At 66.4% G+C, this 111,970-nt stretch carries 110 protein-coding genes, 3 tRNA genes and 1 pseudogene (1 of these 114 cut by a window edge); 45 read left to right on the plus strand and 69 right to left on the minus strand.

The genetic code is table 11. The annotated features are described in order from the left end of the window. Window positions 1-111 precede the first annotated feature (111 nt). The 16 genes and pseudogenes from ACTOWK_RS00005 to ACTOWK_RS00080 form a co-directional block, all read right to left on the minus strand. Window positions 112-603: a DUF4189 domain-containing protein gene (locus ACTOWK_RS00005; protein WP_441328631.1), complete on the minus strand. Its 492-nt coding sequence runs from the start codon at window positions 601-603 to the stop codon at window positions 112-114. A 660-nt stretch (window positions 604-1,263) separates the two neighbouring features. Beyond that, complete coding sequence (locus tag ACTOWK_RS00010; RefSeq protein WP_441328198.1) at window positions 1,264-1,500, minus strand: DUF4189 domain-containing protein; 237 nt, start codon at window positions 1,498-1,500, stop codon at window positions 1,264-1,266. A 511-nt stretch (window positions 1,501-2,011) separates the two neighbouring features. Then, on the minus strand, window positions 2,012-2,527 hold the full coding sequence (locus ACTOWK_RS00015) for a DUF4189 domain-containing protein (protein ID WP_441328199.1): 516 nt from the start codon (window positions 2,525-2,527) through the stop codon (window positions 2,012-2,014). An 11-nt stretch (window positions 2,528-2,538) separates the two neighbouring features. Then, window positions 2,539-3,738, minus strand: coding sequence for a type IV secretion system protein (locus tag ACTOWK_RS00020; protein ID WP_441328200.1), 1,200 nt, complete (start codon window positions 3,736-3,738; stop codon window positions 2,539-2,541). Window positions 3,739-3,834: 96 nt separating this feature from the next. Next, a complete protein-coding gene (locus tag ACTOWK_RS00025) occupies window positions 3,835-4,605 on the minus strand; it encodes a hypothetical protein (protein WP_441328201.1) in 771 nt (256 codons plus the stop codon). 65 nt (window positions 4,606-4,670) lie between these two features. Beyond that, window positions 4,671-5,435 (minus strand): hypothetical protein, encoded by a 765-nt coding sequence (locus tag ACTOWK_RS00030; RefSeq protein ID WP_441328202.1) that lies wholly within the window; start codon window positions 5,433-5,435, stop codon window positions 4,671-4,673. 60 nt (window positions 5,436-5,495) lie between these two features. Then, entirely contained in the window at window positions 5,496-7,952 is a 2,457-nt protein-coding gene (locus tag ACTOWK_RS00035) for a VirB4 family type IV secretion/conjugal transfer ATPase (protein WP_441328203.1), read from the minus strand. Window positions 7,953-8,097: 145 nt separating this feature from the next. After that, window positions 8,098-8,412, minus strand: a complete 315-nt coding sequence (locus ACTOWK_RS00040; RefSeq protein WP_441328204.1) for a type IV secretion system protein VirB3 — start codon at window positions 8,410-8,412, stop codon at window positions 8,098-8,100. Next, window positions 8,405-8,770, minus strand: coding sequence for a TrbC/VirB2 family protein (locus tag ACTOWK_RS00045; RefSeq protein ID WP_441328205.1), 366 nt, complete (start codon window positions 8,768-8,770; stop codon window positions 8,405-8,407). Before ACTOWK_RS00045 ends, ACTOWK_RS00040 begins: the two co-directional genes overlap by 8 nt. A 123-nt stretch (window positions 8,771-8,893) precedes the next feature. Then, a complete protein-coding gene (locus ACTOWK_RS00050; protein WP_441328632.1) occupies window positions 8,894-9,703 on the minus strand; it encodes a lytic transglycosylase domain-containing protein in 810 nt (269 codons plus the stop codon). 181 nt (window positions 9,704-9,884) lie between these two features. Continuing rightward, entirely contained in the window at window positions 9,885-10,922 is a 1,038-nt protein-coding gene (virB11, locus tag ACTOWK_RS00055; RefSeq protein ID WP_441328633.1) for a P-type DNA transfer ATPase VirB11, read from the minus strand. Window positions 10,923-10,950: 28 nt separating this feature from the next. Continuing rightward, complete coding sequence (locus ACTOWK_RS00060; protein WP_441328206.1) at window positions 10,951-12,168, minus strand: TrbI/VirB10 family protein; 1,218 nt, start codon at window positions 12,166-12,168, stop codon at window positions 10,951-10,953. Next, window positions 12,165-12,932 (minus strand): TrbG/VirB9 family P-type conjugative transfer protein, encoded by a 768-nt coding sequence (locus ACTOWK_RS00065; protein WP_441328207.1) that lies wholly within the window; start codon window positions 12,930-12,932, stop codon window positions 12,165-12,167. The genes ACTOWK_RS00060 and ACTOWK_RS00065 overlap by 4 nt, the downstream gene beginning before the upstream one ends. Continuing rightward, window positions 12,929-13,936: a virB8 family protein gene (locus ACTOWK_RS00070; protein WP_441328208.1), complete on the minus strand. Its 1,008-nt coding sequence runs from the start codon at window positions 13,934-13,936 to the stop codon at window positions 12,929-12,931. Before ACTOWK_RS00070 ends, ACTOWK_RS00065 begins: the two co-directional genes overlap by 4 nt. 283 nt (window positions 13,937-14,219) lie before the next feature. Next, window positions 14,220-14,582, minus strand: a pseudogene (locus ACTOWK_RS00075) (hypothetical protein); the annotation flags it as partial. A gap of 414 nt (window positions 14,583-14,996) precedes the next feature. Then, a complete protein-coding gene (locus ACTOWK_RS00080; RefSeq protein WP_441328209.1) occupies window positions 14,997-16,145 on the minus strand; it encodes a pyridoxal phosphate-dependent aminotransferase in 1,149 nt (382 codons plus the stop codon). Between the two features lie 176 nt (window positions 16,146-16,321). On the opposite strand from ACTOWK_RS00080, the gene ACTOWK_RS00085 reads away from it, so the two are divergent. The 13 genes from ACTOWK_RS00085 (at window position 16,322) to ACTOWK_RS00145 (ending at window position 26,879) form a co-directional block, all read left to right on the plus strand. Further along, window positions 16,322-16,795: a DUF3293 domain-containing protein gene (locus tag ACTOWK_RS00085; RefSeq protein ID WP_441328210.1), complete on the plus strand. Its 474-nt coding sequence runs from the start codon at window positions 16,322-16,324 to the stop codon at window positions 16,793-16,795. A 136-nt stretch (window positions 16,796-16,931) separates the two neighbouring features. Beyond that, the gene (ccmA, locus tag ACTOWK_RS00090; RefSeq protein ID WP_441328211.1) at window positions 16,932-17,576 is read left to right on the plus strand and encodes a heme ABC exporter ATP-binding protein CcmA; all 645 of its coding nucleotides are present in this window, start codon (window positions 16,932-16,934) and stop codon (window positions 17,574-17,576) included. Next, entirely contained in the window at window positions 17,573-18,289 is a 717-nt protein-coding gene (ccmB, locus tag ACTOWK_RS00095) for a heme exporter protein CcmB (protein WP_441328212.1), read from the plus strand. The genes ccmA and ccmB overlap by 4 nt, the downstream gene beginning before the upstream one ends. 89 nt (window positions 18,290-18,378) lie before the next feature. Further along, a complete protein-coding gene (gene ccmC, locus ACTOWK_RS00100; RefSeq protein ID WP_441328213.1) occupies window positions 18,379-19,140 on the plus strand; it encodes a heme ABC transporter permease CcmC in 762 nt (253 codons plus the stop codon). Next, window positions 19,140-19,304 carry a heme exporter protein CcmD gene (ccmD, locus tag ACTOWK_RS00105; RefSeq protein ID WP_441328214.1) on the plus strand — a complete coding sequence of 55 codons (165 nt, stop codon included), beginning with the start codon at window positions 19,140-19,142 and terminating at the stop codon, window positions 19,302-19,304. The genes ccmC and ccmD overlap by 1 nt, the downstream gene beginning before the upstream one ends. Further along, a complete protein-coding gene (gene ccmE / locus ACTOWK_RS00110; RefSeq protein ID WP_441328215.1) occupies window positions 19,301-19,768 on the plus strand; it encodes a cytochrome c maturation protein CcmE in 468 nt (155 codons plus the stop codon). Before ccmD ends, ccmE begins: the two co-directional genes overlap by 4 nt. 231 nt (window positions 19,769-19,999) lie before the next feature. Then, window positions 20,000-22,012: a heme lyase CcmF/NrfE family subunit gene (locus tag ACTOWK_RS00115; RefSeq protein ID WP_441328216.1), complete on the plus strand. Its 2,013-nt coding sequence runs from the start codon at window positions 20,000-20,002 to the stop codon at window positions 22,010-22,012. Next, window positions 22,009-22,575, plus strand: a complete 567-nt coding sequence (locus tag ACTOWK_RS00120; protein WP_441328217.1) for a DsbE family thiol:disulfide interchange protein — start codon at window positions 22,009-22,011, stop codon at window positions 22,573-22,575. The genes ACTOWK_RS00115 and ACTOWK_RS00120 overlap by 4 nt, the downstream gene beginning before the upstream one ends. Before the next feature lie 155 nt (window positions 22,576-22,730). Then, a complete protein-coding gene (locus ACTOWK_RS00125; RefSeq protein ID WP_441328634.1) occupies window positions 22,731-23,177 on the plus strand; it encodes a cytochrome c-type biogenesis protein in 447 nt (148 codons plus the stop codon). A gap of 26 nt (window positions 23,178-23,203) precedes the next feature. Next, window positions 23,204-24,217: a tetratricopeptide repeat protein gene (locus ACTOWK_RS00130; protein ID WP_441328635.1), complete on the plus strand. Its 1,014-nt coding sequence runs from the start codon at window positions 23,204-23,206 to the stop codon at window positions 24,215-24,217. Between the two features lie 254 nt (window positions 24,218-24,471). Further along, window positions 24,472-25,614 carry a homoserine O-acetyltransferase MetX gene (gene metX / locus ACTOWK_RS00135; protein ID WP_441328218.1) on the plus strand — a complete coding sequence of 381 codons (1,143 nt, stop codon included), beginning with the start codon at window positions 24,472-24,474 and terminating at the stop codon, window positions 25,612-25,614. Between the two features lie 21 nt (window positions 25,615-25,635). After that, window positions 25,636-26,232 carry a cysteine dioxygenase gene (locus tag ACTOWK_RS00140; protein WP_441328219.1) on the plus strand — a complete coding sequence of 199 codons (597 nt, stop codon included), beginning with the start codon at window positions 25,636-25,638 and terminating at the stop codon, window positions 26,230-26,232. A gap of 194 nt (window positions 26,233-26,426) precedes the next feature. Beyond that, window positions 26,427-26,879 carry a DUF2214 family protein gene (locus ACTOWK_RS00145; protein ID WP_441328220.1) on the plus strand — a complete coding sequence of 151 codons (453 nt, stop codon included), beginning with the start codon at window positions 26,427-26,429 and terminating at the stop codon, window positions 26,877-26,879. A gap of 85 nt (window positions 26,880-26,964) precedes the next feature. Here ACTOWK_RS00145 and ACTOWK_RS00150 read toward each other — a convergent pair. The 3 genes from ACTOWK_RS00150 to ACTOWK_RS00160 form a co-directional block, all read right to left on the minus strand. Continuing rightward, a tRNA-Leu gene (locus tag ACTOWK_RS00150) sits at window positions 26,965-27,051 on the minus strand. Window positions 27,052-27,550: 499 nt separating this feature from the next. Continuing rightward, entirely contained in the window at window positions 27,551-27,718 is a 168-nt protein-coding gene (locus ACTOWK_RS00155) for a hypothetical protein (RefSeq protein WP_441328221.1), read from the minus strand. A 4-nt stretch (window positions 27,719-27,722) separates the two neighbouring features. Next, window positions 27,723-28,274 carry a hypothetical protein gene (locus ACTOWK_RS00160; protein WP_441328222.1) on the minus strand — a complete coding sequence of 184 codons (552 nt, stop codon included), beginning with the start codon at window positions 28,272-28,274 and terminating at the stop codon, window positions 27,723-27,725. On the opposite strand from ACTOWK_RS00160, the gene ACTOWK_RS00165 reads away from it, so the two are divergent. Further along, window positions 28,242-29,039, plus strand: a complete 798-nt coding sequence (locus ACTOWK_RS00165; protein ID WP_441328223.1) for an NRDE family protein — start codon at window positions 28,242-28,244, stop codon at window positions 29,037-29,039. The two genes, ACTOWK_RS00160 and ACTOWK_RS00165, sit on opposite strands and share 33 nt — an antisense overlap. 339 nt (window positions 29,040-29,378) lie before the next feature. On the opposite strand, the gene ACTOWK_RS00170 is transcribed toward ACTOWK_RS00165, so the two are convergent. The 6 genes from ACTOWK_RS00170 to phaE all read right to left on the minus strand — a co-directional run bounded on the left by ACTOWK_RS00170 (window position 29,379) and on the right by phaE (window position 33,725). Then, window positions 29,379-29,783, minus strand: coding sequence for a hypothetical protein (locus tag ACTOWK_RS00170; protein ID WP_441328636.1), 405 nt, complete (start codon window positions 29,781-29,783; stop codon window positions 29,379-29,381). 39 nt (window positions 29,784-29,822) lie between these two features. Beyond that, a complete protein-coding gene (locus tag ACTOWK_RS00175) occupies window positions 29,823-30,026 on the minus strand; it encodes a PspC domain-containing protein (RefSeq protein ID WP_441328224.1) in 204 nt (67 codons plus the stop codon). Window positions 30,027-30,072: 46 nt separating this feature from the next. Next, window positions 30,073-30,495, minus strand: a complete 423-nt coding sequence (locus ACTOWK_RS00180) for a DUF5329 domain-containing protein (protein WP_441328225.1) — start codon at window positions 30,493-30,495, stop codon at window positions 30,073-30,075. A gap of 8 nt (window positions 30,496-30,503) precedes the next feature. Further along, window positions 30,504-31,220 (minus strand): SGNH/GDSL hydrolase family protein, encoded by a 717-nt coding sequence (locus ACTOWK_RS00185; RefSeq protein ID WP_441328226.1) that lies wholly within the window; start codon window positions 31,218-31,220, stop codon window positions 30,504-30,506. Between the two features lie 185 nt (window positions 31,221-31,405). Beyond that, a complete protein-coding gene (locus tag ACTOWK_RS00190; RefSeq protein WP_441328227.1) occupies window positions 31,406-32,476 on the minus strand; it encodes a class III poly(R)-hydroxyalkanoic acid synthase subunit PhaC in 1,071 nt (356 codons plus the stop codon). 1 nt (window position 32,477) lies between these two features. Beyond that, a complete protein-coding gene (gene phaE, locus ACTOWK_RS00195) occupies window positions 32,478-33,725 on the minus strand; it encodes a class III poly(R)-hydroxyalkanoic acid synthase subunit PhaE (protein WP_441328228.1) in 1,248 nt (415 codons plus the stop codon). Between the two features lie 193 nt (window positions 33,726-33,918). On the opposite strand from phaE, the gene ACTOWK_RS00200 reads away from it, so the two are divergent. From ACTOWK_RS00200 to ACTOWK_RS00225, 6 genes are read left to right on the plus strand one after another with little or no spacing between them, the layout of a single operon-like run. Then, window positions 33,919-34,830 carry an STM4015 family protein gene (locus ACTOWK_RS00200; RefSeq protein WP_441328229.1) on the plus strand — a complete coding sequence of 304 codons (912 nt, stop codon included), beginning with the start codon at window positions 33,919-33,921 and terminating at the stop codon, window positions 34,828-34,830. Between the two features lie 24 nt (window positions 34,831-34,854). Then, window positions 34,855-35,973 (plus strand): STM4014 family protein, encoded by a 1,119-nt coding sequence (locus ACTOWK_RS00205; RefSeq protein WP_441328637.1) that lies wholly within the window; start codon window positions 34,855-34,857, stop codon window positions 35,971-35,973. Then, window positions 35,966-36,784 (plus strand): STM4013/SEN3800 family hydrolase, encoded by an 819-nt coding sequence (locus ACTOWK_RS00210; protein WP_441328230.1) that lies wholly within the window; start codon window positions 35,966-35,968, stop codon window positions 36,782-36,784. The genes ACTOWK_RS00205 and ACTOWK_RS00210 overlap by 8 nt, the downstream gene beginning before the upstream one ends. After that, a complete protein-coding gene (locus tag ACTOWK_RS00215; RefSeq protein ID WP_441328231.1) occupies window positions 36,781-38,154 on the plus strand; it encodes an STM4012 family radical SAM protein in 1,374 nt (457 codons plus the stop codon). Before ACTOWK_RS00210 ends, ACTOWK_RS00215 begins: the two co-directional genes overlap by 4 nt. Before the next feature lie 4 nt (window positions 38,155-38,158). Then, window positions 38,159-39,046 (plus strand): STM4011 family radical SAM protein, encoded by an 888-nt coding sequence (locus ACTOWK_RS00220; RefSeq protein WP_441328232.1) that lies wholly within the window; start codon window positions 38,159-38,161, stop codon window positions 39,044-39,046. 34 nt (window positions 39,047-39,080) lie between these two features. Then, complete coding sequence (locus ACTOWK_RS00225; protein WP_441328233.1) at window positions 39,081-39,794, plus strand: hypothetical protein; 714 nt, start codon at window positions 39,081-39,083, stop codon at window positions 39,792-39,794. 516 nt (window positions 39,795-40,310) lie between these two features. Here the strand turns inward: ACTOWK_RS00225 and ACTOWK_RS00230 are convergent. From ACTOWK_RS00230 to ppsR, 6 genes are all read right to left on the minus strand, one after another. Further along, on the minus strand, window positions 40,311-40,844 hold the full coding sequence (locus tag ACTOWK_RS00230) for a hypothetical protein (RefSeq protein WP_441328234.1): 534 nt from the start codon (window positions 40,842-40,844) through the stop codon (window positions 40,311-40,313). A gap of 261 nt (window positions 40,845-41,105) precedes the next feature. Next, entirely contained in the window at window positions 41,106-41,423 is a 318-nt protein-coding gene (locus ACTOWK_RS00235; protein ID WP_441328235.1) for a hypothetical protein, read from the minus strand. A gap of 387 nt (window positions 41,424-41,810) precedes the next feature. Continuing rightward, window positions 41,811-41,886 (minus strand) — tRNA-Glu (locus ACTOWK_RS00240). A gap of 55 nt (window positions 41,887-41,941) precedes the next feature. Beyond that, window positions 41,942-42,017 (minus strand) — tRNA-Ala (locus tag ACTOWK_RS00245). Between the two features lie 45 nt (window positions 42,018-42,062). Further along, complete coding sequence (locus ACTOWK_RS00250) at window positions 42,063-42,599, minus strand: DUF1249 domain-containing protein (RefSeq protein ID WP_441328236.1); 537 nt, start codon at window positions 42,597-42,599, stop codon at window positions 42,063-42,065. 321 nt (window positions 42,600-42,920) lie between these two features. Beyond that, on the minus strand, window positions 42,921-43,742 hold the full coding sequence (gene ppsR / locus ACTOWK_RS00255; RefSeq protein WP_441328237.1) for a posphoenolpyruvate synthetase regulatory kinase/phosphorylase PpsR: 822 nt from the start codon (window positions 43,740-43,742) through the stop codon (window positions 42,921-42,923). 134 nt (window positions 43,743-43,876) lie between these two features. On the opposite strand from ppsR, the gene ppsA reads away from it, so the two are divergent. Next, window positions 43,877-46,270 (plus strand): phosphoenolpyruvate synthase, encoded by a 2,394-nt coding sequence (gene ppsA / locus ACTOWK_RS00260; protein WP_441328238.1) that lies wholly within the window; start codon window positions 43,877-43,879, stop codon window positions 46,268-46,270. A gap of 7 nt (window positions 46,271-46,277) precedes the next feature. Further along, a complete protein-coding gene (locus tag ACTOWK_RS00265) occupies window positions 46,278-47,231 on the plus strand; it encodes a mechanosensitive ion channel family protein (RefSeq protein ID WP_441328239.1) in 954 nt (317 codons plus the stop codon). 141 nt (window positions 47,232-47,372) lie between these two features. On the opposite strand, the gene orn is transcribed toward ACTOWK_RS00265, so the two are convergent. Beyond that, window positions 47,373-47,939, minus strand: a complete 567-nt coding sequence (gene orn / locus ACTOWK_RS00270; protein WP_031370702.1) for an oligoribonuclease — start codon at window positions 47,937-47,939, stop codon at window positions 47,373-47,375. 65 nt (window positions 47,940-48,004) lie between these two features. Here orn and ACTOWK_RS00275 point away from each other — a divergent pair, with 65 nt between their 5' ends. Both ACTOWK_RS00275 and ACTOWK_RS00280 read left to right on the plus strand, forming a co-directional pair. Then, complete coding sequence (locus ACTOWK_RS00275; RefSeq protein WP_051884433.1) at window positions 48,005-48,493, plus strand: DUF2721 domain-containing protein; 489 nt, start codon at window positions 48,005-48,007, stop codon at window positions 48,491-48,493. Between the two features lie 74 nt (window positions 48,494-48,567). Further along, entirely contained in the window at window positions 48,568-49,053 is a 486-nt protein-coding gene (locus ACTOWK_RS00280; RefSeq protein ID WP_051884431.1) for a DUF2721 domain-containing protein, read from the plus strand. 93 nt (window positions 49,054-49,146) lie between these two features. On the opposite strand, the gene tadA is transcribed toward ACTOWK_RS00280, so the two are convergent. Both tadA and ACTOWK_RS00290 read right to left on the minus strand, forming a co-directional pair. Next, the gene (gene tadA, locus ACTOWK_RS00285) at window positions 49,147-49,626 is read right to left on the minus strand and encodes a tRNA adenosine(34) deaminase TadA (RefSeq protein WP_441328240.1); all 480 of its coding nucleotides are present in this window, start codon (window positions 49,624-49,626) and stop codon (window positions 49,147-49,149) included. 98 nt (window positions 49,627-49,724) lie between these two features. Further along, entirely contained in the window at window positions 49,725-50,240 is a 516-nt protein-coding gene (locus tag ACTOWK_RS00290) for a DUF1993 domain-containing protein (protein ID WP_441328241.1), read from the minus strand. A gap of 383 nt (window positions 50,241-50,623) precedes the next feature. Here ACTOWK_RS00290 and ACTOWK_RS00295 point away from each other — a divergent pair, with 383 nt between their 5' ends. Next, a complete protein-coding gene (locus tag ACTOWK_RS00295; protein WP_441328242.1) occupies window positions 50,624-51,160 on the plus strand; it encodes a TetR/AcrR family transcriptional regulator in 537 nt (178 codons plus the stop codon). A 35-nt stretch (window positions 51,161-51,195) separates the two neighbouring features. Here ACTOWK_RS00295 and ACTOWK_RS00300 read toward each other — a convergent pair whose 3' ends face one another. From ACTOWK_RS00300 to folD, 5 genes are all read right to left on the minus strand, one after another. Continuing rightward, window positions 51,196-51,411, minus strand: a complete 216-nt coding sequence (locus tag ACTOWK_RS00300; protein WP_441328243.1) for a hypothetical protein — start codon at window positions 51,409-51,411, stop codon at window positions 51,196-51,198. Window positions 51,412-51,895: 484 nt separating this feature from the next. Next, window positions 51,896-52,054 (minus strand): hypothetical protein, encoded by a 159-nt coding sequence (locus ACTOWK_RS00305; protein ID WP_408953519.1) that lies wholly within the window; start codon window positions 52,052-52,054, stop codon window positions 51,896-51,898. A 901-nt stretch (window positions 52,055-52,955) separates the two neighbouring features. Further along, window positions 52,956-54,542: a glutamine-hydrolyzing GMP synthase gene (gene guaA / locus ACTOWK_RS00310; protein ID WP_441328244.1), complete on the minus strand. Its 1,587-nt coding sequence runs from the start codon at window positions 54,540-54,542 to the stop codon at window positions 52,956-52,958. A gap of 149 nt (window positions 54,543-54,691) precedes the next feature. Next, window positions 54,692-56,149 (minus strand): IMP dehydrogenase, encoded by a 1,458-nt coding sequence (gene guaB, locus ACTOWK_RS00315; RefSeq protein WP_441328638.1) that lies wholly within the window; start codon window positions 56,147-56,149, stop codon window positions 54,692-54,694. A gap of 177 nt (window positions 56,150-56,326) precedes the next feature. Continuing rightward, window positions 56,327-57,211, minus strand: coding sequence for a bifunctional methylenetetrahydrofolate dehydrogenase/methenyltetrahydrofolate cyclohydrolase FolD (gene folD / locus ACTOWK_RS00320; RefSeq protein WP_441328245.1), 885 nt, complete (start codon window positions 57,209-57,211; stop codon window positions 56,327-56,329). 90 nt (window positions 57,212-57,301) lie between these two features. On the opposite strand from folD, the gene ACTOWK_RS00325 reads away from it, so the two are divergent. After that, the gene (locus tag ACTOWK_RS00325; protein ID WP_441328246.1) at window positions 57,302-57,634 is read left to right on the plus strand and encodes a DUF1244 domain-containing protein; all 333 of its coding nucleotides are present in this window, start codon (window positions 57,302-57,304) and stop codon (window positions 57,632-57,634) included. A 998-nt stretch (window positions 57,635-58,632) separates the two neighbouring features. On the opposite strand, the gene ACTOWK_RS00330 is transcribed toward ACTOWK_RS00325, so the two are convergent. Then, window positions 58,633-59,661: a DUF2272 domain-containing protein gene (locus ACTOWK_RS00330; protein WP_441328247.1), complete on the minus strand. Its 1,029-nt coding sequence runs from the start codon at window positions 59,659-59,661 to the stop codon at window positions 58,633-58,635. A gap of 276 nt (window positions 59,662-59,937) precedes the next feature. On the opposite strand from ACTOWK_RS00330, the gene ACTOWK_RS00335 reads away from it, so the two are divergent. Both ACTOWK_RS00335 and ACTOWK_RS00340 read left to right on the plus strand, forming a co-directional pair. Beyond that, complete coding sequence (locus tag ACTOWK_RS00335; RefSeq protein ID WP_441328248.1) at window positions 59,938-60,735, plus strand: alpha/beta hydrolase; 798 nt, start codon at window positions 59,938-59,940, stop codon at window positions 60,733-60,735. A gap of 10 nt (window positions 60,736-60,745) precedes the next feature. Then, window positions 60,746-61,114, plus strand: a complete 369-nt coding sequence (locus ACTOWK_RS00340; RefSeq protein ID WP_441328249.1) for a RidA family protein — start codon at window positions 60,746-60,748, stop codon at window positions 61,112-61,114. A gap of 3 nt (window positions 61,115-61,117) precedes the next feature. On the opposite strand, the gene aroQ is transcribed toward ACTOWK_RS00340, so the two are convergent. The 11 genes from aroQ to ndk form a co-directional block, all read right to left on the minus strand. Further along, the gene (gene aroQ, locus ACTOWK_RS00345; protein ID WP_441328250.1) at window positions 61,118-61,666 is read right to left on the minus strand and encodes a gamma subclass chorismate mutase AroQ; all 549 of its coding nucleotides are present in this window, start codon (window positions 61,664-61,666) and stop codon (window positions 61,118-61,120) included. After that, complete coding sequence (moeB, locus tag ACTOWK_RS00350) at window positions 61,656-62,792, minus strand: molybdopterin-synthase adenylyltransferase MoeB (RefSeq protein WP_441328251.1); 1,137 nt, start codon at window positions 62,790-62,792, stop codon at window positions 61,656-61,658. Before moeB ends, aroQ begins: the two co-directional genes overlap by 11 nt. A 78-nt stretch (window positions 62,793-62,870) precedes the next feature. Further along, on the minus strand, window positions 62,871-64,082 hold the full coding sequence (locus ACTOWK_RS00355) for a molybdopterin molybdotransferase MoeA (protein WP_441328252.1): 1,212 nt from the start codon (window positions 64,080-64,082) through the stop codon (window positions 62,871-62,873). Window positions 64,083-64,109: 27 nt separating this feature from the next. Beyond that, window positions 64,110-64,706: a molybdenum cofactor guanylyltransferase gene (gene mobA / locus ACTOWK_RS00360; protein ID WP_441328253.1), complete on the minus strand. Its 597-nt coding sequence runs from the start codon at window positions 64,704-64,706 to the stop codon at window positions 64,110-64,112. 55 nt (window positions 64,707-64,761) lie between these two features. Then, window positions 64,762-66,162: a ribosome biogenesis GTPase Der gene (der, locus tag ACTOWK_RS00365; RefSeq protein ID WP_441328254.1), complete on the minus strand. Its 1,401-nt coding sequence runs from the start codon at window positions 66,160-66,162 to the stop codon at window positions 64,762-64,764. Between the two features lie 325 nt (window positions 66,163-66,487). Then, the gene (gene bamB, locus ACTOWK_RS00370; RefSeq protein WP_441328255.1) at window positions 66,488-67,723 is read right to left on the minus strand and encodes an outer membrane protein assembly factor BamB; all 1,236 of its coding nucleotides are present in this window, start codon (window positions 67,721-67,723) and stop codon (window positions 66,488-66,490) included. Next, entirely contained in the window at window positions 67,723-68,352 is a 630-nt protein-coding gene (locus ACTOWK_RS00375) for a YfgM family protein (RefSeq protein WP_441328256.1), read from the minus strand. The genes bamB and ACTOWK_RS00375 overlap by 1 nt, the downstream gene beginning before the upstream one ends. 111 nt (window positions 68,353-68,463) lie before the next feature. Then, on the minus strand, window positions 68,464-69,291 hold the full coding sequence (locus ACTOWK_RS00380; protein ID WP_441328639.1) for a helix-turn-helix domain-containing protein: 828 nt from the start codon (window positions 69,289-69,291) through the stop codon (window positions 68,464-68,466). 2 nt (window positions 69,292-69,293) lie between these two features. Next, window positions 69,294-70,175 carry a type IV pilus biogenesis/stability protein PilW gene (gene pilW / locus ACTOWK_RS00385; RefSeq protein WP_441328257.1) on the minus strand — a complete coding sequence of 294 codons (882 nt, stop codon included), beginning with the start codon at window positions 70,173-70,175 and terminating at the stop codon, window positions 69,294-69,296. Beyond that, on the minus strand, window positions 70,162-71,367 hold the full coding sequence (gene rlmN, locus ACTOWK_RS00390; RefSeq protein ID WP_441328640.1) for a 23S rRNA (adenine(2503)-C(2))-methyltransferase RlmN: 1,206 nt from the start codon (window positions 71,365-71,367) through the stop codon (window positions 70,162-70,164). Before rlmN ends, pilW begins: the two co-directional genes overlap by 14 nt. 141 nt (window positions 71,368-71,508) lie before the next feature. Continuing rightward, window positions 71,509-71,934, minus strand: coding sequence for a nucleoside-diphosphate kinase (ndk, locus tag ACTOWK_RS00395; RefSeq protein ID WP_031371654.1), 426 nt, complete (start codon window positions 71,932-71,934; stop codon window positions 71,509-71,511). Between the two features lie 262 nt (window positions 71,935-72,196). Between ndk and ACTOWK_RS00400 the strand changes: the two genes are divergently transcribed. From ACTOWK_RS00400 to ACTOWK_RS00410, 3 genes are all read left to right on the plus strand, one after another. Beyond that, window positions 72,197-72,817, plus strand: a complete 621-nt coding sequence (locus ACTOWK_RS00400; protein WP_441328258.1) for a TetR/AcrR family transcriptional regulator — start codon at window positions 72,197-72,199, stop codon at window positions 72,815-72,817. A 156-nt stretch (window positions 72,818-72,973) separates the two neighbouring features. Continuing rightward, a complete protein-coding gene (locus ACTOWK_RS00405; RefSeq protein ID WP_441328259.1) occupies window positions 72,974-75,349 on the plus strand; it encodes a 3-hydroxyacyl-CoA dehydrogenase/enoyl-CoA hydratase family protein in 2,376 nt (791 codons plus the stop codon). A 100-nt stretch (window positions 75,350-75,449) separates the two neighbouring features. Continuing rightward, complete coding sequence (locus ACTOWK_RS00410) at window positions 75,450-76,652, plus strand: acetyl-CoA C-acyltransferase (RefSeq protein WP_441328260.1); 1,203 nt, start codon at window positions 75,450-75,452, stop codon at window positions 76,650-76,652. 298 nt (window positions 76,653-76,950) lie between these two features. On the opposite strand, the gene ACTOWK_RS00415 is transcribed toward ACTOWK_RS00410, so the two are convergent. Together ACTOWK_RS00415 and ACTOWK_RS00420 are read right to left on the minus strand one after the other, a co-directional pair. After that, entirely contained in the window at window positions 76,951-77,307 is a 357-nt protein-coding gene (locus ACTOWK_RS00415) for a tRNA-binding protein (RefSeq protein ID WP_441328261.1), read from the minus strand. After that, entirely contained in the window at window positions 77,304-78,599 is a 1,296-nt protein-coding gene (locus ACTOWK_RS00420; RefSeq protein ID WP_441328262.1) for an NAD(P)/FAD-dependent oxidoreductase, read from the minus strand. The genes ACTOWK_RS00415 and ACTOWK_RS00420 overlap by 4 nt, the downstream gene beginning before the upstream one ends. Window positions 78,600-78,691: 92 nt before the next feature. Here ACTOWK_RS00420 and ACTOWK_RS00425 point away from each other — a divergent pair, with 92 nt between their 5' ends. Further along, window positions 78,692-79,120 carry a hypothetical protein gene (locus ACTOWK_RS00425; protein ID WP_441328263.1) on the plus strand — a complete coding sequence of 143 codons (429 nt, stop codon included), beginning with the start codon at window positions 78,692-78,694 and terminating at the stop codon, window positions 79,118-79,120. Between the two features lie 135 nt (window positions 79,121-79,255). On the opposite strand, the gene galU is transcribed toward ACTOWK_RS00425, so the two are convergent. From galU to cmk, 8 genes are all read right to left on the minus strand, one after another. Beyond that, on the minus strand, window positions 79,256-80,155 hold the full coding sequence (gene galU, locus ACTOWK_RS00430; RefSeq protein ID WP_441328264.1) for a UTP--glucose-1-phosphate uridylyltransferase GalU: 900 nt from the start codon (window positions 80,153-80,155) through the stop codon (window positions 79,256-79,258). Next, window positions 80,155-82,065, minus strand: coding sequence for a polysaccharide biosynthesis protein (locus tag ACTOWK_RS00435; RefSeq protein ID WP_441328265.1), 1,911 nt, complete (start codon window positions 82,063-82,065; stop codon window positions 80,155-80,157). The genes galU and ACTOWK_RS00435 overlap by 1 nt, the downstream gene beginning before the upstream one ends. Before the next feature lie 66 nt (window positions 82,066-82,131). After that, window positions 82,132-83,109, minus strand: a complete 978-nt coding sequence (locus tag ACTOWK_RS00440) for a lipopolysaccharide biosynthesis protein (RefSeq protein WP_441328266.1) — start codon at window positions 83,107-83,109, stop codon at window positions 82,132-82,134. A gap of 3 nt (window positions 83,110-83,112) precedes the next feature. Then, window positions 83,113-84,291: a lipopolysaccharide assembly protein LapB gene (gene lapB / locus ACTOWK_RS00445; RefSeq protein WP_031371664.1), complete on the minus strand. Its 1,179-nt coding sequence runs from the start codon at window positions 84,289-84,291 to the stop codon at window positions 83,113-83,115. Between the two features lie 2 nt (window positions 84,292-84,293). Then, window positions 84,294-84,572, minus strand: coding sequence for a lipopolysaccharide assembly protein LapA domain-containing protein (locus tag ACTOWK_RS00450; protein WP_441328267.1), 279 nt, complete (start codon window positions 84,570-84,572; stop codon window positions 84,294-84,296). Window positions 84,573-84,820: 248 nt separating this feature from the next. Next, on the minus strand, window positions 84,821-85,123 hold the full coding sequence (locus tag ACTOWK_RS00455) for an integration host factor subunit beta (RefSeq protein ID WP_036103140.1): 303 nt from the start codon (window positions 85,121-85,123) through the stop codon (window positions 84,821-84,823). 185 nt (window positions 85,124-85,308) lie between these two features. Then, window positions 85,309-86,997 carry a 30S ribosomal protein S1 gene (rpsA, locus tag ACTOWK_RS00460; RefSeq protein WP_435394246.1) on the minus strand — a complete coding sequence of 563 codons (1,689 nt, stop codon included), beginning with the start codon at window positions 86,995-86,997 and terminating at the stop codon, window positions 85,309-85,311. 272 nt (window positions 86,998-87,269) lie between these two features. Then, window positions 87,270-87,962 carry a (d)CMP kinase gene (cmk, locus tag ACTOWK_RS00465; protein WP_441328641.1) on the minus strand — a complete coding sequence of 231 codons (693 nt, stop codon included), beginning with the start codon at window positions 87,960-87,962 and terminating at the stop codon, window positions 87,270-87,272. A 317-nt stretch (window positions 87,963-88,279) separates the two neighbouring features. Here cmk and ykgO point away from each other — a divergent pair, with 317 nt between their 5' ends. The 9 genes from ykgO (at window position 88,280) to ACTOWK_RS00510 (ending at window position 95,291) form a co-directional block, all read left to right on the plus strand. Then, window positions 88,280-88,405 (plus strand): type B 50S ribosomal protein L36, encoded by a 126-nt coding sequence (ykgO, locus tag ACTOWK_RS00470; RefSeq protein WP_010342887.1) that lies wholly within the window; start codon window positions 88,280-88,282, stop codon window positions 88,403-88,405. 247 nt (window positions 88,406-88,652) lie between these two features. Further along, a complete protein-coding gene (locus ACTOWK_RS00475; RefSeq protein WP_031371669.1) occupies window positions 88,653-88,985 on the plus strand; it encodes a hypothetical protein in 333 nt (110 codons plus the stop codon). A 4-nt stretch (window positions 88,986-88,989) separates the two neighbouring features. Next, window positions 88,990-90,030 carry an agmatine deiminase family protein gene (locus tag ACTOWK_RS00480; RefSeq protein ID WP_441328268.1) on the plus strand — a complete coding sequence of 347 codons (1,041 nt, stop codon included), beginning with the start codon at window positions 88,990-88,992 and terminating at the stop codon, window positions 90,028-90,030. A 25-nt stretch (window positions 90,031-90,055) separates the two neighbouring features. Next, entirely contained in the window at window positions 90,056-90,319 is a 264-nt protein-coding gene (locus ACTOWK_RS00485) for a hypothetical protein (protein WP_441328269.1), read from the plus strand. 97 nt (window positions 90,320-90,416) lie between these two features. Further along, on the plus strand, window positions 90,417-91,322 hold the full coding sequence (locus tag ACTOWK_RS00490) for a carbon-nitrogen hydrolase (protein ID WP_441328270.1): 906 nt from the start codon (window positions 90,417-90,419) through the stop codon (window positions 91,320-91,322). Next, window positions 91,319-91,882 (plus strand): GNAT family N-acetyltransferase, encoded by a 564-nt coding sequence (locus ACTOWK_RS00495; RefSeq protein WP_441328271.1) that lies wholly within the window; start codon window positions 91,319-91,321, stop codon window positions 91,880-91,882. The genes ACTOWK_RS00490 and ACTOWK_RS00495 overlap by 4 nt, the downstream gene beginning before the upstream one ends. A 297-nt stretch (window positions 91,883-92,179) precedes the next feature. Further along, entirely contained in the window at window positions 92,180-92,788 is a 609-nt protein-coding gene (locus ACTOWK_RS00500) for a TetR/AcrR family transcriptional regulator (protein WP_441328272.1), read from the plus strand. A gap of 61 nt (window positions 92,789-92,849) precedes the next feature. Then, window positions 92,850-93,734: an alpha/beta hydrolase gene (locus tag ACTOWK_RS00505; RefSeq protein WP_441328273.1), complete on the plus strand. Its 885-nt coding sequence runs from the start codon at window positions 92,850-92,852 to the stop codon at window positions 93,732-93,734. A 327-nt stretch (window positions 93,735-94,061) separates the two neighbouring features. Then, window positions 94,062-95,291, plus strand: coding sequence for a TraB/GumN family protein (locus ACTOWK_RS00510; RefSeq protein WP_441328274.1), 1,230 nt, complete (start codon window positions 94,062-94,064; stop codon window positions 95,289-95,291). A gap of 508 nt (window positions 95,292-95,799) precedes the next feature. Here ACTOWK_RS00510 and ACTOWK_RS00515 read toward each other — a convergent pair. The 5 genes from ACTOWK_RS00515 to ACTOWK_RS00535 form a co-directional block, all read right to left on the minus strand. Then, on the minus strand, window positions 95,800-96,621 hold the full coding sequence (locus ACTOWK_RS00515) for a general secretion pathway protein GspB (protein WP_441328275.1): 822 nt from the start codon (window positions 96,619-96,621) through the stop codon (window positions 95,800-95,802). Window positions 96,622-96,631: 10 nt separating this feature from the next. Beyond that, the gene (locus tag ACTOWK_RS00520; protein WP_441328276.1) at window positions 96,632-98,350 is read right to left on the minus strand and encodes an AAA family ATPase; all 1,719 of its coding nucleotides are present in this window, start codon (window positions 98,348-98,350) and stop codon (window positions 96,632-96,634) included. Window positions 98,351-98,595: 245 nt separating this feature from the next. Then, entirely contained in the window at window positions 98,596-101,700 is a 3,105-nt protein-coding gene (locus tag ACTOWK_RS00525; RefSeq protein WP_441328277.1) for an efflux RND transporter permease subunit, read from the minus strand. Between the two features lies 1 nt (window position 101,701). Then, complete coding sequence (locus ACTOWK_RS00530) at window positions 101,702-105,199, minus strand: efflux RND transporter permease subunit (protein ID WP_441328642.1); 3,498 nt, start codon at window positions 105,197-105,199, stop codon at window positions 101,702-101,704. Between the two features lie 70 nt (window positions 105,200-105,269). Continuing rightward, complete coding sequence (locus ACTOWK_RS00535; protein ID WP_441328278.1) at window positions 105,270-106,418, minus strand: efflux RND transporter periplasmic adaptor subunit; 1,149 nt, start codon at window positions 106,416-106,418, stop codon at window positions 105,270-105,272. Between the two features lie 340 nt (window positions 106,419-106,758). On the opposite strand from ACTOWK_RS00535, the gene ACTOWK_RS00540 reads away from it, so the two are divergent. Next, window positions 106,759-107,142, plus strand: coding sequence for a c-type cytochrome (locus ACTOWK_RS00540; protein ID WP_441328643.1), 384 nt, complete (start codon window positions 106,759-106,761; stop codon window positions 107,140-107,142). 8 nt (window positions 107,143-107,150) lie between these two features. Then, window positions 107,151-107,603, plus strand: coding sequence for a c-type cytochrome (locus ACTOWK_RS00545; RefSeq protein ID WP_441328279.1), 453 nt, complete (start codon window positions 107,151-107,153; stop codon window positions 107,601-107,603). A gap of 153 nt (window positions 107,604-107,756) precedes the next feature. Here ACTOWK_RS00545 and ACTOWK_RS00550 read toward each other — a convergent pair whose 3' ends face one another. Beyond that, complete coding sequence (locus ACTOWK_RS00550) at window positions 107,757-109,424, minus strand: hypothetical protein (protein ID WP_441328280.1); 1,668 nt, start codon at window positions 109,422-109,424, stop codon at window positions 107,757-107,759. A gap of 73 nt (window positions 109,425-109,497) precedes the next feature. Further along, complete coding sequence (locus ACTOWK_RS00555; protein WP_441328281.1) at window positions 109,498-110,094, minus strand: NfuA family Fe-S biogenesis protein; 597 nt, start codon at window positions 110,092-110,094, stop codon at window positions 109,498-109,500. A gap of 145 nt (window positions 110,095-110,239) precedes the next feature. On the opposite strand from ACTOWK_RS00555, the gene ACTOWK_RS00560 reads away from it, so the two are divergent. Next, window positions 110,240-110,581, plus strand: a complete 342-nt coding sequence (locus ACTOWK_RS00560) for a 4a-hydroxytetrahydrobiopterin dehydratase (protein ID WP_441328282.1) — start codon at window positions 110,240-110,242, stop codon at window positions 110,579-110,581. 7 nt (window positions 110,582-110,588) lie between these two features. Then, on the plus strand, window positions 110,589-111,005 hold the full coding sequence (locus ACTOWK_RS00565; protein WP_441328283.1) for an energy transducer TonB: 417 nt from the start codon (window positions 110,589-110,591) through the stop codon (window positions 111,003-111,005). 153 nt (window positions 111,006-111,158) lie between these two features. Here ACTOWK_RS00565 and ACTOWK_RS00570 read toward each other — a convergent pair whose 3' ends face one another. Beyond that, on the minus strand, window positions 111,159-111,970 hold the 3' portion of the coding sequence (locus ACTOWK_RS00570) for an RluA family pseudouridine synthase (protein WP_441328284.1). It continues 145 nt past the right edge of the window; only the last 812 of its 957 coding nucleotides appear in the window; the start codon falls outside the window, past its right edge; its stop codon occupies window positions 111,159-111,161.

A 111,970-nucleotide genomic window follows, 5' to 3' on the forward strand; every position in this document is an offset into this window, starting at 1 on the left:
CGACTTGCTTCAGCGTCGTGACGATTTGGCTCTCGGTGAATTTGCTCTTGCGCATCTGGGTCTCCTTGGGGCTAGTTTGCCTGGAGACCTCTGGTTAGGGTTGGAGTGAGTTTACGGGGAGGCGACAATTCGGCACCCCATTCGGGCACCGCTGCCGCCCTCGCAACTCTTGAGGGCGAGTTCGCTGGCCACCTCGATAGTCGGACCTCCTTGAGTAATCACGTTGGCACCCTGCCCGAGCACTTCAGGCCAGGCAACGACAGCGCACTGATTCTCGTAAGCGAACAGAAGCTTCTTGCAATCGCCCGCCCCGTGCTCGGCGCAACGATCAAGAGCTTCGCGCTCAGCCTTTCTTTTCGAGGACTTGCCCACCGAGGTGCCGACATCGCCGGTACTTAGGCCGATTGCGATGGCGCCCCACGTCAGTTCCCAGTGAGGCTCGACCCGTGCCGCCTGGGAGGCTGGCGCATTCTGCGGCCAAGCGTTCGGTGGGATGCATTGTGGATTGCCAGCCGATGGAATGCCCGCTGGGCACTGCGCCATTGAGTGGTCGCTCCACAGCAACCCAACACTCAGAACCATGAACAAACACGCAACTTTCATTTCCACGTTCCCTGTTCCCTTATCTGCCGAGAGAAAGACGCCCCTCTACTCGTCACTCGCCTCACCCCATCAAATCGAACCGCTCGTGAAGACGCGGTTATTGCATCAACTCCGGAGGACTGCAGTTCGTGTAGTGGACCCGGCAGTTCACGTCGTCATTGCTGCACTGTCGCTTGCCCAGCTCCGAGGCTCTTTCTACAGTCGCCGCAGTGTGGACGCTGTATTTCTTGTCTCCCGTAACAGGGATCGCGCATTGATCGAAGTACTAGACATCCAGGACGCAATAGCCGCCCCCTTTCTTGCGGCACTACGAAAGTGCATGCGCTTCCGCTTGCCGTTTGGATTTCATGCTGGTCGACGCACCTAAGACGGCTTTCGGTGCATCCGTCGCTATGGCTCCCCAACGGCTTTCCCAATGCGCCGACGAAGGAGTCTGCTGTACCGGAGCGTTCTGGGGCCATGCATTAGGAGGAGCGCACGAAGGATTTCCGACAGCCGGGATACCGGCTGGTCACTGAGCCATCGCGCCAGGGCTGAGCACTGACAGACAGAGCAATATCAGGTAGATCTCTTTCATTCCATCACGTCCAAATCGAAGCAGTATCTACATAAAGGCCTCGACTCTTCGCGCCGCGACTTTGACTCGACATCTGTTGACGATTACCCGCCGACGAGCACCGCGTCAGAGCACCTAGAATAAACAATCCGACACCCGCCAGCTTCGTCGGTACCCGCACAGTGCTTCATAGCGTATTCACTGGCCGACTCGATGGTGGGCCCGCTGGCCGCCTTAATAACTGCGTTATGCCCGAGCACGGAGGGCCATGCTACAGCCGCACATTGGTTCTGATAAGTGAACAGAATCTTCTTGCAGCCCTTCGCGCCTTTTCGGCGCAACGCACCAAGGCTTCACGCTCTGCTTTCCGCTTGCTGAACTAACCTACTGATGTGCCGACATCTCCATGATCCGGATCAATCGCGATCGCACCCCAGGTGAGTTTCCAAGCAGGCCCCGCGGGTTGCGCCGGAGCTGAATTCTGCGGCCAGGCGCTCGGCGGGACGCATTGCGGATTTCCGACGGAAGGAATGCCGGTTGGACACTGAGCTAGCGCAGCCCCGCACCAAAGAACGCAAAGCGCTGCCGTGACGAGATGGCTTATTTTCAATTCGATACTTCTTGTCATCAATACCGAGTAAAGAAGACAACAAACGCCAACTCGAAAATATTCTAGCGACTGAATTGCGGTCAAGTACAAGGCGTGCTTGAAATTGCCTCGGACGTGTCACGAGCCTCCTAGAAAAAGGCAAAAAAATGGCCCAGGTCAAACGACCTGAGCCATTGATATTTCCCTACACCGACTAAACGAATCGTCGATTGAGCGCAGTCGCCTGCGACTTGGGCAAGCTATTACCTGATTAATACCGGCTTTGTGCAATCGGAGTATACGATTTCGCATACACCACTATCGCTTCTACCATCTCCGGCGCATCGCTTAAGGGCCACTTCACTGGCAACAGCGACTGTCGGGCCGCTTTGCGCGATGATCCCACCGGATTTCCCTGGCGCCGATGGCCAAGCAACAACACCGCATTGATTCTCGTAAGCAAACAATATCTTCTTGCAATCGCCAGCCCCGTTGGCTGAACAGCGAGCTATGGCTTCTCGTTCAGCCTTCCGTTTGCTGAAGCTGCCTACAGCTGTACCCACGTCTCCCGTATTCGGGTCAATAGCGATAGCACCCCAGGTCAGCTTCCACTTCGGTTCCGCAGCAGCCTGCTGCGAGGGCGCGTTCTGCGGCCACGCGCTCGGTGGAATGCACTGCGGATTACCTGCCGACGGCGTTCCCGCCGGGCACTGCGCCGATACAGGGCTACTAAAAAGCGCAGACAGACTGGCAAACACGAAGAAGCTGATCGCTTTCACTCTTAAAGCTCCTAGTTGTCCGCAGCCCCTCGCTGGCCAGGAGTTGCAGATGATTGCGTATTAGCCAACCCACGCTGGCCCTGTGCTGGCTCGACATGCCCCTGCTGTCCACTGGTAACTCGTGCTGCGTGTTGTGTATTCATTGGAGCTTGTGAGCCCTGAACCTCACTACCAGCTCGGGGCTGCGCCGCACCAGCACCATACTGCGACGGAATCCCGCCACCCGGCGAAGCGCCCTGCGATTGCGGCGGAGCGAACGAGTTGTACGAGCTGAACTGACCCAACACGCCCTGGAAGAACATCGCGGCCATCGGCGGTGCGCTGATGATGAGCACCGTCAGGATCAAACCCAAACCACCCTGCTGCAACGCCTGACTCGACATGCCCTGGGTGAAGTTCTGCCCCAGGATCGCACCCGCGATCGCAGTGCCCCAGAAAACCGCCGCCACCTTGGCGACCATCTTCATGGCAATCGCGACCATCGCACTCAACATCGCCATCGAAAACATGGTTCCGATGCCATAGTACAGCCACTTGCTGAACAGTTGCTTTGTCTGGTCGAACAGCAAACACAATATGAATATTGGTCCCAATCCGATAAACAAGGCCATCGCAATTTCATAAAGCAGCAGCGAAATACCCGCGGTAATCGCCGGCCCGCCGGTGCCGAAACCGACCGCCCACATCGCCCGGGTCTTTTCGTCGGTCAATGCCGGATCGCTGACCACCTGCATCGCGTCGATGCTCGACCAGGCCAACTGCATCCAGCCCAGGTTCTCGTCGATCTTCTGCTCCGGGGTGGAGTTCGGGTCGCCGGTGACGACCCAGTTGATTTCCTTCTTGACGTCGTCGGTCAGGAACGTGTGCAAATTCGTACCGAACACGCCCATCGATGTGGCCACCGCGACGATGAACGTCGCGCGCAGCGCGTTGGTCACCAAGGCCATCATCGGCTCGCGCGACATGCCGCTGACGATGCGGTAGCCCTGCAGCAGGATCCACAAGGTCATCAAGGTCAGTGCGATGCCGCCGACCCACTGCATGGCGTTGCCCATCAGCTCCAGGCCGAACTCGCGGATTTCACGACGCAAGTAAGTCAGGATCAAACGGAAGAAGACGAAGTCTCCGACCGAATTGACGTGCAGATTGAGCCAGTCCAACGGACTGGAGTTCGGCAGCCAGCCGCCGGTGAGGTTAAGTCCCTTAATCATCGCTGCACCCGCTATCCCTGGAATCGCTGTTGCCGGCCCGGCTCATCATCCGCATGCGGAGAGCGGCCTTGATTCGAACGTCGCCGTTCGCCCTTGTCATTGCAAAGCCCCTGCCATCACCGCCGTGCTGAAGGCCGAGCCGATCAGCGTCTGCTGGCCCTTCAGGCCGCGCTTGGCGAGCGTGTTCTGCTTGTCGACCATGGCCACGATGTAGGCATCGTAGATACCCATCTGCGCCTGGTACATCTGGTATTTGACATCGAGATCGTTCGCCAGCCGCATCGATTCGCTGTCCACGCCTTCCACGTTGCCTTGATCGCTGCTGGTGCCGCGCTGGCTTTGCACCTGGCCGAGCAGGCGCTGCATTTCCGGCACGGTATCGCGCGAGAACCTGACGGTGTAGTTGAACTTGTCGACCTTCGCGCTCTCGATGTTGACGCAGATCTGCATCTGCTGCTCGGACAGGTCACCGTCGAGATTCAGGCCGACACGCGACATCAGATTGCCGAGAATGCTGCCCCCGCCGCTTGGCTGACGGCAACGCTGCTCGACCACCTGCGACTTGTCCAGCTCGCGCCACGGCTCGGAGGTCGGCAACGCGATCGGGTTGTCCAGGAAACTCTGGAACTTGATGAGCTGCTGCTGGAAGTGCTGGTACTGCTTTTGCCACTCGGCCATTTCCTTGCCGAACTCTACGACGCGCTCGGCGCTGGTCGCGATTTGCTGGCCGATGTTCGCGGCCATATGTCCCGGATCGGTGACGACCCATTGCGCGTTGACGCTACCGGCCGCCATGACACAGCCCAGCGCCAGGACGCCAACCGCAAGGTTCTTCTTGTACGCCTGCTTGGCATTATTCGTTTTCATCTTCCCTCTCTCCCGATCCGATAGTTGCCACTGGCATTGCCGATCAGTGATCCATGCGCCCCGGCTTACTGCAGCGCGCCGGCCATGGCCGCGGTGCTGAGCATCTGGCCCAGAGGGCCCGCCTGGCCCTTGAGCGCGCGTGTGGCCAAGGTGTTCTGCTTGTCCATCATCGCGGCGATGTAAGCGTCGTAGGTCTTCATCTGCGACTGCCAGGACTGGTACTTGATGTCCAGGTCGTTGGCGAGGCGCATCGATTCGCTGTCCACGCCCTGGATGTTGCCCTGGCTGCTGCTGGTTCCGCGCTGGCCCTGGATCTTGCCGAGCAGGCTCTGCATCTGCGGCACCGAGTCGCGGGCGAACTTGACGGTGTAGTTGAACTTGTCGACCTTGGCGCTTTCGATGTTCACGCACACCTGCAACTGCTGCTGGGCCAGGTCGCCATTGAGGTTCAGGCCGACGCTGTCCATCAGCCTGCCCAGCAGGCTGCCGCCGGTATCGCCGCACTTCTGCTTGACGACCTCGGCCTTGTTCAACTCGACCCAGGGCTCCGAGTTCGGCAAGGCGATCGGATTGTTCAAGAAGCTCTGGAACTTGATGAGCTGCTGCTGGAAGTGCTCGTACTGCTTCTTCCACTCGTCCAGCTCTTTCACGAATTCGCCGGCACGCTCGCCCGAGACGAGGATCTGCTGGACGACGTTTTGTATGGTGTGACCAGGATCGGTAACCACCCATTGCGCATTCACGCTTCCGGCCACCATCGCACTACTTAACGCCAGTGCGCAGACAGCCAGCTTCTTAGTGCGCGCCTGCTTGGCAATGTTCGATTTCATCTTCCTTCTCCTGATCTGATGGTTGACGTCAGATACTGCTGAATAAACGGTTCGCCAGCTTTAGGCCGCGGCGGAATCGGAAACCGCCTTCTTGGCCGGGCCTTTGCCCGAACCCTTGCGGTTGGCGAAAAAGTCCTGCAGCCAGTCGGCGGGAACCAGGTCGCCCTGGGTTACGCCCTTCTTGTGGGCCGCCTTGTCGAGCACCTGGTGCATGATGTCGATGTTGTCGGTCGAAGCGGAAATGACCGCCAGGGCGTCGTCCATGCCGCGCAGGTTGAGCTGGCAGACGACCGCCGAGTGGCCCTGCTTGACCAGGAAGCAGCGCGAACGCTCGTCGAGACCCTTCACCACCTGATACTCGGCATCGGTGAGCTTGAGGCCTTCGATGTAGTCTTCGCGGCTGGCGTTCGGGTTCGGCAGCAGGATCAGGGTCGCGGTCTGTTCGATCAGCGACGCCGAGATGTCGCTGGCGAGCGCGTCTTCCGGGCTCTGGGTCGCGAAGATGCCCATGCCGTTCTGTTTACGGATGGTCTTCTGCTTGTTCTTGGCGAATTCCTTGAGGCCGCCGCTGCCGTCGAGGATCTTCCAGAATTCGTCCATGACGTAGATCAGCGGGCGTCCGTCGATCAGCTCTTCGAGGCGGTGCAGCAGGTAATTGATCACCGGCACGCGCACTTCGGGGTTGTCGATCACGTCGGTGTAGTCGAAGCCGATGATGTTGGCTTTTTCGAGATTGACCGTGTCGACCGGATTGTCGAACACCCAGCCCAGCGAATTGCCCGCAGTCCACTTGCGCAGGCGCGCATACAGACCGTCGTCGCCCATGTTGGGCAGGCTCTTCTGCAGGTTGGTCATGCTGCGCAGGTGAGGCGGCGTGTCGAGGATGTTCTCGACCGCGCGGAAGATGTCCTCTTCCTCGCGCGCCGAGTACACGCCCTTGCCGGCCAGCACCTTGATCAGGTCCGACAGGAACTGGGTATTGGTTTCGTTGTTCTCGCACTGGAACGGGTTGAAGCCGGTGGGCTGGCCGTTCTCGAGGGCGAGATAGTTGCCGCCGCAGGCGCGCACGAAGATCTCGGCGCCGCGATCCTTGTCGAAGAAGAAGATCGTCGGCACCGGCTTGAGCTTCTGCACCTGGCTCAACAGGAAGTTGATCAGCGCGGTCTTACCGGTACCCGACTTACCGATCACCATGGTGTTGGCGATGGCCTTCTCGCCGAGCGAGTTCTCGGCCGGATGGGTCGCGTGGAAGTTGAAGTAATACGGCTGGCCGTTGGTCGTCTGCAAGGTGGTGACGCAGTCGCCCCACGGATTGTTCTCTTTCTTGCCGGTCGCGAAATTGTGCAGCGGCGACAGGCCGAGGAAGTTCAGCGAGCTGACGTTGGCCAGGCGGGTGCGGTACTTCCAGTTGCCCGGGAACTGGGCGTAGAACGACGACGCCACCGCCAGGTCTTCCTTGGCCGAGATGAAGCCGGCGTTGGACAGCTCGGCGCGCGACATCGCCAGATGCTGGGCGAGCTTTTCCTGGCTGTCGGCGTACACGGTAAAGGTGAAGTGATACTCGCCGAGCACGAAGTTGCCCGAGGCGAGCTGGTCCATCGCCATGTCGAGTTCGATGATCTGGCTGACCGCCTTGTCGCCGGACGAGATCATCATGCCCTTGGTGCGGTCGAGCGCCTTCAGCGCGTCCTGACGGCCCATCGGGCTGAACGAATGCGTCACGACGTATTCGAAATCCAGATATTTCAGGCCGTTGAGGATGCCCGGGTAGGTGGCGTCGGTGTATTCCTTGATGTTGAGGATCGCACCGAAATGATTCACGCCGTTCGGCGTATTGATGACGAAGTCGCCCGACTTGTTCGAGAACATGTGCCGGCTGACCGGCAGATAGTTGTAGACGGGGGCCGGCAGCACCGGCACCGGCTCGTCGATGCGGTTGAGCAGATAGCCGAAGAACTCCAGCGCTTCGGAGAACACCAGGCCGTTCTTGGCCTCGTACATGCCCAGCCGGTACGGCGCGTAGTCCTTGAGGACCGCTTCGACGTTGCTGGCCAGCTCCATGATCTTGCCGATCGCCTGATCCTGCTCTTCCTTCAGTTGCTCGACGTTCGCCGACTTCTCGACGAAGCGCTTGCCCGAGACGATCGGGCGGTAAATCATCGTCAGATACAGCTCGTTCTGCATGAGCTTCTGACTGGACAGCGACGCGAAGTAGCCGTCCGACAATTCCTGGTTGAAGACCTGGTCGAACTGGTTCTTGGTGTTGACGCGGCGGCGACGGCGAATGTCGTGCACCCAGAACGCCACGTTGACGAAATCCGGAGCGCGCAGGGTCTGCAGCATCCGGTTGAACGTGTTGTGGCGGTGCTCCAGCTCCCACTCCTCGCGCCCGACGAACGGCAACCCACCCAAATGCCACACCAACAGGAAGTCGCCCCCGGTCGTCTTGAGGACCGTCGGCGATACGTGGGTGGACAGCGGGATGAACTCGCTGATGGGAGCGTCGGGCGTCAGCATAAGGTGAGTACGTGCCTTCTTGGGTGGATGAAGCGGCTGTTTGATGCTGAATGGCTGGGACGGCAGGACCGCTCGATTAACGCGGCGAACGGCTGCCGGTAAAGCCGGACGTCACTGCGGGCGAGCCGCAATGACGTCCGGGACTTCATTTTTTCGCTTTCTTGTCGCTGGCGCTGCGATAGATGTTCGGCGTGAACACCCACATGCCCTGGTGATGTTCCAGGTTCCGTACGCGAGTACGGAACTGGAGCCGCAAGCCGAGCAGGCGGAAGATCAGTTCGTCTCGCCGAGTCATCTGCCGCATGATGAAAATCACGATCGGCAGCAACAAGATGCACCACATGTTGATGTAGAACGTCAGCAGGATCGAAGTCCCCGCGCCGATGGCGAAGGGAATGTACGGCACGCCGAGAAACATCGGCGGGCGCGTACAGCCGCGAAACAGCGCGTTCTTATGCATACGTGGTCAGGACGGTCATCACCATGCCGACCGGCGAGCCGACGTCTTCCGGAATGACCATGCGGGCCAGCTGGGCAGCGGCGCCGATCAGGAAGCCGCCGATCAGGACCGGTGCGACGTCGGCGATGCGCTTGTGGGCGAAGGCGATCTGGTAGCCGGCGAAGATCACGGCGATCGTCACGATGGCGATCGAAGCGACGTTCAGCAGGCCGTTGAGCTTGGTGATGAAACCGGTGACGCGACCTTCCGCATCTTCGCCGCCCTGGGCGAACGCCAGTTCCGGCGCGGCCAGCATGCCGACGAAAAGGGCCGCCATGCCGAAGGCGGAGAGAAAGTTCTTGAAGACGGTGTTGTTCATGAAGAGATCCCTTCTAGTTCGCTAGTGGACAAAGGTGGTGGAGAAGAATCGTGGGTCTAGGGGGTGGAGCTAGGGATTGACGCTAGGGATTGAAGCTAGGGTTTGGCGCTGGTGGATCGGTGGTCAGAAAACGAAGGCCTGGTCTCCCGGCGACGGCTCTTTGGACAAAGCCGCGGCAGCAGCCGGCCCCGCGGCGGCGTTCATCGGCATGACTCTTACCGGTTGAGACGCTTGCGGAACCAGCGCAGCCATGCCCATCGAAACGGGCTGGACCGCAGACGGTGAAGAAATCGGCATTGGTGTAGCTGATAACGGTAACTGGGGCATCGACGCGGCCATCGGCGGCGGCGGCGGAGCCGGCTGCGAAGTGGCCAGGGCAGCGGCCAGGCGCTGGGGGCCGGACTGGCGGCCCGGCGCGTAGACCGGCTTGGCGGCCGCGGCGACGGTGGTCCCCGCCGCCGGCGACTTGCCGATCACGGCGATGGCCTGGCCGTCGGAGTCGTTGCTCGCGGCCCGGTTGATCGAGGCGTAGACCTTCTGCACGTAGCCGTGCCGGAAACCGGTGACGAAGTTGCCCGAGTAGTAGCAACTGAACGACTTGCCCCAATCGTTATTGGAGCGGCTGTAGCACTCGGCCAGGATGCGCGAACCGGCCTGCAGGTTCGGACAGGCCTCGAAGGCTTTCTCGTAGGAGTCCAGGCCGTACTTGCCGAGGTTGTAGCGGTTGACCTGGGCGACGCCGAGCGAAAAGTTGTAGCCGCGGCGCTCGAGCATGCGCACGGTCGCGATCGCTTCAGGGAGATTCTTGGGCTGGCGCACGAGGCGGCCGCCCACGACGCCGATGGCGTAGGGATTAAAGGACGACTCCACGCGCACGACGTGGTGCATCACTTCATGTGGAACTGCCAAGCCCGGGCAGTTCATCAGCTCAATTCCGGGCAACATTCCTTGATCCCCCCTGCCGACCTTGGCGCCGACCCCCTGTAAACAGACCAAAAATGAATGGGTTGCTAGCAGTTGGAACGACGCCGCAATGATTCATGTTGGAGCCAGGATTGTCAATGGCCATGCACACTTACGTCACTTTTTCACGAATTTCGCGAACGTAGCGCACCTATTCGGCGTGCGAGCGTTCCGGATTGAAATCGATGCCCGTGATATAGCGCTGCCCGGCGTGAGCCTTGATGTGCACGACGATATCGATGGTCATCATCAACAAGCGCTTGATGACCGCGAATTCCAATCCCGAACCCTCGTTCGAAGCCTTCACCATCAACGCCAGCTGATCCCAGGTCTGGGTAATGCTGCCGGCGTGGCAGCTGGTGATCGATCCCGGGTGGCCCGAGGCGCAGTTACGAATGAAGTAGAACGATTCGTCGCCGCGCAACTCGGCCAGGATGATCCGGTCGGGCTTCATACGAAGGCAGGCCTCCATGCAACTCTTGGCCGTGACGTTGCTCGTGCTTTGTCCACCTTTTGAGTAGAGCAAGTGCACCACATTCGGCTGCTCGATGAAGAGCTCACGCGCGTCCTCGATCGTCACCAGCCGTTCGTAGGCCGGGATGTGGTTGACGAGCGATTTCATGAAGGTGGTCTTGCCGCTGCCTGTGGCGCCGGCGACAACGACGTTCTTCTTGTACTGGACGGCTTTCTTGAAGAATTCGGCGTAGTTCCTCGACGCGCGCAGTTCCAGCAGCTCGCGGTCGTGCTCGCTCAGCACGTGCGTCTGCTCGACGACCTGGGCGAAGAAGCCGTCCTCCTCGTACTGCTGCAGGGTCTTGCTGTGCTTGGACGGCAGACGGATCGTGATCGAGACCTTGCCGGCGTCGCAGGCCGGCGGAATCACGAACTGGGCGCGCTGACCGGTCGGGAACGTCAACGAGACCACCGGGTCGGCATCGGTGATGCGCTGGCCGGTGTTGCTCTCGTTGACGACCGCGGTACAGAACTGCCGGGCCCGTTCGAACGTCAGGCCCGGCACCTCGATCCGGTTCCAGCCCGACCGGGTCTCCAGATAGAGCTCCCCCGGCCGGTTGATACAGATTTCCGTCACATCCGGCGAGCTCATGTACTCGTGGATGCCCAGCACCTGGTACTGGTATTCCAGGAACGCGTTCGATACCTGGGCGATCGGTGAATTGTCTGTATCCATTTCTCTCAACCAAACACTGTTGTCGATATCACCTGAGGACCGACGAGAAGTCGACGTCCTTGGCGACATAGACGTTCACGATCGTGCCCTGGTTGATGGTCACGGTCGGCGGCCGGTTGATGCTCTTGTCCAGGGCCTGATTGGCCAGTCGTTCCATCGCGCGAGCGGTGTTGCTCTCGTAGGGCTGCTGGACGGCCAAGCCGCCATTGGTGATGGTGGTGCTCTCCGGACCGTTCTTGGCCGCGGCGTACTTGAACGCGTCGCTGATCAGGCTGATCAGCAGCGCCGAGGCGATGCGGCTGCCCCAGTGCGCGTTGAAGTCGCCGGGATGGCCGGCGCCGCCGAGGTTGTCGATGCCCGGGCTGGCCATGTTGACGTCGATGCCGTTCGGCGTGGTGATGCGATCCCAGATGACCGAGACGCGCGGACCGTTGATGTTCTCGCTCTGGTAGCGGCCGGAGATCTTGGAGCCCTTCGGCAGCAGCAGGCGACGGCCGTTGATCGAGTAGGTCGGCTCGGTGACGATGCAGGAGGTGAAGCCCGGCAGGTCGGTGATGATCCGGGTCTCCATCACGCAGCGGATGTACGTACCGCGTACCAGCAAGGTATCGGGGTTGTAGATCGGCTGGGCGAAGGCGACTTCCTTCGGGGGCTCGACGACGGCGGGCTTCGGGTTGAGGCGGGCTTCGGCCGCGGCGATCTGTGCAGCGACGCGGTCTTCGTTGCTTTGACCGCCACCACCGCCCTGCCCGGCCATTTCGCCCATGCGGCGTTCCATCAGGCTGGGACCGCGCGGACCGGCTTCGACCTGTTCCTGCGGCTGCTGGTTCATCTGCGGCTGCGGCGGCGGCATCGGTTCGGCCATCGGCAACGGCGGCATCTCAGGCACCGGCTGCGGCGGCGGCAACTGGGTTTCGATCGGCTTGGGCAGCGCCGGGATGCTGATCTCCTCGTCCTTGACCTTCTTGGCCTCGTCGTCGCCGGAAGTCGCGCTGTTGAACATCCACAACGCGGCGATGATCAGCAACAGCACGATACCGCCGAGGAACAGCAGCGCCTTGCGGTTGAGCTTCTGCGCTTCGGAGGACTTCAGGGTCGGGGTGCTGGCATCCAGGTCCGGAGCCGGGCCGGAGGCCTGCTGTCCGTAGTAGGGATTGGCACCGGCGTAGCCGTAGTTGCCTTCTTGCGGCGTGCCCTGGTTGTCTTCGGGGTGGCCAGGCGGGTTGGGCGGCATGTTCTGGCTCATTTCTGCTTCTTCCTGCGCAGACCGACGACGTTATTGCCGTGCCGGATGATCAAGTAGGGATAGGTGCCGTGGACCACGATCGTGTTGTTCTCGACCGTGGTGTTGACCACGAAATCCTCGCCGCCTTCGCGTTCGCGACCGAACACGGCGGGGAAATTGCCGGTCGGCAGGCTCTTCAGTCCACTGATCTTGATGTAGGTGAACTGGCCGTCGTCGTAGACGTTGGTCGGCACCAGCCATGACGGCTTCTTGCGGGTCGAATATTGGTAATCGAAGTTGTAGACGCGGTTCTTGTCGAGCGTCGTGTTCAACTCCGGAACCGGTTCGGCCTTGGTTTCCTGGGCGCCGGAAAACTCGGTGCCGTTCGGATAGACGAACTTGATCTTGTACTGCACGCCGGCCTGCTTGGCCTGCTCGAGCACGCGCCAGTCGGTGGCGACGACCTTCAACTCGAAGATGTACGAGTGCGTGCTCGTACGGATCATCATGTTGGTGTCGACGTCGACGTTCTTGGGCTTGATGTAGAAGACGTTGTCGCGGCGGCTCAGATCCCAGCCGCTGCTGAAGCCGGTGCTGTAGTCGAGGATGTTCTCGCTCGGGCTCAGCTCGATCTGGGTGGTGATGCCCAGACCGGTACGCACCGGATAGATGCGGTTGGCTTCGTATTCGTATTCCTGGATAACCTGGGCCGTGGCAGGTAGCGCGAGGCCGGAAACCGCCAGGAACAGCAGGGCGGCCAAGCGGTGTTTACGCAGGCAGTTCATCGGTTGCTGACTCCATTCGCATTGCCAGTCGGTGCAGGTGCAGGTGCCGCCGGCGTCGTTGCCGGATTGGCGGCGGGATTGGGGGGAACGGACGCGCCGGGCTGTGCCGGTGCCGTCGGTGGGTAGCCTGGGGCCACGCCGGGAGCGGCCGGTGCCGCGGGGTAACCGGGAGCCGGCGCGACGGTGCCGTCGGGCATGAGCTGCCCCTGCGGCGCGGCCGCCGGAGCGGGCGCAGCCGCGTCGGGCGTGGTCGGATACTCGCTCTGGATCGGCGGCGAAGCGGCGTAGTCGTTGTCGACGCGGTAACCGGTGACCTGGAAGCCCAAGGGGTTGAGCACGCGGTTGCGCTCGTCCATCTTGAGGTTCGACTTGTACAGGTACTCGATCGTGGCGATCTTGCTGTCCAAGGGCTCGGAAGCTCCCGAGGTCTTGTTCAGCACGCTGCGCTGGAAGCGGACCGTGGCGACCTTCGCCTTCGGACCGGTGTTCTGCTCGCCGTTGAGCTGGATGCTGAGGATCTTGACCCGGACCGTCTTCTCCTTGCCGAAGATCTTGATCGGGTTGTTGACATTGGTCGCACCGAACAGTTGCGAGTAGCCGCTGGTGACGTGCGGCGAGGCCATCGCGAACACCGTGCTCCAGTCGCGCTCGCCGATCTGCGAGGCGTCGTAGGACTCACGCGCCATCACGAAGTGCGAGATGTTGGCCTTGTTGATCGCTTCGCTGCTGCCGATGCTGGGATTGACGAAGTCGTCGCGCAGGCGGGCCACGGTCGAGGTGCCGGTGTAGGCGTCGGCCATGACCAGGTACGGGACCTTTTCCTTGAGCGGCAGGAAGTAGAAGTATCCGCCGGCCAGGATCAGCGACATCACCAACGAGGCGAACGCCACCATCCAGGCGCGGCGTTCGCTGCGTCGCGCGATGTCGGCGACGGTCACTTCGTAGTTGGCCGCCTTGGCGACGGCGTTCTCGATCTGCGGAGTTACGGGCTTTTTTCCGAACATCTTATGTTGCATCCATAACTATGGAATCGTTGCCGGCGACCGGGCGTGCTCGCGCACGCAGACCGGATCGCTCAGCGGGTCGGCGTTAGCCGTTCGATGGTTAGGGCGTCGGAGCTGCGGTCTGGGCGAGAGCCGACGTCGAGACCGACGAGGGCGCCGCGTCGTCCGCGGAGGGCGATGCGGCCGGAGCCGCCTCGTCCTTGGACCGGGCGTGATGCTTGGCCTTCGACTCGGGCTCCGGCAACGCTGCCGCCGGACCCGGCGCCGGCGCGGCGACGGCCGAGCGCACCACGATCTTGTCGCCTTCGCGGGCGATCACCACGCCCTGCGCCGCATACGCGGAATTCAGCTGCGAGACCGCGTCGGGCAGGCTGGTGGTGTGGATCAGCGACACCGCCTGGTGCAGGGTGAAGTCCGAATAATGCTGGTAGTCCAGGGTCATATTCGAATCGGCGGCCCAGCGCGTCAGCATGTTCTTCAGCGTGCCGTCCATCGGCGACGGATAGAACACGTAGGACTGGTGCAGCGGGATTTCGCTGGGGGCTTCGGAATACCGGTTGACCGGCTTCCAGCGGCCGCCGAAATCCGGCGCGGGTCGAGTGGCGCAGCCTGCCAGCGCAATCGCCAGCAAAATCGCGACCCACAAACGAGGGCTGGTTGCAGTTGTATGTCTCACGCTTTCCCCGGCTTTATTTGATTGAACTGACGCACGAAATCGCCGCTGAGGCCGCCAGCCACGCCTGGACTCGCCAGTGCGTCGCGACTGGCCCCGCCGCGGTCATTGTTGGTAACGGATTAGTCGGACCGAAGCCGGCCAAAATGAGACGGCAGACACCTTTGCAGCGGCAGTGCGTAACACGCCTGCCCTTTCTGCACCGGGTCGCGAAAGTAAGGCCGCGCGAGTCGCGCGACGCGTAATCATCGTTCTGTCCATGAACTCCCCTACAGCACGGTAATACCGTTGAACGTGTGTCTGACGACACTCGTAGACGAAGATTAGACCGAAGTCAAAGCTTTCGGCAAGTGGGTTGACGAAAAAAGTGCAATCTAGAGTTGCGACTCAAAGTCTGGCCAGGCGTTCGATGGCCGCGTCCAGGGTCGCTTCGTTCTTCGCGAAGCACAGGCGCGCCAAGCGTTGGCCGGCCGGCGGCGACTCGTAGAACGGCGACAGCGGAATCGCCGCGACGCCCTTCTCTATCGTCAGCCAGCGGCAGAACGCGGCGTCGTCGAGGTCGCTGATCGCCGAGTAGTCGACCAGTTGGAAGTAGCCGCCGGGCACCGGCAGGGGGTTCAGCCGCGTGGTCGACAGTTGCTCGCGAAACCGATCGCGCTTGGCCTGATAGAAATCGCCGAGGCCCTCGTAGTGCCCGGGCTCGGCCTCGATCATCTCGGCGAACGCCCACTGCGCCGGGGCGAAGCTGCAGAAGCTGTTGTATTGGTGGACCTTGCGCAATTCGGCCGACAGCGCCGGTGGCGCGATGCAGTAGCCGATCTTCCAGCCGGTGCAGTGGTAGGTCTTGCCGAAGCTCGACACCACGAAGGCGCGTGCGCGCAACTCCGGGTAGCGCAGGATCGATTCGTGGCGCAGCCCGTCGAACACGATGTGCTCGTAGACCTCGTCCGACAGCAGCCAGATGTCGTGCTCGCGCAACAGCTCGCTCAGGCGCGCGATGTCGCTCGCGTCGAACATGGCCCCGGACGGGTTGTGCGGCGAATTGATCATCAACAGCCGGGTCTTGGGGGTGATCGCCGCGCGCACCCGGTCCCAGTCGACGGCGAAGGTCTGCGGGTCCAGCGGGACGTGCACGGCGCGGCCGCCGGCCAGGTCGATCGCCGGCTCGTAGCTGTCGTAGCAGGGGTCGAGCACGATCACCTCTTCGCCCGGCCGGACCACCGCCTGGACCGCGTCGAAGATCGCCTCGCTGGCGCCGGACACGACGGTGATCTCGGTGTCGGCATCCGGCCGGTGGCCGTAGCAACGCTCGGTCTTGGCGGCGATCGCCTGACGCAGGGCCGGGATGCCGGTCATCGGCGCGTACTGGTTCTTGCCGTCCTTCATCGCCCGCGCCAGCGACTCGACCAGCCGCGCAGGCACCTCGAAGTCGGGAAAACCCTGGCCCAGATTGACCGCCTGGTGCTCGAGGGCGAGCTGCGACATCACGGTGAAGATGGTGGTGCCGACTTTCGGCAGCTTGGTTTCGAACGTCATGGGCCGGGGACGGATCGCATACGGGGCATCGAGTGTACCGGTGACATGTTGCAGGCCGTTAGATCGCATCCGGCCGCAAGCCGTCCGAGTGGCCATATCGATATGCAGCCGACGCGCTGGACAGCCGCCGATCAACGGGCATTGCACTGTCCGCCCCGGGTCGGGACACTGGCGCCATGCGCGAACTACAAGTCGTCAATGCTGCGGAGCTGGCGGTCGCCTACGCCGCCGCGGACTATGCGGTGGCCCTGGACGGAGACGCGATGCCCTTGCGGGTCGGTCGCCCCGCCGCGGACCTCGAAGCCTACTGGCCGGCGACACGCTATATGTTCGTGACCGCCTGGAACCCGGCGTCCGAACCGCATTCCGACAGCGCCAACCATGCTGCCGACGAACGACTGGTCGCGCGCCTGGATGCGGCCGGGGTGCAACGCCATGCCGCCTGGGCCGAGGACACCGCCGGCGAATGGCGCGAACCGGGCTGGCTGCTGGCCGACCTCGACGAAGCCCTCGCCCATGCCCTGGCCCGCGACTTCGGCCAAGCCGGGGTGCTGGCCTGGCGCCGCGGCGAACCGGTGCGCCTGCGCATGCTGATCGCGCGGCCCGCCAACGCCGAGCGCTCGGAATTCACCGACTGGCTCGGCGATTGAGTCAGGCGCGATCCGGGCCCGCGCGGCAGCCCTCGCTCTCGCCATCGCCCCCGCCATCGCCCCCGCATGGGGGATTTGCAGCGGACTCGCATAAAATGCGCGCTCCGCGGCCCGACCGGGCGCCCGCACCCGACCGATGACCCCACACGAACGTACCGCCCCGCCGCTGTTGCAAGCCCGCGGACTGCGCTTCGCGCGCAACGACGAACCCGTGTTCGGGCCGCTCGACTTCGCCGTCGACGCCGGCGAGGCCCTGCTCGTGCAAGGCGACAATGGCGCCGGCAAGACCACCCTGCTGCGGGTGCTGGCCGGCCTGTTGCGCGCCGACGGGGGCGAGATCGAACTCGACGGGCAGCCGTCGGACCCGGCGCGGCGCGCGCGAGCGATCGCCTACCTCGGCCACCTGCCCGGGCTCAAGGCCGACCTCAGCGCGATCGAGAACCTCGACTTCCTGTGCGGCCTGCAGGGGCGCCGGCGCGGCCAATTGCCCGAGAACGCCCTGGCCATCGTCGGCCTGGCCGGCTACGAGGATGCCCTCGCCCGCCAGCTCTCGGCCGGACAGAAGAAACGCCTGTCGTTGGCCCGCCTGTGGATGGCGCCTGCGCCGCTGTGGCTGCTCGACGAGCCCTACGCCAATCTCGACCTGGAAGGCATCGAACTGGTCAATCGCATGGTCCAGGCCCACCTGCGCGAGGGCGGCGCCGCCCTGGTGACCACCCACGGCGCCTACGCCGCGCCGCCGGTGCGCACCCGCATGCTGGTCATGGAGAAGGCGGTATGAGCGTGCGCCAACGCAACCCCAGCCTGGCCGCCGCCACGCCGGGACTGATCGGCTCGGCCCGCGCCCTGATGCTGCGCGACCTGCGCCTGCTCTGGCGGCGCCGCGGCGACGCCCTGCAGCCGGCGTTGTTCGCGCTGCTGGTGGTGGTGCTGTTCGCCTTGGCCCTCGGCGGCGAAAAGCAGGCCTTGGCGAAGGTCTCGGGCGGGGTGCTGTGGCTGTCGGCGCTGCTGGCCGGCCTGCTCGCCCTCGACACCTTGTTCCGCGGCGACGCCGAGGACGGCTCGCTGGAGCAATGGATGCTGGCGCCGGTGCCGCTGGGCTGGCTGGTCGCAGTGCGCACCTTCATGCACTGGGCCACCACCGCCCTGCCGCTGCTGGTCGCGACCCCGTTCCTCGGCGAGCTGCTGTACCTGCCGCGCGAGCAATTGCCGGTGCTGCTGGCCTCGCTCGCGCTGGGCACGCCGCTGCTGAGTCTGCTCGGCGCGGTGGTGGCCGCGCTGACGGTCGGGATGCGGCGCTCTGGTATCCTTGTGGCCTTGTTGGCGTTGCCGCTGTACGTGCCGGTGCTGGTGTTCGGGGCGGGCAGCGTGGCTCGCTCGGCCCAGGGATTGGACCCGGTAGGCGCGTTGCTGTTGCTGGCCGCCGGCCTGGTGGTCGCCGCGTTGCTGGCGCCGCTGGCGGCCGCCGCGGCGATCCGCATCGCCTTGAACTGATCGCACCGAACAGATCCTGCGCGGCCGCCGCCTGGCCACGCCCCACCGCTCCAGGCCGCTCGCGACCCAGACCTCGAACGAACCACTGAATGAATCCCCTCGTCCGCTGGTTCCACACTCTCGGCTCGCCGCCCTACTTCGACCGCTTCGCCGCGCGTTGGGCGCCCTGGGGCTACGGCCTGGGCTTGCTGATCATGGCCTGGGGCCTGTATTCGGCGCTGTTCCTGGTGCCGGCCGACTACCAGCAGAAGGACAGCTTCCGCATTCTCTACATCCATGTGCCCAGCGCCTGGATGAGCATGGCGGTGTTCGCCCTGATGGCGTTCTACGCCGCCATCGCCCTGGTCTGGCGGATCAAGCTGTGCGAGATCCTGGCCATGGCCTGCGCGCCGATCGGCGCCGGTTTCACCATCATCACCCTGGCGACCGGCTCGATCTGGGGCAAGCCGATGTGGGGCACCTGGTGGGACTGGGACCCGCGCCTGACCACCGAGCTGATCCTGCTGTTCCTGTATCTGGGCGTGATCGGCCTCTACAACGCCATCGACGACCGCCGCGCCGCAGCGCGCGCCGCCGCCTTGCTGGCGATCGTGGGCGTCGCGCTGTTGCCGGTGATCCGCTATTCGGTGGTGTGGTGGAACTCGCTGCACCAGGGCCAGACCATCAGCCTGCTCGGCAAGTCGAGCATGGACCCGAGCATGATGGCGCCGCTGATCTGGATGATCGTCGGCACCAAGCTGTGGTTCATCGGCGCCCTGCTGACGCGGGCCCGCGCCGACAACCTGCGCCGCGAACAGGGCAAGGCCTGGGTCGCCGAACTCGCCGGCGCCACGAGCGGGGGCGGCCGATAATGGAATACCAGGAATACATCATTGCCGCATATGCGGTTTTCGCCATCGTGCTGGGCTGGGACTTCGTCGCCAGCCGCTTGCAGATCCGCCGCGAATTGCGCCTGGCGCGCGCGCGCGCGGCCCGCAACGCAGCGCGCAGCCAAACGAGTGAATTGAGCCGATGAACCCCACTCGCCGTCGCCGCCTGCTCTGGGTGGTCGGATTGGTCGCCGCTGCCGGCGTCGCAACCGCCCTGGTCGCCACCGCCCTGCAGCGCAATGTCGCCTACCTGTACACGCCGAGCGAGATCCTGCGCGGCGAAGCCAGCGAGCGAGCGCGCTTCCGCCTCGGCGGCATGGTCTCGGCCGGTTCGTTCAAGCGCACCCAGGGCACCCTGGATTCGCAGTTCCGCGTCACCGACGGCGACGCCGAGCTGGCGGTCGCCTACACCGGCATCCTGCCCGACCTGTTCCGCGAGAAGCAGGCGGTGGTCGCGACCGGCCGCATGCAGGGCGATACCTTCGTCGCCGAGGAAATCCTCGCCAAGCACGACGAGACCTACATGCCGAAGGAAGTGGCCGACAAGATGGGCGCGGCGCACAAGAAGCACGACGTCGCCGCCCCCGGCGGCGCGGAGCCGGCGCGTTGATCGCAGTGACCGTGGCGGTAGCGAGAGCAAATCCCCCCTGCCCCCCTTTGTCAAAGGGGGGAACGGCACGAGCGGGCTCTGCAGGACTGGATGAGTTGCGCCGGTTCGCCAAGGGCATAGCGGCAGTATCCGCTTCAGCGCGTTCCGCTGGTCTTCCCCCTTTGGGAAAGGAGGACCGAGGGGGATTTGCTCTCGCTGTCACCTCGTTCCCAACCCTCGCAGGCGATACCCATGCTGCCTGAACTCGGCCAGATCGCCCTGATCCTCGCCCTGCTGATCTCCATCGTGCAGGCCAGCCTGCCGATGCTCGGTGCGCATCGCGGCATCGCGCCGTGGATGGCGATCGCGCGGCCGGCCGCGTATGCGCAGCTGATCCTGGTCGGCTTCGCCTTCCTGATCCTGACCGAAGCCTTCGTCACCCAGGACTTCTCACTGCGCTACGTCGCCGAGAACAGCAATTCGCTGTTGCCGGTGGCGTACCGCTATTCGGCGGTGTGGGGCGCGCACGAAGGTTCCTTGCTGTTGTGGGCGCTGGTGCTGGCGCTGTGGACCGCCGCGGTCGCACGTTTCTCCAGGGCGCTGCCGCCCGAGGTGATCTCGCGCGTTCTGGCGGTGATGGGCGTGATCAGCGTCGGCTTCCTCGCCTTCCTGATCTTCACCAGCAATCCCTTCGCGCGCTTGCTGCCGGCGGTCGCCGAAGGCCGCGACCTCAACCCATTGCTGCAGGACCCAGGCCTGATCATCCACCCGCCGATGCTGTACATCGGCTACGTCGGCTTCTCGGTGCCGTTCGCGTTCGCGATCGCGGCCTTGCTCGACGGCAAGGTCGACGCGCGCTGGTTACGCTGGACGCGTCCGTGGACCAACATCGCCTGGGCCTTCCTCACCCTCGGCATCGCCCTGGGTTCGTGGTGGGCGTATTACGAACTCGGCTGGGGCGGCTGGTGGTTCTGGGACCCGGTCGAGAACGCCAGCTTCATGCCCTGGCTCGCCGGCGCGGCCCTGCTGCATTCGCAGGCGGTCACCGAAAAGCGCGGCAGCTTCCGCGGCTGGACCCTGTTGCTGGCGATCGCCGCGTTCTCGCTGTCGCTGCTCGGCACCTTCCTGGTCCGCTCCGGCGTGCTGACCAGCGTGCACGCCTTCGCCGCCGATCCCTCGCGCGGCCTGTTCGTGCTGATCTTCCTCGGCATCGTCATCGGCGGCTCGCTGCTGCTGTACGCCTTGCGCGTGCCGTCCGGCGACGACAACGGCGGCAAGCCGTTCGAGCTGAGTTCGCGCGAGACCTTGTTGCTCGCCAACAACCTGCTGCTCGCCACCGCCTGCGCGATGGTCCTGCTGGGCACCTTGTATCCCTTGCTGGCCGATGCACTGGAGCTCGGCAAAATCTCGGTCGGCCCGCCGTACTTCTCGCTGATGTTCGTGCTGCTGATGGCACCGCTGGTGTTGCTGCTGCCGTTCGGCCCCTTGTTCCGCTGGCAGCGCGAGCAGCCCTCGCGCCCCCTGGCGATGCTGGTGCCGTGGGCCGGTCTCGCCCTCGGCGCGGCCATCGCCGCGTATTTCCTCGCGCCGCAGGGGCCGTGGAAGGTCGCGGCCGGCGTCGGGGGCGCGGTCTGGGTCGCCGCAGGCACCTTGCGCTTCGTGTGGACGCGCGTGCGCGGCAACGGCACCCGCTACACCGCCGAGATGCTCGGCATGACCCTGGCCCATCTCGGCGTCGCCGTGTTCCTGGTCGGCGCCTTGCTGGTCGAAGGCCTCAGCCTGCAGCGCGAAGTCGCGCTGGCGCCGGGCAAGAGCCTGGACCTCGGCCGTTACGCCTTCCGTTTCGACAGCGTCGCCCATCGCGTCGGCCCCAATTACGAAGCCGACTACGGCACCGTCACCGTGTTCGACGGCGACGAAGTGCTCGCGGTCATGCATCCGGAAAAACGCGCCTACGCCAGCGGCGGCCAGGTCATGACCGAAGCGGCGATCGAACGCGGCGTCACCCGCGATCTGTATGTCGCCCTCGGCGAATCGCTCGGCGACGGCGCCTGGGCGGTGCGCGTGCACATCAAACCGTTCGTGCGCTGGGTCTGGCTGGGCGCCTTGCTGATGATGCTCGGTGGTTTCGTCGCTGCGGCGGACCGGCGTTTCCGAGTCAAGGCCGATGCGCGCGAGGAAGGCGAGCGTTCGCCCGAGCCGCGTCCGGCCGTAGCCACGGCGACCGCCGCGGTCGCAGGATCCATTGCAGGAGAACAGGCATGAATACCCCCACCCCGCGCGGCAACAACAGCCGCTGGTTGCCGTTGGCGGTATTCGCTGCGTTGGCCGTGCTGCTCGCCGCCGGCGTCTGGCTGAGCCGCAAGCCGAACCGCGAGGCGCTGCCGTCGCCGTTGATCGGCAAGCCGGCGCCGGCGTTCTCGCTGCCGGTGCTGCACGAAGCCGGCCGCCTGCTGTCGTCCGACGACCTGCGCGGCGAGCCCTACCTGCTCAACGTCTGGGGCAGCTGGTGCCCGGCCTGCCGCGACGAGCACCCGGTGCTGACCCGCTTCGCCGAGACCAAGCGCGTGCGCGTGATCGGCTTCAACTGGAAAGACGAACACGCCGACGCCTTGCGCTGGCTGGAACAGTTCGGCAACCCGTATTGGGTCGTGGTCACCGACTTCGAAGGCAAGTCGGCGATCGACTGGGGCATCTACGGCGCGCCGGAGACCTTCCTCGTCGACGGCCGCGGCATCGTGCGCTGGAAGTTCGTCGGCCCGCTGACCGACGCGACCATCCGCGACGAATTGCTGCCGAAGCTGGCCGAAGTCGAGAAGGCGCGATGAGCGACTGCGGCAAAAGCAAATCCCCCCTGCCCCCCTTTTTCAAAGGGGGGGACGGCATGGATTCGTTCGTCGCGAAGAGCTCGCCCGAAGCCCTCCCCCCTTTGAAAAAGGGGGACCGGGGGGGATTTGCTTTCCTCGCCCGATCGCTGCGCCCTATCGCAGGACCCGTCTCGTTCGCACTGCTGCTGACCCTGGCCCTCGCCGCTCCGCTTACCGCGCAGCCCGCTAACGACCCAGTGCCGTTGAGCTTCAACGACAGCGGCGAAGAACGGCGCTTCCACACGCTCGTCGCCGAGCTGCGCTGCGTGATGTGCCAAAACCAGTCGCTGGCCGATTCCAATGCCCAGATCGCCCACGATCTGCGCCGCGAGGTGCTGGAGCTGATGCGCCAGGGCAAGAACGACGCTCAGATCAAGGACTTCCTGGTCGCGCGTTACGGCGAGTTCGTGCTCTACCGCCCGCAGGTCGAATCCAAGACCTGGTTGCTGTGGTTCGGCCCGGCCCTGGTGCTGCTGGCCGGCGGCTTCGTGGTGGCGCGCATCGTGCGCCAACGCAGCGCCGCGTCGACGCCCACGCCGAACGACGACGAGCAGGAGTGGTGATGGCCGTGGCGATGGGCTCGACGTCGATGACGATGTTCGTGATAGCCGGCGCGACCCTGGTCGTATTCGCGCTGGGATTCGCGCTGTATCCGCTGTGGCGCTCGCGGCCGTGGCTCGGCGCCGGCGTCGGCGTGACCCTCGCGGCGGTGACCGCGGCGTTGTACCTCGCGATCGGCACGCCGGCTGCGCTCAACCCGCAACAGGTCAAGGCACCGCAGACCTTGGCCGAAGCGGTGACCCAGCTCGAAGCCGAACTCGAACGCGACCCGAACCAGATCGAGGGCTGGCGCCTGCTCGCCAGCGCCTACACCGCCGAAGGCCTGAGCGAGAAAGCGCGCGATGCCTATGCGCGTGCGGTCAAGCTCGCCCCCGACAATCCCGACCTGCTCGCCGAAGCCGCCGAGGCGCGCGCGCTGGCGATGCCGGACCGGCGTTTCGATGCCGAAGCCGTGGCCATGCTGCAACACGCCTTGCAACAACAGCCGATGCACCAGCGCGCGCGTTGGTTCCTCGGCATCGCCCAACGCCAGGCCGAGCAACCGGCCGAGGCAGCGAAGACCTGGGAGCCGCTGCTCGCCGTGGTCGATGCCCGCACGGCATCGAGCCTGCTCGAACAGATCAACGGTGCGCGCCTGGAAGCCGGCCTGGAACCGATGCAAGCGCCGACCCAGACGGCCCAGGCCGCAACCGCGGGCCCCGGCCTGACCGTCAAGGTCAGCCTGGCGCCGGCACTGGCGGCGAAGCTGCCGGCCAACGCCAGCCTGTTCGTGCTCGCGCGCCAGACCAGCGGCGCGCCGATGCCGGTCGCGGTCGAGAAACACGCGGCCAAGGACTTCCCGGTCGAAGTCCGGCTCGACGACGGCGACAGCCCGATGCCGACCATGAAACTGTCGCAGCTCGCGCAGGTGCAGGTGCTCGCCCGCGTCTCGGCGTCGGGCAACGCGATCCCGCAGCCCGGCGACCTCGCCTCCGCGCCGACGATTGCGCGCGTCGCCGGCAACGGCACGGTCGAGATCGTGATCGATCGCGTGGTCGAATGAGCGCGGCCGTGCGGGCCGGGTTGGTGCGGGCCGCGTCCGTCAGCGGCAAAACGAGGCCTGTTTCGCCATCGGAACGGACGCATGACGACAGAACCGATGGTGCTGCGACGCATGCCGACACTATGCTTTAGGCTGCACCGCGATCGATGCGGGGCAACGGACGAGGCGAACCACGCCAGCCTCCACGGCCCGCTCCGCCCTTCCCCTCCGACCCCAAGGACACCGGCCCACGGCCGGCCAGACGAGCGCAAGGCATGACCGAATTCATTCCGCCCGGCACCCGCCACATCGACCTGCCCTCGCCCTTTCCGATGAAGCGCGGCGGCGCGCTGCACGGCGCCCGCATCGCCTACGAGACCTGGGGCGAGCTCAACGCCGCCCGCGACAACGCCATCCTGATCGTCACCGGCCTGTCGCCCGACGCGCACGCCGCGGCCAATGCCGGCAACCCGGAGCCGGGTTGGTGGGAAGCGATGCTCGGCCCGGGCAAGCCGATCGACAGCGACCACTGGTTCGTGGTTTGCGTGAACTCGCTCGGCAGTTGCAAGGGCTCGACCGGCCCGGCTTCGATCGACCCGGTCACCGGCGAGCTGTACCGCCTCGAATTTCCCGAACTGTCGGTCGAAGACGGCGCCGATGCCGCCGCCCATGTCGTACGCGCGCTCGGCATCGAGCACCTGGCCTGCGTGATCGGCAATTCGATGGGCGGCATGACCGCGCTGGCCCTGCTGATCCGCCATCCGGGCCTGGCGCGCAACCACATCAACATCTCCGGCGCCGCCCGCGCGCTGCCGTTTTCGATCGCGATCCGCTCGCTGCAGCGCGAGGCGATCCGCCTGGACCCGCAATGGAACCAGGGCCGCTACGACGACGAGCATTACCCGGAGTCCGGCATGCGCATGGCGCGCAAACTGGGCGTCATCACCTATCGTTCGGCGCTGGAATGGGACGGCCGCTTCGGCCGCGTGCGCCTGGAATCGGACCGCGCCGACGACGAACCCTTCGGGCTGGAATTCGAAGTCGAAAGCTACCTGGAAGGCCACGCGCGCCGGTTCGTGCGCCGCTTCGACCCCAATTGCTATCTGTACCTCAGCCGCTCGATGGACTGGTTCGACCTGGGCGATTACTGCGGCCAGACCCTCGCCGACAATGATGAACAGGTGCGGCTCGGCCTGGCCGCGGTACGGGTCGAGAAGGCCCTGGCCATCGGCGTGCAGACGGACATCCTGTTCCCCTTGCAGCAACAGCAGGAGATCGCCGAGGGCCTGCGCGCCGGCGGCGCCGATTCGCGCTTCCTGCCGCTGGAATCGCCGCAGGGGCACGACGCCTTCCTGGTCGATATCGGCCGTTTTGGGCCGGCGGTCGCAGGATTCCTCGCGGAGCTGCGGGGAAGCTAGGACAGACGTAGAATGGACCGCATGAACGCCACCGACGCCCTGCCCGACCTCGACTTCCCCGGCCACGACAAGTTGGTCGCCGCGATCGACGATGCCGTCGCTTCCGGCGACGAACACGCGGTCACCGCGGCCTTGCGCAACACCTTGTGCAAGATGATCCGCGACCGCGACGTGCACCTGCCCGAGTGCGTGTTCGATCCGATCGACGATCACTACGCCCGGCGCGAGATCTACCGCAGCCCGCAGCTCGGCTACAGCGTGGTGGCGATGACCTGGGGCCCAGGCCAGGGCACGCCGATGCACGACCACAGCGGCCTGTGGTGCGTCGAAGGCGTGTGGGACGGCGAACTCGAAATCACCCAGTTCGAATTGCTCGAACGCAACGGCGAGAACTTCCGCTTCCGCGCCGCCGGCGGCATGCATGCCGGCCCCGGCAGCGCCGGCAGCCTGATCCCGCCGCACGAATACCACACCATCCGCAACGCCAGTAACGACTCGGTCGCCGTGTCCCTGCACATCTACAAGGCGCCGATGGAAGCCTGCTCGATGTTCGTGCCGCGCGAAGGCGAATGGTTCCGTCGCGTCGACAAGTCGCTGGAAACCGACGAAGCGGCCTGAGCCGCCGTGCACCGCAGCTCGCGGCGGCGCCCCCTCGCATCGCTGGCAAACCTGATGATCGGCGCCCACACGCGCCGTCATCCCATCATGGCGCCGCACGCAACCTGCTGATGGCCCATGCCTGCCCGCCCGACAACGGGTAGCATGCGCCGCGTTCGCTGTGCCTCTCTCAGCCGCCGCCCGGAGATCAGACGATGCTGACCGACCTGTTGCTCGCCGCCTCGCATCACCTGCTGATCTTCGCCCTGGTGTCGATGCTCGTCGCCGAATCGATCCTGTTGCGCGGCCCCATCGACGGCAGCGTGCTGCAACGCCTGGCCCGTCTCGACTCCGGCTACGGCGGTTGCGCCGGCCTGTTGCTGCTGATCGGCCTGGGCCGCGTGTGGTATGGCGTCAAGGGCCACGATTTCTATCTGCACAACCCCTGGTTCCACGCCAAGCTCGGCGCCTACGTCCTGGTCGGCCTGCTGTCGATCCTGCCGACCGTGCGCTTCCTGCGCTGGCGCAAGGCCTTGTCGCTCAACCCGGGCTATCTGCCGGATGCCGGCGAAGTCGCGAAGATGCGCGGCCTGGTGCGTTTCGAACTGGCCCTGATCGCGGCGATTTTCGTATTGGCCGCGGCGATGGCGCGCTACGGCGGTTTCTGAAGAACCGCAACGGCACAACGGTGCCGAACCTGGCGAACGGGCAAAAACAAAGGGCCTAGCCTTGCGGCTAAGCCCTTGTTTTTCATGGTGCCGGAGGTGGGACTCGAACCCACACGCTTTTAAGGGCGGCGGATTTTGAGTCCGCTGCGTCTACCGATTCCGCCACTCCGGCAGCGGCTGCGCAGTATACCCAGGCAAACGCTCCGCGTCTGCACGTCGTGAGGGGGCTGGGGACAGCAAGCCGGATACGGGCTCGATGAGGGGCGCGAAGCGCGATGGCCGCCCGGGCGCTGGCGGGATGCTTCGGCTTGGTCTTTCGCTTGGGTCAAAGCGACAGCAACAGCAAATCCCCCCTGCCCCCCTTTTCCAAAGGGGGGAACAGCACGGGCTTGGCCGCGGCGAATCTGCAAGAGGGGAACAGCACGGGCTTGGCCGCGGCAAATCTGCAAGGGGGAACAGCACGGGCTTGGCCGCGGCGAATCTGCAAGAGGGAAACAGCGCGGGCTTGGCCGCGGCGAATCTGCAAGGGGAACAGCGCGGGCTTGCCGTGGCGAACCTGCAAAGGGGAACCGCATGGGCTTGTTCGTGGAGGCAAGGATCTCCATTGAGCGCCTCCCCTCTGCAGAGGGAGCCGAGGGGATCTGCCCTCTTCCACTGCGTCGGCCTGCGATTCAGTTCGGCTCGCCCGCCTCGTCGTCGGCCGCGAGCGCCATCGAAGCGGCCGCGGCATCGCTGGTTTCCAACGGTTCCGCCACCGACTCGGCGCGTTCCGCCGAGCTCATCCGCGCCGCCTGCCAGGCGGTCACGGTGCATCGGATGGCGGCGGCGGTTGCGAGCATGGGATCAGTTTTCTGAATGAGATCGACGACAGCCCAGGCATCGCCGGGTGTGGCCACGACGGCCGGACGCGGGCCGCGACAACAAACCGCCACAAGGGCATTGCGGCTCTAGGCCGCGCTCCCAGCGCCACAGACGCCAGAATGAATACATCATCATCGTGAAGCCGGCGCATACGCTGCCGAGCTGCAACGATCGTGCGATCGGTGCGAACGCCGCACCGGCGGGCGTATCGCCCAGTTCCAGCAATACCGTACCGGTCGCAATGCCGCCGGCGGCGATCACCAATGCCGGCGCGAACAACTGCAGCAACATCCTGGCACCACGATTCATCGAGACGTCTCCCCTTCTGCGCCAGGTAGCAGAACGCGGAGCGATCTCAGCCGATGAGACGATGGCCAGAATATGGCCAGCCCCGCCGCGACGCCCCTGCCATTCGTCGTGGCGGCGCTGCGACGCTTGGCGCTTGCGCGCCGGCGCCGATCGTGAGCAAAACGGCGGCATGACCAGGGCTAGAATGATGCGATGTGTCTGATCGCCCTCGCCTGGCAACACCATCCTCGCTATCGCCTGGCCTTGATCGCCAATCGCGACGAGGCCCATCAACGTCCGACCGCGGCCGCGGGGCCCGACCCCGACAGTCCCGAGGTCTACGGCGGCCGCGACCTGCTGCAGGGCGGCAGTTGGCTGATGGCCTCGAGCGCCGGTCGCTTCGCCGCGGTCACCAATGTCCGCGCCGGGCTCAATCCCGAGGTCGCACCGCGATCGCGCGGCGGATTGGTGCGCGAGTTCGTGCGCGACCGCATCGGCGCAGCCGATTATCTCGAAGCATTGCGTCCCGACGCGGCCGAGTTCGGCCGTTTCAATCTGCTGCTATGGGACGGCGAGGCCTTGATGTTCGCCAGCAATCATCCGCAGTTCGTCGCCGCGCCGGTCGCGCCCGGCATGCATGCGATGTCGAACGGCGCCTTCGACGCGCCGTGGCCGAAGAGCACTCACGCCACCTGCGCCTTGTCGTCGTGGCTGGGCTCGTCGGCATCGACCGTACCGCAATCGGGCACCGACCAATTGGAAATGTTGTTGTCGGCGCTCGCCGATTCCACGCCCGCGCCCGACGAGGCCCTGCCCGATACCGGCGTGGGGCTGGAACTCGAACGCATGCTGTCGCCGCCGTTCGTGCTCGGCGAGCGCTACGGCACGCGTTGCAGCACGGTGGTGTTGATCGATGCGGATTCGATCGCCTTCGTCGAGCGGCGCTTCGGCCCGAACGGCGCGGCCGCGGGCGAATCGGCGACCTTGTTGCCGCTGTCGCGGCGCGACTGAATCGCAGAACGCACGCGCACACAGAAAAAGACAGGCAATGAGAAGACCCGGGCCTTCGAGATTTCCTCGGGTGTCCGGGCCTTCCGTATCGGAGCGATTGCATCGGACTTTCGCCCGTTGGTTGTTCTCCGATGGGCGTAAGTTAACGCCGCCGGCGTTACCGGCCGATCAAATTTTCGTGAGCGAAATCTGTCGCGCGCCTGTTCAGGCGCCAGGAACTAGGAAATAGGAACGAGTAGGAGCCCTCAGCGGATCGGGATCGCCCCAACGCCACACTAGTTATTAGTTCCTTACTACTAGTTCCTCGCTCCTCACCACTCGCTCCTCGCTCCCCGCCCATCACCTCGACCAGGGCCACCAACCGCGGCCGGTCTGGGCGTAGCGATCGGCGGCGCGCTCGAACGGATTGCGCACGCTGATGCCGCCGCAAATCAGATACAGCGGCACGAACAACAGCCCCAGCACCATGTACTGATAGACGTGGGCGCGCTCGTGATCGGCGAGCAGGATCGGCGGCTCGTCGCCGTGGCCGGCATCGTGGGCGTAGGTGAAGCACGGCGAGTCCAGGCTGTCGCCGGTATGCAGGATGACGTTGCCGAGAGTGATCGCCCCGCCCGGCCCCCACGGCCAATGCTGGAACACCAGCGCCAGGTCGCTGCGGCGCAAGCGCAGGCGCGCGCCGAACGGCATGCCGACGACGCCGGCGAGCAGACCCAGCGCCGTGATCGGCGAGGTCCAGAGCATGCCGAGCGTGCCGCCGGCGATTCGCACGAAGCCAGCCAGTCAGCAGCCCTCTTCCGACATCAGCAGCCACAGGATCAGATACACCAGCGCGACCGGCAGCAGGAACGTGGCCAAAGCGAGGACCACGAAAACGCCGCGCACCAGCACCGGATTCCAATGCATCCGCAGGGCGATGCCACCGCAGACGCCGGCGATCATGCGATCGTGGCGCGAGCGGCAGAACGTTCGCGTGGTACTGCTCATCCGGGCGTGCTCCGGGTTCCTGCGGGCTCGGAATCAGTCTAGCGCGTCAGGGTGATGGCGTCGTCGCCGGCTTGCGCAGCTGAACGAGACGGGCCTTGAGCCAGGCGGCCGAGGCGACCGGCGGGGCGCCGCCGCAACGGACCCGATAGGCCTGGCCGCTGAGGCTGCTTTCGCTGGCCGCGCGTTCGATGAACTGGTCGGCCGAATCGACCAGGTCGCGCTTGCGCAGGTAGGCCAGCTTCTTGCGCAGATGGGCCTGGGCGGCCTTGGCGTCGTGCCAACTGCCGTTGCGCTCGAACTGGCAGGAGGAACTGCCGAGCGCCTGGATCAGCTGCTCGATCTCGCGCTCGGCCTGGGCCGACGGCGCGGCCTGGGCGGTGCCCAAACCAGCGAGCAGGACGGCCGTGGCCAGGGCCCTGACGAAGGGGGTGCGAAAGGGATTGCGGAAGCGGGTGCGGGCGATGTCCATACGGCGAATTAAAGCTTACCCAGCCAGGCGCCGACCACGTCGGTCCAGATTTCATAACCGCTGCGGTTCATGTGCAGGGCGTCGTCGAGGAACAGCTCCGGGCGCGGTGCGCCGGAGGCCTGCAGCATCGGCCTGTAGACGTCGAGATAGTCCACGCCCTTGGCCTGTTGCGCATACGCGCGCACCAAGGCGTTCGCTTCGCGCACCTGCGGCAGCAAGGCCGCGCGCGAGGGGCTGGGCTTGATCGCGATGAAGCCGATCCGCGCCTGCGGCACGGCCGCGCGCACACGCTCGACGAAAGCGGCGAAGTCGTCGCGCACCTGCGCCGGCGTGCGGCCCTCGGACAGGTCGTTGTCGCCGGCATAGAAGACCACCGCACGCGGCTGGTACGGGGTGACGATGCGCTCGGCGTAATAGAGCGAATCGTAGACGCGCGAACCGCCGAAGCCGCGGTTGATGATGGCCACGCCGGGGAAATCCGTATCCAGGCTTTGCCAGTAACGGATCGAGGAACTGCCGACGAAGACGATGCTGCCGGGACGGCGGCGCACCACCGCGTCTTCGCGCTCGAAGGCCTGGATATTGATTTCCCAGCGGCTGGAATCGGTGGCGGTTGCGGCGGCGGCAGGGGCCGCTGCGGCCGTCGTTGCGGCCTCGGGTGCCGGCGCGGTGCTGGCACAGGCGCAAACCAGGGCCAGCAGCAAGGGATGCAGGATGCGGCGCATGAGAATTCTCTGGCTGACGAGCTGCCGAGACTAAACGTCTCGGCGGGACGATGCATCCGGCAGCGTCGATGCGTTGTTTGCGCTTGCCCTCACCCCGGCCCTCTCCCGCGAGCGGGAGAGGGAGTGAATCAAGGGCCTCCCGCTTGCGGGAGAGCGCCTGGTTCAACGTGTCGCTAGCGCTGTCTTCAGCGCGAGCGCTGCGCCAGCCAGTCGTGGATCGCCTGGGGCACTTCGCGCTGGGCGCGGCCGGACACGTAGATGCCGATGTGGCCGCCGCGGAACGACAGTTCCGAGTAGTCCTCGGTACCGACCAGCTTGGCCAGCGCCCGCGACGCCGCCGGCGGCACCAGGTGGTCCTGCTCGGCGAAAATGTTCAGCACCGGCATGCCGATGTAGGCCAGGTCGACCGCGCGGCCGCCGATGTCGATGCCGCCGTTGACGAAGCCGTTGCCCTGGTAGAACTGCTTGATGAATTGACGGAAGGCTTCACCGGCCTGGTCGGGCGAGTCGAAGATCCACTTCTCCATGCGCAGGAAGTCCTCGAGCGCGCGCTTGTCGTCGAGGATGTCGATCAGGCCGACGTACTTCTGCACGAACAAACGCCACGGCTTCAAGGTGAGGTAGCACCAGTTCATGACGTCGGCCGGGACGTTGCCGAGGGTGTCGACGAACTGGTCGATGTCCAGGCCGCGGGTCCAGTTCGACAGCATGTTGTCGTCGGTGTGGAAATCCACCGGCGTGACCATGGTGATCAGATTGCGGACCTTGTTCGGGTTCAAGGCCGAATAGCACAGCGAGAACGCGCCGCCCTGGCAGATGCCGAGCAGGTTGATCGCGTCCATGCGGTACTCGCGACGCAGGTGGTCGACCGCACCGCCGAGGAAACGCTGGATGTAGTCCTCGAGTTCGAGGTAGCGGTCGGACCGGTCCGGATAACCCCAGTCGAGGATGTAGACGTCTTCGCCGCGTTCGAGCAGGCCGCGCACGATCGATTTGTCGGCCTGCAGATCGACCATGTAGGGGCGATTGACCAGGGCGTAGGCGATCAGCAGCGGGACTTTCGCGGTCGGCGCCTTGTCGCCGCGAAAGCGGTACAACACGACCTTGCCGTCGCGCCAGACTTCCTCGCGCTCGGTCGCGCCGTAGTCGATGTTGCCGACCTGGTGCAGCGACTCCAGCCCGGCGCGCAATTTGTTCTGCGCCTGCATCGCTTCCTGGGCCAGGGATTCGGCGCTGAAATTGATCGGTGAGGTCATGTCAGCGCGCCTTCTGGGTGGTCTTGGCCGGCTTCACCGCAGCGGCGGCGCTGGGCCGGGTCGGCGGTTGCGGGCGGGCGATCGCGGTCTTTTTCGCCGGCTTGGGCTTGCCCGCTGCGACGGCGGTCGACTTGCTGACGGCGGCCGCCGCGGCCTGGGCCGCACGCGGTTTGACGGTTTTCTTCGGCGCCGGCTTGGCCGATTTCGCCTCGGATTTCCTTACCTCGGATTTTTTCACTGCGGACTTCTTTGCCGCGGACTTCAGCGCCGGTTGCGCCTGCGCGCGCGGCGCGTCCGCGGTCTGGCGCGGGGCCTCGTTCGCGCCGGTGCCGCGCGACTGCTGCACCTCATCGCGCAGACGCCGCAGTTCGCGTTCGAGTTGCGCGATCTTGCGGTGCGCGGCGTCGATCTCGGTGCGGGTCGGGATGCCGAAGCCGCTACTGGCCTGCTCGACTTCCTTCTGCACGCCGGCGCGCAGGCGCATCTGCGAATTCACCAGGGCCGCATAGGCATCGCGGAACCGCGGCGACAAGGCGATCTGCGCATAGGCTTCCTCGGCCGCATCGATCCACAGATCGAACAGCGCGCGTGCGCTGGAGAGCTGACGACCCGGCTCGCTGCGCTCGGCCAGCTTGTCCTCGAAACGCGAGAACGCATCCTGGCCGGCTTCGGCCATCAAGGCGTTGTAGGCCTGGCTCTGCTTCTGGTAATCGACATGCGCCTGGGCCAGCGCCTGCAGGCGCTCCTGATGCTCGCGCGCGAAACCGAACGCGGGCAGGCCGAGGATCGATTGACCCTGGCCTTGCAGGCGCTCCAGAAACGGCGCGACCTGCTCGACCCAACGCGACAGATCCTGCTGACCCGGGCCGCGCATCGCCCCGAACACGTCGGCGAAGGGATTGGCGGCATTGCCGCCGAGGACGCGTTTCCAGGCCCCGGCGATGTCGCCGGCGGAGGCGTCGCTGCCGGCGAACTGCGCCGCCAGCTTCTGGATCTCGCCGAACCAACCGCGCGCCTGGCTGTTGAAGCGGTCCAGGGTTTCGTCGGCCTGCGGGCTCGCGCCCTTGGCCAGTTGCGACCACCAGTTCACGGCCTCGTTCCAACCCGGAACCGACGGCTGCGAGGGCTGCGCGCCGGCGCCGCGCATCATCTGCCCCCATGCGCTCCAGTACTGTCGCGCCAGTGCATCCAGATCGGGGCCGGCGCCGAAATCGCCGGGATTAGTCGAGCCGAAACCGAAATTCGCCATCGCCGCCTCCATGATTTGATCCGATCATAGCAACGGCCTGTTGCCGCGCGCTGTGTCGGCAGCACCGCCACGCGATGACGGCCGATCGATGCGCCGATGATGTGCCGACCGCCGTAATGCGCAAACTGCGCGCGGCTACGCGGTCGGCCCGGGCTTGGGTATGCTTGCGGCACATTCAGGCAAGGAGCCACTCGTGGCCATTGGCGAGTATTCGCAGATCTACCGCGGCAAGCGCATCGTGAACTTCAGCATGGGCGAAACGCCCGCCGGTGGCGACGTCGTCTACCGCCTGCATCAGGACTACGACAGCGCCGAAAGCCAAGGCGATCTGCTCGGCAGTCTGCTGTCGCAGGTCGACCCGGGCACGCTCGATGCACTGGTCGTCGGCCCCTGGAGCGAAGCGCACGACGAAGGCCCGTCGGGCTATCTCGACCTGCTGATCGAACGCCGCGCCGAACTGCCCGCGCTCAAGGGTCTGTTCGTCGGCGACATGACCTACGAAGACTGCGAGATTTCCTGGATCATCCAGACCTCGTACAACGCCCTGCTCGCCGCCTATCCGGCGCTGGAATCCCTGCGCATCCGCGGCTCCAGCAGCCTGGAGCTGCAGGCCTTCGAGCACGAGCACCTGCAGGAGCTGGCGATCGAATGCGGCGGCCTGCCGTCGAAGATCGTCGATGCCCTCGCCGGCTCCAAGCTGCCGGCGCTGCACCACCTCGAACTGTGGCTCGGCGACGACAACTACGGCTACGACGGCGACCTTGCGACCTACCAGCGCCTGTTCACCGCGATCCAACCCGAACGCCTGCGTTACCTGGGCTTGCGCAACGCCAGCATCGGCGACGAACTCGCCGTGTGGCTGGCCGCGCAACCCTGGCTCGGTGGTTTGCGGACCCTCGACCTGTCGCTGGGCACCATCGGCGACATCGGTGCGCAGGCACTGTTCGAAAGCCCGAACCTCGGAGGCATCGAACGCATCAACCTGAGCCACCACTACATCTCGCCGGAGTGGCAGCAGAAACTCGCCAGCCTGCCCTGCGAGGTCGTGCTCGACGAGCATGAAGACGAGGACGACGGCGAACGCTACGTCGCAGTCGCCGAGTAAGACGTGTCCGCGGCCCCCTGGTTGTTGTTCGGCCCCAGCGCCAGCCGTCGGGTCCAGGGGCTGCAGCTGGCCTTGCGCGAGCACGGCCTGCCTGCGGCCGAAGTCGTCGACTACCAGACCCTGCTGAGCGCGCCGGAACGCGCCGCCGAGGCGATCGGCGGCCATCGCGGCCTGGTCAAGCTCGAATCGCCCGGCGAAGCGCCGGCCCTGCACGCCGCCCTGATCGAACGCGGCTGGCGGCGGCTCGGCGCGGCGGGCCCGGCACCGCAGCCGCTCGAACACGGCGAGCTCGCCCATCAGCATCATTGGTACGCCGGTTTCGCCGCTCTGCTGCGCTCGCTGCCGGCCGCTGCCGCTTACCTCAATCCGCCCGACGACATCGTCTGCATGAGCGACAAGCTGGCCTGCCAGCAGCGCTGCATCGCGGCCGGAATCGAGGTGCCGCCATTGCTCGGCCCGATCGACGGTTACGAGCATTTGCGCGAACGCTTGCGCGCCTCCGGCTGCGACCAAGTCTTCGTCAAGGCGCGCTATGGCTCATCGGGTGCCGGCGTGTTGGCGTATCGGCGCAACCGTGCCGGCCGCGAGGTCGCCTACGGCTCGGCCGAACTGGTCGAAAGCGGCGGACGACTGCGCGTGTTCAATTCGCTGCGCCCGCGCCGTTACACCGCCACCGGCGACATCGCCCGGCTCGTCGACCTGCTCGCCGCACAAGGCGCCTATGCCGAGCGCTGGGTTGCGAAACCGCGCGCGCCCGATGCGCACGGCGGACATTACGATCTGCGCGTGGTCGCGCTCGACGGACAGGCGCGGCAACGCGTCGCCCGGGTCAGCCGCGGGCCGCTGACCAACCTGCACCTGGGCAATCGCCGCGGCGCGTTGGAGGCCTGGTTCGACCCGGCCTCGATGCAGGCGCTCGAAGCCGCGACCGAACGCGCCGCCGGCGTGTTTCCGCGCAGCCGCATGATCGGTTTCGACCTGATCCTGCGCGACCGCCGCAGTTGGTTGCTCGAACCCAATGCCTTCGGCGACTTGTTGCCCAACCTGCTGTGGCAAGGCCGCGACACCTACCAAGACCAAGCCGCACTGGCGTCCTCGCCACCTGCCCGCAGCGGTCCACAGCGAATGCCCGCCCATGCCTGACGCCCTCCCCGACATGCGCGCCATCATCGGCGATCACGACTTGGTCCTGATCACCCTCGACACCTTGCGCTACGACGCCGCCCAAGCCTGTTTCGAGCGCGGCGAATTGCCGGTGCTCGGGCCGCACTTGCCGCCGGAAGGCTGGGAACGCCGGCACACGCCGGGCAGTTTCACCTATGCCGCGCACGCGGCGTTCTTCGCCGGCTTCCTGCCCACGCCGGCCTCGCCCGGCCCGCATCCGCGCTTGTTCGCGCTCGACTTCGAAGGCAGTGAAACCACCGCGGCGGGCACCTACGTGTTCCGCGACCGCGCCGACATCGTCTCCGGTCTGCACGATGCCGGCTATCGCACGATCTGTATCGGCGGGGTCGGTTTCTTCAACCAGCGCAATCCGCTGGGTTCGCAGTTACCGGGCTTGTTCGACGAAAGCCATTGGGAACCGGGTTTCGGCATCACCGCCATCGACTCCACCGAGCGCCAGGTCGCCCTGGCCTGCGCACGCCTGCGCAGCGAGGAACTGCGCGATACCCGCTGCTTCGTCTTCGTCAACGTCTCCGCCCTGCACCAACCCAATCGCCATTACCTCGCCGGCGCCGAACACGACGGCTACGACAGCCACTGCGCCGCCCTGCGTTACGTCGACGCCGCGCTGGCGCCCTTGTTCGCCGCCTTGCGCGAACGCGGGCGCGCCTTCGTCATCGCCTGCTCCGACCACGGCACCGCCTACGGCGAGGACGGCTACCACGGCCACCGCCTCGCCCACGAGGTGGTGATGACCGTGCCCTACGCGCATTTCATACTCTCGCCATGACCGCTCCCCTCGCTTTGCCCGGCCTCGCCGATCTGCTCAGCCTGCCGCCGTACCAGGCCTATTCGTATTCCTATCCGCACAAGACCGCGTACCGGCCGATCGAACCGGCGCAGCCCTTGGCGAAGCTCTGGGCCGGCGAACGCCGCGATGCGCTGTTCCTGTACCTGCATATCCCGTTCTGTTCCTACCGCTGCGGCTTCTGCAATCTGTTCGCCCTGGCGCGGCCGGAACCGGCCAAGGTCGACGCCTATCTCGACCAGATGGAGCGGCAATTGCAGGCCACCGCGCAGGCCCTCGGCGATCACCGCTTCGTGCGTTTCGCACTCGGCGGCGGCACCCCGACCTACCTCGACGTCGAGCAATTGCGGCGGGTGTTCGCGATGGTCGAGCAGCATGCCTCGATCGACCTGCAGGCCACGCCGGCCGGCATCGAGGTCTCGCCGGAAACCGTCGACGCCGACAAGCTGCGGGTCTGCCGCGAAGCCGGCATCGACCGGGTCAGCATGGGCATCCAGAGCTTCAGCGACGCCGAGGTGCGCTCGCTGGTGCGTCCGCAGCAGCGCGAAGTGGTCGAACGCGCGATCGCGACGATCCGCGAGCAGGCCTTCCCGATCCTCAATCTCGACCTGATCTACGGCATCGCCGGGCAGACGGTGACGAGTTTCCTCGCCTCCATCGACAGCGCGCTGAGTCATCGGCCCGAAGAGATCTATCTGTATCCGCTGTACGTGCGGCCGCTGACCGGCCTGGGCCGGATCGAGGCCAAGGCCGGCGCCAAGCCCGGCTTCGCCCTGCAACCCGAACCCCTGGACACGCGTCTGGCGCTGTACCAAGCCGGCCGCGACCATCTGCTTGCGGCCGGTTACAGCCAGGTCTCGATGCGCATGTTCCGCGCCCCGCATTCGCCCGACATCGCCGCGCCGGTCTACTGCTGCCAGAGCGACGGCATGGTCGGCGTCGGCTGTGGTGCGCGCTCCTACACCGGCACCCTGCACTACTCCAGCGAGTATGGTGTCGCCCGGCGCAGCGTGGCCGAGATCCTCGACCACTACCTGGCCCGCGACCCGGCCTCGTTCGCCTACGCCGACTATGGCATCGAGCTCGACGACGACGAACGCCGGCGCCGCCACGTCATCCAGTCGCTGTTGATCCGCCCGGGCCTGGACCGCGACGACTACCGCCGCCGCTTCGGCGCCGACTGCCTCGACGACCTGCCGCAGCTACGCGATCTGCTCGACCTCGACCTCGCTCACGGCGACGAGGCCATGCTCGCCTTGACCGACGCCGGCCTCGCCCGCGCCGACACCATCGGCCCCTGGCTGACCTCGGCGCGCATCGCCGAGCGCATGCACGATTACCGTCTCGGCTGAGCGCATGCACCTGTCCCTGCTCTATCGCGGCCGGCTCAGCAGTTGCAACTACGAGTGCGGCTACTGCCCGTTCGCGAAGACTTACGACAGCCGCGCCGCCCTGCGTCGCGACGCCGACGACTTGGCGCGCTTCGTCGACTGGGCGGCGCAGCAGCGCATGGAGCTGTCGATCTTGTTCACGCCCTGGGGCGAAGGCCTGGTGCGCCGCCACTACCGCGACGCCATGACCCGCCTGAGCCATCTGCCGCATCTGCGCCGGGTCGCTATCCAGACCAACCTGTGCGTCGGCACGCGCTGGCTCGACGACGTCGACACCCGCACGCTCGCCCTGTGGTGCACCTATCACCCGACCCAGGTCACCCGTGCGGCCTTCCTCGCGCGTTGCCGCGAACTCGATCGCCGCGGCGTGCGCCACAGCGTCGGCATGGTCGCACTGCACGAGCACCTGGACGAAATCGAAGCCTTGCGCGCGGAACTGCCGGCGCACACGCCGCTGTGGCTCAACGCCTACGACGAGCGTCCGCCGGGCTATTACAACGCCGACCAGATCGAACGCCTGCAGCGCATCGACCCGCATTTCCGCTACAACCTCGACCCCGCGCCGAGCCTGGGCGCGCCCTGCCTGACCGGCGAGAACGTGGTCTCGGTCGACGGCGACGGCAACGTCAAGCGCTGCCATTTCGTTGCCGAACCGCTCGGCAACCTCTACGACGGCAGCTACGCCGCGCAACTGCGCGCCCGCAGCTGCCCGAACTCGCGTTGCGACTGCTACATCGGCTACGCGCATCGCCCGGACCTGCCGTTCCAGCGCGACTATGCCGGCGGCGTGCTCGAACGTATTCCCGCACTCGCGCAATCGCCTTACGGCCTCGCCGCCGCCCGGCCGGGCTGAGCTCATCCCATTCGATCTACGCAAAGGAAGCAGCATGTCGTTCCGAAGGACCTCGAAACTCGCCCTCGCTGTCTGGCTCGCGGCGGCCGCCCTCGTCGGCCCCGCCTGCGCCGCACCCGCCCCAGCCGCGTCGGGCATGCCACCCGAGCAGGTCGCCGAACTCTATCTGCGCCTCGCCCTCCACAACGACGTCGAGGCCGCCAAGACCCTCAACGGCTACCTCAGGCCCGCGTTCGACGGCAAGGACGCCCTCAACGTCGAATACCTGGCGACCGTGCCGGGCCTCATGCGACCGATGTTCGAGGAGTACGCCGACACCCTGCTCAAGTCCTTGCCGAAGGTCGACCCGGCGCGCGCCAAACCGGCGATCGTCGCCGCGATGCTGGCCCAGCACGCCGCCGTCGCCAGCGCCGAATGCCGCGCGCTATCGCACGAGGAACGCACGAACGACGTCGTCGCCGGCCAACGCATCGCCGCAGTCGCCTATCGCTGCAAAGTCCCGGCGATCGACCAGAGCATCGAGCAACTGCTGGCGAACGAGGAGGACGACCCCAACAAGGTCACCACCGAATTGCTGGTCGACGGTTTCGAGCGCTACCGCCGCTCCCACGAAACCGCCACTGGCAGCCGCGACGTCGACGGCGTGATCACTCTCTACGGCGGCAACGGCCAGCCGTGGCTCACCGGCAGCTACGCCGAGGTCATCGACGTGGTGACCGACGGGATGTTGAAGAAACGCGCGGAATGACCCGGCGCGCGCGGCGAGATTCGATCGTCGCGCATCGTCTGCTCGTCGTCGTTCGACGTCGGATAGAAAAGTAAGGCGGCACTGCTCCGTGCATCGTCGAGACGAAGCGACAGCGCGCGCATATCGGCAGAGCCACGATGCGCCGATGCGTGATAAGCACGCGAGTGCAACCCGAACATACGCATGGAAGACCTGCACATAGAAAACGTGCACATGGAAAGTGCAATCGAAAACGCGCGCTCAGAACTCGTAAACAAAACTCGCAAACAAAAACGGACACGCAAAACGAATCAGGGCCCGGTTTCCCGGGCCCTGATTCGTGTTTGGCGTCCCCACGGGGATTCGAGCTTAACCCCCGACTCACCCTCGCCCACCGAACGCCGCTTCTGATCAGGCTTTCACCACGAAGTCGACATCGACGCGCGGCGTAGGGGCTGGAATGTCCGCTAACGGCCAGAAGCGGACATTCGCCCTCGCATTGGACGCCGATGCCAGCGACTTGGGCTCTGTTAGGTCTCAGCGTCCACGCGCCATGACGGCAGGCGAGCGCTCTTGAATCGCTCGGAAGTATGAGAAATAGCGCATCGCGTACTTGTTGCCGGCCGGTTCCGATGCCGCCATGCGAGGCCAAAGGTCCTCAAAGCCAACCTTTCGAAGCAGGCGCGCATACTCCTTGAACTCGCGAGGCGTGTTGCCGGCACCAAGCATGCCCGCCACACGGCGCCTGATTCGCACCTTGATTGCCTGGGACAGTTCAATGCCTTTCAGCGCCCGTGCCGCGTTGCTCTTCAGCACTCTACCGAATGGGAACGCGCCGTCTTGTTCGATAAACTCAACTCCCAGCGTCGCACAGGCTGGATCGCCGGCTTTTATTCCCTCAATGACCGGTTCCATGATCGGGTAGACCCAGGTCACGTCGGCACGATGATATGTCTTGGGTTGGAGAACGCGCGGCAACTGGACATCCAGTCGGGCACAGTGCTCCAGATACCGCGACTGGACGGCTTCCACGCTCCAAGCCCCTTTCCCGTTGTAGTCGCGAATGATCATCGTCAGGTCAATCCGAGGTCGGCGCGCAGCATCGTATGCATGACCGCTTTGGGTCGTAAGCGGACATAAGAATGCCGACTCGGGGCAGCGCATGTCCACGGGGATTCGAGCTTAACCTCCAACTTACCCTCTCCCATCGCACCCCTTTTCGAATCCGTGTCTCGCCCCGGGGCCGCTACCGGTCGGCAGCCTGACCCTGGCGCTTCCTCTATCGACCAGGAGTGGACACTTCCTCAACTCGACCAGATGGTCGCGCCCCCTTCAACCTCCGTCCAGTTCCCTCAAGCGAGCTCGAATGCTCTGCTCATTCAGATGCTTCCGGATGCAAAACCACTGCCGGGCCGAAGAGGAATAGAGCAACACTAAAGTAGTCACCGAGCCTAGGACAGCGGAACCAAAGGCGAGTCCCATCGGGCCGACCTGATAGCGCTCGACAACCTGGAACAAGACTAAAAAAAACAAGACAAGCACTACCCAAGCAGCAGCCAGGAACCAACGGCTGGCGGAGAGCGGCGGATCTATTTGACCTAGCCGTTTCAGCAGTTCAGTCAGCACCTGTCGCTCATTCGTATTGAACATGTTCAAGCCCTTGCTTACGTCATTAGATCTTCGTCAATCGTGACCGATTTCCACCACCCCCACCACCATGCTGAGTGATCGGTTTGGGAAACAAACGACAGATACGAGGACAGACGAACGATGGGAAGGAAGGCCGCCAAAGTGGCCCTGCACTCCATCGGAATACCTGATGCCTACTACGTAGCGAAGGGCTTTCGTCCGTTGCTCGTGCGTGCAATCAAATCAATGAAGCACGCTGCAACAGTTGCTGAGCAGGAAGAACTTGCTCGGCACAAAGAGGCGTTGCGCCTCTTAGACATGGTCATTCGAAATCGATCGAAATTTCGCAAAAAAATGCGGGGGTAAAAAAGCAAAAAGCCCTGAAAAATCAGGGCTTTAGCTTACAAATGGCGTCCCCACGGGGATTCGAACCCCGGTCGCTACCGTGAAAGGGTAATGTCCTAGGCCTCTAGACGATGGGGACAAAACTTGTTGTTCTTGCAGCTAACTCGTCCGGAAACCCTTTCAGTTCCGAAGAGTGGTGGAGCCAGCCGGGATCGAACCGGCGACCTCTACAATGCCATTGTAGCGCTCTCCCAGCTGAGCTATGGCCCCACGTGCTGGAAAGACGAACATCTTAGCGGGCGTTCAGCGATGTCGTCAAGCATTCATCGCTAAATTTTTTCCCGGTCCCGCGTCGCCTGGGCCGAATGGATCGGGCTGCGCGGGGTCGTGTTCGACCGGGCGCAATGTTGCCATGCCGTGACCCCGTTCCGCTAGATACTCGAGCCACTTTCCTAAAAAAGTATTCATCCGCATGCGGTGGCCGATCACCTCCGCCGGCGGCGGGTACATGCCGATGACGTCCTGCCAGCGGCGGCCGACATAGCAATGGGTGGCTTCGACCTGGTGCGTGTCGTGGTACAGGCGCAGATACGCGGAAGGGTCGGGCTCGCCGGTCAAGGGGTCCTGCAGCGCATACGTCAAGCGCATTTCTGTCGTATAGCGATGCTGCTCGATCACGTCCAGGCGCAGGTCGAGGCCGTCGCCGACGTCGGACAGGTACACGCCGCGCGCGAGTTCGGCCGAAGAAAACAGGCGCGAAAGGCGGTCGTGATTCTCCGCGTACAAGCCCATCAACCAGCCGAAACGGCTGAGTTTGGGAAGGCGCGCGAAGCGGGAGGCGGCGGTGCTCATGCTCGCGATCCTACACGCCTTGCGCAGCTCGCGGCAGCATTGACGCAATGGCGAAAAAGCCTTAATTTGTAGGCTCTTCGCCAAGGCGAACGGGTTCGGGAAAGCGCTGGGGAAAGCGCTGCGGAATTCACCCCCCGAACCCGGTTGCGGCGCGTGTGGCTACGCCCCGGTTCATGCATTCATCGACGAGCCATCGCCTCGCCGCCTTCCTGCTTACGTATCACATTCAGGGCCTGCCCTGCCCCACGCGTGCCCGCTGATCCGCACGTTCGCATCCGCGCCGCGCACGGCGGCGCGGCGCGGCGCGGCGCAGATCCTTGCTCAGAACATCTCGCGATGGATGCCCAAGGTGGTCAGCACCTTGCTCGAAATCTCTTCGATCGAAGTGTGGGTGGTGCTGAGGGTCGGGATGCGCTCGGCCCGGAACATCATCTCGGCCGCGGCGACCTCGCGCTTGCAGGTCTCGAACTGGGCGTAGCGAGAATTCGGCCGGCGTTCCTGGCGGATCTGCTGCAGCCGGATCGGGTCGATGGTCAGGCCGAACAGTTTGCTGCGGTAGGGCCGCAGCCGCGGCGGCAGGCGGTCGTGCTCGAGGTCTTCCTCGGTCAGCGGATAATTGGCCGCGCGCACGCCGTAATGCAGCGCCAGATAAACGCAGGTCGGGGTCTTGCCGGCCCGCGACACCGCGACCAGGATCAGGTCGGCCTCGGCGTAGTCGACGCTGGCCCCGTCGTCGTGGGTCAGGGCGAAATTCATCGCGTTGATGCGGCGGTGGTAGGTCTCGAAATCGGCGATGCCGTGGGCCTGGCCGACCCGGCGTTGGCGGGTCTCGTGCAGCTCCCGCTCCAGCGGTTCGATGAACGGCGCGAATACGTCCAGCATCAGGGCCCCGCTCTCGGCCAGGGCCGCGCCGACGTCCCCGTCCATGCAGGAATTGATGACCACCGGCCGCACCCCGTGGACCACGGCGGCCTCGCGGATCTTGGCCGCGGCGTCCTGGGCGCGCTCGACGCTGTCGACGAAAGCGATGCGATCGGTGACGAACCGGGTCTCGGTGAACTGGGTCAGCAGACTGTGACCGATGGTCTCGGCGGTGATGCCGGTACCGTCCGAAACGTAGAAAACGGGGCGGGTCCCGGCCATCGAACACCTCGGTTATGTGCTACGCCAATATGAAAAAGCCCATCGGATCAAGCTTGTATGCACCCGACGCACGGGCGATCATAGCCGCTTGGCCGCGCCCCTGACGTGTCCTCCCCCCTCGGAGATTGTGTGTCTTGAACGAGAACATCCTCTGGCTGCACGCGTTACGCCTCAACGATCTCGCCCGCGTAGGCGGCAAGAATTCCTCGCTCGGCGAGATGATCGGCAACCTCGCCAACCTCGGCGTATCGGTGCCCGGCGGCTACGCCACCACCTCCGAGGCCTTCAAGGCCTTCATCGCCCATAACAACCTGCACCAGCGCATCTTCGACAAGCTCGCGACGCTGGACGTGGAAGACGTGCCGGCGCTGAACGCGGCCGGTGCCGAAATCCGCGGCTGGGTCATCGAGTCGCCGTTGCAGGACGATCTGGACCAGGACATCCGCAGCGCCTACCGCAAGCTGTGCGCCGAGAACGCTGGCAACAGCGGCGGCGACGTCGCGGTCGCCGTGCGCTCCTCGGCCACCGCCGAAGACCTTCCCGACGCGTCCTTCGCCGGCCAGCAGGAAACCTTCCTGAACGTCACCGGCGAAGACGACGTGGTCCGCAAGGTCAAGGAAGTCTTCGCCAGCCTCTACAACGACCGTGCCATCGCCTACCGCGTGCATCACGGCTTCAAGCACGAAGACGTGTTCCTGTCCGCCGGCGTGCAGCTGATGGTGCGCTCCGACGTCGGCGCTTCCGGCGTGTTGTTCACTCTCGACACCGAGTCGGGCTTCCGCGACGTGGTCTTCATCACCTCCAGCTACGGCCTGGGCGAGATGGTCGTGCAAGGCGCGGTCAACCCCGACGAGTTCTACGTCTACAAGCCCACCCTGCAGCAGGGCAAGCCGGCGATCCTGCGCCGCTCGGTCGGCGCCAAGCAGTTGCGCATGGTCTATTCCGACCAACCCGGCGAACGCGTGCGCACCGAGGACACCCCGGCGGAACTGCGCGCGACGTTCTCGATCGACGATGCCGACGTGCACGAGCTTGCCAAGCAGGCGCTGGTCATCGAAAAGCACTACGGCCGTCCGATGGACGTGGAATGGGCGAAGGACGGCGTCAGCGGCAAGCTGTTCATCGTCCAGGCCCGCCCGGAGACGGTGAAGTCGCGCGGCAAGGCCACCCAGATCGAGCGTTACCAGCTCGAAAAGCGCGGCGAGATCATCACCGAGGGCCGCGCGATCGGCCAGAAGATCGGCAGCGGCGTGGCGCGCGTGGTGCGCAACCTCGACGACATGAGCCGGGTGCAGCCGGGCGACGTGCTCGTCGCCGACATGACCGACCCCGATTGGGAGCCGGTGATGAAGCGCGCCGCGGCGATCGTGACCAACCGCGGCGGCCGCACTTGCCACGCGGCGATCATCGCCCGCGAACTCGGCGTGCCGGCGGTCGTCGGCACCACCAACGGTCTGGACGCGATCAAGGACGGCCAGGTGGTCACGGTCAGCTGCGCCGAAGGCGACACCGGTTTCATCTACGACGGCAGCCTGCCGTTCGAGCGCCATGTCGCCGACCTGGACAAGATGCCGCCGGCGCCGCTCAAGGTGATGATGAACGTCGCCAACCCGGAGCGCGCGTTCGACTTCGCGATGCTGCCGAACGCCGGCGTCGGTCTGGCGCGTCTGGAGATGATCATCGCCAGCCACATCGGCATCCACCCGAAGGCGCTGCTCGAATACGCCTCGCAGGACGCCGATACCAAGAAGAAGATCGACGCCAAGATCGCCGGCTACGGCAACGACCCGGTGCAGTTCTACGTCGATCGCCTGGCCGAGGGCATCGCCACCATCACCGCGTCGTTCGCGCCGCATCCGGTGATCGTGCGCCTGTCGGACTTCAAGTCCAACGAATACGCCAACCTGATCGGCGGCAGCCGTTACGAGCCGCACGAAGAGAACCCGATGATCGGCTTCCGCGGCGCCAGCCGTTACGTCGATCCGAGCTTCTCCGACGCCTTCGCCCTGGAATGCCGGGCGGTGTTGAAGGTGCGCGAGGAAATGGGCCTGACCAATTGCTGGATCATGATTCCGTTCGTGCGCACCCTCGACGAAGGTCGCCGCGTGCTCGAGGTGCTGGAGAAGAACGGCCTGCGCAAGGGCGAGAATGGCCTCAAGATCATCATGATGTGCGAGGTGCCCTCGAACGCCTTGCTGGCCGACGAGTTCCTCGACATCTTCGACGGCTTCTCGATCGGTTCCAACGACCTGACCCAGCTCAGCCTCGGCCTGGACCGCGACTCGGCGATCGTCGCCCACCTGTTCGACGAACGCGATCCGGCGGTCAAGAAGCTGCTGGCGATGGCGATCTCGGCCGCGCGCGCCAAGGGCAAGTATGTCGGCATCTGCGGACAGGGCCCGAGCGATCACCCCGACCTGGCCGAATGGCTGATGGACCAAGGCATCGAGTCGGTTTCGCTGAACCCGGACACCGTGGTCGACACCTGGCTGCGCCTGGCCAAGGCGAAAGCCAAGGCCCAGGCCTGAGCGCACGATGACGGAAAAGGACGCGGTGCAGGCGCTGGTCCCCAAGTCCCTGCTGGGGCTTGAGGCCGGCTTCGATATCGACAAGCTGCTCGCCTGGGCGCAGACCAAGGGCCTGATCCTGATCAGCGCCCTGGCGATCCTGCTGATCGGCCTGTGGCTGGCCAAGTGGCTGTCGCGCGCCCTGGAGCGGGTCATGACCCGCGCCAACATGGAAGTCACCCTGCGTGGCTTCCTGCGCAACATCGCCTATGCGGCGATGATCGTGATCGTTGCGGTCGCGGCCCTGCAGCAGCTCGGCGTGCCGATGACCTCGGTACTCGCCGTGCTCGGCGCCGCCGGCCTGGCGATCGGCCTGGCGCTGAAGGATTCGCTGTCGAACATCGCCTCGGGCGTGATGCTGATCGTGCTGCGCCCGTTCCGTGCCGGCGACCATGTCCAGGCCGCCGGCATCGAGGGCACGGTCGAACAGATCCGCGTGTTCCAGACCCGCCTGCGCACCATCGACAACCGCGTGATCGTGCTGCCGAACAGCCTGATCACGACCGCGGCGATCATCAACTTCACCGCCAATCCCAAGCGCCGCATCGACCTGACCGTCGGCGTAGGCTACGACGACGACCTCAAGGTCGCCAAGGAAACGCTGTTGGCCCTGGCCAAGGCGCATCCGAACGTATTGCAGGACCCGGCGCCGGAAGTCTTGGTCACCGCCCTGGCCGAGAGCAGCGTCAATCTGGAGCTACGTTCCTGGGTCAAGACCGCGAACCTGATGCGGACCAAGAGCGACCTGGTCGAAGGCATCCGCAACGAGTTGATCGGCAAGGGCCTCAACATCCCCTACCCGCAGCGCGACCTGCACGTGTACCACCACGATGCCGATGGTCGTCCGCTGACCGAGGTGTTGACCAAGGCCATCGCCGACGATGGCGATGTGGCCCAACCGGTGGTCAAGCCGAAGGCGTGATCGCTTTCGCTTCAGGGTAGGAGCGGCGCGAGCCGCGACCCGGATCAGTCAGATTCCGTGTTGGTTGCATCGTAGGTCTATTGGCGTTGTCGCGGCTTGCGCCGCTCCTACCCCGAAGCGCAATCGCGCCGGTAAGGCGCCTCAGCCCAACCCGCCCAACTTGCCCATCGCCGCACGGTAATGCTTGAGCTCGGCGATCGAGTCCATGACGTCGCTCAGGGCGGTGTGTTTGCTGTCCTTGCTCAAGCCGGCCAGCACGTCCGGCGCCCAGCGCCGCGCCAGTTCCTTGATCGTGCTGACGTCGAGGTTGCGGTAGTGGAAGTACTTCTCCAGCCGCGGCATGCAGCGGTGCAGGAAACGGCGGTCCTGGCAGATCGAATTGCCGCAGATCGGTGAGGTGTTCGGCGACACCCACTGGGCGAGGAACTCCAGGGTACGGGTTTCGGCTTCTTCCATCGCCACGCCCTGTTCGAGCACGCGCTTCCACAGGCCGGACTTGCCGTGCTGGTGGCGGTTCCACTCGTCCATCGCCTGCAGGCGTTCGAGCGGATGGGCGATCGCCAGCTCCGGGCCCTCGGCCAGGACCTGCAACTGCGCATCGGTGACGACGGTGGCGATTTCCAGGATCGAATCGCGGTCGGTATCCAGCCCGGTCATCTCCAGATCGATCCAGATCAGCCGGTGCTCCTGCCCTGTCTTGTCGCTCATAGCCTCGCCGTCGTGCCCATGTCGCGGCATGATAGCCCAGCCCCCTTCCCAGCTGCCGTACCGCAATGAGCCAGAACGCCGCCTCCTTCGCCCACTACGCGATCCTCACCGCGATGCTGGCCCCCGCGTTCTTCCTGACCGCGACCGCCTCGCTGCTGCTGTCGGCCAACAACCGCCTGGCCCGGGTGATCGACCGCGCCCGGGTCCTGCTGAAGGAACTGGCCGAGACCGAGGACGCCGAGGAGCGCGACCAGCTCGAACGCCACATCCTGCGCCAGAAGAAGCGCAGCAAGATCATCCTGCGCGGCAGCCAGCTGCTCTACACCGCGATCAGCTTCTTCGTCGGCACCAGCCTCAGCGTGGCCGGCGACGCTTTCCTCGGCTACCGGCTCGGCGCGGTGCCCACGATCCTGGCCGCGCTCGGGGTGCTGGCGATGTTCGCCGCCAGCCTGCTGCTCGCCCGCGAATCCTCGCTGGCGGTCGAAGCGGTCAACGAGGAAATGGACCACGGCCACATCACCGCGATGAAGCGCTGGTCCAAGCCGCGCGCATGACCCGCGCCGGCCCGGCTTGCGGCATCATCCTGCTTCGCGCGCATCGTTCGCGTGCATAGATCCTGGAGCCCGTCATGGCCGACCCTCTGCTGCAACTGAGCAGCCACTACACCGTGGTCTCGGCGATGATCACGCCGGCGTTTTTCCTGACCGCGACCGCCTCGCTGCTGGTGTCCTCGAACAACCGCCTGGCGCGCGTGGTCGACCGCATGCGCCAACAGTTGAACCAGCTCGAAGACACGGTCGACGAACAGGCCCGCGACTATCTGGAGGCGCGCATCATCCTGCACCGCCGGCGGGTGCGCCTGATCCTGATCTGCCTGCAGTTGCTGTACGGCGCCATGACCGCCTTCGTCGCCACCAGCCTGGCGATCGGCATCGACCAGTTCACCGACTACCGCCTGCGCGGCGTGCCGACCGGCCTGGCGATGTGCGGCGTGCTGCTGGTGCTGGCCGCCTCGATCAACATGGGCCGCGAAGCGCGCATGAGCGTGTCCATGCTCGACGCCGAAGTGAAGCGCGAGTTCGACCGCGACAACGGGCGCCAGAAACGGCGCTGATGCGCGACAGGCAAGCGTTGAGAGCGAAGGCCTCGCACACGCCGGCGTTTACGCGCCCCACGCCAGAAACTCGCTCGATGCGAGCTACGGTCCTCAGATTGGCTTGCCGCGCTTGCGCCTGAAATACGCGGTCAAACGCGCGCCGGCCTCTTCGCCGAGCACGCCGCCGCGCACCTCGATGCGATGGTTGTGGCGCGGGTCGGTCAGCAGGTCGAATACGCTGCCGGCGGCGCCGGTCTTGGGGTCGCCGGCGCCGAACACCACGCGCGCGACGCGCGCATGCACCATCGCCATCGCGCACATCGCGCAAGGCTCCAGGGTTACGTACAAGGTCGTCCCGATCAGGCGGTGATTGGCGAGCCGCCGGCCGCCTTCGCGCAGGGCGACGATCTCGGCGTGCGCGCTCGGGTCGTGGCTGCCGATGTTGCGGTTCCAGCCCTCGCCGAGCACCTCGCCTTCGGCCGAGACCAATACCGCGCCGACCGGGATCTCGTCGTCCTCGCGCTCGGCCCGTTCGGCCAGCGCCAGCGCATGCCGCATCCAGCGTTCGTCGATGTCGGCCAGCTCGCTCACTCGGCGCGGGTTCCGCTCGTGGAAAGCGGCGATTATCGCCGACGCGCGGCCACGGCGCACCGGCCGTGCCGGTGCGCCTGCCTGCCAGCCGTTTCGACTCAGATCGAGGCGGCGGCGAGGAAGTCCGGCTTGCGCAGGGCCACGCCCTGATGCCGCAGGATCCCGTAGGCGGTGGTCAGGTGGAAATAGAAGTTCGGCAAGACGAAGAAGCGGATGTAATCGGCGGCAACGAACTTGAGTTCCGGCACGTTCGGCGGGCGGATCACGATCTCGCGCAGCTCCTGGCCCTCGATGCTCTCGCGCGGCACGCTGCGCAGGAATTCCTGGGTGCGGGCGATGCGCGCGCGCAGCTCGCCCAGGGTGATCTCGGTATCCGGGAAGCTCGGCGGCGCGATGCCGCCCAGGCGCGCGGCGCCGAATTTGGCCGCATCGCTGGCCGCCTGCACCTGGCGGGTCAGCGTGTACATGTCGGGTGCGAGCCGGCCGCCGAGCAACTGCTCGACCTCGATACCCTGCTCCTGCGCATGCGCCTCGCCCTTGTCGAGCAAGTGCGCAAGCGTGTCGAGACCGCGCAGCAGGCTCGGTACCGAGATGTCGTACAAAGATAGATTCATGGGGATTCTCTTCGCGTGGCGTGGTGGCGAGCGCGCCGCCATCGGACGGCGCGCCGGTGTCTGCTGGCTGGTGGATCGGAACAAGAGCGCACGAAGCCGGAGCGTCTCCCGGGTCCGATCGGCCCCGCTCGGGCCATCGACTCAAGACGAGCCGGCCAACCGGGCGCATCACACCCGGCCCTTAATGTAACGATTGCTAAGTAATGCGAAGCGGATTCTGGCCGCTTGCCCGGGCCGGGTCAACGATTTTATTATCGATCGCTATGGAAATACCCGTTGCTAAGCCCGAGCCTCTCCCGGAGGCCCCGGGCACCTGCGATAAAACCCCGCGTCCACGCGGCCGGCCGCGGGTGTTCGACCGCGAGCAGGCCTTGGAAACGGCGATGCGCTTGTTCTGGTGCCAGGGCTACGAGGCGACGTCGCTGAGCGATCTCACTGCCGCGATGGGCATCGCCGCGCCCAGCTTATACGCCGCGTTCGGCAGCAAGGAACAGCTGTTCCGCGCCGCCATCGCCCGCTACATCGACGGCTACCGCTGCAACGGCGGACGCATGCTCGCCGACGAAGCGCTGAGCACGCGCCAAGCCTTCGAGGCTTTCTTCGAATCGATCGCGCAGAGCTTCGTCGAGTCCGAACAGCGCTCCGGCTGCATGTTGATTGCGGCCGAAGCCGGCGGCCTGCCGGCGGAGTTACGCGCCGAGCTCGCGCGCTATCGCGGCGCGCTCGAAAACGAATTCCTGCTGCGCATCGAACGCGGTATGCGGGTCGGCGACCTGCCGGCCGCTACCGATGCGGCCGCCTTGGCCAAGTTCCTCACCGCCCTGACCCAGGGCCTGTCGGTGCAGGCGCGCGATGGTGCGACGACGGCGCAGCTGGCGCAGATCGTACGCATCGCGATGCGCGCCTGGCCTTCGCTTTGAGAGTGGCCGTCAGCCGGAGATAAGCGCTGGCGCGCTCAGTGCGCGCCGAGCGTTTGCCGCGCGAGCGTCGGCTTCGCGGTCTTTCGGGGCGCCGCCACGGGGTGTTTCCGGTAAAGCGCGTCGCAGCGGGAACGCTCCAGCTCGATCGCATGTTCGCTACGGGCCGCATCCGATTCGGTCCGCGCAGATGCGGCCGCGATCAGATGCGGCAAGGCCAGCAAGGCCGCCACCACCGGCAGGTATCTCGACATCGAACTTCTCCTTATCAAGGCCGCTCGTCATGCACCTTGGCCACGGCGGTTGCCTGGATCGGCCGGTACTGAAGAAACGACGAGTCGAGCGCTGCAAAATCGACAACGCAGGCGCAAACGCGAAAGGCGGCTCGACATACCCGGCTTCTCTGCGCAGACGCTCGCCCGTGAACCGCCGACATCGGGGCTCCGGGACAGATCGTCATGCGGCGAAGCTACGCCCCATTCCGGACTGGCTTTGTCCTAAATCGAAGACGCCACTGTGGCGATGTCATGATCCGAGACGCAGTTATCGATCGGACGTGACGTAGCGTCGCAGGCAAGTCGGCGTTGCCGGGGAAACCCACCGGGCTCAGCTTTAGGGATCTGTGGTGAGAAGCTTCGCTTGCCGAGGCCGGCATCGGCTGCGAACAGCGGCCGGAGCCGCGACGGCCCTCATGCATCGAAGGAAGGGGCGGTCACCCGCCCCTCCCCGGTGCCGGAATCAGCAGCCCGGCGTGCAGATGGCCCAGCAACGCGAATCCGGATCGTCCGGATCGCAGCTGCTGCAGCACGGCCGCGCGAACGCGCTGAGGCTGACACTGAGGCCCAATCCGAACGCGAAACAGGCCAGCAATACCTTGGTGCGGGACTTCCTATTCATCGCCTTCTCCCATGGTGATGGGACGACCGGGGCTCTCCTTCCCCGCCGTCCCGGACGCCGACGGCGGATGCCGTCCAGCGCGGTTCGCCGCGACTCCTTCCGCAGCCATTCGGTCCCACGATGCGGCGTTTCGCCGTCGCAGGAGTTCGTATCTCGCAGTGCATCGCCTCCCCGACGGAGCGAGCGCGCACGAACGGCGGCAGGCGCTTCGTCGCGGCAGTCTTGGAGCCTTGAGCAGGCGGATGACGCTCATCGGCATCGGCCATGCGGGCCGGCGATGTCGAAGATTCAATGGCGGACAGACCAGCCGCGGGCCCGGTCGGCGCCGGCGCCCGAAAACAGGAACATGGCGGTTCGCGGCGGCGCGACGACCACCCCGGCCGCGCGCCCGCTTCGCGAAACGCGACGGTGATGAGGCTGCCTGTCCAAGCGGGTGCGGACATCCTTGTGTCCCCTGGCGGCTCCGGGCCGATACCCGGATGCCGTTCGAACCCTAGCGGCGTCAGGCCCGCGGAAACGCGTTGCGAATCACACAACCGCATCGGGAATGGCACGGGCTGCCCGTCCCGACGCCAGCATCAGAAGGCAGCGTTATGAAGTCGGGCGATGCGTCGCCAGCTCGACGGCTAGCACCGACCCGGTCAGCCGCGTCGAGACCGGACGACAGGCGCCGGCACGATGCTTCGCTACCGCTCTCGTCAAAGCGGTCTTGAAAGTAAGCAGGAAGATGCGCGAACTGCGGCCAATGCCACCGGTTCCAGCAGGATTCGATTGGGCTTTACCCAGACGCGCTGCGAACGTGGCCGCGCATGTCCGAACGGCAATAACGCATCGGGGCCTTGCCGCGCTTGCGGCAAGGCCCCGGTCGTAAGAGCAATGGCCCGATGGGCTCAGCGCCGACTCATTCCCACTCGATCGTCGCCGGCGGCTTGCCGCTGATGTCGTAGACCACGCGCGAGACGCCACGCAGTTCGTTGATGATGCGGTTGGAGACCGTGCCGAGGAAGTCGTATGGCAGGTGCGCCCAATGCGCGGTCATGAAGTCGATGGTCTCGACCGCGCGCAGCGCGATCACCCATTCGTAGGCGCGGGCGTCGCCGACCACGCCGACCGATTTCACCGGCAGGAACACCGCGAAAGCCTGGCTGGTCTTGTCGTACAGGCCGGCCTTGCGCAGTTCGTCGATGAAGATGTGGTCGGCCTTGGCCAGCAGGTCGGCATATTCGCGCTTCACTTCGCCGAGGATGCGCACGCCCAGACCCGGGCCCGGGAACGGATGGCGATAGACCATCTCGCGCGGCAGGCCGAGTTCGACGCCGAGGCGGCGGACTTCGTCCTTGAACAGCTCGCGCAGCGGCTCGACCAGGCCGAGCTTCATGTGCTCGGGCAGGCCGCCGACGTTGTGGTGGCTCTTGATGACGTGGGCCTTGCCGGTCTTGCTGCCGGCCGACTCGATCACGTCGGGATAGATCGTGCCCTGCGCCAGCCACTTGGCGTTGGCGAGCTTGTTCGACTCTTCGTCGAAAATATCGACGAACAGGTTGCCGATGATCTTGCGCTTGGCTTCCGGGTCGCTGACCCCGGCGAGCTTGTCGAAGTAGCGGTCGGCCGCGTTGACCCGCACCACCTTGACGCCCATGCCGCCTTTATCGGCTTCGTTGGCGAACATCGCCATGACCTGGTCGCCTTCGTTGTAGCGCAGCAGGCCGGTGTCGACGAACACGCAGGTCAACTGATCGCCGATGGCCTTGTGCAGCAGCGCGGCGACGACCGAGGAATCGACGCCGCCGGACAGGCCGAGGATGACCTCGTCGCTGCCGACCAGGGCGCGCACGCGCTCGATCTGGTCCTCGATGATGTGCGCGGCCGTCCACAACGTCTGGCAGCCGCAGATGTCGACCACGAAGCGGCGCAGCAGGGTCTGGCCCTGCTTGGTGTGGGTGACTTCGGGATGGAACTGCACGCCGTACCAGCGGCGCGCGTCGTCGGCGAAGGCGGCGACCGGGATGCGGTCGGTCTTGGCGGTGACGGTGAAGCCTTCCGGCGCCTTGGAGACGTGGTCGCCGTGGCTCATCCACACGTCCAGGCGCGGCGGCGAGCCCGGGTGGTCCTTCAAACCGTCGAACAAACGGCAGTGGGCGACCAGCGACACTTCGGCGTGGCCGAATTCGCGTTGGTCCGCGGCCTCGGTTTCGCCGCCGAGCTGCTTGGCCATGGTCTGCATGCCGTAGCAGATGCCGAGGATCGGCAGGCCGGCGTCGAAGACCTGCTGCGGCGCGCGCGGCGAGCCCTGCTCGGTGGTCGACTCGGGGCCGCCGGAAAGAATGATGCCCTTGGCGCCGTACGCGGCGATTTCGGCCGGATCGTGGTCCCAGGCCCAGATTTCGCAGTACACGCCGAGTTCGCGGATACGGCGTGCGATCAGCTGGGTGTACTGCGCGCCGAAGTCGAGGATCAGGATCTTGTCGCTATGGATATCGTGGCTCATCGGGACTCGAGGCTCGGGACTCGGGACTCGGGATCCGTCATCCGCTTGTTACGGCGATGGCCGAGTGCGACGAAGCGCACCCGGCCACTGGATTGCAGTGCTCTGCTTTGCCGGGTCCCGAGTTCCGAGTCCCGAGTCCCGGCAACTAGTCAGCCGGCGCGATAGTTCGGCGGTTCCTTGGTGATCTGCACATCGTGGACGTGGCTTTCGCGCGCACCGGCGTTGGTGATGCGCACGAAGCTGGGCTTCTTGCGCATGTCCTCGATGGTCGCGCAGCCGACATAACCCATCGTCGCTCGCAGGCCGCCGGCCAACTGGTGGACCACGCCGTGCAGCGGGCCGCGGTACGGCACGCGGCCTTCGATGCCTTCGGGCACGAGCTTGTCGGCGTCGGAGGCGTCCTGGAAATAGCGGTCCTTGGAGCCCTGCTCCATGGCGCCGAGGCTGCCCATGCCGCGATAGCTCTTGTAGCTGCGGCCCTGGAACAGTTCGATGTCGCCCGGGGCTTCCTCGGTGCCGGCGAACAGGCCGCCGACCATGACCGTGGAGGCGCCGGCGACCAGCGCCTTGCCGATGTCGCCCGAATAGCGGATGCCGCCGTCGGCGATCAGCGGGATGCGGTCCTGCAGGGCCTCGGCGACCATCGCCACCGCGGTGACCTGGGGCACGCCGACGCCGGCGACCACGCGCGTGGTGCAGATCGAACCGGGACCGACGCCGACCTTGACCGCGTCCGCACCGTGGTCCATCAGCGCCAATGCCGCGTCGCCGGTGACGATGTTGCCGCCGATGACCTGCAATTGCGGGAAGCGGGTCTTGACCCACTTGACCCGGTCGAGCACGCCCTGCGAATGGCCGTGCGCGGTATCGACCACGACCACGTCGACGCCGGCCGCGGCCAGGGCCTCGACCCGCGCTTCGGTGTCGCCGCCGACGCCGACCGCGGCGCCGACCAGCAGCCGTTCGGCGCTGTCCTTGGCGGCGTTCGGGTTGTCGGTCTTCTTCTGGATGTCCTTGACCGTGATCAGGCCGCGCAGCTCGAAGCCCTCGTTGACCACCAGGATCTTCTCGATGCGGTGACGGTGCAGCAGCTGCAGCACTTCGTCGTCGCTGGCGCCTTCCTGCACCGTGATCAAGCGGTCGCGCTTGGTCATGATGTGGCGGACCGGGTCGTCGAGCTTGGTCTCGAAGCGCATGTCGCGGCTGGTCACGATGCCGACCAGCTGGCCGCCGTCGACCACCGGCACGCCGGAGATGTTGCGCGCACGGGTCAGCTTGAGCACTTCGCCGATGGTCGTTTCCGGACCGACGGTGAACGGCTCGCGGATCACGCCGGCCTCGAACTTCTTGACCTGGGCGACCTGCGCGGCCTGGGCTTCCAGGCTCATGTTCTTGTGGATGATGCTGATGCCGCCGAGCTGGGCCAACGCGATCGCGAGGCGGGCCTCGCTGACGGTGTCCATCGCCGCCGACAGGATCGGCAGGCGGATCGACAGGTCGCGGGTCAGGCGGGTCGAGAGGTTTACGTCCTTAGGCAGGACGATCGAATGCGCGGGGACGAGGGACACATCGTCGTAAGTAAGCGCTTCAGCCTGGATGCGCAGCATGGGCGGGCCCGGGAGGATGAAGCGCGCCATTGTATCCCGTTCCGGGCCTCCGGCGCTCGCCTGCGCATGGAATTGGGCGTTCCGCGGTCAGGACGGCATTCAGGCGCGGGGGGCTCTGCCGATGGCGCCGCGACCTGCAAGCGGCTTGCGCCGCTCCTACCCTTGACCCACGGGGGCTCAGGCGTCGGCGGCCTCGGCCGCTTCCAGGGTGTTCTGCATCAGGGTCGCGACCGTCATCGGCCCGACCCCGCCCGGCACCGGGGTGATCCAGCTGGCGCGCTGGGCTGCGGCGTCAAAGCCGACGTCGCCGACCAGGCGGCCATCGTCGAGGCGGTTGATGCCGACATCGATGACCACCGCGCCCGGCTTGACCCATTCGCCCGGGATCAGTTGCGGACGCCCGACCGCGACCACCAGGATGTCGGCGCCGCGCACCGAGGCCTCCAGGACTTCGGGCGGGGTGAACTTGTGGCAGCTGGTGACGGTGCAGCCGGCGATCATCAGCTCCAGCGCCATCGGCCGGCCGACGTGGTTGCTGACCCCGACGATGGTCGCGCTCTGCCCGCGCACCGGGCGGTCGGTATAGCCCAGCAAAGTGGTGATGCCGCGCGGCGTGCACGGGCGCAAGCCGAACTGGCGCAGGACCAGGTGGCCGACGTTTTCCGGGTGGAAGCCGTCGACGTCCTTGCGCGGGTCGATGCGGTGGATCAATGCGGTAGCGTCGCGGCGGTCCGGCAGCGGCAACTGGACCAGGATGCCGTGGACCTCGGGGTCGGCGTTCAGCCGGTCGATCAGGGCCAACAACTGCTCGTCGTTGGTATCGGCCGGCAGGTCGTAGTCGATCGCACGGATCCCGACTTTCTGCGCGGCACGGCGCTTATTGCGCACGTAAACGCTGGAGGCCGGGTCGTTGCCGACCAGCACCACCGCCAGACCCGGCCGCGACTGGCCCGCGACGATGCGCGCATCGACCTGTGCCTTGAGGTTGTCGAGCAGATCCTCGGCGATGCGCTTGCCGTCGAGGATGCGGGCCGGATGCGCCGAAAGGGGTGTGGACGTCATGCGAGGTCGGATGCGCTGCGGTAGAGTCGAAGCCGCGCATTATCCCCTATTCCCACCCGCGTTTTTTGCCGGGTCACCGCGAGCGCCGCCATGAGCCACACCCCGCCCCCCGACCATCCCCCGCAGGACCACGAAACCCTGGCGATCGAGGCCGCCGCGTTCCGGCGCCTGATCGCCCACCTGATGCACGAGCGCAGCGACGTACAGAACATCGACCTGATGATCCTGGCCGGCTTCTGCCGCAATTGCCTGGCCGACTGGTACCGCGAAGCCGCCGAAGGCCGCGGCATCGCCATGAGCAAGGACGAAGCCCGCGAGGCGGTCTACGGCATGCCGTTCGCGCAATGGAAGGCTCAGCACCAGAAAGACGCTACTCCGGAGCAGTTGGCCGCCTTCGAGGCCGCGCAGAAGCAGCACGGCTGATCCTGCTTCGGCGGCGCCCGCCGCCCGCTTTTCTTCGGCCGCCCGCTTTTAGGGCAGGAGCGGCGCGAGCCGCGACCAAACGAAGCGACGAACGCAAGCGCAATGACCGGAGCCGAAACATTCCGGCTCCGCACTGCGCAGCCGGGTTTCGGACAGTGGCGTGGCATTAAACCTCTTCGTTCGGTCGCGGCTTGCGCCGCTCCTACCCAAGAGCAGCGACAACCTGTCCCGGGCCGTTGCCGTTGCCGTTGCCGTTGCCGTTGCCGAGATTTTGATCCGCTTTGCTTTGTAGCTTTGCCGGTCAAGAGCAGACCCGTAGGGCGGCCCGCATGGATGCGGGCCGTGCGCAAGCAGGCCATGGATGGCCTGTCTGGAGCATCCCTGCGTCGGCTTCGATCGTGCGGGCTTGTGCCCTTGCAAGGAGAGCCCTTTTCTTTGGTTAGCTTTGACCGAAGGAACTCCCTGTGGGACTTTTGGGCCAGCAAAAGAAAGTAACCCGGCCGCGTCAGCGGACGGAAGCTTTGCTCTTGCTTGTGGCTTCACGCTCAGCAAGATCAAGATCAAACGCCAAAAGCTTCCGCCACTAAAGCGGCGGGTTACTTTCTTTTGTCTAAAGCAACAAAAGAAAGCTAACCAAAGAAGTTGCTTTGTTTTGAATCACAGGCCCGCACGAGCGATACCGACGCGGGGATCTACATACGGGACATCCTTGTCCCGATGAAAAACGGCGCGCATCCCTGCGCGCCGCCCTTCGGGTCTTCTATTGCCTTCGCTAGTGCGAGGCGGCGCCCAGCAACAGCGACCACAATGGCAATGACCAAGACCAAGACCAAGGCGTCGGCATCGAAATTAGCGGCGCGAACTTGGAGCCCCGCGGTAGCGGCTTGCGCCGCTCCTACCCTCGCGACGGCGCGCCGCTTCGATGAGCGGCATCGGCGGTGTGGCCTCTGCGCATCCCGCGGTCGCGGCTCACGCCGCTCCTACAGGGAGACTGGCGCTTATTGCTGCTGCGGCCGCACTCCCGACGCATTCGGATTCGGGCAACGCGGGACGCCCGAGCCCACTACGCACTGCACGCAACAGCCCTGCGGGGTCGGCGCCGGGGGCGCCATCTGCGGGGCGTACAAGGGAATCGCCGGGGCGAGCTGGGCCAGCGAGGCCTCGGGCTTGAGCTTGAGCAGCACGGCCCAGTCCAATTTGTTCATGTCGCAGGCCGAGGCGGTGTCGGGCGAACACTCGACCTGGGTCTCGCTGCGGCGGGGCAAGGGCCAGAATTCGCCGTTGCGGTTCACCGCCATGATCCGCATCGTCGCGCCCTGCTGGACGTTGCCGCCGATCAGATAGCCCTTGCCGTCGTTGTTCGGATTGATCGCGACGACGATGTCACAATGCATGTTGAGCGAACCGTTCGCGCCATCGAGTGCGGCGACCAGGCCTTCGTAACCGTAGACGCGGTTGCCCGAACGCACCGCGCACAGCAGGTCGCCCACCGCCGGCCGCGCCGTGCTCGGGTCCAGATACTGGAACGGGCTCTGATCGGGCGTGCGGTAGGCGTCGCGAACATAGTCGTAATGACTCGCCGACGGCCGGAAACCGGGGACCGCGGCTTTCATCAGCACGTAGGACACGAACGCGGCCGACCAGGGGTTGTCGACCAGGAAGGCGCGGCAGGCCACCGCCGGATAGCTGCCGCCGTAGGGGTCGTTGCATTCGTTGGCGCCGGCGAAACCGGCCATGCGCTGGAGCAGGCCGGTGTCGCGCCAGTAGCTGACGGTACGGCGCCAGGTCTCGGTGGCGCCGTCTTCGAGCCGGCTGGTCTCGGCTTCGCTGAGGGTCGCACTGGCCAGCCGCCCCTGCACGTCGATGAAGGGACGGAACCATTGCAGGTTCTCGGTACAGGCGGCCGCGGCGATGCGGGTGGCCGCATCCGGTGCCGTGGTCTGCGCGCGCAACGCCGGACAGGCGTCGGCGGCGACGGCGGCGCCCGCCGACAGCCACAGACAGGCGAATACGAGCGAACGGAACATCGGCACTTACTCCAGGACGGTGCCGGCTCCAGGACGGTGGCCGGGCGGCACGGCGAAACGACGGTACGGTCCGTCGAACGACGACGCCGCGTGGGGAGGCGGCATGATCGATCAATCGGCCGCCCTTGCCCAGCCTATGGATCGTCTGTGCAAGTCGTGTGATAGCCGCAGCGCTGGCGAGAAACCGACATCGCGGGTTATCGTCGCCCGAATCGCACCGTGCGCCCGCAATCCATCGCCCGCGCTCCCTTGCCCGCCTCGGAAGGCCCCGTATCGATGGCTCGTAATCCGCGTCTGCTCCCATCCGTCACCATGCTCGCCGGCGTCGCCGCGGCCGGTTATCTCAGCGTCTGCGGCTGGCTCTACTTCAAGCAGCGCGATTTGCTGTATTTCCCCCAGAACACGCGCCTGGGCGTGGCGATGACCGACTACACGGTCAAGCACGGCAGCGTCGTGCTGCGCGGTTGGCGGCTCAATTCCGGCCAGGGCAAGGCGCTGATCTATTTCGGCGGCAACGCCGAACGCATCGAGAACATGCGCGAGTCCCTGGCGCAGTGGTTCCCGGACCGCACCATCTACCTGGTCTCGTACCGCGGTTTCGGCGCCAGCGACGGCCGCCCCGAGGAATCGGCGCTGTTCGCCGATGCGCTGGCGGTGTTCGATCAGGTCGCGCGCGAACACCCGGGGCAGCCGGTCGCCGTGGTCGGCCGCAGCCTCGGCAGCGGCGTCGCTAGCTACGTCGCCGGCCATCGCCCGGTCGAACGCCTGGCGTTGGTGACGCCGTTCGACAGCCTGCGCGAGACCGCGCAGGCGCACTACCGCTGGCTGCCGACGCGTTGGCTGGTCAAGGACCGCTACGACTCGGTGACCCACCTGCGCAGCTATTTCGGCCCGGTCCTGGTGGTGCGCGCGACCGCCGACGACGTCATCCCGGCGCCGAACACCCAACGCCTGATCCACTCGCTGCAGACCCGGCCGCAAGGCGTCGACGTGGTGCAACTGGAAGGCGCCGACCACCACAACATCGGCACCTACCCGGCCTACGGCGACTCGCTGCGCGAGTTCATGGACTGAGGACGCGGCCATGCAGCGACGCGCGATTCATCCGACCGCAGTCTCGTACGCGCAGGCGTACGAGATCGGCGACTTCAAGCGGATGCTGTTCGTCAGCGGCCAGATTCCGCAAAGCGACGACGGTGCGCTCGCGGACGATTTCGACGGCCAATGCCGCCAGGCCTGGGCCAATGTCGCCCGCCAGCTGGCGGCCGCCGGCATGGATTACAGCCATCTGGTCAAGGTCACGACCTTTCTGACCGATCGCCGCCATCGCCAGCGCAATTACGAGATTCGCCACGAACTGCTCGGCGAGCACGCGCCGGCGCTGACCGTGATCATCACCGGCCTGTACGAAGAAGGCTGGCTGGTCGAGATCGAGGCGATCGCCGCCGACTGAGCCTTACCGCATCCGGCACAGATCGCCGAAGGCGCGTACCAATGCGGTGCGATGCAAGTCATCCAGGCGATGATGCCGCGCGGCAAGCCGCTGCGCGCGATCGCTCCGCAGCACGCAAGCCTCGCTTTGCGCTTCTTGCATGGCAGGCGCAAGCGCATCCAATAGTTCGACGTTGAGGCGATCCAGGCGCTCGCGCACCGGCCCCAGGTCGACCGCGGCGGACGGTCGATGCGCAGGCTCGGCCAGCAAGCGGTACTGGACCAGCTTGTTGGCCTCCATCTGGGCCTTGAAGAAGGCCGTCGCCTGGGCCTGGGTCAGGCCGTGCGCGGCGGCTTGCGCGCCGAGGCGTTCGAGTTGCTCGCTTTCGCGTGCGGCGTCCTCGACCGGCTTGCCGGAGTGGCGCTTGCTCGCCGCGACGGTGTCGGCGAGCAGCAGGCGCTGTGCGCTGAGCTCGGCGAGGCGCGTCAGTGCCGGCGCGACCGGTTCCTTCGCGCCTAGCGTGCCCCAACACACCGCCAGAGCCAGGGCGATCGCCGCGACCTCAGTGCGCACTGCAGAACGCCTGATAGTCGATATAACCCGGGAACTCGCGACCCGCCGCGCACACCGGGCAGTCCGGGTCCGGCGCCAGCCGGGTTTCGCGGAAACGCATGCCCAGGGCGTCGAAATGCAGCAGGCGCCCGGCCAGGGATTCGCCGAGCCCCAGGATCAGCTTGATGACTTCGGTGGCCTGGACCAGCCCGACCACGCCCGGCAACACCCCGAGCACGCCGGCCTCGGCGCAGTTCGGCGCCGCTTCCGGCGGCGGCGGTTCGGGGAACAGGCAGCGATAACAGGGACGCACGCCGCGCTGACGGCCGGCGTCGAACACGCTGACCTGCCCTTCGAAGCGATGGATCGCGCCGTAGACCAAGGGCTTGGCCTGCTTCACGCAGGCATCGTTGAGCAGATAGCGCACCGGAAAATTGTCGGCGCCGTCGAAGACCACGTCGGCGCCTTCGATCAGCCGCTCGACGTTATCGGCGCTGATGCGCTCGGCGAAGGTTTCCACGCGCACGCGCGGGTTCAAGGCCGCCAGCGCGATCCGCGCCGATTCGACCTTGGACACGCCGATGCGATCCTCGGTGTGCAGGATCTGCCGCTGCAGATTGCTGCGATCGACCACGTCGTCGTCGGCGAGCACCAGGGTGCCGATGCCGGCCGCGGCGAGATAGAACGCCGCCGGCGAGCCCAGGCCGCCGGCGCCGACCATCGCCACGCGCGCGGCCTGCAGCTTGCGCTGCCCGGCCTCGCCGACTTCGGGCAGGCGCAGATGGCGCGAATAGCGGTCGTAGAAATCGCGTTCCTCGTCGGACTGTTCCAGCACCGCGAGCGGCAAGCGTTCGACGATCCAGCGCGAGGTACCGCCCTCGACCGAGGCCACGCGCGCATACCCGGCTTCGATCAAGCTTTGCGCGGCGCGCAGCGAACGCGCGCCGGATTGGCAGATCAACACGATCTCGGCGTCGCGGTCGGGCAAGTAGGTTGAGGGCTCGGATTCGAGTGCGTCCTTGGCGATGCCGCGGGCGTGTTCGGCTTGGCCGCCGGCACGTTCGTGGGCCTCGCGCACGTCGATCAGGACCGCGCCGGCCTGCTGCCGCCGACGCGCTTGCTCCGGTGAAATCTGTTCGATGCTCATGCGCGGATTATCCGCTTTCGGATGCCCATGCGCAGGCGGATCGGCCACGCCTGCGGCGACGCTGTGTTGCGCGGGCCGTCAGTACGGCAGGACTTCCATCACCGCGCCCTCGGCCAAGCTCTGCGGCCCCTCGGCGACCACCATCAAGGCGTCGGAATCGGCCGCGGCGCGCAGGCGGTGCGAACCGGTGGCCGGGTTCGGGTCGACCCGCAGCACGCCTTCGTCGTCGCTGAACAACCGCGCGCGAATGAACTCGCGCCGCGGATGGGTCTTCTCGATCGACCCGACCAGGCGCGCACGGAACCGCGGGCGCGCCTCGCTGCGACCTTGCAGGCCGTCGATGAGGGCGCGGCCGAAGGTCATGTAGGTCGCCATCACCGAAACCGGGTTGCCGGGCAACCCCAACATGCGCGCCTGGTCCATGCTGCCGAACAGCAGCGGCATGCCCGGGCGCATCTTCACCTTCCACAGATGGATGCGGCCGAACTCGCGCAACACCGCGGGGATATGGTCCTTTTCGCCGGCCGAGACCGCGCCGCAGGTGAACACCAGGTCAAAGGCGCAGGCCGCGTCGCGCAAGGCGATCTCGACCTGCTTCGGATCGTCGGGCAAGCGCGGCCATGCGGTCGGCTCCAGGCCGTCGGCACGCAGCAGGCCCATCAACAGATCACGGTTGCTGTCGTAGATCTGCCCCGGCTGCAGGCTCATGCCGGGCTCGACCAGTTCGTCGCCGCTGGTGAACACCGCGACGGTCGGTTTGCGCCGCACCCGCAGCGAGGACAGGCCGAGCGAAGCCGCCAGCGACACCCGCGCCGGAGTCAGCAGCTGTCCGGCGTGCAGGACGCGCTCGCCTTCGCGCACGTCTTCGCCGGCGTAGCGCACGTTCTGGCCGGGCGCGGTGCGCGGCACGCTCACGTGCTCGCCATCGACGGCGACGTTCTCCTTGATCGCCACCGTGTCGGCGCCGGCCGGCAGCGGCGCGCCGGTGGTGATGCGCACGCACTCGCCGGCACCGAGGGACCAGCCGCCATCGAGGCCGGCGAACTGCTCGCCGATCAGGCGCAGCACGCTCTGCTCGCCGCTCAGATCGGTATGGCGAAAGGCGAAACCGTCCATCGCACTGTTGTCGAACGGCGGCAAGGACAGCGGCGCATCGACGTCGCCGGCGAGCACGCGGCCGTGGCAGCGCGACAAGGCCACGGTTTCGGCTTCGAGCCGGTGCGCGGCGACGACTTCGGCGACGATCGCCATCGCTTCGTCGAATAACAGGCCGGTCGGGAAATCGCTCATGGGGGTATCGCTCGCAGGGATGACGGATCAGCGGCCCGGCGCGTCGTCGGCGACGAAGCCGTGGGCGAGCAGATCCTCGGGGCGGTTGAGGTTGCCGAAGCGTAGGCCATCCAGGCGCAGCGCCGCCATGCCGAGTCCGGCCTGCAACTCGCGCACCGCCAGGCGCCGTTGCGCGAAGGCCTGGGCCAAAGCCATGCGCAGGGCCGCCACCGGCCACAGCGCGAACAAGGGCTGCGCGCCGTCGTCGTCCACCGCGTAGGCGCCCTGCCCGTGCTGCGCGGCGATCAGCGCCGGCAACAGTCGCCCGTCGATCGCCACCGCATCGACCGGCAAAGTGAACAACCACGGCGTGGTACAGGCCGCGGCCAGGGCATCGAGGCCGCCGAGCGGGCCGAGATCGGGGGTGGTATCGGCGACCGCATGCACGCCGAGAGGGCAATAGCGTTCGAGGTCGCGATTGGCGCTGACCCACACCTGTGCGACCTGCTCTCGATACAAACGCGTCAGGCGCAGCACCTGCGCTTCGCCGTCGCGGCGCAGCCAGGCCTTGTCGAGGCCGCCCAGGCGCGAGGCGCGGCCGCCGGCGAGGAGGCCCAGGCTGAGGTCGGCGCGTGTGCACTGCATGGCCTGTCCTCGCCTCTCCTGGATCTTCTCGCGGGCCGCAGCCGCGGCCGGGAGCTTACTTGCCGCGCTTGACGTGGCGGATCAGGCGCTTCTTCTTCGCCACCTGACGCTCGGTCAGCACGTTCTTCTTGCCTTCGTAAGGATTGCTGCTGTCCTTGAAGAAGAAGCGGATCGGCGTACCGACCAACTTGAAGCGCTTGCGGAAGAAGTTTTCCAGATAGCGCTTGTAGGTATCGCCGAGCGTGCGCAGACGCGTGCCGTGGACGACGAAGGTCGGCGGGTTGAGGCCGGCCGGATGGGCGAAGCGCAGCTTGGCCACATGCCCGCGCACGACCGGCGGCGGATTGGTCTCGTAGGCCACTTCCATGGCCTTGGTGACTTCGCTGGTGCCGATCTCGGTGGTCGCCGAAGCGTGCGCACGATGGATCGCGCTGAACAACTCGCGCAGGCCGGAACCGTGCTTGGCGCTGATCCGCACCTTCTCGGCCCATTCCACGAACGCCAACTTGCGCATCAACAGGTTTTCGGTCTGCTGGCGCTGGTATTCGGTTTGCCCGTCCCATTTGTTGACCGCGACCACCAGCGCGCGGCCGGAGTCGAGCGCATAACCGAGCACGCTGGCGTCCTGGTCGGTCACGCCTTCACCGGCGTCGAGCATGACCACCGCGACCTGGCAGTTCTCGATCGCCTGCAGGGTCTTGATGATCGAGAACTTCTCGACCGCTTCCTCGACCTTGGACTTGCGGCGCACGCCGGCGGTGTCGACCAGGCGATACAGACGGCCGTCGCGCTCCATGTCGACCGCGACCGAATCGCGCGTAGTGCCCGGCACTTCCGAGGCGATCATGCGTTCTTCGCCGAGCAGGCGATTGACCAGGGTCGACTTGCCGACGTTCGGGCGGCCGATGAAGGCCACGCGTACGCGCGAGGGGTCGTTGTCGAGTTCGCTGGTGGTGCCTTCTTCCGGCAGACGCGCGAACACTTCGGCGAGCAGTTCGTCGATGCCCTGGCGGTGCGCGGACGACACCGCGACCGCATCGCGGATGCCGTAGCGGGCGAAATCGTTGACCGCGGCGCGGGCGTCGAGGCCGTCGGTCTTGTTGACCACCAGCAAGGTCGGGCGCGCGGTCTTGCGCAGCCAGGCCAGGATCTCGTCGTCGAGCGCCGAAGCGCCTTCGCGGCCGTCGACCAGGAACAGCACCAGGTCGGCTTCCTCGGCGGCGGAGCGCGCCTGGCGCGCGGTCGCGCCGGCCAGGCCCTCGTCTTCGCCGGCGATGCCGCCGGTGTCCACGACCGCGAACGGGCGCTGGCCCTCGGGCCGGCACACGCCGTAGTGGCGATCGCGGGTGACGCCGGGCTCGTCGTGGACGAGCGCGTCGCGGCTGCGGGTGAGCGCATTGAAGAGGGTGGATTTTCCGACGTTGGGACGGCCAACGAGGGCGACTAAGGGAAGCATGTGTTTGAAGCCGAAATGGGGAATGGGGAGTCGGGAATCGAAGGCGCGCGGCTGTGGACAGCGGCGTCGGCCCAGGAATCGATCGGCGCGAGGCTGCCGAAACAGGCGCCATAGTGCCAGAGCGGGCGCGAAGACGCTTTCGCCCAGGCCCTCGCCGGTTCCCGAGAGCGCCCGGGCGCGGGCATTGGGGACCTGCAGACACCGACTCTTGGGTGCCGACAGGGGTATCGATCAAACGAACGGCCCGGTACGGCTTGCGCCGCCCGGGCCGCGAGTGTCCGCAGGACACGAGAGTCGGGGCTGGGCCCGCTCCCGATTCGCGGTCTTACTGCAACTTGAACGCGGTCAGCTCGCCTTCGACGTTCTGCACGATCAGCACGCCGTCGGCGACCACCGGGGTGGCGCGCAGCAGCTTGCCGCCGACGCGCGCACGCGCGGCGAACTCGCCGTTGTCGAGCTTGAGCCAGTGCACGTAGCCGTCGAAATCGCCGACCACGGCGTAATCGCCCTGCACCGCCGCGCCGGTCAGGCTGCGACGCGCCAGGCCGGGCTGCTGCCACAGCGCGCTGCCGCCGGCCTTGTCGAGGCCGAACACCAGGCCGGTCGGGTCGCTGACGACCAGACGGTCGCTGCCGACGCCGAGACGGCCGACGCCACCGTGTTCGCTGACCCACATCGGCCGGCCGCCCTGGGCGTCGATCGCGATGGTCTGCTTCTTGAAGCTGCTGGCGTACAGGGTGGTGCCTTCGAGCACCGGGGTGCCGTCGATGTCGGCCATGCGGTCGAGTTCGCTGCGGCCTTCCGGCTGCGCGACCGGCAGATCCCACATCGGGCGGCCGTCGGTCGCCGACAGCGCGCTGACCGTGCCGTCGTCGTTGCCGACGAAGACGAAGCCCGGGCCAAGCACCGGCGAGCCGTTGCCGCGCACGGTCAGCATCGGCACTTCATGCACCCAGAACCAGCGGCGCTCGCCGCTGGCGGCGTCGAACGCGGTAATGCGGCCGTCGTTGGAACGCACGAACACCATGCCCAGGCCGATGGTCGGCGCGGCGATGACTTCGTTGGAGACCTTGGCGGTCCACTTCTGCTCGCCGCTGGCCGCGTCGAGCGCGATCACCTCGCCGTCGAGCCCGCCGATCACGACCAGGCCGTCGCCCACGCCCGGACCGCCGGACAGACGGATGTCCTTGTCCTTCTTGTCCTTGTCGCTGCGCATGGGCTGGAAGTGCCAGACCTGCTTGCCGGTCTGCAGGTCGTAGGCGTGCACGCCGCCCTTGACCGCCGCGGCGTAGACGCGGCCGTCGGCCACCGCCGGGCCCTGGCGAACGCCGATGCGCTCCTCGCCCTTGCCGGCATTGGCCGACCAGATCTTGTCGACCTTGACGCTCGGGGCGATGTCGGTGAGCTCGGTCGGCTCGTTGGGCTTGCCGTCGTCCTTCTTGCCGCCGCCGAACCAACCCTTGATGGTCGTGCAACCGCTGAGCGCGAAAGCGCACAGCACGAGCGCGGCGGTATTGCGGACGGCGGGGCGGCCGGAGAACCTGTTTTCAGCGGACTTCATCAAGACTTGGCCTCGGGCTTGGCCGGCGTGCCGCCGGCTTCGGTGAGCTTGAGTTCGAGCAGGCGGCGACGCGGCGAGGCCTCGTCGAGCTTGCCGAGCGCGGTGCCGTAATCGGCCCGGGCGAGATCGTGCTTGCCGAGCGCGAACTGCGCGTCGCCGCGCACTTCGATCGCCATCGGCGAGCTCGACTTGTCGAGCAACTTGATCGCTTCGGCCGGCTGTTTGGCGTCGATCAGCAAGCGCGCCAGGCGCTGCTTGACGATCTCGGCGATCGCGGCGTCCTCGGTCTTGATCCCGCGCAGGGTCGCGATCGCGGCGTCGCGCTGGTCGGCGTCGACCTGCGACTTGGCCAGGTCGAGCGAAGCCAGGGTCTGGTACATGCCCGCAGGCAGCGCCTTGACCTTGGCCGCGCCGGCCTTGTCCTTCGCCTGTACCGCATCGACCGCGGTCTGATATTCGGTCGCGGCCTTGCCGTGGGTTTCGAGCTGGTGGTTGCCCCACCACTTCCAGCCGCCGATCGCGGCCAGACCCAGGGCGATGCCGCCGATCAGGCCGGCACCGTTGCTGCGCAACCAGGCCAGTACCCGTTCGCTTTGTTCGTGTTCGTCGAGCAGATCGTCTATCGCCATGAGTACGCCGTAGGCCGCCGTGCTAGGTCCTCGCCCGCAAGGGCGAAGCCGAAGTCAATGAGGACCGGCCCGCAACGCGGGCCGGTGATGGTCGCGAACCCGCAGCGCGGATCAATTAGACGCTGGCGCGAGGGAACCGTCAGAGGATAGCGTAAAGCGCGCCACGCTTCCGCGGCTGAACGGCGCCAGATCGACCGACTCGCCGGTCTTGCGGACTTCCACGCCGGAGACGTTGCCGAGCTTGACGTAGGCGACCTCGCCCAGGTTGTAGCTGCGGGTCTGACCGGCCTGGACGGTGCCCTCGTCGAGCACCCGGCCGTCGGTTCCGCGCACTTGCATCCAGCTTTCGCCGGTGAAATTCAGGGTCAGGGTCTTGCTGGCCTGGATCTGCGACAGCGCCGGGGTCATCGAGGCGACCAGCGGGGTGCGCTGCGGCGGTGTCGACGCGGCTGCGGGCGATTGCGCGACCAAAGCCGCGCCGTGTTCGGCACCGGCCGGGTTCGCCGGCATTTCCAGCGATTGCACGTTGCCGCTGTTGGTCAGGTGCGGGCGGGTGGCGATCACCACCGGCACGGCGATCGCCGCGGTCATCACGATATAGATGGCGCGGCGGGTGGTCTGTTCGAACACGCGGCGATAGCGCGGCGTGTGGGTATGGCTGATCAGTTCGGACGGCGCGGTCGAGGCGAGCGGCGTGCCGCTGAGCTGGCCTTCCAGATCGATGCCGACCAGACGCGCGTAGCTGCGCAATTGGCCGCGCACGAACACCGGCGCACCGGCGCTGCCGGTGTCGTCGTTCTCCAGCGATTGCACTACCCGCGACGGCATTTTCAGCCGTGCCGCGACGTCTTCGATGGACAGCCCCGCTGCCTCGCGGGCCTGTTTCAGACGCGCGCCACAGCTTCCGCCGCCTTCAGGCGCGAATTCGTTCGACTGCATCTTCACCTACCGCCATCCCCCGTTCCGGAGCCCTGCGCGTCAGGGAACTCCGCCCTCATTCGCTGAACGTATCTTGCGGCGGCAGCCATGTCGCCGAGTTTTTGTTCGATCTGTGACGCAGTCATCAGCGCTTCAGCGGTGATTGGCTCAACGGCCAGCCGGCGTTCAGAAAAGGCCCTCGCCTCGAAGGCGTTGCCCAGACGCAGCTGCCGCTTGGCCATCGCACCGAGCGCCATGGCATTGGTCGGATCGAGCGAAATCGCCAGACGCAGGTCGCGATCGGCGCGATCGCCCTGCCCCAGCGTGTCGGCGCACGCGCCACTGTTGGCCAGCACCACCGCCGGGGTCCCGTAGCGCGGATCGGCCAGCGCCTTGTCGAACCAGGTCAGGCCCTCGCTGGCGCGGTTGTTCGCGCACAGCCAGACGCCGTAGTTGTTGAGCGCGGCGCCGCGGCCGGGCGCCAACTCGGCGGCCTTGCGGTAATGGGCGCCGGCCTGGGCGTTGTTGCCGTCCTGCTCGGCCATCACCGCCAGCAGGCTGTAGGCCTCGGCCGATTTCGAATCGAACTGCAGGGCCTGCTTGATCTCGGAGCGGGCCTTGTCGCGGTCGCCGGCCATCAAGTGGCTCTGCGCCGACTGGATGCGGCCGAGCGCGCTGGCTTCGCCGCCCGAACCGCCGCCGCGCTTGTCGCCGATGTCGTACTCGACCGCCGTCTGCTTGAAGCCTTTGCGCTCCATGTTCGGGCGGATGAAGCTGAGCCGGTTGCAAGCGCTGGCCGCCAGCACGACGACGGTCAGCAGGACGATGCTGCGTACGGCGCGGACGCGCGGCGCAGCGGGACGAGGGTTCGACGCTGTGGTACGCAGAAACTCAGGCAGCGGCATCGCCGACATCCTGGTCGAGGCCTTGGGCTTGCAGTTGTTTGCGGAATTCGGCCTGACGCCGGGTCCGATCCATGACCTGGCCCTTGAGCTGGCCGCAGGCCGCGTCGATGTCGTCGCCGCGGGTGCGGCGCACCGGCGCGATCATGCCGGCGTCGTTAAGCAGTTTCTGGAAGGCGCGGATCGCGGTCTCGTCCGGCCGCTCGAAGCGAGTGCCGGGGAACGGGTTGAACGGAATCAGGTTGACCTTGGCGGCATCCTTCATCTGCACCGCATTGTCGAACTGGCGCAGCAGACGGACCAGCTGGCGCGCATGGGTCGGCTGATCGTTGACGCCCTTCATCAGGGTGTACTCGAAGGTCACCGAGGTGCCGCGCTTGCGCAGCGCGTAGCGCACACAGGCATCCATCAGTTGCTCGATCGGGTATTTCTTGTTGAGCGGCACCAGCTCGGTGCGCAGCTCGTCGTTGGGCGCATGCAGCGACACCGCGAGCGAGACGTCGCTGACTTCGCCGAGCTTGTCGATCATCGGCACCATGCCGGCGGTCGACAGCGTCACCCGCTTGTTGGCCAGGCCGTAGCCGAGGTCGTCGCGCATGATGCTCATCGCGCGCACGACGTTGTCGAAATTCATCAGCGGCTCGCCCATGCCCATCATCACCACGTTGGTGAGTTTGCGCTGCTGGTGCGGGACGTTGCCGAGGTGACGCGCCGCCACCCAGACCTGGCCGATGATCTCGGCGGTCGACAGGTTGCGGTTGAAGCCCTGGGTCGCGGTCGAACAGAACTGGCAGTTCAACGCGCAGCCGACCTGCGAGGACACGCACAGCGTGCCGCGGCCCTTGTCGGGGATGTAGACCGCCTCGATCGCGTTCTTCGCGTCCATGCCGAGCAGCCACTTGTGGGTGCCGTCGGTGGAGGGCTTGTCGTAGATGACCATCGGCGCGCGCACTTGCGCATGCGCCTCGAGCTTGCCGCGCAGGGCCTTGCCCAGGTCGGTCATGTCGTTGAAGTCGGTGACGTAGCGGTGGTGGATCCACTTCATCACCTGGTGCGCGCGATAGCGCTTTTCGCCCAGCGTCTGCTCGAAGAAATCCTCGAGTTGCACGCGGTCGAAATCGAACAGGTTGGTCTTGCCGTTGTCGGGCACGACGGCGCCGGCCGAAGCCGGCGCCGCCGCATTACCGACCAGCACGCTCGGTATCGCGTTCGATACCGGGGTGCCGGCGACATCCGCGCGCGCGGCAGCGGTTTCCTTCGCCTGCTCGCTGGCGGCTGCGGGAAGATCGTTTGCGTTGTCGCGGATGTCGTTCACTGTCGTGCTCTAAGGTTTCGCTTAGCGCGCGTAGACGTCGGTCGCCGGGAAGAAGTACGCGATTTCGATCGCGGCGTTCTCCAGGCTGTCCGAACCGTGCACGGCGTTGGCGTCGATGCTGTCGGCGAAGTCGGCGCGGATCGTGCCCGGCGCTGCGTCCTTCGGATTGGTGGCGCCCATCAGCTCGCGGTTCTTGAGCACGGCGTTGTCGCCCTGCAGCGCCTGGATCATCACCGGACCGCTGATCATGAACTCGACCAGGGCGGCGAAGAACGGACGCTCGCGGTGCACGGCGTAGAAACCTTCGGCTTCCTGCTTCGAGAGGTGCTTCATCTTGGCGGCGACGACCTTCAGGCCGGCCTTCTCGAAACGGGTGTAGATCTCGCCGACCACGTTCTTGGCAACGGCGTCGGGCTTGATGATGGACAGGGTGCGCTCCAGCGCCATGGAAAGTCTCCGGGTAGGCGGGCCGCTTTACGGTCGGCCCGAGAATAACAGAAAACCCGCGACGGGACGCGGGTTTAGCCGATATGGCTGCGGTAATTCTAACGGAATAATCACTTGGTTTACATCCTCCGCCGCCGCTCTCGCCGGCCGCCCGGCGGGCGTCGGCGGGACCGAGATTGACGATTTCGGGGACCCGGACTAGCATCAAACAAGCGTTTGATTCAGGCCGTCGCGACGGTCGTCCAGGAGTAGCCCGCGCCCCATGACCACGACCGCCCATTTTTCGACCAAGGACCGCATCCTCGGCGCCGCCGAGGAACTGTTCGCCCAGTTCGGCTTCACCGGCACCTCGTTGCGCCAGGTCACCAGCCGCGCCGACGTCAACATCGCCGCGGTCAATTACCACTTCGGCAGCAAGGAAAACCTGGTCAACGAGGTGTTCCGCCGGCGCATGGACGAGATGACCGAGCAACGCATGAGCGCGCTCAAGACCGCGGTCGAACGCCACCCCGGCGAGCTCGAACCGATCCTGGCCGCCTTCGTCGAGCCCGCGCTGGCGCTGGCCCAGGATCGCAATGGCGGCGGCGCCTTCGTGCGGGTGATCGCCCGCGCCTACGCCGAGAAGAACGACAGCCTGCGCAAATTCCTCTCCGACCACTACGGCCATGTCCTGCGCGAATTCGCCAAGGCCATCGCCGGCGCCGTGCCGAACCTCAGCAAGGAGGAGCTGTACTGGCGTCTGGACTTCCTGGCCGGTTCGCTGACCTATGCCATGGCCGATTTCGGCCTGATCAAGCGACCCGCCGGTGTCACCGAAGCGGCGCACCGTGAGCGTGCCGCCCGCGAACTGATCCGTTTCGCCGCCGCCGGCTTCAAGAGCTGAGCGGCGCCAGATGCCGGTCCCGGCGGGGACCGGCGTCGCCGGACGGCCCAGCGCCCCCGGTCGATCCTGGATTGCTTCCCGGATCCCCTCTGGATTCCCGCCCTCTCCCCTCGCCCACATCCAAGATTTCCGTTTTTCTTCAAGGAGTTGTAGACGATGTCTAAGCAATTGCTTGTCCGCCGTGCCGCGGTCCTCGGGGCCGGCGTCATGGGCGCCCAGATCGCCGCGCACCTCACCAATGCCGGTGTCGACACGGTGTTGTTCGACCTGGCCGCAAAGGAAGGCGATCCCAACGGTATCGTCAACAAGGCCATCGCCAACCTGGCCAAGCTGAGCCCGGCGCCGCTGGCCAGCAAGGCCCTGGCCGAGCGCCTGACCGCCGCCAACTACGACACCGGCCTGGAACAGCTGCGCGGTTGCGACCTGGTCATCGAAGCCATCGCCGAGCGCATGGACTGGAAGCAGGACCTGTACAAGAAGATCGCCGACTACGTGCCCGATCACGCCGTGCTGGCCTCCAACACCTCCGGCCTGGGTATCAACAAGCTCGCCGAAGTGCTGCCCGAGCAACTGCGCCACCGCTTCCTCGGCGTGCACTTCTTCAACCCGCCGCGCTACATGCACCTGGCCGAGCTGATCCCGGCCAAGACCACCGACGCGGCGGTGCTGGAAGGCCTGGAAACCTTCCTGACCACCACCCTCGGCAAGGGCGTGGTGATCGCCAAGGACACCCCGAACTTCATCGGCAACCGCATCGGCGTGTTCTCGATGCTGGCCGCCATGCACCACACCGAGCAGTTCGGCCTGGGCTTCGACACCGTCGACGCGCTGACCGGCCCGGCGATCGGCCGCCCGAAGTCGGCGACCTTCCGCACCGCCGACGTGGTCGGCCTGGACACCATGGCCCACGTCATCAAGACCATGGCCGACACCCTGCCCGACGACCCGTGGCACTCGTACTTCCAGGCGCCGAAATGGCTGTCGGCGCTGATCGGCAAGGGCGCACTGGGCCAGAAGACCGGTGCCGGCGTCTACACCAAGCGCGGCAAGGACATCCTGGTGCTCGATCTGAAGGCGCAGGATTACCGCGCTTCGGCCGGCGAACTCGACGCCGACATCGCCGCCCTGCTCAAGGAAAAGGACCCGGCCAAGAAGTTCGCCGCGCTGCGCGCCAGCGAGCATCCGCAGGCGCAGTTCCTGTGGGCGGTGTTCCGCGACAGCTTCCATTACAGCGCCTTCCACCTGGAAACCATCGCCGACACCGCGCGCGACGTCGATTTCGCCATGCGCTGGGGCTACGGCTGGTCGCTCGGCCCGTTCGAGACCTGGCAGGCCGCCGGCTGGAAGCAGGTCGCCGATTGGATCGCCGAGGACATCGTCGCCGGCAAGGCCATGGCCAGCGCGCCGCTGCCGAACTGGGTGTTCGACGGCCGCGAAGGCGTGCACGGCAAGGACAGCAGCTACAGCCCGGGCCGTAACGCCCAGGTGCCGCGCTCGTCCAACCCGGTCTATGCGCGCCAGCGCTTCCCCGACGCACTGCTCGGCGAGCGTTTCTCGCAGGGCCAGACCGTGTTCGAGAACGACGGCATCCGCCTGTGGGCCGACGACGGCGACGACATCGCCGTGATCAGCTTCAAGACCAAGATGCACACGGTCAACGACCATGTGCTCAACGGCATCCAGGAAGCCATCGCCATCGCCGAGAAGAAGTTCAAGGGCGTGGTGATCTGGCAGCCGAAGGAGCCGTTCTCGGCCGGTGCCGACCTGTCCGGCGCGCTGGGCCTGCTGCAGGCCGGCGACCTCAAGGGTTTCGAGGCGATGGTCGCCAACTTCCAGGCCACCAGCCAGCGCATCAAGTACTCGCTGGTACCGGTGGTCGCGGCGGTGCGCGGCCTGGCGCTCGGCGGCGGCTGCGAATTCCAGATGCATTCGGCGCGCACGGTGTTCGCGCTGGAAAGCTACATCGGCCTGGTCGAGGCCGGCGTCGGCCTGCTGCCGGCCGGTGGCGGCCTGAAGGAGTTCGCGGTGCGCGCCTCCGACGCCGCCGGTCCGGGCGGCGACGTGTTCGCCGAGCTCAAGACCGCCTTCGAGAGCGTGGCGATGGGCAAGGTCTCGACTTCGGCCTTCGAAGCGCGCGAGCTCAAGCTCGCCCGCGCCGGCGACGGCGTCGTCTTCAACGCCTTCGAGCTGCTGCACGTGGCCAAGGCGCAGGCGCGCGCGCTGGCCGAAAGCGGCTACCGCCCGCCGATGCCCGGCCGCCGCATCCAGGTCGCCGGCGACGTCGGCATCGCCACCTTCAAGATGCTGCTGGCCAACATGCTCGAAGGCCGCTTCATCTCGCCGCACGACTACGAAATCGCCAGCCGCATCGCCACGGTGATCTGCGGCGGCGAAGTCGACCGCGGCGCCCTGGTCGACGAGGAATGGCTGCTCAAGCTCGAACGCGAGCATTTCGTCGCCCTGGCGCAGATGCCGAAGACCCAAGAGCGCATCGCGCACATGCTCAAGACCGGCAAGCCGTTGAGGAACTGAGATTGGTGATTCGAGATTCGGGATTCGCAAAGCGCGTCCCGAATCGACTTCCTACTGATCCCGAATCCCTGATCCCGAATCCCCGCTTTCGGAGAAATCCATGAAACAAGTTCAAGAAGCCTACATCGTCGCCGCCACCCGTACTCCGGTCGGCAAGGCCCCACGCGGCGTGTTCCGCAATACCCGTCCCGACGACATGCTCGCCCACGTGCTCAAGTCGGTGATTGCGCAGGCGCCGGGCATCGACGTCAACCGCATCGACGACGCCATCATCGGCTGCGCCATGCCCGAGGGCGAGCAAGGCATGAACGTGGCGCGCATCGGCGTGCTGCTGGCCGGCCTGCCGAACACCATCGCCGCGCAGACCATCAACCGCTTCTGCTCGTCCGGCCTGCAGGCCGTGGCGCTGGCGGCCAACGAAATCCGCCTGGGCAACGCCGACCTGATGCTGGCCGGCGGCACCGAGTCGATGTCGATGGTGCCGATGATGGGCAACAAGGTCGCGCTGTCGCCGTCGGTATTCAACGACGACCACGTCGCCATCGCCTACGGCATGGGCATCACCGCCGAGAAGGTCGCCGAGGAGTGGAAGATCTCGCGCGAAGACCAGGACGCGTTCGCGCTGGCCTCGCACCAGAAGGCCATCGCCGCGATCCAGGCCGGCGAGTTCAAGAACGAGATCAGCCCGCTCGAAGTCGTCTCGCACGTGCCCGACCTGTCGGGCAATACGATCAAGCTGCGCAAGAGCCTGATCGAACTCGACGAAGGCCCGCGTGCGGACGCCTCGCTGGAAGCACTGGCCAAGCTCAAGCCGGTGTTCCGCAACGGCCAGTTCGGCGGCAGCGTCACCGCCGGCACCAGCTCGCAGATGAGCGACGGCGCCGCCGCGGTATTGCTGGCCTCCGGCCAGGCGGTCAAGGACTACGGCCTGACCCCGCTCGCCCGCTTCGTCAGCTTCTCGGTCGCCGGCGTGCGTCCGGAAGTGATGGGCATCGGCCCGATCGCCGCGATTCCGAAGGCGCTCAAGCAGGCCGGCCTGACCAAGGACCAGATCGACTGGATCGAGCTCAACGAAGCCTTCGCCGCGCAGGCGTTGGCGGTAATCCGCGACAGCGACCTCGACCCGTCCAAGGTCAACCCGCTCGGCGGCGCGATCGCGCTCGGCCACCCGCTCGGCGCGACCGGTGCGGTGCGCACCGCGACGATCGTGCATGGTCTGCAGCGCCGCAAGCAGAAGTACGGCCTGGTGACGATGTGCATCGGCACCGGCATGGGCGCGGCCGGCGTGTTCGAGTCACTGTAAGCGGCTGCGGCCCGCACGCGGGCGCTAGCCACAAAAAACCCCGGAGCGATCCGGGGTTTTTCGTTTTAGATGCCGCGCCTCTGCTTTCAGGGTAGGAGCGGCGCAAGCCGCGATCAACCGCAGTGGTGAAATACCACGCTGTCCCCGAAGCCAGGCCCTCCGGCGCTGCGCGACAAATACGCCGGATGTCCGGGCTTCGGTCATTGCGCTTGCGAACACAACTTCGGTTAGTCGCGGCTTGCGCCGCTCCTACCCTTGAACGCGAGCTCATCTGCATTGCGTCAGGGACTGCCCACCCTCACGCCAACCGCGTCCCGTTCGGCACCGGCCGCTCGAGGGCGGCGATGACCACGCCCTCCTCGGTCGGGAAACCGGTCAGCAGGAATTCGGACACGAACGGTCCTATCTGCTTCGGCGGAAAATTGATCACGCCGACGATTTGCCGCCCGACCAGCTCCTCGGCCGAATACAGATCGCGGATCTGCGCGCTGGTCTTGCGCAGGCCGTGCGGGCCGAAATCGACCCACAGCTTCCATGCCGGCTTGCGCGCCTGCGGAAACTCTTCGACCTGGGTGACGGTGCCGGCGCAGATCACGACTTTCTCGAAGTCGCTCCATGCGATCAGGCCGGTCCGGTTCGTATCGGTATCGCTCATCCTGCTCTTCCTTCGCTGCGTTCTTTGTAGGCGTCTTTGAATTGCGCCCAGGTGTAGCTCAGTTGCGCCGCCAGCAGACCGGCGGGTTTCATCGCCGAGACCAGGCCGTAGCCGGACAACTCGCGCCAACGCTCGTCGCCGTGGGCGATCGCCGCGGCGACGGTCTCACCGGCGAAAGTGGTCGGCGCGACGCCGTGTCCGCCGAAAGCCTGAGCCAGCCACAGGCCCTCGCCGATGCGGCCGAGCTGCGGCATCTGGTGGCGCGCATAGCTCATCAGGCCCGACCAGGCGTAATCGATCCGGGTCCCGGCCAATTGCGGGAACACCTTCAGCATGTCGCGATAGAGCAAGCGCTTGACCGCCTGCGGCGAGCGGTCCAGCACCGAGATGCGTCCGCCCCAGAGCAGGCGCGTGTCCGGCAGCGGCCGATAGTAGTCGAAGGCGAAACGCGTGTCGTAGACCGCGGCCCGTGTACGCAAAGCCTCGTCGAGCCGCTCGCCGAGCGGCTCGGTCACCATCGCATAGGTCGCGATCGGCATCACCGCGGCATCGACCTCGCGTCGCAGGCCCGCCAGGTAACCGCCGCAAGCCAACACGACTTGTTCGGCCTCGATCTCGCCACGCTCGGTCTTGATCCGCCAGGCCGAACCCTGGCGCTCGAGCGCGAGCGCCGGGCTGCGTTCGTGCACGGCGACGCCGCGGCTTTCGGCCAAGTCCGCCAAGCCGTGCGCGTACTTAAGCGGATGAAAATGCAAGGCCTGCGGTTCGAACAAGGCCTCGTGATAGCGCTCGCTGCGCACTTGCTCGCGCAAGCGTTCGCGCGACCACCATTGCCAGTCGACGCCGTAGTGTTCGGACAGCAGGGCCTGGCGCGAACGCAGGACCTCGCGGTCGCGAAACCAGTTGGCCCAGATCACCCCGGCTTCGATAGCGTCGCAGGCGATGCCGTGACGACGGATGCGCGAGCGGATCAACTCGACCGCGTCGGTGGTGCCGGCATACAGCGCGCGGGCGCGTTGCGGACCGAGTTCACGCAGCAAGGCATCCTCGCCGCGCGAGTAACCGCCGAACACGAAGCCGCCGTTGCGGCCGGAAGCGCCGTGCCCGATCTCCTGCGCCTCGATCAGGGTCACCTCGCTCAGGCCGCGCTCGGCCAGCCCCAGCGCGGTGTTGAGCCCGGCGAAACCGCCGCCGATCACGCACACCCGCGTCTGGCGCTTTCCCTCGAACGCCGGCCACACAGGCAGGCGGTGGAGACTGGCGCGGTAATAGCTTTCGGTGGGTATGGACATGAGCGGGTCGCAACGGGTTTGATGATGCCGGTCGGCCGTCGCGGCGACCGGTGCCTGACTGCGCCGCCACACCGAACGCCGAGATGCAGACGATGGAAATCCACCGTGCCGACCTAGCCTACCGCAGACGCAGCCTGTGGCTGCTGGCCGCGCTCCTGGCCGCTTGCGCGATCGGGCTGTGGCTGTTGCACGGCTGGCTGCAGACGGTGCAGGCGCATGCGCTGGCGAGCGCGCCGCAGGAGGCGCGGCGATGGCTGCGCGGCGCGATCGCCGCGATGCTGATCGTGCCGGCCTTGCCGAGTGCCCTGTGGGGGCGCAGCCTGCGCCGGCTCGGCCGCGCCGCGCGCGAGGAAGGCCGATTCCCGCCTCGCGCCTGGAAGACCTACCGTGACGTACGGGTGCTGCGCGAACAGGCGGCATTGCAGTGGTCGCGGCGCAGCGAGCGCCTGGGCCGCATCGCGCAAGGCGCCGCCGGAGTGTTCGCGGCGGCAGCCGTGGCGGCCTGGGTCCGGCTCAGCTGATCGCAGGCGGCACTCGCTGACGAGATGGCGCATTCGCGGTTGATAACGATCATGGGCCGCATTCGCGGCTCATAAACGATCATGGGCCGCTTTCGCGGCCCATGAGAGTCGCACCGCGATGTCCTACGCCGGAAACTACTCGAGGTCTTCGACGCCGAGTTCGTTGAGCGCGTTCTGCATCAACTGGCGCGCCGAGTCGCTGAGCTTCTCGTGATCGAGGGCGTAACGGATCGTGGCCTCGATCAGGCCCAGGTGGGTACCGCAGTCGAAACGCGTGCCCTGGAAACGATAGGCGTTGACGGTTTCGCGTTCGAGCAGGGTCGCGATGGCGTCGGTGAGCTGGATCTCGCCGCCGGCGCCGGGCGTGGTGGTTTCGAGCAGTTCGAAGATGCTGGGATTGAGCACGTAACGACCGACCACCGCGAGCGTACTCGGCGCCACCTCCGGCGACGGCTTCTCGACGATGGCGCGAATGCGGCCCTGCCGTGCCTGGAAGCTGTCGGTCGCGACGATGCCGTAGCTCGCGGTCTGCTCGCGCGGCACGTCCTGCACGGCGATCACGCTGGCGCCGCTGCTCTGCGCGGCGTCGGCCATCTGCTTGAGCGCCCCCGGACCGCGGTTCCAGATCACGTCGTCGGGCAGCAGCACCGCGAAGGGCTCGTTGCCGATCACTTCCTTGGCGCACAGCACCGCATGGCCCAGGCCCAGGGCTTCGGCCTGGGTCACGAACACGGCGCGCACGCCTTCGGGCAGCACGTTGCGGATCAGTTCGAGTTGTTCGGTCTTGCCGGAGCGCTCGAGCTTGTGTTCGAGCTCGTAGGCCTTGTCGAAGTAGTCGGCGACCGCGTGCTTGTAGCGGTTGGTGATGAACACCAGGGTGTCGCAACCGGCTTCGATCGCCTCGTCGACGGCGTACTGGATCAGCGGCCGATCGATGATCGGCAGCATTTCCTTCGGCACGGTCTTGGTCGCGGGGAGAAAGCGGGTGCCGAGACCGGCGACTGGAAAAACAGCCTTGCGAATGCGTGCGGCCATCAAATCTTCCTGGCGTTACGGGCGGGGAATGCCACCACCGTAGCCGATTCCTTGTAATCAGGATGTTCACCGACCGGACGGAACTCCGGTACCGCGATGCGCAGCAGCGTATTGAGCGCCTCGCGGTCGTAGCGGATCGAAGCCTCGCGCAGCTGCAGCAATGAGTTCTCCAGCGCCGCGCTCGACACGTCGCGCGGCTCGGCCTGGAGAATCTTCGGGTGCACCGTCGGGCGGTAACGCTCGTCGGCATGGAACAAGGTCTCGTGCAGCTTCTCGCCCGGACGCAGGCCGGTATAGACGATGGCCACGTCGCGGCCCGGCGTCTTGCCGGCCAGGCGGATCATCTGCTCGGCGAGCAGGCGGATCGGCACCGGCTCGCCCATGTCGAGGGTGTAGATCGCCTCGTGGGTGCCGATCGCCGAAGCCTGCAGGATCAGCTGGCAGGCTTCCGGAATGGTCATGAAGAAGCGCGTGACTTCCGGATCGGTGACGGTGACCGGGCCGCCGCTGCGGATCTGTTCGCGGAACAGCGGCACCACGCTGCCGGCCGAGTCGAGTACGTTGCCGAAACGCACGGTAACGAAGCGGGTGGCGCGTTGATCGGCCAGCGACTGGCAGGTCATCTCCGCCAAGCGCTTGGTCGCGCCGAGCACGTTGACCGGGTCGACCGCCTTGTCGGTGGAGATCAGCACGAAAGTGCCGACGCCGGCGGCGCGGCAGGCGCGCGCCACGGTCTCGGTAGCCAGCACGTTGTTGCGCACCGCCTCGCGCAGTTGCGCTTCCAGCAACGGCACCTGCTTGTAGGCGGCGGCGTGGAACGCGGCGTCAGGCGCGGCCAGCTTGAGTGCGTATTCAATGAGCGCCTTGTCGCCGCAGTCGCCGAGGATCGGAATGAATTCGACGTCGGGGAAGTCGCGGCGCAGCGCGGTCTCGGTGGTGACCAGCGCCAGTTCATCGATCTCGATCAGGGCGATGCGCCCGGCGCCGTGGCGCGCGCACTGGCGGCACAGCTCGGAACCGATCGAACCGCCGGCGCCGGTGACCAGGACCGAACGCGCACCGAGCCAGGCACGGATCGCCTTCCAGTCCGGCAGCACCGGCTTGCGGCCGAGCAAGTCCTCGATCGCGACTTCCTTGAGTTCGCCCGGCAGCGAGCGCCCTTCGAGCACGTCCTGCAGGCGCGGCACCATCCGGAACGGCACGCCGGTGCGTTCGCAGGCCATGACCACGCGCTGCATCGCATTGGCGTCGGCCGACGGCATGGCGATGACCAGCAGCTTGGCCGCGGTCTCGCGCGCGATCTCGGCGACGTCGTCGACGTTGCCGAGCACCGGCACGCCCTGGACCTTGCTGCCGCGCAGACGCGCGGCGTCGTCGAGGAAACCGACCGGGTGATAGGTGCCGAAACGGCGCAGGTCGCGGACCAGGGCCTCGCCGGCGCGGCCGGCGCCGAGGATCAGGATCCGCACCGAGACCGCGTTGACGCTGTCGATGCGGCTGTCCTTCCAGGCCCGGTACAGCAGGCGCGGCGCGCCGAGCATGCCCATCAACACCAGCGGATACAGCACCAGCACGGTGCGCGGCACGGCGTCGACGCGGTTATAGAGGAACAGACCCAGGACGATCGCGAACAGGCCCAGCATGCAGGCCTTGAAGATGTTCCAAAGATCGGGCACGCCGGCGAAACGCCACAGACCGCGATACAAGCCGACCTGCCAGAACACCAGGCCTTGCGCGGCCAGGACCAGGGCGATCTCGGTCGACCACAGCGGCAGGGTCGGCGGGGTCGCGGTGATGCCGAAACGCAGCTTGTGCAGCGCCTGCCAGACCAGCCAGACCATCGCGAGATCGTGCGCAACCACCGCCAACCGGGGCAGGCCGCTTTTCAGACGATCGCGCAATGAACTCATTCCCTGCCCCTACTGAAGAAAATCAATCGGTTCGGCCGGATCGGAGATCGGGCCGTTCGGTTCGTCCTAGCCGATCGGATTGCCGGTTTCGCGCCCGGTCTTCTGGATCAGCCACCAAAAAAAAGCGCCGGACATATACCACGCGGCTCCCATACATAAGATGAAACCGGTTCGGACTTCGGTCACATAGCGCACGCAGACTACGGACAGCAGCGTGAAAACCGCATAGGCAAGCGTCACACGGGTGTGGCCGATGCGCCGGGCCCAGACCTGGTAAGCGTGCTGAGTATGCGGTGTCCACCAGCGTTCGCCGCGCCGGACCCGTCGCAACAGGGTCAGCCCGGAGTCGACCATGAATGCGGCCAGCGGCAACAGCAACAGGCCTGAACGCGGGCCGAGCCCGCTCGCGGCGAGCACACTCAACGCGGCCACCGCGTAGCCGATTGCGCCGCTGCCGACATCGCCCATGAAGATCCGCGCGCGCGGGAAATTGAACGGCAGAAACCCGGCGCAGGCGGCCAGCAAGGCCAGCGCCAGCCAGCTCCAGACCGGCCCGCCGAGCCAGACCAGGGCCAGCGCGACCAGCGCCGCCTGCGAAGCGGCCAGGCCGTTGATGCCGTCCATGAAGTTCCAGACATTGGTCAGCCCGACCGCCAGGGCGAACGCCGCCAAGGCCAGCCACGCATTACCCAAGACATACCAGACCGCGAACGCCAGCAGCGCCGCGGCGAAGGCATGCACGCCCAAGCGCAGCCAAGGCGACAAGGGACGATGGTCGTCGACCCAGCCGATCCCGGCGATCAACAACAGGCCGATGCCGAACGCCAACGCGAGCGGCGCATGCGAGGGAAAGCGGATGCCGAGCGCGGCCGCGGCGATCAATACCGCGGCGACGATCGCGATGCCCCCGCCGCGTGGTGTGGCCACACTATGGCTGCGGCGTTCGCCGGGTTCGTCGATGAGCCGGCTGTGCAGCGCATAGGCGCGCGCCAGCCAGGTCCCTGCGGCGCCGAGCGCCGCGTAGATCGCGATCCATTGCCACATCGCTCAGACCACCGCGTAGTTCAACAGCGGCTTGACCGAACCCCATTCCTTGCAGCTCGGGCATTGCCAGTGGTGACTACGGGCGCCGAAGCCGCAGCGGTTGCAGCGGTAGCTCGGATTGCGCACCAGCAACTGATCGGTGATGTGCTTGAGGTCGTGCAGAGTCGCCAGCGGGTCGGCATTTTCGGCGATGGTCAGATCGATCAGCGCCGCTTCGCCGCGCACCGAGGGACGGTCCTTGAGCTGGCGCGCCAGGTAGGCACGCGCCGCCGGCACCCCGTCTTCGGCTTCGACCATGCGGGTCAGCGCCAGCACCGGCGCGATGCCGCGGTAGTGTTCGCACATCTCGGCCAGGAAGGCGCGCGCGCCGGTGGCGTCGCCGTCGCGCTCGTAGCAACTCAGCAAGGCCGGCAACACTTCCGGCAGATAGTCGGGGTCGGCGCGGGCGACGCGCTCGAAGGCGCGGATCGCCGCGGCATCGTTGCCGGTCTCCACTTCGATGCGGCCTTCCAGCATGCCGGCGCGGACCGAGTTGGCATCGGCCTCGTAGGCGCGCTTGACCGCCGCGCGCGCGGCATCGGTGTCGCCGGCGGCGCGGTAACGGTCGGCCAGCTCGCACTCGAACTGGGCGATCAGCTTGCCCATCGGCTCGCCGGTCGCGGCCTCGTAGCGCTGGGCGTTCTCGATCGCCTTGTCCCAGTCGCGTTCGGACTGATAGATGCCGATCAAGTGGCGCAGGGCCAGCGGCGCGCGCATGTCCAGCGCGACCAGATCGCTGAACACCGTCTCGGCGCGGTCCAACAAGCCCGAACGCATATAGTCCTCGCCGAGCGCGAGCAAGGCCTGGACCTTCTGCTGGTCGCTCAGGCCCGGCCGTTGCACCAGGGCCTGGTGCAGGCGGATCGCGCGGTCGACTTCGCCGCGGCGGCGGAACAAGTGGCCGAGCGCGACCTGGGTCTCGAAGGTGTCCTTGTCGAGCTCGGCGATATGCAGGAACAACTCGATCGCCTTGTCGGGCTGTTCGTTGAGCAGGTAGTTGAGGCCGCGGAAATAGGTGGTCGACAAGCGGCTGACCTGATTGTCGCTATGCCGCTCGCCCCCCCGCCGCCCGATCACCCAACCGCTCACGGCCGCCACCGGCAGCAACAGAAAGAACCAGAACCACTGGCTGATGAATTCCATGTTCAGACCTCGGGGCCGGTGATCGGGGGCGCCGGCGCGGCGCTCGCCGCGCGTTCGGCGCGGCTGAGGCGGCGGCGCAACGGCAGCACCACGCTGGCGCTGATGGTCAGGCCGCCGATCAGGGCGCCGAGCAACAGGGCGACGATCAGGGCGATGCCGAGCGAGGTCGCCGGGACGAAACCGATGCCGAGGTCGATGCTGACGATCTGGCGGTTGAGAGCGCCGAGGATCGCCCCTGCTGCGAGGCAGGCCAAGGCGATGAGGAGACGGATCACGCGCATGGGAGAGTTCCGGAGGTCGTGCACGATCTCGTGCGTGTCGCGCCTAGCTTAACGGACGCGCATGCGCGCGGCGTGTTGAGCCGGGAAAAACGAGTTTGGAGGAGTGAGGAGTGAGTCAGGGCGCGATCGCCCTCCTCCTCGGCCTGTGCGGCCAATACATATAAATAAGGAATCGAGAGCTGGCCGGCGGCGATGCCACTCGTTCCTCGCTGCTCGAGGCGGCGCAGCCGCCACTCATTCCTATGCTTTCAGCTTTCTTCGTCCAGCGGCGTCACGCCGCTGACGCGTTCGCGCAGTTCCTTGCCGGGCTTGAAATGCGGGACGTGCTTGCCGGGCAACGCGACCGACTCGCCGGTCTTCGGGTTGCGGCCCAGGCGTGGCGGACGGTAATGCAGCGAAAAGCTGCCGAAGCCGCGGATCTCGATCCGCTCGCCGGCCGACAGGGCGCCGCCCATCATTTCCAGTAAAGCCTTCACCGCCAGATCCACATCGTCGCCCTTGAGATGGGCCTGACGCTGCGAAAGGATCTCGATGAGTTCGGACTTGGTCATGGACGAAGCGTGGCCTTGCCTTAGGAAGGTCGTGAAGAAAGTCGTGCGGACGTCGCGATCGGCTGCGATCCCCTACCGCAGACCGAAGGCGACCCGGCCATGCCGGGCCGCCTCGGTGGATGCATCTGTACCACCCGGCCCGGATCGACCGGGCCGTACTGCCTGTAGCGTGACGCGTGCAGCTATTACTCGGACTTGCCGCCCAGACGCTCGCGCAGCAACGCGCCGAGGCTGGTGGTGCCGCTGGCGGCTTCGGAGGTCTGGCGGTTGTAGTCGGCCATCGCTTCCTGCTGCTCGTGCTCGTCCTTGGCCTTGATCGACAGCTGCATGCTGCGGCCCTTGCGGTCGGTGCCGATGATCTTGGCTTCGACTTCCTGGCCGACCTTGAGGTACTGCGAAGCGTCTTCGACGCGCTCCTTGGCGATGTCGCGTGCGGCGACGTAGCCTTCGATGCCGTCGGCCAGTTCGATCGTCGCACCCTTGGCGTCGACTTCCTTGACCGTGCCCTTGACGATCGAGCCCTTGGCGTTGGAAGCCACGTACTGACCCATCGGGTCCTGCTCGAGCTGCTTCACGCCGAGGCTGATGCGCTCGCGCTCCGGATCCACGGCCAGGACCACGGCTTCCAGCGTGTCGCCCTTCTTGTAGTTGCGGACCACGTCTTCGCCGGTGGTGTTCCAGCTGATGTCGGACAGGTGGACCAGGCCATCGATACCGCCGTCCAGGCCGATGAAGATGCCGAAGTCGGTGATCGACTTGATCTGGCCTTCGACCTTGTCGCCCTTCTTGTGGATGGCCGCGAAGGTCTCCCACGGGTTCGAGGTGACCTGCTTCATGCCCAGCGAGATACGACGACGCTCTTCATCGACGTCGAGGACCATGACCTGAACTTCGTCGCCGACCTGCACGATCTTGGACGGGTTGACGTTCTTGTTGGTCCAATCCATCTCGGAGACGTGCACCAGGCCTTCGACGCCGGGCTCGATCTCGACGAACGCGCCGTAATCGGTGACGTTGCTGACCTTGCCGAACACGCGGGTGTTGGCCGGGTAGCGACGGGCGATGTTGTCCCACGGATCCTCGCCCAGCTGCTTGAGGCCGAGGCTGACGCGGTTGCGCTCGCGGTCGTACTTGAGCACGCGGACGTCGAGTTCCTGACCGACTTCCACGACTTCCGACGGGTGACGCACGCGCTTCCACGCCATGTCGGTGATGTGCAGCAGGCCATCGATGCCGCCGAGGTCGACGAACGCACCGTAATCGGTGAGGTTCTTGACGACGCCCTTGAGGATCGCGCCTTCCTGCAGCTTCTCCATCAGCTGTTCGCGCTCGACGCTGTACTCGCTCTCGACCACCGCACGGCGGGAGACGACGATGTTATTGCGCTTGCGGTCCAGCTTGATCAGCTTGAACTCGAGTTCCTTGCCTTCCAGGTAGGCGGAGTCGCGCACCGGGCGCACGTCCACCAGCGAACCCGGCAGGAAGCCGCGGACATCCTTGATGTCGACGGTGAAACCACCCTTGACCTTGCCGCTGATGCGGCCGGTGATGGTCTCGTTCTTTTCGAGCGCCTCTTCGAGCTCGTCCCACACCATTGCGCGCTTGGCTTTCTCGCGCGACAGCACGGTTTCGCCAAAGCCGTTCTCGATCGAGTCGAGTGCGACCTTGACCTCGTCGCCAACGGCAACGTCGATCTCGCCGGCGTCGTTACGGAACTGTTCGATCGGCACAATGCCTTCGGACTTCAGGCCGGCGTTGATCACCACCACGTCGCCGCGGACTTCCACGACGGTACCGGTGACGATGGCGCCCGGCTTCAGCTTGGCCAGGTATTGCTGGCTGGCTTCGAACAGTTCGGCAAATGATTCGGTCATTGGATTGGATATCTCGGTTAAACACACGGGCCGCACCGTCTGACATCGTTGCCGGACTGGCAACGCAAGCAGTACGTGGTCGACCCACCCGTTATGTGGCGCGATGGAACTGCACCATGTGTTATTGGTTAGTCCGACGCAGGATTGCGACGGGGCTTCAGGGACAACGTTTGCAACGGAACTTCTGTAACGAAAACCTGCTGTAACAAAAACCTGTTGTAACGGTGTTGCGATTGCATCTGCCACGGACTCATCGCGCCTGTTCGTGTCGTTCAGCGCGCAGGCAACAAAGCCAGCACCTGTTCGACTACCGTGTCGATGCCCAGACCGGTCGTATCGATGCGGACGGCATCTTCGGCCGGACGCAACGGCGCCACCGAACGCTGGGCGTCGCGGGCGTCGCGGGCAAGAATCTCCCGTAGCAGACCATCTAAAGTAACCGAAACCCCTTTGTCTTTCAACTGCTTATAGCGCCTTTCCGCCCTTTCGTCGGCGCTGGCGGTCAGGAAGACCTTGAACGGGGCATCCGGGAAGATCACCGTCCCCATGTCGCGGCCGTCCGCGACCAGCCCCGGCGCCTGCCTGAACGCGCGTTGGCGGTCCTTGAGCGCGGCCCGGACCTCGGGGATCGCGGCGATCGCCGAGGCCGCGGCGCCGGCGGTTTCGGTGCGCAACTCGTCGGTCGCGTCGACGTCGTTGACCAGCACCCGCAGCTCGCCGCGATCGTCGTCGCGGAAGCCGATATGGGTGTCGAAGGCGCAGCGGACCAGGGCCGCCGGGTCGGCCAGGTCGAGATCGGCCCAGCCCGCGGCGACGCCGACCGCGCGGTAAAGCGCGCCGGAATCGAGGTAATGCCAGCCCAGGCGCTGCGCGACCAGGCGGCTGATGGTGCCTTTGCCCGAGCCCGAGGGCCCGTCGATGGTGAGGACGGGAATGCTGCTGTTGTCTGAGGATGCGCTGTTCATGCGTATCATTATGCGACGGCAGCAGGCATTTTCGGCTCGCGACCGCAGCCGATCGGGGCGCAAGCCCCCGGTCCGGCTGGGCCGGACGATCTTCCAGGTCGCGCGCGACCCGCCGGATCGTGCGGGTAAACCCGGGCCCGGCCACTACGCCCAGAGACCCGCGGCGCACCGCCGCCAGTCAGGCCATTTCGCTCCTCGCCGGCGCCGGCTGGATTTTTTTCACGCAAGCACTTGATCGGACGAAGATTTGTCCGCTACAATCGCGGGCTAACTTTTCCACCCCGCTTCTTTCACCTAATTTTTTGCCGAGGTCTCTCATGAAGGTCCTGTCCTCCCTGAAGTCGGCGAAGGCCCGTCACCGCGACTGCAAAGTCGTCCGCCGCCGCGGCAAGGTCTTCGTGATTTGCAAGTCGAACCCGCGTTTCAAAGCGCGTCAGCGCTGAAACCGAACAACGTGGTCAAAGCGCGTCAGCGCTGAAACCGAACAGCGTGGTCAAAGCGCGTCAGCGCTGAAACCCGCCGGCGGCTTCCGTCGCCCGAGGTTCGAAGCCGAAAGCCGCCGCAAGGCGGCTTTCTTCGTTATCCAGCCCGATCCTCCCTCGGCTTCGCCAAACCGTGACGGCCGCACGCTGCCGTTAAGCGTCAGCTTGTGACTAGAATCCCCGCGTCCTTTGACGAGGTGGCTCTTCCATGAAATCGCGTATCGCCGTTGCCCCGCTGTTGCTCGCCCTGCTCGCCTTTTCCGGCGCCGTCTCTGCCGAGACCCTGCTGATCCAGCGCGTGCAGGAGGAAGGCAAGGCTTTGCTGCCGACCCGTGGCCAGAGCATGGACCAGGTCAAGGCGCGCTACGGCGAGCCGACCCAGCGCATGGACCCGCGCGGCGGCCAGAAGCGGCAGTGGCCGCAGATCAACCGCTGGGTCTATCCGGCCTTCACCGTCTACTTCGAGAAGAGCCGGGTGATCGACGTGGTCGCCAACAAGGCCGACGCCGAGGAAATCGGGCCGAAACCGCCTATCCTTTGAGTCTATGAATAAAAACGTATTGCGCTTCCCCGCGGAGTGGGAACCCCAGTCCGCGGTTCTTATCGCTTGGCCGAATGCCGACACCGACTGGGCCGAGCGTCTGGGCGAAGTCGAGGAAACCTATATCGCCCTGGTCGCGGCCATCGTCCGCTACCAACCCGTGCTGATCTGCGTGGCCGACGACGACGTCCAGGCTTACGCCCGCGCGCGCCTGTCCTCGGCGCGCATCGACATGGCCCGGGTGCACTTCATCGAGGCGCCGTACGACGACACGTGGCTGCGCGACTCGGGCCCGATCAGCCTGCGCGACGGCGCCGGTTTCCGCCTGCTCGATTTCCGCTTCACCGGCTGGGGCGGCAAGTTCGACGCCAGCCAGGACGACCTGCTGGTCGAACGCCTCACCGAGATGGGAATCTTCTCGAACAGTGTTCGCCAAAGCATTGATTTTGCGCTGGAAGGCGGCGCCATCGAAACCGACGGGGCCGGCACCTTGCTGAGCACCTGGCAGTGCCTGCACGAGCGTCACCCGCAAGCCAGCCGCGAGGAGATCACCGCCAAGCTGGCCGACTGGCTGCAGCAGGACCGGGTGCTGTGGCTGGACCACGGCTCCCTCGAAGGCGACGACACCGACGCCCACATCGACACCCTGGCCCGCTTCGCTGCGCCCGACGCGATCGTCTACCAGGGCTGCGACGACCCGAGCGATTCGCATTACCCCGAGCTGCAGGCCATGGCGGCCGAGCTGGCGGCGCTGCGCACCCGCGACGGACAGCCCTATCGCTTGTTCGCGCTGCCCTGGGCGCAGCCGGTGATCGATGAAAACCGAAGGCTGGCAGCGAGTTACGCCAACTTCCTCATCATCAACGGCGCCGTGCTGATGCCGGCCTACGGCGATGCCGCCGACGCCGAAGCCCAGGCCGTGCTGGCCCAGGCCTTCCCTGATCGCGACATCGTGCCGGTGCCCTGCCGCGCCCTGATCTGGCAGAACGGCAGCCTGCATTGCGTGACCATGCAGTTGCCGCAGGGCTTGGTGGCGGGCGACTGAGTCCGCTCCCATGCAGGACATGCGCATGGCCTTGTTGATCGCCGCCGGTGTGGCGATCAGCTTGTACTGTCTCCGCCTGACCGCGGCCGCATGGCCGGGTTGGCAGGACGATGTGCGCACCGGCCCCTGGGGCATGACTGCGCAAGCGGCCAGCCTGCATGCCTGTGCTGATGGTGGCGACCAGGTCGATCGGTTCGGAGCTGGCATTCAAATGGGCTTTCGCCAGCGTTCTCATCTGCGGCGCGACCACCTTCATGATCTGGGCCTGCGACGCCGCAATCGATCATGAAAGAAATCGCGATTGAAGGCGATCGGCGCCATTACGGCGCCGACGTCCGACGCGTCCCGTTTACAATGCCATCGCTCCTCGTCTGGACCGGTTACCCATGAAGAAGACCACCCTCCCCGTTGCCCTGATCCAGGACCGCGACCACGGCTCGCGCGAGGCCAATCTGGCCAATATCGAGGACCGGGTCGGCGAGGCGGCCAAGCGCGGCGCCAAGTTGGTGCTGCTGCAGGAACTGCACAACGGCCCGTATTTCTGCCAGCACGAGTCGGTGGCCGAGTTCGACCTGGCCGAGCCGATTCCCGGCCCGAGCACCGAGCGCCTGGCCGCCCTGGCCAAGCAGCACGGCGTGGTCCTGGTCAGCTCGCTGTTCGAGCGCCGCGCGGCCGGGCTGTACCACAACACTGCGGTGGTCTATGAAGCCGACGGTTCGATCGCCGGCAAGTACCGCAAGATGCATATCCCGGACGATCCGGGCTTCTACGAGAAGTTCTACTTCACTCCGGGCGACATCGGTTTCGAGCCGATCGACACCTCGGTCGGCCGCCTCGGCGTGCTGGTGTGCTGGGACCAGTGGTACCCGGAAGGCGCGCGCCTGATGGCCCTGGCCGGCGCCGAACTGCTGCTGTATCCGACCGCCATCGGCTGGGACCCGGACGATCAGCAGGACGAGAAGGACCGCCAGCGCAACGCCTGGATCCTCAGCCACCGCGGCCACGCCGTCGCCAACGGCCTGCCGGTGCTCAGCGTCAACCGGGTCGGCCACGAGCCTTCTCCCATGGCTTCTGAAAAGAGCGCAGGAGCGTCCGGCATCCAGTTCTGGGGTTCCAGCCATGTGCTCGGGCCGCAGGGCGAATTCCTGGCCGAAGCCAAGACCCAGGCGCCGGAGATCGTGATGGCCGAAGTCGACCTCGGCCGCAGCGAACACGTGCGGCGGATCTGGCCGTTCCTGCGCGACCGCCGCATCGACGCCTACGCCGACCTGCTCAAGCGGTACCGCGATTGAACGCGGACGCTCGTCCGTCGCCCTTGCTGCGTCCGGCGGTCGAGGCCGATCTCGATGCGATCACCGTGCTGTACGCGCGCGAAGTGCGTGAGGGCCTGGCGACCTACGAGTACGACGAACCCGACGCCGCCGAGATGCGGCGCCGCTGGCGCGCGATCGTCGACGCCGGCTATCCGTATCTGGTCGCCGAACACGACGGCGCTTTCGCCGGTTACGCCTATGCGACGGCCTACCGCAGCCGCATCGGCTATCGCTGGACGGTCGAGAATTCGGTCTACGTCGCCCCGGATTTCCACGGCCGCGGCATCGGCCGCACCCTGATGCAGCGCTTGATCGAGGACTGCACCGCGCTCGGTTTCCGGCAGATGGTCGCGGTGATCGGCGACGGCAGCAACCAGGCCTCGGTGGCTTTGCACGAGCGCCTGGGCTTCAAGCCCGGCGGCGTGTTCCCCGGCCTGGGCCGCAAGCACGGCCGCTGGCTCGACACCGTGCAATTGGTGCGCGCGCTCGGCGACGGCGACCAGGGCGAGCCCGACCAAGGCGTACCGGGCCTGCGCTGATCGCCATCCGGCGATGGCGTCGGCGCTTCGCCGCATCCATCGAGGCCTTGGCCTCCTCCCATGACAAAGACTCCAGCACCCGATGCCCACACCCGGCTCCGGGCGTGCGGTCGTGGCCGCCGATGTCCGTGCTCCGAGTTCTCATTACATGACAGTTGAAGAGCGCTCGGGATCGCACTGCGACCCAGGCCCGTGGCAAGGCCGGCGGCGTCCGGTAAGCTGAACAGCGATTGCCGACGAATTGCCGACGAATGGTCGCAATAAAACGAACGGACGTGCTATTTTGAATTCATGTCGATGCTGACCGCCACCGTCAAAGGCGCCGCAACCCGCGACGCGATCCTAGAACAGGCCTACGGCATTGCCTCGTCGGCCGGGCTGGAAGGCCTGTCGATCGGTCCGCTGGCGGCCGCGGTCGGCATGTCGAAGAGCGGCGTATTCGCCCACTTCGGCTCGCGCGAAGACTTGCAGTTGGCGGTGCTGGACATGGCCAGCCAGCGCTTCGTCGAATATGTGCTGTTACCGGCACTGCAGCACCCGCGCGGCCTGCCGCGCCTGCGCGCCATCGTCGAGGCCTGGTTCGATTGGGCGCGCCACACCGAAGGCGGCTGCGTGCTGCTCGGTGCGGTCAGCGAGTACGACGACCGCCCCGGCTCCCTGCGCGATGCCGTGGTCGACCAGCAGAAACGCTGGCACCAGGTCCTCGGCAAGGCCGTGCAACTGGCCATCGACACCGGCGAGCTCGGCGCCGATACCGACACCGCGCAACTGGCTTTCGAAATCTACGGCGTGGCCCTGGTCGTGCACCACGACTCCGGCCTGTTCGGCTACGACTCCGCGACCGAACGCGGGCGCCGCGCCTACGAGCGTCTGATCCGTTCCTACGCTTCCTCCCCCACCGCCTGAGCGACCGACGAGGTTCGTCATGTATCCGCTTATCGCTAAAATTAGCACGACCGTTCGTAACATGTTGAAACTATACGGCTTGCGCCTGAGTTTCCTGTTCGGCGCCTGGTTCGCACCCGACGCGACCATGCACCGCGTGGCGACGCTGTTCTGTACGCCATTCGCTTCGACCCGCAGCCGCGCCCTCGCCGCGCCGACCCACGGCGCCCGCGAGGAGTCGCTGGACATCGACGGCCAGCGCATCGTCACCTACGTGTGGGGCGACCCGCAGCGCCAGCCGTACGTGTTGTTCGCGCACGGCTGGTCGAGCCACGGCACCCGCATCGCCAACTGGCTGCCGGGCCTGTTAGCCGCCGGCTATGCGGTAGTCGCGTTCGACCAACCCGCGCACGGCAAGAGCGCCGGCCGCCTGGCCACCCTGCCCGACTTCACCCGTCATCTATTCGCGGTCGGCGAGCACTACGGCCCGGCGGCGGTGGTGATCGGCCATTCGCTCGGCGGCGCCGCGGCGCTGCTGGCGATGGCGCGCGGCATGCGCGCCGAACGCGCGGTGCTGATCGCGCCGGCTGCGGACCCGGTCGCCGCGGTGAAGCGTTTCGCCCGTCTGTTGTGGGTCGGCGAGGACGTCTGCCGGCGCCTGTTCGCTTATTACGAAGCGCGCATCGGCATCAGCTTCGATTCGCAGCAAGCGCACCGCAACGCACCGGCGATCGCCAGCCCGGCGCTGATCGTGCACGACCTCGGCGACCGCGAAGTGCCCTGGGCCGAAGGCGAGCGCTATGCGCGCTATTGGCCGGATTCGCGCCTGCTGAGCACCAGCGGCCTCGGCCACCGCCGGGTGCTCGAGGACGAGAGCGTGATCGAGGCCGGCCTGCGCTTCCTGCATGGCGAGGACGTCGGCGAACGCTTGGTGTCGAGCCCGAACCTGCCGTTCGGGCTGGCCTGAACGCGCTGCACCGCGGCCGCGAACGGCCGCCGCCGCGGGCTCGGGCCGAGTCGGGGCCGAATGGGCGCCCGACAGCGTCCTGATGTCTCCCGACGCTTGCGTGAACGCGACCGCGTTCATTGCCCGCCCCGGTTGCAGGCTCTAAGCTCTGCCCCCATACGGTAGGAGTCGCCGTCCGGCAACGGAGCGGCTTCACCCCATCGATTCCACCCGTTTCGGTACCGGACGGCGCCCTTGGGCGCCGTTGTGTTTGCCGGAGCCGCCACCGGGCCGCTGCATGCATCCGTTCTCGAGTTCGTTCTTCCGTCGACTGCGCGGGCTGCGCGCATGAGCGAGTCGTTGTTGGCACCGGCCGGCACCGGCCTGCAGGACGTGCTCGCCACCCAACCGCATGCGGTGGTCGAACGCGACGGCGTGCGCTACACCCTGCTCGGCACCGCCCACGTCTCCCAGGCCAGCGTCGACGCGGTCCGCGATGCGGTCGGCAGCGGCGCCTTCGATGCGGTCGCGGTCGAACTCGACCCGCAGCGCCTGCAGGCCCTGACCGATCCCGATGCGCTGGCACGGCTCGATTTGATCCAGGTGATCCGTTCCGGCAAGACCGCTCTGTTCGCCGCCAACCTGGCCCTGGCCGCGTACCAGCGCCGGCTGGCCGAACAGCTCGGCATCGAGCCCGGCGCCGAACTCAAGCGCGCCGTGCTGGAAGCGCGCGAACGCGACCTGCCGGTGCATCTGATCGATCGCGAAGTCGGCCTGACCTTCAAGCGCGCCTCTTCCAAACTCGGCTTCTGGGGCCGGGCCAAGCTCGGCGTCGGCCTGATCAGCGGCCTGTTCGCCGCCGACGAGGTCGGCGAAGAAGAAATCGAGAAACTCAAGCAAGGCGACATGCTCGAATCGAGCTTCGGCGAATTCGCCGCTGAAAGCCCGGAGCTGTACGAGACCGTGATCGCCGAACGCGACCGCTACATGGCCGCGCGTTTGCGCGAGAGCCATGGCGACGCGCGCGAAGTGCTGGCCGTAGTCGGCGCCGGTCATCTGCAGGGCCTGGCCCGGCATCTGCGCGAAGACACCGAAGACCCGGTCGCCCAACGCACCGCGCTCGAGCAGGTCACCACCAAGAGCAAGGTGCCGTGGGTGATGATCGTGATCACCTCGCTGATCATCGCCGGCATCGCCTGGGGCTTCTGGAAAGGCGGCGCGGCGATGGGCGCCGACCTGTTGCTGCAGTGGGTGCTGTTCACCGGCGGCCTGGCCGCGCTGGGTTGCCTACTCGCCGGCGGCCATCCCTTCAGCATCATTACCGCGGCCGTGGTCGCGCCGTTGAAACCGTTCCGCCCCGGCGTACCGACCGGCGCCCTCAGCGCCTTGGTCGAAGTGCATCGGCGCAAGCCCGCCTACGGCGACTTCATGGCCCTGCGCGACGACGCGCAGACGCTCAAAGGCTGGTACCGCAACCGCGTCGCCCGCGTGGTGCTGAACTTCATGCTGACCAACATCGGCACCGGCATCGGCGTGTGGCTGGCCGGGTTCCGTATCGCGAGCAAGCTGGTCGGTTGAGGGACCGGGGTTGAGCCGGGCTTCTTGCTTCGCTGGCGCACCCCCTTGTCCCCTTCGTTAAGGGGCAAGCGCCCAACGCAGGATTCGTTGCGGAGGAGCGAACGAATCGCGGGGACTTACCTCCACGGCGATGACGCTGCGTGGATCAGCAAGAGCAAATCCCCCTAGCCCCCTTTTTCAAAGGGGGAATTGTTGTGGGGCAGTCTTGGGGAAGAACGGCAACTGGTGCCGAAGCTCCGATATCGAAAGCGCTCTCACTCAACGAATCGCTAGTCTCAGACACCATCCATGTCGCCCCCTTTGGAAAAGGGGGCAAGCGCCCAGCGCGGGATTCGTTTCAGATCAACGATCGGAGCGAGGGGGATTTGCCTTTGTGCCGATGACGCCGCGTGGGAAGACGAAAGCAAATCCCCCTCTCCCCCCTTTCCAAAGGGGGGAATGCTGCGAGGCGATCGGAGGGAAGAAGCGGCTATCGGAGTGAAGAAGTGCCATATCGCTGCGCGATCGCTCAACGAATCGGCAGTTTCAGGCGCCGTCCATTCCAGTCCAGGACGACGCCATCGGTCCTGATCGCCACCAGTACCGCATCGCCGATGCGGCCGCCCTCGGACAGGCGCTGGCCGTCGATGATCACGAACCGCTGCGCCGGTGCGTCGTTCCACATGTGCATGCTCAACTTCAGCGGCGGCAGTTGTTTGCGCTCTGCGATAGGCAGGTCGGCGAGCAGCTGCAGGCCTTCGTTGCTGGCGACGGCGACCGGCGGCGGCGACACAGGCTCCGGTACTTCGATAGGCGGCGGTACCGGCAGAGGTTTCGGCGCGGGCACCGGCGGCGGTGCGACGGCGACAGTCTCCTGCTTTGCATCGCGGTCTTTATTCTGATCCTTGTCCCGGCTCTTGCCGCTATCCGCAGCAGCGGAAGGCGGCGCGGGCGTCGTGGCGACGATAGGCTGAGTTACCGGCGGGGCCGCAGGCAGGACCACCGGTGCGGGATCGCGTACTCGTGCGGCCTCGACAGCAGGCGACTCGCCGAGCGCGGGCGGATCGATGCGAGGCGTCGCGGTGGCAACCACGCGGTCGTGTTCGGAGACTTCACCCGCGCTGTCGGCGACCTCGGCCGCGGTATCGGCAACCGGCGTAAGCGGCGGCGCCCGCCGGCTGCTTAGCCACCAAGCGGACGCGGCGACGAGGACTGCAGCCAGCACCCACCACCATCCGACCGGCGTGGATCGGCGTTGCACGCGGGCGACCGGCGGCAGCTCCGCGTAAAGGTCGGGCGACTCGCCGCGGCGGCGTTCGGCCTCGGATTTGCGCAGGGCTTCGAGAATCAACGACATCGGCCTACTCCAGCACCGGCTGCAGACGCGGGCCTGCGTCGCCGGACGACAGCGCGAGCATGGTCTCCGGGCCGACGACGCCGTCGCTGAGCAAGCCGCGGGCGCTCTGGAAACTGCGCACATCTTCGGTGGTCGCGCCTGCGGTCACCCCGAGCCGCGTGCGCAGCCACTCGCCGCGCGCACCGCCGGCGCGCGGCGACAACGACGAAGCCAAGCCCTCGGGGCCGCGCCATATCGCCGCATATTCTCCGGTCCACAAACGTTCGAGCGCGGCACGGTCGGTGTCGAACGGCGTGCCGTCCAACGACAGACGCACCCTGCTCGCATCCATTGCGCTCAACAACACCCAGGGATCGCGGACGCCGAGGCGCAGATGCAGCAGCACCGGGCGGCCGAGTTGGACCAGCTTGTCGAGGCTGGCGCTGCCGCGCAGGCAGTACGCGCCGGGCGCGATCCGCGCAGCACCGGGCTCGATCCGCGCAGCGCAGCGCGCGGCCGTCGCGACCGCAACCTCATCCGCCGGCAGTTGCCAGGCGCCCAGCAATTGCCGCCAAGCTGCCAGCGAAGCGAGATCGGCCGCCGCGATACGCTGGGCGAATGCGCTCTCATCCAGATGCGGCGCCGACTTGCCGTTCGCCTCGGCGGGAACGCCAGCGAGCGCTCCGGTCGTCGCCGACCCGGCCCGCGCTGTCGCCGCGGTCTTGTCCGCAGCCGAGGCGCCGGCCTTGCCGTCCGGTCGGGTAAGAATCTTTGCGGCCGCGCCGGCTTTCGCCGGCTTCGCCAGGGTAGCCGCCGCGTTCGCGGTGGCCGACGGTGGCTGCATGAACCACCACGAGGCGGCGAATGCCGACACCACGACGGCGGCGGCAGCGACGATCGCCAGGCGCTTGTGCGCAAATCCCTTCGTGTTCGGCGCCAATGCTTCCGTCGCGGCGCGGTTGACCGTGCCCTCGTCGATGGTGACATCGTCGTGGGCATAGCCGCCGAGCAAGGCGCGCTCGGTGATCACGTTGATCAGTCTCGGCACCCCGCCGGAATGCGCATGGATGCGCTTGATCGCGGCGGGCGTGAACGGCAAGTGCTGCCCGCCGGCGATGCGATAGCGATGGCGCAGGAACGCGGTGGTTTCCTCGGCGCTCAGCGGGGTCAAGTGGAACCGCGCGGTGATGCGCTGCGACAGTTGGCGCATGTCCGGGCGCGCGAGCATGTCGCGCAGCTCCGGCTGGCCCAGCAGGATGATCTGCAACAGCTTCTGGGTGTCGGTTTCCAGGTTGGTCAGCAGCCGCACCTGCTCCAGCGCCTCCAGCGAGAGGTTCTGCGCCTCGTCGATGATCAGCACCACCCGCAGGCCGCGGGCGTAGGCATCGAGCAGATAGCGATTGAGCGCGTCGACCAGCGCCTTGACGCTGCCGTGCTTGCCGGCGAGGTCGAGGTGCAGCTCCTCGCAGATCGTTTCCAACAGTTCGAGCGGGGTCAGCCGCGGATTCAACACCAGGGCGACGCGGGTCTTCTCGGGCAGTTGCTCGAGCAACAGCCGGCACAAGGTGGTCTTGCCGGTGCCGACCTCGCCGGTCAGCTGGACGAAACCGCCGCCGCCGCCCTGGCCGATGCCGAACAGCAGGTGCGCGAGCGCATCCCGATGGCGCTCGCTGAGAAACACGAAGCGCGGGTCGGGCGTGATCGAGAACGGCGGCTCCTTCAGGCCATAGTGCTCGAGGTACATGCACGTCACGGTGGCGGCGAGGCGTCTAGCCTGCCACGAATCGGGGGCATCGTCGCTGCGAGGCAGCGCACGGATTCGGCGAACGCAGGCCGGAAACCGGATGCGGATACCGATCCGGAACGGTCCGGCCCGAACCGGCGCCTCAGCCGAGGCCGGCCCTGCCGCGCCCCCTCATTGAAGGGGACGCGGCGCACCGTGTCCGGAAACTCGCTCGGCAGCTCGAACCGGCAGCGAGGATCTGCGGCTCAGACCGGCAGGCCGGCGCCCTCGCCCACCTGCGCGTCCGGCGCCGCGGACTTGCCGCGAGCCCGGCGCACCAGCCTGCCGCTGCTGGCGCGCATGTCGTCGAGGATGCTGTAGATCGTCGGCAGGAACAGCAGGCTGACCACGGTCGAAAAGGCCAGGCCGCCGGCCACCGCGCGCGCCATCGGCGAATACGCCAGGCCGCCCAGCACCACGGTGTCGCTCAACGAGATCGGCACCATCGCCAGGATCGCCGTGCCCATGGTCATCATGATCGGGCGCAAACGCTCGCGGCTGCCTTCCACCAACGCCTCGTTGCGCGACAGGCCGCGCCGTCGCAGGTTGTTGATGTGTTCGACCATGACGATGCCGTTGTTCACCACCACGCCCATCAGCACCAGGATGCCGATGAAGGCCATCACCGTGAACGAGCTGCCGGTCAGCCAGAACAGCCAGAACACGCCGAAGATCGAGAACACCACGCAGCTCATGATCGCCGCCGGGAACAACAGCGATTCGAACACCGCCGCCATCACCACGTAGATCATCACCAGGGCCAGCACCAGATTGATCATCATCTGCTTGCCGGCATCGTCGTCGCGCTCGAACGAGCTGCCGTCGAAGCTGAAGCTGTAGCCGGCCGGGAACGCGACCTTCTTGAGCGTGTCCTCCATCGCCTTGCGCGCGTCCGGAGTGGTCGCCTTGCCGTTGAGGCTGGCCAGGATGGTCAAGGTGGTCTGGCGGTCGTTGCGGTTGATCTGGCTCGCGGTCGGGCGCAGGTTGACGTCGACCATCGCCAGCAGCGGCACGCTGCGGCCGTCGCTGGAGCGCACGGTGAACTCGGCCAGGCTCTCGATGGTGTATTTCTCCGCACCGGCGAAGCGCGCCCACACCGGCACCTCGGTCTCGCCGCGCTGGAAATCGCGCAACTGCGCGCCGCGCAGCGACAGGCCGACGAAGCGCGAGACTTCTTCGACGCTGAAACCGAACGAGGCCGCACGCTCGCGATCCACCTTGACGTTGAGCTCGGTGTTGCGGTCGCCCACATCCACGCGGACATCGCGCAACTCGGACCGGCGCGCGAGCATCGGCAGGATGTCGCGGGCCAGTTCGGTCAAGGTCTCGGTGGAATCGCCGACCAACTGCACCTGGACGTTCTTGCCGCCGCCCTGGCCGCCGTCCTGGTCCTGGCCCACGCTGATCTCGGCCTTGGCCGATTTCGGCAGCGCCTTGGCGATCTCGTCGACCAGCGGCTTGTTGTTCTTGACCTCGTTCTCGTCGAACTGCAGACGCGTGCCGCCTTCGCGGCCCTGCTCGCTGAAGAACGAATAGATCTGCTTGATGTGGTATTGCTTGCGGCGCGCCTCCAGGAACTGCTCGATCTTGAGGATCTCGATCGACATCTGTTCGCGGGTGTAACTGCCCTTCCACTGATACTGGATGAAGGCTTCCTTGCCGCCCTCGTTGCCGAACATGTCGAACTTGGTCTGAGTCGCCGGCACCAGGCTGATCAACACCACCAGGACGATGCCGAGCACGCTGAGGCCGCGATGCTCCAGGGTCCAGCGCAGGAAGCGCGCGTAGGAACGCTGCAGCCACGGGATCAGGCCGGTGGTGGTGTTGACCGCGGGCGGCGTCTTCATCCGCGCCGAGATCATCGGGATCAGGCTCACCGCGACCAGCCACGACGCCAGCAGCGATACCGAGATGGTGATCGCGATCTGCGACATGAAGATGCTGATGTCGTTGGTTTCGCCGATCAGGTTGGGCAGGAACACGATGCAGTGGCACAGCGTGCCGGCCGACAAGGCGATGGCGACGTGGCGGGTGCCGAGAATCGAGGCCAGCTGCGGCTGTTCGGGCATCTTCTCGCGTTCTTGATAGATGCTTTCGACCACCACCACGGCGTTGTCGACCAGCATGCCGACCGCCAGCAACAAGCCCATCAGCGACAGCACGTTGAGGGTCACGCCGATGAAGTGCATGAAGCCCAGGGTCATCACAAAGCAGATCGGGATCGCCAGGGTCACCATCAGCGTCGACGGCCAATGGCGCAGGAAGAAGAACAACACCGCGATCGACAGCACCAGGCCGATCGCGCCGGCCTCGCCGAGTTCCAGCAAGGAGCTGGTCACGTCCTCGCCCTGGTTCTGCACCACCTTGATTTCGATGTTGCTCAGCGCCGGTTGGGCGCGGATCGCCTCGACTTCGGCCAGGGCCAGTTTCGACACCTCGACCAGATTGGCGCTGCGCTCCTTGAAGATATCCAGGCCGATCGCCGGGCGCCCGTCCAGACGCCGGCCGGTTTCCAGGCGCGCCGGCTTGAGCCGCACCTCGGCGATGTCGCGCAGTTTCAGGCCGCTGGTGTTGATGACCAGGTTGCGGAACTGCTCCAGGTCGGCCACCTGCCCGATCGGCTGCACGCGCAGACGCCGGCCGCCGTCCTCGATCTGGCCGGCGGAGATCGAGAAGTTCAGCGCCTGCAGGCTCTTGGTCAGGGTGTTGAGATCCACGCCGTGCGCGACCATGCGGTCGGGCAGGATCGCGATCTCGACCTCGTTGGGCGCGGCGCCGCCGATCTCGACCTTGGCCACGCCGGGGATGCGTTCCAGACGGCGCTTGAATTCGCGATCGATCAGGTCGTATTCGCGGCTGAGGTCCATGTCGCCGGCCAGACGCACCTGCAGGATGGCCTGGTCGGCGCTCGACCACTTGAACACGAAGTAGCGCTGAAAGCCCTCGGGCAAGTCGTCGACGATGGCGTCGATGCGTTCGCGGGCTTCCGAGGCCGCGATGGCGATATCGCGGTCCCAGTCCTTGAACTCCATCTGGATGCTGGCCGAGTCCGAGGTCGCGCTGCCGCGCATCGTCTTGATCCCGGTCATCGTCGCCAGCGCCTCTTCGGCCGGGCGCAGGATGGTGCGCTCGACCTCTTCCGGCGTGGAACCGTCGTACGGCAACTGCACCACCAGGAACGGCGCGGTGATGTCCGGCAGCGACTCCAGCGGCAGCCGCACCGCGGCGATCAAGCCGATCACGAACATCGACACGAACAGCATGATGGTCGTGATCGGCCGCTTGATGCTGATCTCGGCAACGCTGCTCATGTCAGTGCGCCTCGGCCAGCGGGTCGTTGTCGTGGCCGATCTTGTCCGCGGCGGTCCGCGCTTCGCGCTCGGCCTTGCGCACGCGGTTGCGGTAATACTCGTCGCCGCGGCGGTCGAGCAGGTCGTAGACCACCGGGATCACCACCAGGGTCAACAGGGTCGACACCAGCAGACCGCCGATCACCGTGATCGCCATCGGCGAGCGCACCTCGGCGCCCTCGCCGGTGGCGATCGCCAGCGGCAGGAAGCCGAACAAGGTGCACAGCGTGGTCATGATGATCGGGCGCAAGCGCGAACGCGCGCCTTCGATCAGGGCCTCGCGCTTCGGCGTGCCGTGCTCGCGCAACTGGTTGACCTTGTCGATCAGGATGATCGCGTTCTTCACCACCAGGCCGACCAGCAGGATCAGGCCGATGAACACCACCACCGACACCGCCGAGCGGGTCAGCAACAGCGCCAGCACCGCGCCGACCAGGGCCAGCGGGATCGTGAACAGAATCACGAACGGGTGCAGCAGCGATTCGAACTGCGAGGCCATGACCAGATAGACCAGGAAGATCGCCAGGCCGAACGCGAACAACAGCGAATTGATCGACTGCTGCAGCTCCTCGCCCTGGCCGCCGATGTGCATGCGCACTTCCGCGCTCAGCGGTTGCTCGCGCACCAGCTTCTGCACCTCGGCGATGGCGCCGCCGAGGTCGATGTCGCGCAGGTTCGAGGACACGATCGCCACGCGCACCTGGTCGGCACGATGGATCTCGCTCGGGCCGCTGGTGGCGACCACGTCGGCCACCGACTCCAGGGTCACCGGGCGGTTGCTGCCGGGATTGACGATCAGGCGGCGGATGCTTTCGATCGAAGCGCGATCGGACTCGCGGGCCCGCACCAGCACGTCGATCTTGCGGTCGCGGAAGCTGTAGCGGGTGGCGACGTCGCCGCGCACCTTCTTCACCACCACGTCGGCGATATCGCGCGTGGCCAGGCCGAAAGCGCCGGCGCGGTCCTGGTCGAAGCGGATCTGAATCTCCGGAAAGCCCTGCTCCACCGTCGATTTGACGTCGGCGAAGTGCGGGTTGCCGCGCAGCAGTTTGGCCATGTGCTGGCCGGCGCGCTGGATGGTCTCCAGGTCCTGGCCGCGCAACTCGATTTCCAGCGGCGTGGAGAAGCTGAAGAGCTGCGGCCTGGCGAAATCGACCTGGGCGCCGGGATGGGCCAGCATGGTGCGGCGCAGGCGTTCGGTCTCTTCGGCTTCGATCTGCTTGCTGCCGCCGTCGGCCATGACCACGGTGACTTTGCCGATGTTCTCGCCGCTCTCGGTCGGATTGGCGTCCAGACGCGTGCCGCTGCCGCTGACGCCGAACCAGGCGTGGATGCCGGGGTCCTTGGCGTGCTTCTCCTGGATTTCGCGCACCAGCCGGTCGGTCTCGCGCAACGGCGTGCCCGGCGGCAGCTTGACGGTCATGTCGAAGCGGTCCTGGGCCAGTTGCGGAATCAGATCGGCGCCGAGCAGCGGCACCGCCGCCAGAGTCGCCACGAACGCCGCACCGGCCAGGCCGAGCACCAGTACGCGATGGCCCATCGCCGCCGGCAACAGCTTCAGATAGCCGCGTTCGGCGCGCTCGTACGGCGCCATCGCCAGATCGCTGGCCTTGCCCATGACCGGCCCGACCACCGCGCCGAGGATGCGCCAAGCGCGCACCACCCCCCAGGCGATGCCGAAGAAGGTCCAACGTACCGCCGCGCCGATCGCCAGGAACGGCCACGCCAACACCTTCACCACGCGGTTGCGCGGCTGCCAGCGCGGATGCGGCGCTTCTTCCTGGAAGCCCAGGGCCGGGCGTCCGCGCAATGCGCTCAGCATCGGGATCAAGGTCATCGACACGATCAGCGAGATGCCGATCGCCAGGGCCACGGTCAGGGCCTGGTCGCGGAACAACTGGCCGGCGATGCCTTCGACGAACACCAGCGGCAGGAACACCGCGATCGTGGTCAGGGTCGAGGCGACCACCGCCATGCTGACCTCGCGCGTGCCGGTGACGGCCGCTTCGAGAATGCCGAGCCCGCGTTCGCGCGCCTTGGCGATGCTTTCCAACACCACGATCGAGTCGTCCACGACCAGGCCGGTGGCGAGCGCCAGGCCGCCCAGCGACATCACGTTGAGGCTCAGCCCCAGGCGGTCCATGAAGAAGAACGTGGCGATGATCGAGACCGGCAGCGACAGGCCGATCACGAAGGTGCTCCAGCCGTCGCGCAGGAACAGGAAGATGATCAGGATCGCCAGGAAGCCGCCGATCACCGCGTCCTTCTTGACGTCGCTGATGGCGTGACGGATGAACTGCGACTGGTCGTCGATCGTGGTCAGTTCCACGTCCGGCGGAGTCTGTTCCTTGATCTGCTTGAGGCGTTGCTGGATCGCGTCGGCGGTCGACACGGTGTTGGCGTCGCCTTCCTTGTAGATGGCCAGCTCCACCGCTTCCACGCCGCCCAGGCGGATGATCGCCTCGCGTTCCTTATAGCCCTGGCGGATCTCGGCGATGTCCTTCAAGCGCACCGGCTTGCCGCCGGCCGCGGTGCTCTGCTCGCCCGAGTTCGCGGTCTGCACCGAGGCCGCCGCGGCCATCGCGTCGGCCGAACCCGAAGCGGCGGCGACGCGCGCCATTTCCGCGGCCGCATCGGCCGCGGCGTTGCCGCCGGCCTTCTGCGTGGTCACCAGCATTTCGCGGATTTCCGGCACGCTGGCGAATTCGTTGACCGTGCGCACCAGATAACGCTGGGTGCCCTCTTCCAGGCGCCCGCCGGAGATGTTGATGTTCTCCTGCTTCAGGCGCTGGATGACGGTGTCGATCGGCAGGTTGAGCTGGGAGATCTTCTGCTGGTCGATGTCGACCTGGATCTCGTCCTCGAGACCGCCGCCGACCTTGACCGCGGCCACGCCGTCGACCGGTTCCAGCTTCTTCTTGAGGTCGTCGTCGGCGTAGCGGCGCAATGCGGTCAGCTGGCGGATCGCTTCGCTGTCGCTGGCCTTGGCGCCGTCCTTGGTCGACAGGGCGATGCGCAGGATCGGCTCGGTCGAGGGATTGAAACGCAGCAGCACCGGCTTCTTGGCTTCCAGCGGCAGCTGCACGATTTCCATCTTGTCGCGCACCTCCAGGCTGGCCTGGTCCATGTCGGTGCCCCAGGCGAACTCGAGCACGACGTCGCTCTGGCCGGTACGCGAAACCGACTTGAGCTTGCGCAGGCCCTTGACCACGCCGACCGCCTCTTCCAGCGGCTCGGAGATCAGGGTTTCGATTTCGGTCGGCGCCGCGCCGGTGTACTCGGTGCGCACGGTCAGGGTCGGATAACTCAGATCCGGCAGCAGATTGACCTTGAGGCTGTTCAGCGCGATCAGGCCGAACAACAGGAAAGTGATGGTCGCCATCGCCACGGTCACGCGGCGGCGGGTGGAGAACTCCACCAAGTTAAAGGACGTCGTGTCCGGAAGCTGAGCCACAGTCAGTCCCCACGTTCAAAAGAATTCGAAAGACGCGGCCGAGGGCCGACCGCGCCGGATCGCAAGCGCCGGACGCTTACTGCTTGTCGGTGGCCGCGCCGGCGGCGCTGGCGACGGCCTTGGGTGCGGCCGTATTGATCAACTGCACCTCGGTGCCTTCGCGCAAAGCGGTCTTGCCGGCCACCACGACCTGGTCGCCGAGCTTGAGGCCGGTGCGGACCTCGGCCCAGGCGCCGTCGAGATAGCCCAGCTTGACCGGGACCCGCGCGACCTTCTTGCCTCGCACCACGAACACCGCCGGGTCGCCTTCGTCGTCGAGCAGCGCTGCGCGCGGCACCACCAGTGCGTCGGCGCGGTTGTCGTAGTCGATGCGCAAACGGCCGAACATGCCCGGCTGCAGCGCGCCGCCGCCTTCGAAAGCGCAGATCACCCGGAAGGTGCCGCTGCCGGAATCGACCACCGGGGCGACCCGGTCGACGGTGCCGGTGAAGACCTTGCCGGGCATGGCGTCGACCTGCATCTGCACCGGCAGGCCGGCCTTGAGCGTGGCCAGCTCGCGCTCGGGTACGTTGAGCGTGGCTTCCAGGCGCGAGGTGTCGACGATGCGGATGATCGGCGAGTTGATCTGGACGAAGTTGCCGGTCTTGATCGAACGCGAAGCGACGATGCCCGAGATCGGCGCCTCGACCTTCGCATAGGACAGCTCCAGGTTCGCCATGCGGTTGGCGGCGCGGGCGTTCTCCAGGTCGTAACGCAACTGGTCGTTGTCGTTGGCGCTCAGCAGGCGCTGCTCGGCGAGTTGCTTGGAGCGGGCGTAGTTAGCCTCGAGCTTGCGCATGGTGGCGTTGGTCTGGGCGGCCTGCAGTTCGGCGCGCGCCGAATCGAGCCGGACCAGGACCTGGCCGGCCTGGACGTGCTGGCCTTCCTCGACCATCACCGCGAGCGCCACGCCCGAGGTCTTGGCCACCACCTGCGATTCGGCCCGCGCCTCCAGGGGCGCGGTACCGGTGTAACTGGCCGCGATCGCGCGCCGCGTCGCCTGGGCGACCTCGACCGGAACCGCTTCCGATGCTTTGTCCTTGGCTTCCTTGGCCTGCGCTTCCGCAGCGCCGGCGCCGCCCTTGCAGGCCGACAGGCCGAGCACACAGGCCAGGGCCAGGGCGGCGACTGCCACCGTGCCGCCCATTGCCGGACCGCTCTTGCGGATATTGGTGAGTTGACGCATTCGAGACGACCCCAAGCTCTAGTTTTTTCGTCGGTTACCGGTCGTATGCCGGTGTTGTATATAGGTATATCACCGGCCCTGAAAACCACCATCCGCCGAAGGTAATGGTGACTGGAGCCATGCATTTATTCTGAGGCACGGTAAGCGCGAGCGATGCCGATCGCGCGCCTGCGGCGGCCTCGGGCGACACGCCTTCGCCGCCCGTGCAGTATGGATGCGCTCAAGGACGACTTCGTTGCAGTCGCATGGCCGGCTATACTCGCCGACTTATGCGCGGCTCCGGCCCTGCACAGCCAGCCACCACCTTTCGCTAGCCATTCGAGATTGCGGACTAGACATGATGCGACCGCTGATGATCGCCGCCTGCTTTGCCCTGACCCTGGCCGCCATGACGGCGCACGCCGAGGAACCCGCCAAGGCGCCGGCCCCCACCGCCGCCGTCGCGGCCATTCCGGCCGCCGCGCCGGCCATCCAGGGCAATGCCGAGACCGGCCGCCAACTGACCTATACCTGCCAGGGTTGCCATGGCGTCACCGGCTACAAGAACGCTTACCCGAACTATCACGTCCCCAAGATCGTCGGGCAGTCGCCGGAATACCTGACGAATGCGCTGACCGAATACAAGAAAGGCACGCGCAAGCACCCGACGATGCAAGCCCAGGCCCAGAGCTTCTCTGACCAGGACATCGCCGACATCGCCGCCTTCCTTTCCAGCGCCAAGTGAGCCGCCCCATGACGAACCCCAGCTTCTTCAAGAGCGGCCTCGCCATCGCCCTGTTCTCGGTCCTGACCCTCGCCGCCTGCTCGCAGGGCGAGGCACCGGCCGGCCATTCCTCGGCCGACCGCGACGCCGGCCACACGTCCTCGTCGTCGGGCCTGCCGGCCGGCCACATCGCCGCGGGCGAGAAGCTCGCCAGCGTCAAGGGCAAGGCCACCGGCCAGTCCTGCGTCGACTGCCACGGCGACGAAGGCAATGCGCCGATCGACCCGACCTATCCGAAGCTCGCCGGCCAGTACCACGACTACATCGCGCATTCGCTGCAGATGTACCGCGACGGCGACCGCGAGCACGCGTTGATGTCGAGCCAGGCCAAGGATCTGAACGATCAGCAGATCGCCGACCTCGCCGCCTACTTCGGTTCGCGCGAAAAAAGCCAGCTGCGCGATCTGCACGGCATCCACTGACGCTTGCGCGGCCTCGCCGCGCTATCGATCGGAAACGAACGGCCCGCTGATGCGGGCCGTTTCTCTTTGCGGCGGCGTTTCCGCGACAGCCGCTGACTAGAGCCCCGGCGAAGTCGGTAGCGCGGCACACGCATCGACTCCGACCAACCGCCCTCACCCGCCCGGGGGCGGCCGCACGCTGCCGTTGTCTTCCTGCAGATGCGGCTTGAACGGGATATCCGGCGGCGGGCGCGCGATGGCCGGCTGTTCGTTGAGGTTCGGGTCGTTGATGCCGCAACTGCCGCCGAGCATCAGCAAGGCGACCGAGCACTGGATGCTTTTGCCCTTGCTGCCCGGGATCGGAATCATCACCGTTTGCACGCTGCGGCGGACCCATTCGGCCAGCAGGGTTTCGTTCGGACGCCAATATTTGTCGAGCGCGGTCGGCTCGTAATCGGTCGGCTTACGCCGCAGCCAAGTGCCGGCGCGGTCGAGGTCCTTGATCTCGGCGGTGATCGTGCCCGGCGGTTTACCCGGAGAGGCCGAGCCCGGTGCATCGGCAAGACGCACGCTGCCGTCGCTGTTGTATAGGCCCGGCGTATCGCCGCGCTGGCCGCCGGGCTGATTGCGGGTGGAGTCGCCCCAGTCGTCGCCGCGCTTCGGCGTCGACCAGGTCCCGGGCGCGGGCGTCGGCTTCGGCCCGGCGCCGGCGGTCGCCGCCGGCGGGCTCGAACTCGCGGCCGGGGCCGAACTCGATGCGGCCGGCTGGGTACTCGACGCGCTGGCCGGCGCGCTGGTGGCGGTCGCAGCCGAGGCCGGAAACGTCGACGGCACCGCAGCCGGCGCGGTGCTCGGCGAAGGCGTGGTCGAGGCCGCCGCGGACGGCGTGGGGATATCGGCGATGCGCACCTGCGGCGCGCTCGAGCGTACCGGCGGCGCGGCGATCGACGGCGTCGGCAACTCCCGCACCGGCACCCGCGATAACGGCGCGGGCACCTCGCGCACGCTCACCTCGCGCGGCTGCACCGCGATGCTCGGCAGGGCGATCTCGCGCTGCGGCAATTCGCGCGCGATCGGCTGCACCGGCGCGGGCACGTCGAGCGACGGCACCGGCTGGGTCTTGGCTTCGAGCTGCGGCACCCGCGGGGTGTCGTCGAGACGGCGACGGGTCGGCGGCAGCACGAAGATCTGCGGCGAATCCGGCACTTCCTTGCTGACCATCACCGGCTGCTCGACGGTCGGCGTCGGCAGCTGCGGCTCGGGCACGTCGCGCTGCGGCACCTCGGGCAAGGTCGCCTGCAGTTCCGGCGTCGGCAAGGGCGCATCCGCGGCCAGCTGCGGCGGCGAGGGTTCGGACGGTGTCGGCGGTTGCGAGGTGGGCTGGGCCTGCGGCGATGGGGTCTCGGCCTGTGGCTGGTCGCTCGGCTGCTGCGAGCCACCGCCGGGTTCCTTCGGCGTGCCTTCGCCGATGTACTCGATCATGGTGACGTTCTCGCCTTCCGGCGGCGGCCGGGTGGCGAAAAACTGCAGATACATCAGCCAGATCAGCAGGCCGGCGACGAAGATGTGCCAGACCAGCGAAAACGCGCCGGCGATCCAGCGCAGCCAGCGCTCTTCGCGCTCCGGCGGCTGCCATTGCTGGCGCCACAAGGTCGCGAACGCCTGCCAACGGTTGAGCATGGCCGCGCGCGGCGGCGGTTGGGCCAGGGGCCGCTGCGCGATCACCGCGACCAGCGCGTCCGAAGTCGCACCGGTCACCGCGCCGCTGTGTTCCTGCATGGACTCCAGCCAGCTTTGCCAGCCCGCGGGAAACTCGCCCGGTGCGGACGAATCGCGTCGCATGGAAAGCCGCAACCGGCGTTGCAGTGCTTCGATGACGGAGGCGGCGGTGGGCATAGGCTGCGCCGCGCCGGAATCAGGCGGCGGTGTCTCGGGGGATGTACGGCGCGTCACCGGTCTCGTGATCGGTGGCGTCGCGTACCGCGGTCACGCCCGGCACCTTGGTCATCAAGGTGGTTTCGATGCCCTGCTTCAGGGTCACGTCGGCCATGCCGCAACCGTGGCAGCCGCCGCCGAAGCGCAGCACGACCACGCCGTCGGCGGTCACTTCCTGCACCGAAACATGGCCGCGGTGCTGGGCCAGCTGCGGGTTGACCTCGTGCTCGACCACCCAGCGCACCCGCTCGACCAGCGAGGCCGAATCGGTTGGCGCCTCGCCCTTGATCTTGGGCGCGCGGATCTGCAACTGGCCGCCGGTGGCCTTGACCTCGTAATCGATCTCCGCGCCATCCAGGTACTGCACGCTGTCGGCGCGCAGCCAAAGGGTGAAGCCCTCGCAATCCACCGCCCATTCGTCGCCGGCCAGGTCGGCCGGTTCGGCGAACTCCAGGCGCACGTCGGCGCGCGGCGTACCCGGATGCACCGCCGACAGCCGCACTCCGAGCCCCGGCAGGGCCTCGCGCTCGATGAGCTTGCGGAAGTGGGTTTGCGCGGATTCGGAAATATTGATCATCGGGCTATTCTAACGGGGTCAGCACGGCGTGAAGCCGCGTATGCATCCTACGACCGTCGGCGATACGATTCCGTTCATGGAAGGCGGTCGCCGCGCAAAAGCTTATGCCGCGGCGCCATCGCCGGGCCACCCAGGAGTCCGCAGCATGAACGATCTCATCCCCTTGTCCCAGGCTCACTGCATCATGCGCCGGGGCGTCGAACACAAGCTCAGCGAAGCCCGCATCCGCGAGCTGCTGCCCGAGATACCGGGCTGGGAGCTCGGCGAGGACGGCCACGCCCTCACCCGGACCTTCCGTTTCGACGACTATTATCGAACCATGGCCTTCGTGAACGCCTTGGCCTTCATGGCCAATCGCGAAGACCATCATCCCGATCTCGGCGTCCATTACGACCGTTGTGTGGTGCGGTATTCGACCCACGACGTCGGTGGCCTGAGCGAGAACGACTTCATCTGCGCGGCCAAGGCCGACGCGCTGACCGGTTGATCCCGCCATGAACCCAATCCGCAGCAACTCCCGCCTCTCGCCGCGCCTGGTTCCGGTGCTCGGCGCCGCCCTGCTCGCCCTGCTTGCCGCCGGTTGCGGCGAACGTGCCGCGGACGCGCCGATCATCCCGTCCACGCCGCTGCGCGCGGTCGACACGCCGCCGCCGGATTACCCGCAGGAGATCGGTTGCGACCAGATCGGCGGCAAAGTCGTGCTGCAGCTCAGCGTGGGCCCGGACGGCAAGCCGAAGAAGGTCGACGTGCTCGAAAGCAGCCGCACCCCGGCGCTGGACGAAGCGGCGATCAAGGGCGTGCAGCGTTGGCGCTTCGAAGCGGCCACCCGCAACGGCAAGCCGGTGTCGACCGACATCCAGGTCCCGGTGACTTTCCATTCGCCGGCGACGCGTCCGGAACACTGCCGCTGAGGCCGCCGCGCGCGGTAAATCCAGCCAGACGACAACGCCGGCCTGAGCCGGCGTTGTTCGTTCGGACGAGTCGCATCAGGCCGGAGCGCCTCGCACCGAAGCCCGATGCCCCGGGCCGCTCACCGCAGGCAGTGGCTGCGCCGGGACTTCGACTCAGCCCAGGCGGTCCAGCACTTCGACCAGCTCCGGCGCCAACGGCGCGTTGAGCAGATACGGCTCGCGGCCGCCGTCGAGGGCGAACTCCAGGGTCGAGGCGTGCAGGAACAGTCGCTTGAGGCCGGCCTGCTCGCGCAGACGCTTGTTGGCCTCGACCTCGCCGTACTTGTCGTCGCCGGCGACCGGATGGCCGATGTGCTGGGCATGCACGCGGATCTGGTGGGTACGGCCGGTCTCGATCCGCACCTCGCAATAGGACTGGCCACCGCGCCGCTCCAACACCTTGAAGTGGCTCAGCGACGGCTTGCCGTCGCGGTGCACCTGGACATGGCGCTCGCCGCCCTGGCGCAGGCCGATGTGCAAGGCCGCGTCCACGCTCATCACGCCCTCGGGCATGCGCCCGGTCAGCAGCGCCAGATAACGCTTGGCGATCCCGCCTTCTTCGCGCATCAACGCCTGCATCTCGGTCAGCGCCGAGCGCTTCTTGGCCACGATCAGCAGCCCCGAAGTGTCGCGGTCGAGCCGGTGCACCAGTTCCAGGGTCTGGCCCGGGCGCAAGGCGCGCAAGGTCTCGATGGCGCCGAAGCTGATCCCGCTGCCGCCATGGCTGGCCACCCCGGAGGGCTTGTTCAAGGCGAGCAGGCGCGCGTCCTCGAACACGATCGCCGCGTCGAGAGCGTCCATGAACCCCTTCGGCGGGGTCGGCTTGTCGCCGGCCTCGCTGAGACGGACCGGCGGAATGCGCACCTCGTCGCCGGCCTCGAGCTTGCGCTCGGCCTTGGCGCGGCCGCCGTTCACGCGCACCTGGC

This window comes from Lysobacter sp. CA196, from assembly GCF_052078695.1.
In the GTDB taxonomy this organism is placed as follows: Bacteria; Pseudomonadota; Gammaproteobacteria; order Xanthomonadales; family Xanthomonadaceae; genus Lysobacter.

Coding starts and splice junctions, on each gene's coding strand:
- ACTOWK_RS00115 (WP_441328216.1), top strand. CDS start 20,000: ATGCTGCCTGAACTCGGCCAGATCGCCCTGATCCTCGCCCTGCTGATC.
- ACTOWK_RS00520 (WP_441328276.1), bottom strand. CDS start 98,350: ATGTACCTCGAGCACTATGGCCTGAAGGAGCCGCCGTTCTCGATCACG.
- ACTOWK_RS00550 (WP_441328280.1), bottom strand. CDS start 109,424: ATGCGACGCGATTCGTCCGCACCGGGCGAGTTTCCCGCGGGCTGGCAA.
- ACTOWK_RS00020 (WP_441328200.1), bottom strand. CDS start 3,738: ATGATTAAGGGACTTAACCTCACCGGCGGCTGGCTGCCGAACTCCAGT.
- folD (WP_441328245.1), bottom strand. CDS start 57,211: ATGACGTCCACACCCCTTTCGGCGCATCCGGCCCGCATCCTCGACGGC.
- cmk (WP_441328641.1), bottom strand. CDS start 87,962: ATGAACAGCGCATCCTCAGACAACAGCAGCATTCCCGTCCTCACCATC.
- lapB (WP_031371664.1), bottom strand. CDS start 84,291: ATGGAATTCATCAGCCAGTGGTTCTGGTTCTTTCTGTTGCTGCCGGTG.
- ACTOWK_RS00480 (WP_441328268.1), top strand. CDS start 88,990: ATGAATAAAAACGTATTGCGCTTCCCCGCGGAGTGGGAACCCCAGTCC.
- ACTOWK_RS00215 (WP_441328231.1), top strand. CDS start 36,781: ATGACCGCTCCCCTCGCTTTGCCCGGCCTCGCCGATCTGCTCAGCCTG.
- ACTOWK_RS00220 (WP_441328232.1), top strand. CDS start 38,159: ATGCACCTGTCCCTGCTCTATCGCGGCCGGCTCAGCAGTTGCAACTAC.
- rpsA (WP_435394246.1), bottom strand. CDS start 86,997: ATGACCGAATCATTTGCCGAACTGTTCGAAGCCAGCCAGCAATACCTG.
- ACTOWK_RS00540 (WP_441328643.1), top strand. CDS start 106,759: ATGCGACCGCTGATGATCGCCGCCTGCTTTGCCCTGACCCTGGCCGCC.
- ACTOWK_RS00420 (WP_441328262.1), bottom strand. CDS start 78,599: ATGTCCATACCCACCGAAAGCTATTACCGCGCCAGTCTCCACCGCCTG.
- ACTOWK_RS00535 (WP_441328278.1), bottom strand. CDS start 106,418: ATGCGTCAACTCACCAATATCCGCAAGAGCGGTCCGGCAATGGGCGGC.
- ACTOWK_RS00030 (WP_441328202.1), bottom strand. CDS start 5,435: ATGAAATCGAACATTGCCAAGCAGGCGCGCACTAAGAAGCTGGCTGTC.
- ACTOWK_RS00545 (WP_441328279.1), top strand. CDS start 107,151: ATGACGAACCCCAGCTTCTTCAAGAGCGGCCTCGCCATCGCCCTGTTC.
- ACTOWK_RS00280 (WP_051884431.1), top strand. CDS start 48,568: ATGGCCGACCCTCTGCTGCAACTGAGCAGCCACTACACCGTGGTCTCG.
- bamB (WP_441328255.1), bottom strand. CDS start 67,723: ATGAAGTCCGCTGAAAACAGGTTCTCCGGCCGCCCCGCCGTCCGCAAT.
- ACTOWK_RS00035 (WP_441328203.1), bottom strand. CDS start 7,952: ATGCTGACGCCCGACGCTCCCATCAGCGAGTTCATCCCGCTGTCCACC.
- ACTOWK_RS00235 (WP_441328235.1), bottom strand. CDS start 41,423: ATGTTCAATACGAATGAGCGACAGGTGCTGACTGAACTGCTGAAACGG.
- ACTOWK_RS00510 (WP_441328274.1), top strand. CDS start 94,062: ATGAGCGAGTCGTTGTTGGCACCGGCCGGCACCGGCCTGCAGGACGTG.
- ACTOWK_RS00275 (WP_051884433.1), top strand. CDS start 48,005: ATGAGCCAGAACGCCGCCTCCTTCGCCCACTACGCGATCCTCACCGCG.
- ACTOWK_RS00455 (WP_036103140.1), bottom strand. CDS start 85,123: ATGACCAAGTCCGAACTCATCGAGATCCTTTCGCAGCGTCAGGCCCAT.
- ACTOWK_RS00130 (WP_441328635.1), top strand. CDS start 23,204: ATGACGATGTTCGTGATAGCCGGCGCGACCCTGGTCGTATTCGCGCTG.
- ccmD (WP_441328214.1), top strand. CDS start 19,140: ATGGAATACCAGGAATACATCATTGCCGCATATGCGGTTTTCGCCATC.
- ACTOWK_RS00340 (WP_441328249.1), top strand. CDS start 60,746: ATGCAGCGACGCGCGATTCATCCGACCGCAGTCTCGTACGCGCAGGCG.
- phaE (WP_441328228.1), bottom strand. CDS start 33,725: ATGGCGAATTTCGGTTTCGGCTCGACTAATCCCGGCGATTTCGGCGCC.
- ACTOWK_RS00210 (WP_441328230.1), top strand. CDS start 35,966: ATGCCTGACGCCCTCCCCGACATGCGCGCCATCATCGGCGATCACGAC.
- ndk (WP_031371654.1), bottom strand. CDS start 71,934: ATGGCGCTGGAGCGCACCCTGTCCATCATCAAGCCCGACGCCGTTGCC.
- ACTOWK_RS00300 (WP_441328243.1), bottom strand. CDS start 51,411: ATGTCGAGATACCTGCCGGTGGTGGCGGCCTTGCTGGCCTTGCCGCAT.
- guaB (WP_441328638.1), bottom strand. CDS start 56,149: ATGCTGCGCATCCAGGCTGAAGCGCTTACTTACGACGATGTGTCCCTC.
- ACTOWK_RS00080 (WP_441328209.1), bottom strand. CDS start 16,145: ATGACGTTCGAAACCAAGCTGCCGAAAGTCGGCACCACCATCTTCACC.
- ACTOWK_RS00295 (WP_441328242.1), top strand. CDS start 50,624: ATGCGCTTGTTCTGGTGCCAGGGCTACGAGGCGACGTCGCTGAGCGAT.
- ACTOWK_RS00175 (WP_441328224.1), bottom strand. CDS start 30,026: ATGAGCAGTACCACGCGAACGTTCTGCCGCTCGCGCCACGATCGCATG.
- ACTOWK_RS00410 (WP_441328260.1), top strand. CDS start 75,450: ATGAAACAAGTTCAAGAAGCCTACATCGTCGCCGCCACCCGTACTCCG.
- der (WP_441328254.1), bottom strand. CDS start 66,162: ATGCTTCCCTTAGTCGCCCTCGTTGGCCGTCCCAACGTCGGAAAATCC.
- ACTOWK_RS00190 (WP_441328227.1), bottom strand. CDS start 32,476: ATGACCTCACCGATCAATTTCAGCGCCGAATCCCTGGCCCAGGAAGCG.
- ACTOWK_RS00325 (WP_441328246.1), top strand. CDS start 57,302: ATGAGCCACACCCCGCCCCCCGACCATCCCCCGCAGGACCACGAAACC.
- ACTOWK_RS00560 (WP_441328282.1), top strand. CDS start 110,240: ATGAACGATCTCATCCCCTTGTCCCAGGCTCACTGCATCATGCGCCGG.
- ACTOWK_RS00180 (WP_441328225.1), bottom strand. CDS start 30,495: ATGGACATCGCCCGCACCCGCTTCCGCAATCCCTTTCGCACCCCCTTC.
- ccmA (WP_441328211.1), top strand. CDS start 16,932: ATGACCCCACACGAACGTACCGCCCCGCCGCTGTTGCAAGCCCGCGGA.
- ccmE (WP_441328215.1), top strand. CDS start 19,301: ATGAACCCCACTCGCCGTCGCCGCCTGCTCTGGGTGGTCGGATTGGTC.
- ACTOWK_RS00335 (WP_441328248.1), top strand. CDS start 59,938: ATGGCTCGTAATCCGCGTCTGCTCCCATCCGTCACCATGCTCGCCGGC.
- ACTOWK_RS00185 (WP_441328226.1), bottom strand. CDS start 31,220: ATGCGCCGCATCCTGCATCCCTTGCTGCTGGCCCTGGTTTGCGCCTGT.
- ACTOWK_RS00500 (WP_441328272.1), top strand. CDS start 92,180: ATGCTGACCGCCACCGTCAAAGGCGCCGCAACCCGCGACGCGATCCTA.
- ACTOWK_RS00155 (WP_441328221.1), bottom strand. CDS start 27,718: ATGCTCGCAACCGCCGCCGCCATCCGATGCACCGTGACCGCCTGGCAG.
- ACTOWK_RS00565 (WP_441328283.1), top strand. CDS start 110,589: ATGAACCCAATCCGCAGCAACTCCCGCCTCTCGCCGCGCCTGGTTCCG.
- ACTOWK_RS00225 (WP_441328233.1), top strand. CDS start 39,081: ATGTCGTTCCGAAGGACCTCGAAACTCGCCCTCGCTGTCTGGCTCGCG.
- ACTOWK_RS00140 (WP_441328219.1), top strand. CDS start 25,636: ATGAACGCCACCGACGCCCTGCCCGACCTCGACTTCCCCGGCCACGAC.
- ACTOWK_RS00475 (WP_031371669.1), top strand. CDS start 88,653: ATGAAATCGCGTATCGCCGTTGCCCCGCTGTTGCTCGCCCTGCTCGCC.
- ACTOWK_RS00555 (WP_441328281.1), bottom strand. CDS start 110,094: ATGATCAATATTTCCGAATCCGCGCAAACCCACTTCCGCAAGCTCATC.
- ACTOWK_RS00485 (WP_441328269.1), top strand. CDS start 90,056: ATGGCCTTGTTGATCGCCGCCGGTGTGGCGATCAGCTTGTACTGTCTC.
- ACTOWK_RS00230 (WP_441328234.1), bottom strand. CDS start 40,844: ATGATCATTCGCGACTACAACGGGAAAGGGGCTTGGAGCGTGGAAGCC.
- ACTOWK_RS00375 (WP_441328256.1), bottom strand. CDS start 68,352: ATGGCGATAGACGATCTGCTCGACGAACACGAACAAAGCGAACGGGTA.
- ACTOWK_RS00490 (WP_441328270.1), top strand. CDS start 90,417: ATGAAGAAGACCACCCTCCCCGTTGCCCTGATCCAGGACCGCGACCAC.
- guaA (WP_441328244.1), bottom strand. CDS start 54,542: ATGAGCCACGATATCCATAGCGACAAGATCCTGATCCTCGACTTCGGC.
- ACTOWK_RS00435 (WP_441328265.1), bottom strand. CDS start 82,065: ATGAGTTCATTGCGCGATCGTCTGAAAAGCGGCCTGCCCCGGTTGGCG.
- ACTOWK_RS00305 (WP_408953519.1), bottom strand. CDS start 52,054: ATGAATAGGAAGTCCCGCACCAAGGTATTGCTGGCCTGTTTCGCGTTC.
- ACTOWK_RS00290 (WP_441328241.1), bottom strand. CDS start 50,240: ATGAATCTATCTTTGTACGACATCTCGGTACCGAGCCTGCTGCGCGGT.
- ACTOWK_RS00425 (WP_441328263.1), top strand. CDS start 78,692: ATGGAAATCCACCGTGCCGACCTAGCCTACCGCAGACGCAGCCTGTGG.
- ACTOWK_RS00170 (WP_441328636.1), bottom strand. CDS start 29,783: ATGCTCTGGACCTCGCCGATCACGGCGCTGGGTCTGCTCGCCGGCGTC.
- ACTOWK_RS00045 (WP_441328205.1), bottom strand. CDS start 8,770: ATGAACAACACCGTCTTCAAGAACTTTCTCTCCGCCTTCGGCATGGCG.
- virB11 (WP_441328633.1), bottom strand. CDS start 10,922: ATGGATACAGACAATTCACCGATCGCCCAGGTATCGAACGCGTTCCTG.
- ACTOWK_RS00450 (WP_441328267.1), bottom strand. CDS start 84,572: ATGCGCGTGATCCGTCTCCTCATCGCCTTGGCCTGCCTCGCAGCAGGG.
- ACTOWK_RS00145 (WP_441328220.1), top strand. CDS start 26,427: ATGCTGACCGACCTGTTGCTCGCCGCCTCGCATCACCTGCTGATCTTC.
- mobA (WP_441328253.1), bottom strand. CDS start 64,706: ATGCAGTGCACACGCGCCGACCTCAGCCTGGGCCTCCTCGCCGGCGGC.
- ACTOWK_RS00040 (WP_441328204.1), bottom strand. CDS start 8,412: ATGCATAAGAACGCGCTGTTTCGCGGCTGTACGCGCCCGCCGATGTTT.
- ACTOWK_RS00440 (WP_441328266.1), bottom strand. CDS start 83,109: ATGTGGCAATGGATCGCGATCTACGCGGCGCTCGGCGCCGCAGGGACC.
- ykgO (WP_010342887.1), top strand. CDS start 88,280: ATGAAGGTCCTGTCCTCCCTGAAGTCGGCGAAGGCCCGTCACCGCGAC.
- ACTOWK_RS00265 (WP_441328239.1), top strand. CDS start 46,278: ATGACGGAAAAGGACGCGGTGCAGGCGCTGGTCCCCAAGTCCCTGCTG.
- ACTOWK_RS00405 (WP_441328259.1), top strand. CDS start 72,974: ATGTCTAAGCAATTGCTTGTCCGCCGTGCCGCGGTCCTCGGGGCCGGC.
- ACTOWK_RS00330 (WP_441328247.1), bottom strand. CDS start 59,661: ATGTTCCGTTCGCTCGTATTCGCCTGTCTGTGGCTGTCGGCGGGCGCC.
- ACTOWK_RS00005 (WP_441328631.1), bottom strand. CDS start 603: ATGAAAGTTGCGTGTTTGTTCATGGTTCTGAGTGTTGGGTTGCTGTGG.
- ACTOWK_RS00120 (WP_441328217.1), top strand. CDS start 22,009: ATGAATACCCCCACCCCGCGCGGCAACAACAGCCGCTGGTTGCCGTTG.
- ACTOWK_RS00070 (WP_441328208.1), bottom strand. CDS start 13,936: ATGTTCGGAAAAAAGCCCGTAACTCCGCAGATCGAGAACGCCGTCGCC.
- ACTOWK_RS00355 (WP_441328252.1), bottom strand. CDS start 64,082: ATGAGCGATTTCCCGACCGGCCTGTTATTCGACGAAGCGATGGCGATC.
- ACTOWK_RS00025 (WP_441328201.1), bottom strand. CDS start 4,605: ATGAAAACGAATAATGCCAAGCAGGCGTACAAGAAGAACCTTGCGGTT.
- galU (WP_441328264.1), bottom strand. CDS start 80,155: ATGGCCGCACGCATTCGCAAGGCTGTTTTTCCAGTCGCCGGTCTCGGC.
- orn (WP_031370702.1), bottom strand. CDS start 47,939: ATGAGCGACAAGACAGGGCAGGAGCACCGGCTGATCTGGATCGATCTG.
- metX (WP_441328218.1), top strand. CDS start 24,472: ATGACCGAATTCATTCCGCCCGGCACCCGCCACATCGACCTGCCCTCG.
- ACTOWK_RS00065 (WP_441328207.1), bottom strand. CDS start 12,932: ATGAACTGCCTGCGTAAACACCGCTTGGCCGCCCTGCTGTTCCTGGCG.
- ACTOWK_RS00085 (WP_441328210.1), top strand. CDS start 16,322: ATGCGCGAACTACAAGTCGTCAATGCTGCGGAGCTGGCGGTCGCCTAC.
- ACTOWK_RS00250 (WP_441328236.1), bottom strand. CDS start 42,599: ATGAGCACCGCCGCCTCCCGCTTCGCGCGCCTTCCCAAACTCAGCCGT.
- pilW (WP_441328257.1), bottom strand. CDS start 70,175: ATGCCGCTGCCTGAGTTTCTGCGTACCACAGCGTCGAACCCTCGTCCC.
- ACTOWK_RS00400 (WP_441328258.1), top strand. CDS start 72,197: ATGACCACGACCGCCCATTTTTCGACCAAGGACCGCATCCTCGGCGCC.
- ccmB (WP_441328212.1), top strand. CDS start 17,573: ATGAGCGTGCGCCAACGCAACCCCAGCCTGGCCGCCGCCACGCCGGGA.
- ccmC (WP_441328213.1), top strand. CDS start 18,379: ATGAATCCCCTCGTCCGCTGGTTCCACACTCTCGGCTCGCCGCCCTAC.
- ACTOWK_RS00525 (WP_441328277.1), bottom strand. CDS start 101,700: ATGAGCAGCGTTGCCGAGATCAGCATCAAGCGGCCGATCACGACCATC.
- ppsR (WP_441328237.1), bottom strand. CDS start 43,742: ATGGCCGGGACCCGCCCCGTTTTCTACGTTTCGGACGGTACCGGCATC.
- moeB (WP_441328251.1), bottom strand. CDS start 62,792: ATGAGCATCGAACAGATTTCACCGGAGCAAGCGCGTCGGCGGCAGCAG.
- ACTOWK_RS00415 (WP_441328261.1), bottom strand. CDS start 77,307: ATGAGCGATACCGATACGAACCGGACCGGCCTGATCGCATGGAGCGAC.
- ACTOWK_RS00160 (WP_441328222.1), bottom strand. CDS start 28,274: ATGGTGTTGCCAGGCGAGGGCGATCAGACACATCGCATCATTCTAGCC.
- ACTOWK_RS00505 (WP_441328273.1), top strand. CDS start 92,850: ATGTTGAAACTATACGGCTTGCGCCTGAGTTTCCTGTTCGGCGCCTGG.
- ACTOWK_RS00165 (WP_441328223.1), top strand. CDS start 28,242: ATGTGTCTGATCGCCCTCGCCTGGCAACACCATCCTCGCTATCGCCTG.
- ACTOWK_RS00060 (WP_441328206.1), bottom strand. CDS start 12,168: ATGAGCCAGAACATGCCGCCCAACCCGCCTGGCCACCCCGAAGACAAC.
- ACTOWK_RS00380 (WP_441328639.1), bottom strand. CDS start 69,291: ATGCAGTCGAACGAATTCGCGCCTGAAGGCGGCGGAAGCTGTGGCGCG.